This is a genomic window from Algoriphagus lutimaris (assembly GCF_017051705.1).
GTDB lineage: Bacteria > Bacteroidota > Bacteroidia > Cytophagales > Cyclobacteriaceae > Algoriphagus > Algoriphagus lutimaris.
On the sequence record NZ_JAFIDJ010000001.1, the window covers coordinates 2,245,869 to 2,361,211 of the forward strand.

At 39.3% G+C, this 115,343-nt stretch carries 93 protein-coding genes, 1 tRNA gene and 1 pseudogene (2 of these 95 cut by a window edge); 54 read left to right on the forward strand and 41 right to left on the reverse strand.

Annotated elements, in window-relative coordinates; all coding sequences use genetic code 11:
• Window positions 1-363, forward strand: partial view of a UDP-2,3-diacylglucosamine diphosphatase gene (locus JYB62_RS09210; protein WP_205645097.1) — the end only. The gene continues 504 nt to the left of window position 1, outside the view; only the last 363 of its 867 coding nucleotides appear in the window; its start codon lies off the left edge, out of view; the stop codon is at window positions 361-363.
• 1 nt (window position 364) lies between these two features.
• On the forward strand, window positions 365-1,483 hold the full coding sequence (locus tag JYB62_RS09215) for a glycosyltransferase family protein (protein ID WP_205645098.1): 1,119 nt from the start codon (window positions 365-367) through the stop codon (window positions 1,481-1,483).
• Between the two features lie 15 nt (window positions 1,484-1,498).
• Here JYB62_RS09215 and JYB62_RS09220 read toward each other — a convergent pair whose 3' ends face one another.
• Window positions 1,499-3,502: a M56 family metallopeptidase gene (locus JYB62_RS09220; RefSeq protein ID WP_205645099.1), complete on the reverse strand. Its 2,004-nt coding sequence runs from the start codon at window positions 3,500-3,502 to the stop codon at window positions 1,499-1,501.
• The gene (locus JYB62_RS09225) at window positions 3,502-3,870 is read right to left on the reverse strand and encodes a BlaI/MecI/CopY family transcriptional regulator (protein WP_205645100.1); all 369 of its coding nucleotides are present in this window, start codon (window positions 3,868-3,870) and stop codon (window positions 3,502-3,504) included. The genes JYB62_RS09220 and JYB62_RS09225 overlap by 1 nt, the downstream gene beginning before the upstream one ends.
• Before the next feature lie 306 nt (window positions 3,871-4,176).
• On the opposite strand from JYB62_RS09225, the gene JYB62_RS09230 reads away from it, so the two are divergent.
• Window positions 4,177-6,849 (forward strand): MGH1-like glycoside hydrolase domain-containing protein, encoded by a 2,673-nt coding sequence (locus tag JYB62_RS09230; protein ID WP_205645101.1) that lies wholly within the window; start codon window positions 4,177-4,179, stop codon window positions 6,847-6,849.
• Window positions 6,821-7,423 carry a ribonuclease HII gene (locus JYB62_RS09235; protein ID WP_205645102.1) on the forward strand — a complete coding sequence of 201 codons (603 nt, stop codon included), beginning with the start codon at window positions 6,821-6,823 and terminating at the stop codon, window positions 7,421-7,423. Before JYB62_RS09230 ends, JYB62_RS09235 begins: the two co-directional genes overlap by 29 nt.
• A gap of 67 nt (window positions 7,424-7,490) precedes the next feature.
• Here JYB62_RS09235 and JYB62_RS09240 read toward each other — a convergent pair whose 3' ends face one another.
• The 5 genes from JYB62_RS09240 to tsaD all read right to left on the reverse strand — a co-directional run bounded on the left by JYB62_RS09240 (window position 7,491) and on the right by tsaD (window position 10,761).
• Window positions 7,491-7,943, reverse strand: coding sequence for a hypothetical protein (locus JYB62_RS09240; RefSeq protein WP_205645103.1), 453 nt, complete (start codon window positions 7,941-7,943; stop codon window positions 7,491-7,493).
• A gap of 63 nt (window positions 7,944-8,006) precedes the next feature.
• Complete coding sequence (locus tag JYB62_RS09245) at window positions 8,007-8,516, reverse strand: HNH endonuclease (RefSeq protein WP_205645104.1); 510 nt, start codon at window positions 8,514-8,516, stop codon at window positions 8,007-8,009.
• Between the two features lies 1 nt (window position 8,517).
• The gene (locus JYB62_RS09250; RefSeq protein ID WP_205645105.1) at window positions 8,518-9,315 is read right to left on the reverse strand and encodes a hypothetical protein; all 798 of its coding nucleotides are present in this window, start codon (window positions 9,313-9,315) and stop codon (window positions 8,518-8,520) included.
• Window positions 9,278-9,745, reverse strand: a complete 468-nt coding sequence (gene smpB / locus JYB62_RS09255; protein ID WP_205645106.1) for an SsrA-binding protein — start codon at window positions 9,743-9,745, stop codon at window positions 9,278-9,280. Before smpB ends, JYB62_RS09250 begins: the two co-directional genes overlap by 38 nt.
• A gap of 2 nt (window positions 9,746-9,747) precedes the next feature.
• Window positions 9,748-10,761, reverse strand: coding sequence for a tRNA (adenosine(37)-N6)-threonylcarbamoyltransferase complex transferase subunit TsaD (tsaD, locus tag JYB62_RS09260; RefSeq protein WP_205645107.1), 1,014 nt, complete (start codon window positions 10,759-10,761; stop codon window positions 9,748-9,750).
• A gap of 29 nt (window positions 10,762-10,790) precedes the next feature.
• Between tsaD and JYB62_RS09265 the strand changes: the two genes are divergently transcribed.
• The 6 genes and pseudogenes from JYB62_RS09265 to JYB62_RS09290 all read left to right on the forward strand — a co-directional run.
• The gene (locus JYB62_RS09265) at window positions 10,791-15,416 is read left to right on the forward strand and encodes a translocation/assembly module TamB domain-containing protein (RefSeq protein ID WP_243431482.1); all 4,626 of its coding nucleotides are present in this window, start codon (window positions 10,791-10,793) and stop codon (window positions 15,414-15,416) included.
• A gap of 9 nt (window positions 15,417-15,425) precedes the next feature.
• Window positions 15,426-16,724 carry a cryptochrome/photolyase family protein gene (locus tag JYB62_RS09270; protein WP_205645109.1) on the forward strand — a complete coding sequence of 433 codons (1,299 nt, stop codon included), beginning with the start codon at window positions 15,426-15,428 and terminating at the stop codon, window positions 16,722-16,724.
• Window positions 16,721-17,671 carry a Smr/MutS family protein gene (locus JYB62_RS09275; protein WP_205645110.1) on the forward strand — a complete coding sequence of 317 codons (951 nt, stop codon included), beginning with the start codon at window positions 16,721-16,723 and terminating at the stop codon, window positions 17,669-17,671. Before JYB62_RS09270 ends, JYB62_RS09275 begins: the two co-directional genes overlap by 4 nt.
• 3 nt (window positions 17,672-17,674) lie before the next feature.
• Window positions 17,675-18,505, forward strand: coding sequence for a hypothetical protein (locus JYB62_RS09280; RefSeq protein ID WP_205645111.1), 831 nt, complete (start codon window positions 17,675-17,677; stop codon window positions 18,503-18,505).
• 144 nt (window positions 18,506-18,649) lie between these two features.
• A complete protein-coding gene (locus JYB62_RS09285) occupies window positions 18,650-19,861 on the forward strand; it encodes a cupin domain-containing protein (protein ID WP_205645112.1) in 1,212 nt (403 codons plus the stop codon).
• Between the two features lie 170 nt (window positions 19,862-20,031).
• Window positions 20,032-20,379, forward strand: a pseudogene (locus JYB62_RS09290) (VanZ family protein); the annotation flags it as partial.
• Between the two features lie 328 nt (window positions 20,380-20,707).
• Here the strand turns inward: JYB62_RS09290 and JYB62_RS09295 are convergent.
• Window positions 20,708-21,853: a cystathionine gamma-synthase gene (locus JYB62_RS09295; RefSeq protein ID WP_205645114.1), complete on the reverse strand. Its 1,146-nt coding sequence runs from the start codon at window positions 21,851-21,853 to the stop codon at window positions 20,708-20,710.
• Between the two features lie 130 nt (window positions 21,854-21,983).
• Here JYB62_RS09295 and JYB62_RS09300 point away from each other — a divergent pair, with 130 nt between their 5' ends.
• Window positions 21,984-22,679, forward strand: coding sequence for a VTT domain-containing protein (locus JYB62_RS09300; RefSeq protein ID WP_205645115.1), 696 nt, complete (start codon window positions 21,984-21,986; stop codon window positions 22,677-22,679).
• 351 nt (window positions 22,680-23,030) lie between these two features.
• Here the strand turns inward: JYB62_RS09300 and porU2 are convergent, their stop codons facing one another.
• Window positions 23,031-28,055, reverse strand: coding sequence for a putative type IX secretion system sortase PorU2 (gene porU2, locus JYB62_RS09305; RefSeq protein WP_243431483.1), 5,025 nt, complete (start codon window positions 28,053-28,055; stop codon window positions 23,031-23,033).
• Window positions 28,055-29,131 (reverse strand): putative type IX sorting system protein PorV2, encoded by a 1,077-nt coding sequence (locus JYB62_RS09310; protein ID WP_205645117.1) that lies wholly within the window; start codon window positions 29,129-29,131, stop codon window positions 28,055-28,057. Before JYB62_RS09310 ends, porU2 begins: the two co-directional genes overlap by 1 nt.
• A 406-nt stretch (window positions 29,132-29,537) precedes the next feature.
• Here JYB62_RS09310 and JYB62_RS09315 point away from each other — a divergent pair, with 406 nt between their 5' ends.
• From JYB62_RS09315 to JYB62_RS09355, 9 genes are all read left to right on the forward strand, one after another.
• Complete coding sequence (locus tag JYB62_RS09315; protein WP_074225056.1) at window positions 29,538-29,867, forward strand: PadR family transcriptional regulator; 330 nt, start codon at window positions 29,538-29,540, stop codon at window positions 29,865-29,867.
• A gap of 85 nt (window positions 29,868-29,952) precedes the next feature.
• Window positions 29,953-31,908, forward strand: a complete 1,956-nt coding sequence (locus tag JYB62_RS09320; RefSeq protein WP_205645118.1) for a PspC domain-containing protein — start codon at window positions 29,953-29,955, stop codon at window positions 31,906-31,908.
• 96 nt (window positions 31,909-32,004) lie between these two features.
• Window positions 32,005-33,405, forward strand: a complete 1,401-nt coding sequence (locus JYB62_RS09325; RefSeq protein WP_205645445.1) for an MBL fold metallo-hydrolase RNA specificity domain-containing protein — start codon at window positions 32,005-32,007, stop codon at window positions 33,403-33,405.
• Between the two features lie 28 nt (window positions 33,406-33,433).
• The gene (locus JYB62_RS09330) at window positions 33,434-33,892 is read left to right on the forward strand and encodes a carboxypeptidase regulatory-like domain-containing protein (protein ID WP_243431484.1); all 459 of its coding nucleotides are present in this window, start codon (window positions 33,434-33,436) and stop codon (window positions 33,890-33,892) included.
• Window positions 33,893-34,063: 171 nt separating this feature from the next.
• Complete coding sequence (locus JYB62_RS09335) at window positions 34,064-34,633, forward strand: RNA polymerase sigma factor (RefSeq protein WP_205645119.1); 570 nt, start codon at window positions 34,064-34,066, stop codon at window positions 34,631-34,633.
• A complete protein-coding gene (locus tag JYB62_RS09340) occupies window positions 34,626-35,426 on the forward strand; it encodes a hypothetical protein (protein WP_205645120.1) in 801 nt (266 codons plus the stop codon). The genes JYB62_RS09335 and JYB62_RS09340 overlap by 8 nt, the downstream gene beginning before the upstream one ends.
• Before the next feature lie 30 nt (window positions 35,427-35,456).
• Window positions 35,457-36,497 (forward strand): outer membrane beta-barrel protein, encoded by a 1,041-nt coding sequence (locus JYB62_RS09345; RefSeq protein WP_205645121.1) that lies wholly within the window; start codon window positions 35,457-35,459, stop codon window positions 36,495-36,497.
• A gap of 40 nt (window positions 36,498-36,537) precedes the next feature.
• Window positions 36,538-37,341: a hypothetical protein gene (locus JYB62_RS09350; RefSeq protein WP_205645122.1), complete on the forward strand. Its 804-nt coding sequence runs from the start codon at window positions 36,538-36,540 to the stop codon at window positions 37,339-37,341.
• A gap of 11 nt (window positions 37,342-37,352) precedes the next feature.
• Window positions 37,353-38,279, forward strand: a complete 927-nt coding sequence (locus tag JYB62_RS09355) for a DUF4097 family beta strand repeat-containing protein (protein ID WP_205645123.1) — start codon at window positions 37,353-37,355, stop codon at window positions 38,277-38,279.
• A 52-nt stretch (window positions 38,280-38,331) separates the two neighbouring features.
• On the opposite strand, the gene JYB62_RS09360 is transcribed toward JYB62_RS09355, so the two are convergent.
• Both JYB62_RS09360 and JYB62_RS09365 read right to left on the reverse strand, forming a co-directional pair.
• Complete coding sequence (locus JYB62_RS09360; protein WP_205645124.1) at window positions 38,332-38,820, reverse strand: hypothetical protein; 489 nt, start codon at window positions 38,818-38,820, stop codon at window positions 38,332-38,334.
• 13 nt (window positions 38,821-38,833) lie between these two features.
• On the reverse strand, window positions 38,834-39,928 hold the full coding sequence (locus tag JYB62_RS09365) for a ferredoxin--NADP reductase (protein ID WP_205645447.1): 1,095 nt from the start codon (window positions 39,926-39,928) through the stop codon (window positions 38,834-38,836).
• 219 nt (window positions 39,929-40,147) lie between these two features.
• Here JYB62_RS09365 and purB point away from each other — a divergent pair, with 219 nt between their 5' ends.
• The 5 genes from purB (at window position 40,148) to JYB62_RS09390 (ending at window position 43,897) form a co-directional block, all read left to right on the forward strand.
• Window positions 40,148-41,491 carry an adenylosuccinate lyase gene (gene purB, locus JYB62_RS09370; protein ID WP_205645125.1) on the forward strand — a complete coding sequence of 448 codons (1,344 nt, stop codon included), beginning with the start codon at window positions 40,148-40,150 and terminating at the stop codon, window positions 41,489-41,491.
• Between the two features lie 106 nt (window positions 41,492-41,597).
• Window positions 41,598-42,047 carry a GNAT family N-acetyltransferase gene (locus tag JYB62_RS09375; RefSeq protein WP_205645126.1) on the forward strand — a complete coding sequence of 150 codons (450 nt, stop codon included), beginning with the start codon at window positions 41,598-41,600 and terminating at the stop codon, window positions 42,045-42,047.
• Window positions 42,048-42,148: 101 nt separating this feature from the next.
• Complete coding sequence (locus JYB62_RS09380) at window positions 42,149-42,436, forward strand: DUF1801 domain-containing protein (RefSeq protein WP_205645448.1); 288 nt, start codon at window positions 42,149-42,151, stop codon at window positions 42,434-42,436.
• A gap of 73 nt (window positions 42,437-42,509) precedes the next feature.
• Window positions 42,510-43,172, forward strand: a complete 663-nt coding sequence (locus tag JYB62_RS09385; protein ID WP_205645127.1) for an NAD-dependent epimerase/dehydratase family protein — start codon at window positions 42,510-42,512, stop codon at window positions 43,170-43,172.
• An 80-nt stretch (window positions 43,173-43,252) separates the two neighbouring features.
• Window positions 43,253-43,897, forward strand: a complete 645-nt coding sequence (locus JYB62_RS09390) for a carbonic anhydrase (RefSeq protein WP_205645128.1) — start codon at window positions 43,253-43,255, stop codon at window positions 43,895-43,897.
• 58 nt (window positions 43,898-43,955) lie between these two features.
• Here the strand turns inward: JYB62_RS09390 and ctlX are convergent, their stop codons facing one another.
• From ctlX to JYB62_RS09415, 5 genes are all read right to left on the reverse strand, one after another.
• Entirely contained in the window at window positions 43,956-44,891 is a 936-nt protein-coding gene (gene ctlX / locus JYB62_RS09395) for a citrulline utilization hydrolase CtlX (RefSeq protein ID WP_205645449.1), read from the reverse strand.
• Window positions 44,891-45,757 carry an NHL repeat-containing protein gene (locus tag JYB62_RS09400; protein ID WP_205645129.1) on the reverse strand — a complete coding sequence of 289 codons (867 nt, stop codon included), beginning with the start codon at window positions 45,755-45,757 and terminating at the stop codon, window positions 44,891-44,893. Before JYB62_RS09400 ends, ctlX begins: the two co-directional genes overlap by 1 nt.
• 224 nt (window positions 45,758-45,981) lie before the next feature.
• The gene (locus JYB62_RS09405; protein ID WP_205645130.1) at window positions 45,982-48,261 is read right to left on the reverse strand and encodes a xanthine dehydrogenase family protein molybdopterin-binding subunit; all 2,280 of its coding nucleotides are present in this window, start codon (window positions 48,259-48,261) and stop codon (window positions 45,982-45,984) included.
• A 24-nt stretch (window positions 48,262-48,285) separates the two neighbouring features.
• Entirely contained in the window at window positions 48,286-48,744 is a 459-nt protein-coding gene (locus tag JYB62_RS09410; protein WP_205645131.1) for a (2Fe-2S)-binding protein, read from the reverse strand.
• Between the two features lie 50 nt (window positions 48,745-48,794).
• Entirely contained in the window at window positions 48,795-50,084 is a 1,290-nt protein-coding gene (locus JYB62_RS09415) for a Gfo/Idh/MocA family protein (protein ID WP_205645132.1), read from the reverse strand.
• A gap of 244 nt (window positions 50,085-50,328) precedes the next feature.
• On the opposite strand from JYB62_RS09415, the gene JYB62_RS09420 reads away from it, so the two are divergent.
• From JYB62_RS09420 to JYB62_RS09430, 3 genes are all read left to right on the forward strand, one after another.
• Window positions 50,329-50,402, forward strand: a tRNA-Asn gene (locus JYB62_RS09420).
• Between the two features lie 418 nt (window positions 50,403-50,820).
• Entirely contained in the window at window positions 50,821-51,036 is a 216-nt protein-coding gene (locus JYB62_RS09425) for a hypothetical protein (RefSeq protein WP_205645133.1), read from the forward strand.
• 164 nt (window positions 51,037-51,200) lie between these two features.
• Window positions 51,201-51,596 (forward strand): META domain-containing protein, encoded by a 396-nt coding sequence (locus JYB62_RS09430; RefSeq protein ID WP_205645134.1) that lies wholly within the window; start codon window positions 51,201-51,203, stop codon window positions 51,594-51,596.
• Window positions 51,597-51,962: 366 nt separating this feature from the next.
• Here JYB62_RS09430 and JYB62_RS09435 read toward each other — a convergent pair whose 3' ends face one another.
• The 6 genes from JYB62_RS09435 to JYB62_RS09460 all read right to left on the reverse strand — a co-directional run bounded on the left by JYB62_RS09435 (window position 51,963) and on the right by JYB62_RS09460 (window position 56,750).
• On the reverse strand, window positions 51,963-53,060 hold the full coding sequence (locus tag JYB62_RS09435; RefSeq protein ID WP_205645135.1) for a type 1 glutamine amidotransferase domain-containing protein: 1,098 nt from the start codon (window positions 53,058-53,060) through the stop codon (window positions 51,963-51,965).
• 201 nt (window positions 53,061-53,261) lie between these two features.
• The gene (locus tag JYB62_RS09440; protein WP_394369684.1) at window positions 53,262-53,921 is read right to left on the reverse strand and encodes a VOC family protein; all 660 of its coding nucleotides are present in this window, start codon (window positions 53,919-53,921) and stop codon (window positions 53,262-53,264) included.
• Window positions 53,922-53,935: 14 nt separating this feature from the next.
• A complete protein-coding gene (locus JYB62_RS09445) occupies window positions 53,936-54,568 on the reverse strand; it encodes an NAD(P)H-dependent oxidoreductase (protein ID WP_205645137.1) in 633 nt (210 codons plus the stop codon).
• A 13-nt stretch (window positions 54,569-54,581) separates the two neighbouring features.
• Window positions 54,582-55,301 carry a GNAT family N-acetyltransferase gene (locus tag JYB62_RS09450; RefSeq protein ID WP_205645138.1) on the reverse strand — a complete coding sequence of 240 codons (720 nt, stop codon included), beginning with the start codon at window positions 55,299-55,301 and terminating at the stop codon, window positions 54,582-54,584.
• Between the two features lie 7 nt (window positions 55,302-55,308).
• The gene (locus JYB62_RS09455) at window positions 55,309-55,755 is read right to left on the reverse strand and encodes a DMT family transporter (protein WP_205645139.1); all 447 of its coding nucleotides are present in this window, start codon (window positions 55,753-55,755) and stop codon (window positions 55,309-55,311) included.
• 11 nt (window positions 55,756-55,766) lie between these two features.
• Complete coding sequence (locus JYB62_RS09460; protein ID WP_243431488.1) at window positions 55,767-56,750, reverse strand: cyclase family protein; 984 nt, start codon at window positions 56,748-56,750, stop codon at window positions 55,767-55,769.
• A 101-nt stretch (window positions 56,751-56,851) separates the two neighbouring features.
• Here JYB62_RS09460 and JYB62_RS09465 point away from each other — a divergent pair, with 101 nt between their 5' ends.
• Entirely contained in the window at window positions 56,852-57,430 is a 579-nt protein-coding gene (locus tag JYB62_RS09465; protein WP_205645140.1) for a Crp/Fnr family transcriptional regulator, read from the forward strand.
• A gap of 8 nt (window positions 57,431-57,438) precedes the next feature.
• Here JYB62_RS09465 and JYB62_RS09470 read toward each other — a convergent pair whose 3' ends face one another.
• A complete protein-coding gene (locus tag JYB62_RS09470; protein WP_205645141.1) occupies window positions 57,439-57,900 on the reverse strand; it encodes a nuclear transport factor 2-like protein in 462 nt (153 codons plus the stop codon).
• A gap of 106 nt (window positions 57,901-58,006) precedes the next feature.
• Here JYB62_RS09470 and JYB62_RS09475 point away from each other — a divergent pair, with 106 nt between their 5' ends.
• On the forward strand, window positions 58,007-58,579 hold the full coding sequence (locus tag JYB62_RS09475) for a Crp/Fnr family transcriptional regulator (RefSeq protein ID WP_205645142.1): 573 nt from the start codon (window positions 58,007-58,009) through the stop codon (window positions 58,577-58,579).
• Here JYB62_RS09475 and JYB62_RS09480 read toward each other — a convergent pair whose 3' ends face one another.
• The 7 genes from JYB62_RS09480 to JYB62_RS09505 all read right to left on the reverse strand — a co-directional run bounded on the left by JYB62_RS09480 (window position 58,580) and on the right by JYB62_RS09505 (window position 64,239).
• Window positions 58,580-58,969 carry a zinc-binding dehydrogenase gene (locus JYB62_RS09480; RefSeq protein ID WP_205645143.1) on the reverse strand — a complete coding sequence of 130 codons (390 nt, stop codon included), beginning with the start codon at window positions 58,967-58,969 and terminating at the stop codon, window positions 58,580-58,582.
• Complete coding sequence (locus tag JYB62_RS09485; RefSeq protein WP_205645144.1) at window positions 58,951-59,538, reverse strand: NADP-dependent oxidoreductase; 588 nt, start codon at window positions 59,536-59,538, stop codon at window positions 58,951-58,953. The genes JYB62_RS09480 and JYB62_RS09485 overlap by 19 nt, the downstream gene beginning before the upstream one ends.
• Window positions 59,539-59,645: 107 nt before the next feature.
• The gene (locus JYB62_RS20050) at window positions 59,646-59,876 is read right to left on the reverse strand and encodes a GNAT family N-acetyltransferase (RefSeq protein ID WP_317194649.1); all 231 of its coding nucleotides are present in this window, start codon (window positions 59,874-59,876) and stop codon (window positions 59,646-59,648) included.
• Between the two features lie 11 nt (window positions 59,877-59,887).
• Window positions 59,888-60,079, reverse strand: coding sequence for a hypothetical protein (locus JYB62_RS20055; RefSeq protein WP_317194650.1), 192 nt, complete (start codon window positions 60,077-60,079; stop codon window positions 59,888-59,890).
• A gap of 15 nt (window positions 60,080-60,094) precedes the next feature.
• Window positions 60,095-61,177 (reverse strand): serine hydrolase domain-containing protein, encoded by a 1,083-nt coding sequence (locus tag JYB62_RS09495; RefSeq protein WP_205645145.1) that lies wholly within the window; start codon window positions 61,175-61,177, stop codon window positions 60,095-60,097.
• Window positions 61,178-61,190: 13 nt separating this feature from the next.
• On the reverse strand, window positions 61,191-62,540 hold the full coding sequence (locus tag JYB62_RS09500) for an amidohydrolase family protein (protein WP_205645146.1): 1,350 nt from the start codon (window positions 62,538-62,540) through the stop codon (window positions 61,191-61,193).
• A gap of 31 nt (window positions 62,541-62,571) precedes the next feature.
• Window positions 62,572-64,239: a serine hydrolase domain-containing protein gene (locus tag JYB62_RS09505; protein ID WP_205645147.1), complete on the reverse strand. Its 1,668-nt coding sequence runs from the start codon at window positions 64,237-64,239 to the stop codon at window positions 62,572-62,574.
• A gap of 183 nt (window positions 64,240-64,422) precedes the next feature.
• Between JYB62_RS09505 and JYB62_RS09510 the strand changes: the two genes are divergently transcribed.
• From JYB62_RS09510 to JYB62_RS09525, 4 genes are all read left to right on the forward strand, one after another.
• Window positions 64,423-65,112, forward strand: coding sequence for a DUF4386 domain-containing protein (locus JYB62_RS09510; protein WP_205645148.1), 690 nt, complete (start codon window positions 64,423-64,425; stop codon window positions 65,110-65,112).
• Between the two features lie 27 nt (window positions 65,113-65,139).
• Window positions 65,140-65,487, forward strand: a complete 348-nt coding sequence (locus JYB62_RS09515) for a 5-carboxymethyl-2-hydroxymuconate Delta-isomerase (RefSeq protein WP_205645149.1) — start codon at window positions 65,140-65,142, stop codon at window positions 65,485-65,487.
• A 187-nt stretch (window positions 65,488-65,674) separates the two neighbouring features.
• Window positions 65,675-65,968: a Bor family protein gene (locus JYB62_RS09520; RefSeq protein ID WP_205645150.1), complete on the forward strand. Its 294-nt coding sequence runs from the start codon at window positions 65,675-65,677 to the stop codon at window positions 65,966-65,968.
• Between the two features lie 330 nt (window positions 65,969-66,298).
• Window positions 66,299-67,189, forward strand: coding sequence for a hypothetical protein (locus JYB62_RS09525; RefSeq protein WP_205645151.1), 891 nt, complete (start codon window positions 66,299-66,301; stop codon window positions 67,187-67,189).
• Between the two features lie 915 nt (window positions 67,190-68,104).
• On the opposite strand, the gene JYB62_RS09530 is transcribed toward JYB62_RS09525, so the two are convergent.
• Window positions 68,105-70,474: a peptide-binding protein gene (locus tag JYB62_RS09530; protein ID WP_205645152.1), complete on the reverse strand. Its 2,370-nt coding sequence runs from the start codon at window positions 70,472-70,474 to the stop codon at window positions 68,105-68,107.
• 176 nt (window positions 70,475-70,650) lie between these two features.
• On the opposite strand from JYB62_RS09530, the gene JYB62_RS09535 reads away from it, so the two are divergent.
• Together JYB62_RS09535 and JYB62_RS09540 are read left to right on the forward strand one after the other, a co-directional pair.
• Window positions 70,651-71,496 carry an N-acetylmuramoyl-L-alanine amidase-like domain-containing protein gene (locus tag JYB62_RS09535; RefSeq protein WP_243431492.1) on the forward strand — a complete coding sequence of 282 codons (846 nt, stop codon included), beginning with the start codon at window positions 70,651-70,653 and terminating at the stop codon, window positions 71,494-71,496.
• Window positions 71,497-71,852: 356 nt separating this feature from the next.
• Window positions 71,853-73,196 carry an ammonium transporter gene (locus JYB62_RS09540; RefSeq protein WP_243431493.1) on the forward strand — a complete coding sequence of 448 codons (1,344 nt, stop codon included), beginning with the start codon at window positions 71,853-71,855 and terminating at the stop codon, window positions 73,194-73,196.
• A gap of 84 nt (window positions 73,197-73,280) precedes the next feature.
• Here JYB62_RS09540 and JYB62_RS09545 read toward each other — a convergent pair whose 3' ends face one another.
• Entirely contained in the window at window positions 73,281-73,775 is a 495-nt protein-coding gene (locus JYB62_RS09545; protein ID WP_205645153.1) for a cupin domain-containing protein, read from the reverse strand.
• Window positions 73,776-74,241: 466 nt separating this feature from the next.
• Between JYB62_RS09545 and JYB62_RS09550 the strand changes: the two genes are divergently transcribed.
• The 6 genes from JYB62_RS09550 (at window position 74,242) to JYB62_RS09575 (ending at window position 83,661) form a co-directional block, all read left to right on the forward strand.
• Window positions 74,242-76,749: a phosphocholine-specific phospholipase C gene (locus tag JYB62_RS09550; protein ID WP_205645154.1), complete on the forward strand. Its 2,508-nt coding sequence runs from the start codon at window positions 74,242-74,244 to the stop codon at window positions 76,747-76,749.
• Between the two features lie 103 nt (window positions 76,750-76,852).
• Entirely contained in the window at window positions 76,853-77,185 is a 333-nt protein-coding gene (locus tag JYB62_RS09555) for a hypothetical protein (RefSeq protein WP_205645155.1), read from the forward strand.
• Window positions 77,186-77,231: 46 nt separating this feature from the next.
• Window positions 77,232-79,406 (forward strand): TonB-dependent receptor, encoded by a 2,175-nt coding sequence (locus JYB62_RS09560; protein ID WP_205645156.1) that lies wholly within the window; start codon window positions 77,232-77,234, stop codon window positions 79,404-79,406.
• A 203-nt stretch (window positions 79,407-79,609) separates the two neighbouring features.
• Window positions 79,610-80,929, forward strand: coding sequence for an aminotransferase class I/II-fold pyridoxal phosphate-dependent enzyme (locus JYB62_RS09565; RefSeq protein WP_205645157.1), 1,320 nt, complete (start codon window positions 79,610-79,612; stop codon window positions 80,927-80,929).
• Window positions 80,930-81,013: 84 nt separating this feature from the next.
• Window positions 81,014-82,108 (forward strand): DUF6544 family protein, encoded by a 1,095-nt coding sequence (locus tag JYB62_RS09570; protein WP_205645158.1) that lies wholly within the window; start codon window positions 81,014-81,016, stop codon window positions 82,106-82,108.
• Between the two features lie 227 nt (window positions 82,109-82,335).
• Window positions 82,336-83,661 (forward strand): Zn-dependent hydrolase, encoded by a 1,326-nt coding sequence (locus tag JYB62_RS09575; protein WP_205645159.1) that lies wholly within the window; start codon window positions 82,336-82,338, stop codon window positions 83,659-83,661.
• Between the two features lie 49 nt (window positions 83,662-83,710).
• Here JYB62_RS09575 and JYB62_RS09580 read toward each other — a convergent pair whose 3' ends face one another.
• Window positions 83,711-84,499 carry a hypothetical protein gene (locus JYB62_RS09580; RefSeq protein ID WP_205645160.1) on the reverse strand — a complete coding sequence of 263 codons (789 nt, stop codon included), beginning with the start codon at window positions 84,497-84,499 and terminating at the stop codon, window positions 83,711-83,713.
• Window positions 84,500-84,836: 337 nt separating this feature from the next.
• On the opposite strand from JYB62_RS09580, the gene JYB62_RS09585 reads away from it, so the two are divergent.
• Window positions 84,837-85,742: a sugar phosphate isomerase/epimerase family protein gene (locus JYB62_RS09585; protein WP_205645161.1), complete on the forward strand. Its 906-nt coding sequence runs from the start codon at window positions 84,837-84,839 to the stop codon at window positions 85,740-85,742.
• Between the two features lie 97 nt (window positions 85,743-85,839).
• Window positions 85,840-87,123: an aminotransferase class V-fold PLP-dependent enzyme gene (locus JYB62_RS09590; RefSeq protein WP_205645162.1), complete on the forward strand. Its 1,284-nt coding sequence runs from the start codon at window positions 85,840-85,842 to the stop codon at window positions 87,121-87,123.
• A gap of 54 nt (window positions 87,124-87,177) precedes the next feature.
• On the opposite strand, the gene JYB62_RS09595 is transcribed toward JYB62_RS09590, so the two are convergent.
• Both JYB62_RS09595 and JYB62_RS09600 read right to left on the reverse strand, forming a co-directional pair.
• Window positions 87,178-88,875, reverse strand: coding sequence for a sulfatase family protein (locus JYB62_RS09595; RefSeq protein ID WP_205645163.1), 1,698 nt, complete (start codon window positions 88,873-88,875; stop codon window positions 87,178-87,180).
• 126 nt (window positions 88,876-89,001) lie between these two features.
• A complete protein-coding gene (locus tag JYB62_RS09600; RefSeq protein WP_205645164.1) occupies window positions 89,002-90,699 on the reverse strand; it encodes a sulfatase family protein in 1,698 nt (565 codons plus the stop codon).
• 978 nt (window positions 90,700-91,677) lie between these two features.
• Between JYB62_RS09600 and JYB62_RS09605 the strand changes: the two genes are divergently transcribed.
• Window positions 91,678-93,180, forward strand: a complete 1,503-nt coding sequence (locus JYB62_RS09605; RefSeq protein WP_205645165.1) for a sulfatase — start codon at window positions 91,678-91,680, stop codon at window positions 93,178-93,180.
• Between the two features lie 43 nt (window positions 93,181-93,223).
• Here the strand turns inward: JYB62_RS09605 and JYB62_RS09610 are convergent, their stop codons facing one another.
• Window positions 93,224-95,650 (reverse strand): TonB-dependent receptor, encoded by a 2,427-nt coding sequence (locus tag JYB62_RS09610; RefSeq protein WP_205645166.1) that lies wholly within the window; start codon window positions 95,648-95,650, stop codon window positions 93,224-93,226.
• Window positions 95,651-95,823: 173 nt separating this feature from the next.
• Here JYB62_RS09610 and JYB62_RS09615 point away from each other — a divergent pair, with 173 nt between their 5' ends.
• Window positions 95,824-97,296, forward strand: a complete 1,473-nt coding sequence (locus JYB62_RS09615) for a sulfatase-like hydrolase/transferase (RefSeq protein ID WP_205645167.1) — start codon at window positions 95,824-95,826, stop codon at window positions 97,294-97,296.
• Between the two features lie 350 nt (window positions 97,297-97,646).
• Here JYB62_RS09615 and JYB62_RS09620 read toward each other — a convergent pair whose 3' ends face one another.
• Window positions 97,647-99,458 carry an alkaline phosphatase gene (locus tag JYB62_RS09620; RefSeq protein WP_205645168.1) on the reverse strand — a complete coding sequence of 604 codons (1,812 nt, stop codon included), beginning with the start codon at window positions 99,456-99,458 and terminating at the stop codon, window positions 97,647-97,649.
• A 164-nt stretch (window positions 99,459-99,622) separates the two neighbouring features.
• On the opposite strand from JYB62_RS09620, the gene JYB62_RS09625 reads away from it, so the two are divergent.
• From JYB62_RS09625 to JYB62_RS09635, 3 genes are all read left to right on the forward strand, one after another.
• Window positions 99,623-100,789 (forward strand): sialidase family protein, encoded by a 1,167-nt coding sequence (locus tag JYB62_RS09625; RefSeq protein ID WP_205645169.1) that lies wholly within the window; start codon window positions 99,623-99,625, stop codon window positions 100,787-100,789.
• A gap of 127 nt (window positions 100,790-100,916) precedes the next feature.
• The gene (locus JYB62_RS09630) at window positions 100,917-102,698 is read left to right on the forward strand and encodes a BamA/TamA family outer membrane protein (RefSeq protein ID WP_205645170.1); all 1,782 of its coding nucleotides are present in this window, start codon (window positions 100,917-100,919) and stop codon (window positions 102,696-102,698) included.
• Between the two features lie 84 nt (window positions 102,699-102,782).
• Window positions 102,783-103,241, forward strand: coding sequence for a hypothetical protein (locus JYB62_RS09635; RefSeq protein WP_205645171.1), 459 nt, complete (start codon window positions 102,783-102,785; stop codon window positions 103,239-103,241).
• A gap of 61 nt (window positions 103,242-103,302) precedes the next feature.
• On the opposite strand, the gene JYB62_RS09640 is transcribed toward JYB62_RS09635, so the two are convergent.
• Window positions 103,303-105,903: an alkaline phosphatase D family protein gene (locus JYB62_RS09640; protein ID WP_205645172.1), complete on the reverse strand. Its 2,601-nt coding sequence runs from the start codon at window positions 105,901-105,903 to the stop codon at window positions 103,303-103,305.
• A gap of 267 nt (window positions 105,904-106,170) precedes the next feature.
• On the opposite strand from JYB62_RS09640, the gene JYB62_RS09645 reads away from it, so the two are divergent.
• From JYB62_RS09645 to JYB62_RS09665, 5 genes are all read left to right on the forward strand, one after another.
• A complete protein-coding gene (locus tag JYB62_RS09645; protein ID WP_205645173.1) occupies window positions 106,171-107,622 on the forward strand; it encodes a PhoPQ-activated pathogenicity-related family protein in 1,452 nt (483 codons plus the stop codon).
• Window positions 107,623-107,685: 63 nt separating this feature from the next.
• The gene (locus tag JYB62_RS09650) at window positions 107,686-108,819 is read left to right on the forward strand and encodes an alpha/beta hydrolase family protein (RefSeq protein ID WP_243431494.1); all 1,134 of its coding nucleotides are present in this window, start codon (window positions 107,686-107,688) and stop codon (window positions 108,817-108,819) included.
• Window positions 108,820-108,908: 89 nt separating this feature from the next.
• Complete coding sequence (locus tag JYB62_RS09655; protein WP_205645175.1) at window positions 108,909-109,922, forward strand: sialidase family protein; 1,014 nt, start codon at window positions 108,909-108,911, stop codon at window positions 109,920-109,922.
• A gap of 21 nt (window positions 109,923-109,943) precedes the next feature.
• Complete coding sequence (locus JYB62_RS09660; RefSeq protein ID WP_205645176.1) at window positions 109,944-110,876, forward strand: dihydrodipicolinate synthase family protein; 933 nt, start codon at window positions 109,944-109,946, stop codon at window positions 110,874-110,876.
• A gap of 27 nt (window positions 110,877-110,903) precedes the next feature.
• The gene (locus JYB62_RS09665) at window positions 110,904-112,403 is read left to right on the forward strand and encodes a sodium:solute symporter (protein WP_205645177.1); all 1,500 of its coding nucleotides are present in this window, start codon (window positions 110,904-110,906) and stop codon (window positions 112,401-112,403) included.
• Between the two features lie 13 nt (window positions 112,404-112,416).
• On the opposite strand, the gene JYB62_RS09670 is transcribed toward JYB62_RS09665, so the two are convergent.
• Together JYB62_RS09670 and JYB62_RS09675 are read right to left on the reverse strand one after the other, a co-directional pair.
• Window positions 112,417-114,000, reverse strand: coding sequence for a calcineurin-like phosphoesterase C-terminal domain-containing protein (locus JYB62_RS09670; protein WP_205645178.1), 1,584 nt, complete (start codon window positions 113,998-114,000; stop codon window positions 112,417-112,419).
• A 309-nt stretch (window positions 114,001-114,309) separates the two neighbouring features.
• Window positions 114,310-115,343, reverse strand: the 3' portion of a protein-coding gene (locus JYB62_RS09675; RefSeq protein WP_205645179.1) for an NAD(P)(+) transhydrogenase (Re/Si-specific) subunit beta. It continues 352 nt past the right edge of the window; 1,034 of the gene's 1,386 nt are visible here — the last part of the coding sequence; its start codon lies off the right edge, out of view; its stop codon occupies window positions 114,310-114,312.

The window sequence follows — 115,343 nt, forward strand, 5'->3', positions numbered from 1 at the left end:
AAAGGAAAAGTAAAATCAGCGGTTTCCTACATCGATCAATATGAGGTGGAACTTGCCAAAATGGCAAAGTCCAAAGGTTGCGATGGAATCATTTGTGGGCATATTCACAAAGCCGAAAACCGAATGATTGATGGGATAGAATACCTGAATTCGGGAGATTGGGTGGAAACAATGAGTGCATTGGCAGAGGACCATGAGGGAAATTGGCAATTGATTTATTACAATGAAATCAGCTTCAAGTCCTCTGAAGATCATGTAATACTTCCTGTGCAAAACCCAACCCATCAAATTATTCCACTCAAGGAAGTATCCTTTAACAAATCGGATGATCCAAATTTGGAAAATCCTTCATTTAGAATTTAAGATGAAATTTCTTTTTATAGTTCAAGGAGAAGGCAGAGGACATTTGACGCAAGCAATTGCCTTCTCAAAAATGCTGGAGGTCCAAGGCCATCAAATCACAGCAGTTATTGTTGGGAAAAGTAAAAGGAGGATTATCCCTGATTTTTTTATTCAGCAGATCCCTTCAAAAATCTATCCCTTAGAAAGTCCAAATTTTGAAACTGACAAAGGGGAAAAAAGAATCCTGATCGGCAAAACGATTACCAAAAACCTGAGGAAATCGCCCGTATTTTTCAAAAGTCTTCAACAAATAGATGAAATAGTCAAAGCTACTGAACCTGACATCATTCTTAATTTTTACGATTTGATTGGAGGATTTTACAATGCTTTTTTTCGTCCCAAAACCCATTTCTGGGTAATCGGACACCAGTATCTGATGCATCATCCTTCCTATAAATTTGCCAGATCTTTCGCTTTTCAGAAAGAACTTTTTCAGCTCAACACCTGGTTGACAGCTCTTGGAGCAGATAAAAAAATCGCGTTGGCTTTCAAACCTCTATCCAAGGTTCATGAGAACAAACTGATAATTGCGCCTCCACTTCTTCGGGAAGAAGTCAAGCATCTCAACCCACGATCAGGCAATTTTATCTTGGCCTACATGGTAAACCCTGGGTATGCAACAGAAGTAATTTCCTTTGCTAAAAAACATCCACATCTGCGAATCAAGGCCTATTGGGATAAGAAGAACGCTAAGGAAACGGAAAATCCACTTCCTAATTTGTCCTTTCATAAAATCCATGACAGGCATTTTTTGAAAGATATGGCAGCATGCAGCGGGTTGGTTTGTACGGCCGGTTTTGAATCCGTCTGCGAGGCATTATTTCTTAAAAAACCGGTGATGGTGATCCCGGTAAAAGGGCAATACGAACAAGCCTGCAATGCACTAGATACGGTGGAATCTGGAGTAGGTATCTCTTCTAAAAATTTTGACTTTGGAAAACTTGAATCGAGGATTGCTCCCAATCAAAAAACAACGGATGATTTTCAGGATTGGGCAGGTAAATGGAATGTCGTTCTAAATCAGATTTTGCCAGAAACAAAAATGACTGAGCCAGTAATAGAACTTGCTCAGTCACTTTAATAAGATGTTTAATCTTTAGCAGCCTGCAAAGGCCCTTTGCTCTGGAGTCAGTTCATCCAAAACCTTGAAAGTTAATTGGCCATTTTCATTCAAGGGAATAAAGGGGTAGTTGACACGTTTTACCTGTCGTCTTTGGCTAGGATTCATTGCCATGTACTGTTCTTGCATCGCATTGTAAAGCTCATACATGTATGCTCGCTCCTCCTGTGTTTTGTTGGAATATTTCCTTCCTTCCATTCTTATCCACTCATATTTAAGAAATAGCTGATGATACGTAGAAACTCGATCTTTTGGATCAGTTGGTAGCGGCGGAGGCAATTGCCTTTTTTCTTCTGCTGTCAAATCCTCTTTGAGTTTATAATAAACCTCTCCATTAGCTTCCAATTTTAGGTAGGGTGCCGAAGGATGAATAGGTCTTTTGACAGTAGATTTCAACTCTAAAGGAATCCTGAAATACATGCTACCTAATTCTGAAAACATTGCTGTCATTTTAGCTTGCTCTGAAGCACTCTTCTCGATGAAATGAGCTCCAATCGTTCTCATTTTCTCATACGTTTCATTAAGCTTACTAAAACTCTGGAGCATATTTTTTTGCTTTTCTTTTTCTTCAACAGGAGCCCATTTTTCATTTTCATCCAGGTAGATAGTCATCTTCTTTTCTATTGATTTTGATTTCTCAATTTGGAAATCAGATTTTCCATATTCCTTGCTGTTATTAATTTTTAAGACCTCACTCCTCAAGTCAAAGGGTAGTTCATCAAAAGTTTTCCTTTCTTCTTTACGATCCTTAGAGACCAATAAAAAAGTGACAGTTTTATAATATTCAATATTCGAAATAATTGTACTTTCATTTTTGGTAGATGAATATTTTATCCTTCTGATATCATTTTCTCTTAAACCTTTTTGGAAATCCTGAATCACTCCCATTTGCACATCTGAATTGGCTTGAATAGAAATCAATGGGTTTTCATCTAGAATGCTATCTAAAACCTCAAAAAGTTCATCTTTTATATAGTAATTCCCTTCAAACAGGAAGCTTCCATCACTCAAAATAGTAAAAACATTTTCTACAGAGGTTAGGGCTTCAGCTTCAATTGTGCTTGTCAAATCTGGTTCTTGCTGTGCTGTCACCTTTTCGCTAAATACATATACAACTACCCCAAAAACAGGAATCAGTACCGCAATTTTCAACCATTTAAAAAATGGGTTTGAACGTTGTTTCATCATTTCAATACGTTTTTTGGTTAATGAAAAATTTAAGCTGCTCACCAAGGCAAGGGGAGCGTTTTGTGTAGCCATCGAAAGCAACATTTTTTGATAGGATTGCAATGAAGTGTTTTTCAAAGCCTCTTGGTCTGCTATAAATTCATGATTGAGGCGAATGGCATGTTTTGCTAGGTACAATCCGGGATGGAACCAAAATGGAATCAGCAACATCTCAATCAACAGGATATCATAACTATGCCCCTCCCTCACATGGGCATGTTCATGTTCGAAAATGGCTGCGGTGAAACTCCCTTGATCAAACTCCCTTTTGGCCACGAAAATGTAATTGAAAAATGAAAAGGGAAGGGTGTCTTCTTTCAACAAAATCAACGTAATTCCTCTGTAAGTAACTCTAAGATTATGATGAATCTTGTCTGTCAAGACCTTGATATTTCTTATAAATCGAAATAAAAATATACCTGTAACGAACGCATAAAATCCCCACAAAATCATTCGCCAGGGAATAGGTTTAGCTAGCTCAGTTTTGACCATGATCGGTTCAGCATATTTCTGAAAATCAACTTGCTCTATCTCTTCCATCGTGGAGGAGGAAGATTCCGAATATGCCGTGTAATCCGTCACAGGACTTTCTGCCTCTATCTCAATCAAATTGAAAGGAATCACAAAGGAAGAAACTACTGCTCCCAAGAGATAGAATCGATTGAATCGATGCATGACTTCCCTTTGCAGAAACAGTCGATGCACTAATAATAACAAGACTAAGCAAAGCATGGATTTAAAGAGGTATTCCATCACTTCTTTTTGTTTAGTTTACCATCAATAATTTCCCTTAACTCCTCCAGTTCAGCTTCTGTAAACTCTGCCTTCTTTGTAAAAAATGAAGCAAATTGAGTAGGAGAATCATTAAAAAAGTTCTTGATTAATCCTTTCAAATGTTTGGAGAAATAATTCTCCTTGGAGACCAAAGGATAATACTCGCGAGATTTACCTTTTGTAGTATAAGCTACAAAGTCCTTGTCTTGCATTCTCTTTAATAAAGTAGAGATGGTAGTAGCTGCAGGTTTAGGGTCTGAATACTCTTCCATTAAATCCTTCATAAATGCTTTTTCAAGCTTCCATAAATGGTTCATTAATTCTTCTTCGGTGGGAGAAAGTTTCATAGGTCTATTTTTGTTATTCTACAAATGTAGAATACAATTTTTATTCTACAAATGTAGAATATAATTTATTTTCAAAAGATTGCCTGAAAATCAAGCAAAAGGCTTCATTTTTACGCCCGAAATAAACAGAATGACAGCTATAAAAAGTATCCAACATAGGATAATTTGAAGTACATAAATTGAATAATTCATGCATTTGATTGTCATTAAAAAAAATAAATGTCTGTTTCTTTAAACAGATAGCCGAATATTAGCCCATTATTCATATAAAATCATAATTTCGAAGAATGCTCATAGGAGATTGATATGGTAGCTGAAAAATTACGTTTACAGGAAGAAAGAGAGCGGATCAAGCATTGGAAGAAATGGGGGCCTTATCTCACAGAAAGGCAGTGGGGTACTGTAAGAGAAGATTACAGCCCAGATGGTTCGGCATGGGAAAATGTTACCCATGATGAAGCAAGAAGTAAAGCCTATCGCTGGGGAGAAGAGGGAATTGGAGGAATATCAGATTATAAGCAGAAGCTATGTTTAGCTTGGGGCTTCTGGAATGGCAAAGATCCATTTATTAAAGAAAGGCTCTATGGGGTTACCGGAAATCAAGGGAATCATGGAGAGGATGTAAAGGAACTATATTATTACCTGGACTCCACTCCTACCCATAGTTATATGAAGATGCTTTATAAGTATCCTCAGGCCGAATTCCCATACAAAGACTTACTTGAAGAAAATCTAAAAAGAGGAAAAGCAGACCCTGAGTATGAAATAATGGACACCGGGGTGTTTGACCAAGATGAATACTTCGATATTTTCATAGAATATGCCAAAAATGACGCTGAAGATATTGTAGCCACCGCTACCATCCACAACCGAGGCCCAGAAAAAGCATATATCTGTGTCATGCCAACTATTTGGTTAAGAAAAACCTGGTTTACAGGACATGAGCCTTTTTTACCTAAGCTGAGTCAGTATAACGAAAACACCATTCGTGCATTCAGCCCAAAATCCGGAAACTATACCATTTCATTTGAAGGGGAACCTGAGTTCAAGTTTTGCGATAATGAGACCAACCGCGAAAAAATATATCATATCGGAAATGAGAAAAAATTTCTTAAAGATGCGATCAACGACTATGTAGTTGATGGTGACTCCAAACACATCAATCCTGAAAACTTCGGTACCAAAGCCTCTGCAATTTACCATTTGGAAATTCCTCCAGGTGAAAGCAAAACCATCAAGCTTCGGTTAATGCACCAGTTTTCTGAAGATGCCTTGTCTTTTTGTGATGATATCATGGAAAAAGCCAAAGTGGAAGCGGATGAATTTTATGAGGAATTGCAAGAAAGGGTAACAGACCCGGACCTAAAGCGGATTCAGCGTCAGGCTTACGCAGGAATGATGTGGTCCAAACAGTTTTATTATTATGATGTAGAACGTTGGCTGGAAGGGGATCCCGGAAGGTATGTCCCTCCTATTTCACGCAAAAAAGGAAGGAACAGCAACTGGAAACATCTGCAAAATTACGATATCATATCCATGCCGGATAAGTGGGAATATCCTTGGTACGCTGCTTGGGATTTAGCATTTCACTGTATTCCTATAGCCAGGATTGATCCGGATTTTGCCAAAGATCAATTGCTCCTACTGCTGAATGAATGGTATATGCATCCGAATGGGCAAATTCCTGCCTATGAGTGGAATTTCTCAGACGTCAACCCCCCTGTACATGCTTACGCCGTACAGCGGGTCTTTCAAATAGATAAAAAAGCAAACGACGGAAAAGCGGACTACGAATTTCTCGAAAGAGCTTTGCATAAGTTAATGCTCAATTTTACTTGGTGGGTAAACCAAAAAGACAGTGATGGGCAAAATATATTCGAGGGTGGATTCCTAGGCTTAGATAACATTTCAGTTTTCGATAGAAGTCATGCCCAGCGTTACCAAGGTAAATTAGAACAAGCGGATGCCACCTCTTGGATGGCTATGTTTTCTTTAAACCTGCTGAGAATCAGCCTGGACCTCTGTGAGCACAATAAGGTATACCAATTTACCGCTACAAAATTCCTAGAGCACTTTCTATACATTGCTGGAGCGATGAACAACATTTCTTCCGAAAGTATTTCTTTATGGGATGATGAGGATAGTTTCTTTTATGATGTCTTTCATGTGCCGGGCAAAGAATCTAAGCGTATGAAAGTAAGATCCATCGTAGGATTGATTCCTCTATTTGCGGTGGAACCTATTCGGGAAGATTTATTTAATGAATTACCTGAATTCAAACAACGATTAGAATTCTTCCTTCGGGAAAAACCAAAATTGGCTGCCTTAGTATCAAGTTGGATCCAACCAGGTTTTAATAGACGAAGATTATTTTCACTATTGAGAGGTCATAGAATGAAAAGTATTCTTCATAAAATGCTTGATTCGGATGAATTCTTAAGTGAATATGGTATCCGATCGCTTTCAAAATATCACTTGGAACACCCGTATGCCATGAAGATTTCAGGAGACTTTCTTTCCATCAAATATACTCCTGGAGAGTCAGATACGGTCATGTTTGGAGGTAACTCAAATTGGAGAGGGCCAATCTGGTTTCCAATCAACTTCCTAATCATAGAATCCTTAAAGAAATTTGACTTCTATTATGGGGGAGATTTTTCAATTGAATATCCTACTGGTTCAGGAAGATATATGACCATGGACATTATCGCTAAAGAACTTTCTTACCGATGTATGAAAATATTCATGCGAGATGAAAAGGGAAATCGACCAGTTTATGGAAACATTGAGAAATTTCAAAAAGATCCCCATTTCAAAGATTATATTCTGTTTTATGAATATTTCCACGGAGACTCTGGCCTAGGTCTTGGCGCCTCCCATCAAACAGGCTGGACCGGCTTGGTTGCAGAGATGATCCATAAATACTATAAAGTAAGAGAAGATAAAGAGCATGACTCTAAAACCTTATTTAGAAGCTAATCGAATAGAGGCTGGATGTGATGAGGTAGGAAGAGGTTGTTTAGCTGGTCCTGTAGTGGCAGCAGCTGTAATCCTTCCTCAAGACTATTCCAATCGCTGGATAAATGACTCAAAAAAATTAGGGAAACGTCAAAGGGAAGACCTGATTGAAGAAATAAAAGGGAAATCCTTGGCCTGGAAAATTGCCGAAGCATCTGTAGAGGAAATTGATCGAATCAACATTCTGAATGCCTCATTCCTAGCCATGACTCGAGCTGTGCAAGGCCTATCCATCCTTCCCCAACATCTTCTAATTGATGGAAACAGATTTAAATCGGAACTAAACCTCCCTTACACCTGCGTCATCAAAGGTGATGGCAAATTTGCCAGCATAGCCGCTGCTTCCATTTTAGCCAAAGTACACCGTGATCAATTCATGGAAAAGTTGGCAGTAGAATTCCCTCACTATGGATGGGAACGAAATGCAGGGTATCCTACCAAAGTACACCGAACTGGAATAGAAGAACATGGGGATTGTATCTGGCATAGAAAAAGCTTTAGACTCTTAAGTAATCAGATGAAAATGGAATTGTAAAAATCAATTAAAAAAAAGCAAGCCAACAAATTGGCTTGCCTAAGTATATTAAAAAGGGATTGAGGGTCTATTTTTCTTTTTTCTTTATGATCCTTTCAAACACCAATTTCCCTGCTCCATTTCCATTGGAAGAAACTGGTTCTAAAACGAGTCGATTTCCATCCAACTCTAAAATTTTTGCCTGCTTACTTTCTTCTCCTTCCAGGATCGTCATTACATTATCTACGCTGATTTCTATCTTGGCTTTTTTCAGCACAATTTCTTGGTTGACAAAATCAGTGTAAGTCAAACTATCTCCTTCCAAGAATTTATAAACTGTATTCTCCAGTCTATAATTGATTTTTGATTCTAGATTTGCACGAAAGGCAGCATTAGAACTCAGGTACTGGGGAGAAGTTTTAATTTTTTTGATTCCATCAAAATCAACAAGTTGCCATTCTCCTATAAGTTCTTGGTGTTGAATCTGTGTCCAGCCCAAAATAGCCGATAATAACAGGGTGTAAATAAAAGAAAGGTTCATACTTTCTTCAAGGCAATTATTTTGCCAAAAAAACATATGGCGAAATCAAAGAAGCATTTGGGATCAATGCACTGCCTTACTAGCTAAAAAGGGTAACCATTCCTCGGCTTGTCTTTCCGCATATTCGGCCAGGAAGAAGGATAATGTAGGTCTAAAAGGCTCATTTTTAAGCGTCAATCCAGCTTGTTCGGGTGATTTATCCCCCTTATTCACATTGCATCGATGGCAGGCTGTCACCAAGTTCATCCAGTTAGTTTTTCCACCTTTGGACCTCGGGATCACGTGATCTATGGTTAAATGCCTCTTACTTCCACAATATTGGCACTCCCCATTATCTCTTCTAAAAAGATTAGATCTATTCAAGAGCACCCCTCGGTAAGGAATGTTTTTATAGGAAACCAAACGGATCACTGCAGGATATTCAAAACTTCGACTAACTGTCCGGATTTTTAGTAGCTCGTAGGTAGAAAGACAGTTGGCTTTTTCCATCAATACCAAAACAATGGCCTTCTGCACAGGTACTACCGCAACAGGAGAATGATCTAAGTTTAACACCAATACTCTTTTTTCCATGCTAACTTACTATTGAGTGGCCTTTTAGAACATATTGTTTACTCGAATTGTTTTTTTGAATGCTTTCCCATTCATCGACATCAGAAATCCTCATTTTCCCATCCATCCAGAGCACTTCTTCTGCCCCTAAATACATGGAAACTTGAGGAATTTTGGTTTCTAAATCTCTGAAAATAAACAAATCTCCCGGGATTACCTGCTCAGGATCAATCATTTTTCCATGCATTTTATCTAAGGTCCATCGGTATCCGGCTGCGGCATAGATCAGTTCAAATCCTTTAATTTCGTCCAAACCAAAAATACTTCTTCCTCCAGCCTGATAGGGAGCATTCAAGTATTTCAATGCAATTTCCAATACTTCCTCCCGGTCTGCTTTGACCGCATGACTTCGTACTGTACCAGTAAAACCAATATGATCCTGCCAGTTAAACAACTCGATTTCTGAAAAATGAAGGCGACTACCTGGTAGTAGGTACAAATTGGATCCCAAATATTCGATCACCGCAATTGGACTAGTAACCACTTGAAAATCTTGGCTTAGAAAAGTCTGGTAATCGGAGGGTTGAATGGTTTTGATTGATTTGGAAGTAATCCATCCTTCCAATCCTGTATCTTCATGAAAAATTTTATACCAACTTTGATCAGGATTGATCGCCTTGACTTGGTAACACTCCCCAAAAAGTAACTGGGAAATAAGCGCAGATTTAAAGGTAGGGTTTCTATAGAGCGGTAAAATGGTCTGGCGGCATATACCAAAGACATCAGTCAAAGGCCATTCGCTGGATTTCTCTTTTCGCATCTTTTTCTTTCAGGTCATGTCGTTTATCGTGAAGCTTCTTGCCTCGACCTAAGGCAATTTCCATTTTTGCTAAACCTCGGTCGTTTATAAATATACGAACAGGAATGATAGTCAGTCCTTTTTCTTGAGACTTAGTTTCTAATTTTTCAAGTTCTTTCTTACTTAAAAGCAACTTCCTGTCTCTCACAGCCTCATGATTATAACTAGCAGCCATAGAATAAGGGGCGATGTGCATTTGGCGAACATACAATTCTCCCCTTAGGAATACGCAGAAAGCCTCTGTTAAAGACACTTTTCCTTCCCTGATCGATTTTATCTCAGTTCCTTTCAACACCATACCACAAACAAACTTCTCGATGAACTCAAATTGAAAACTCGCCTTTTTGTTTTTGATGTTTACGATCTTATCGAATTTATTAGCCTTCGCCATTTTTAGATTTTCATTTTTGCCAGCGGGGTTACATCATAAGATGAAAACTCTCCTGCCAGGTATTTGTAATACGCAGCTATGGCAATCATACCTGCATTGTCTGTACAGTATTCAAATTTAGGAATGTACAGATTCCACCCCTTTTTAGTAGCCAGTTCCTGAAGGGTAATTCTTAAGCCAGAATTTGCAGAAACTCCACCTGCAATAGCAATTTCAGTAACCCCATATTGCCTGATTGCTTCCTTCAGCTTAATCTGCAGCATTTCAATCAAAGTCCATTGGATACTGGCACAAAGATCCGCTAGGTTTTCCTCAATAAATTTCGGGTTAGATTGAAGCTGATCTCTTAGGAAGTACAATACCGCAGTTTTTATACCAGAAAAAGAGTAATTCAAACCTGGCATTCGAGTAACAGGAAATTTAAATGCTTTGGGATTCCCTCCCTTGGCATATTTATCTATCAATGGTCCACCGGGGTAAGGAAGTCCCAAAAGTTTGGCCGTCTTATCAAATGCCTCTCCCACTGCATCATCTTGCGTTTCGCCAATCACCTCCATATCCAAATAATCCTTTACTAAAACTAACTGGGTATGACCTCCGCTCACAGTCAGACAAATGAAAGGGAAGTTAGGTTTTGGATCATCAATGAAGTGTGCCAAAATATGAGCTTGCATATGATTGACCTCAATCAGGGGAATATTTCTAGCAAAAGCCAAAGCTTTGGCAAAGCTCACTCCTACCAACAATGAGCCCATCAATCCTGGACCTCTGGTAAAAGCTACAGCCGAAAGCTGGTCCAAGCTGATCCCCGCCGATAAAACAGCCTCTTGAACCACAGGGATCAGATTTTCCTGATGTGCACGAGAGGCAAGTTCCGGAACCACACCTCCATATTTTTCGTGGACGGATTGTGTAGCGACAATATTATTAAGTACTTTGCCGTCTACTATTACAGAGGCAGAAGTCTCGTCGCACGAGGATTCAATTGCTAGAATAAAGTTATCGTTTGTACTCATTGGAAAAGAACGCGAAAGTTACGGATTTTTTGCACAAAGCGTTTCGTATAATCCTTTGGCTGGTTTTTTCTGTTTTACTTCTACTCATATTTCTGGCTACAAGCCTTCAAGTTACTTTCATTCAAAATTGGGCCCTAGACAAAGTAACCAATTATATTAATGAAAGAAGTGACTTTAAAACAGATATTGGTAAAATCACTTTAAACTGGTGGGATGCTGTCAAACTACAGGATGTCAAAATCCTGGATCATAAAGACAGCCTAATGATTGGTTCGGAGTCTATTGAAGTAGATTTTGATTTAAACTCATTATTAACTCCAGGTAATCCTTCACTTCAAGAAGTCAGGTTATTCAGGCCAGACTTACATTTAATCACCCATCCTGAGGACAGTTTGATGAATCTTAATCTCTGGATTCTGCAAATATCAGAGATTTTTGGTTCCGGAAGTAACTCTGGAGGAGGGGCTAAATTCGAGATCGGAAATATCCAAATTAGAAATGGTACAGTTTACATTGAAAATCTCAGCTATGAACCTTTTGAAGTTGGCTTTGATTACAATCATTTAAAATTTGATGGAGTATTTTGTAATGCAGAAAATTTCTATGTGGAAGGGGGAGAACTTGGGGTCAATGTAAAAATGATTACCGGGGTTGAATCCTCTTCAGAACTTGAAATCAAAGAATTAAAAACCGACTTCAAGTTTTCTCCGAAATTCATGGAGTTTGACAACCTTAGCCTTAAATCTGATAAAACTCATATCAAAGATTACCTACGGTTTGATATGCTTACTGACTCTGCACTTTCCAATTTTGTGACCGATGTGAAAATCACGGCCCGCATGGAAGAGTCGAAATTGAATCTTACAGATTTAAGAAAATTTGCCCCGACTCTGCCTCAAATAGAAGATGAAATCTACCTATTTGGAGAAGTCATAGGAACCATTGCTGATTTCAAATCCGAAGAATTCCTCATTCGATTAGGTGAAAAAACGGCATTGTTTGGAGCCTTTGAACTGGAAGGCCTACCGGATATTGAGGATACCTACATCAATCTTTCGCTTCAAAACTCCACTGTCCTAGCCAAGGATTTAGCGCCTTACGTAAGCAAGGAGGCCCAAAAACAAATTTTCAAGTTCAACACCATCCGTTTTAATGCAGATTTTGCAGGATACCTAAAAAGGTTTAGTACCTCAGGAGACTTTAAAACTACCATTGGGGATATAGAAGGAAGAATCAATTTTGACCTAGTTGAAAACATACCTTCCGTAGTTTCCAGGGTTACCATCACCAACTTAGATCTGGGGATTCTTGCGGAAGACCAAGAGCAATTCCAGAAAGTCTCACTCGACGGGAATGTCACTCTTAAAGGAAATTCTAGGGAAAACATCCTTATCGGCTTGGATGCCCAGATCGATAAAGTAGGGTTTAGAAATTATGAATACAGCAATATTACCACAGATGCAACATATGGGTTGAATCTGTTCAAGGGAAACTTGGACATTGAAGACCCTAACCTTAAAATGCGAGCTACAGGGCTCCTCAACCTAAATGAATCGATCGATTCCGTAAGAATGCAGATTGACCTAGACACTGCCTTTTTGGAGAATATCAATTTAACCAATAAACTCAACTTCCTTAGCGGTCACCTAAACATTGACACCAAAGGAATCAATATTGATGACATTCAGGGAATTGCCCGGTTTACCGATATGGCTTTGGGTTTTGAAGACCGCTTTTTGGAATTGGGAGATTTCAATTTTCAATCTCTTTTTGCCGGAGGTACACGTACCATGTCCATCAATTCAGATTATTTAGTAGCAGCTGCTTCCGGTCAATTCAATCTGGAACAGATTTATCAAGACCTAAATGTTTTATTAGACCAATACATCGCAATTATCATCAATGAACCCCAGCCAGTAGCGGATCTTGAGACAATCTTTTCAGAAACCTACAATCTTGATCTGAACATCCGCATGTTCAATGTCAACCCGATTGTTCAGCTTTTTGAACCCGATCTTTATGTCTCCCGTAATACCATTCTGGAAGGTGCCTTTTACCAAACTCCTGAAAATACCGTATTCAACTTTTTCACCAGTATAGACACTCTCAAATATCAAGACAAGACAGCTTTTGCGACAAATATTGATTTTAATACCTCAAAAATCATCAATAGCGAAGAGATTTTGGCCTCTTTTTATATTTATTCAAAGGCACAACAAGTAGGTAAAAGTGTGGAGTTCTCCAATTTGGGACTTGAAGCAATTTGGGACCAAAACAAAGTAGCCCTAGACTTCACCTTAGACCAAGATTCTACACAAAGTTCTGCTAGAGTCAATGCCAATGCACAGTTTTCAGTCCAGAACACACAAATCAATTTTGCTCCTTCTTCCCTAAAAGTATTGGATAGGGAATGGAAATTTGTGGACGATAATTTAATCACCTTGACTCCCGGAGAAATAGATTTTTCTAATGTGAAAATCTACAACGAAAATCAGTTCATTGCTTTAGAAGGAGTCATTTCTGAGGATCCCGCCAAAGAATTACAACTTTCGATCAACGAGGTCAATGTAGACATATTAAACACCTTGGTACCGCAAGAATTTGAAGGAACGGCGAATGGGGTACTTAAAGTAGAAGATGTTTATGAATCCCCTCTATTACAGGGTGACATCAGTATTGATAGCCTAAGAATCAATTCATTCCTAATCGGGAATCTTAGAGGTACAGCCAATTTGGACGGTGAAAACCTAGCTTTAAACCTCTCCAACACCAGAAATGGCAAAAAGACCATTGATATGAATGGAAACATTGAATTAGAAAATCAAGACATCCACATTGATGCCATTTTAAGTGAAACCAACCTACTCATTTTAGAGCCTTTTCTTTCTAAATATGTTTCCCAAATGGGAGGTAATGTGACGGGGGATTTTCAAATCAGAGGGACTACCAAAGACCCTGAAATTCTAGGCACAGGAATAGTAGACAATGGAAGGTTACGAATCAACTACCTGAATACTAATTACCAGTTGAATGGAAGCATTGCATTTATTCCCAATCAAATAAACTTTAAAGACTTGATCCTACAGGATGTGAATGGAAACATGGCTAATCTAAAAGGAGGAATCAACCATAATGGATTCAAGGATTTTTATTTGAATATCAATTCCAGCCTCACCAATTTTCAGGTTCTCAATACCACTTCCCGCGACAATGAAACATTTTATGGAAATGCCTACGTGACAGGAACCATTGACTTTTTGGGTAGCACAACCAATTTAGACATCAACGCAAGAGCAACCAGCCAACCCAATACCAGGATTTTCATTCCTTTGACAGATGATAATCGAATAGCGCAGGAGGATTTTATCCATATTATCAATATTCAGGATACCGTACGAATCCGTGAGGTAAATGAAGAGATCAATAGACTGGAGATTGAAAACATTCGGATGAACTTCATACTGGACGTTACACCGGATGCATTGGCAGAAATCATTATAGACCCCAGAACAGAGGAAGGGATTTCTGGAAGGGGAAGAGGGGTATTGACCTTAAATGTGGATACGCAAGGAAATTTCTCCCTGACTGGCAATTATGAAATCACCGAAGGGAAATACAACTTCTCACTTTATAATATTGTAAAAAAACAGTTTAATATTCGACCAGGAGGAAGAATAACCTGGTATGGAGATCCTTATGAAGGGGTTATGAATTTAGTTGCAGAATATGAGGACAATGTATCCATTCAACCCCTATTGAATTCGACCACCGCTACCGATCCTGATAACACCCAATCTAATAGACGATACCCTGTCAAAGTGATAATGGATTTAGAAGGAGCTTTATTATCTCCTGACATCAATTTTGGGTTTGACTTTTCCCAATTTCCTTCCAATGGAGATATCCAAACGACTATATCAGCCTTTCAAAACAGAATTGCAAATGATGAGCAGGAAAAAAACAGACAGGTGTTTTCTGTCATTATGAGTCGATCCTTTTCTCCTGAAGGCCAGTTTTCTGGAGTAACAAACATCTCCTCAAGTTTAGGTCAGCTACTTTCTTCTCAACTCAATTCATTTTTAGGGCAAGTGGACAAAAATCTTGAAATTGATGTGGATTTAGCATCACTGGATGCTAACACTTTGGAAACCTTTCAGTTATCTGTAGCCTACACCTTTTTAGATGGACGTCTGAGGGTTTCTCGAGATGGGGGGTTTACTAATAACCAAGGAATTGCAAATGCCGCCTCCATTATCGGAGACTGGCAAGCAGAGTATTTACTGACAGAAGACGGGGTATATAGGATCCGAATTTTCAACAGAAATAATTTCAACGTATTTACCTCCTTATCACTTTCAAAAAACGTGGCAACCTACGGAGTTTCTGTCTCCCAAAATGTCTCTTTCAACTCTTTTTCTGAGCTTTTCCAGAAATTGACCAGGAAGAAAGATGAAAAACTCCGAATCAATGACACAGATGATTTCCTTCGTTATAATTATGAAAATGGAGAAAATTGGACTCCGATCAATTTAGAGAATCTGGAAAATAGATTGGACTCCTTAGAGCGAATTCGCCAATCCAATCCTGTTCCTGATTCTATACCCGCAAAGAAAGATTCTCTAAACATTTTCATTCAAAACAAGCTTTTCAAATAAAGTTTAGTCATGAAGAAAATCACTCTTTTTTGGTTCCGTAGAGATTTAAGATTAGAAGATAACACCGGGCTTTATTATGCCTTGCAACAAGAAACAGAAGTACTCCCCCTATTTATTTTTGACCGAAACATTTTAGATGATCTGGAGGACCAAGAAGACCCTCGCGTCTCTTTTATTTATGAGCAAGTCCTTCAATTAAAAAAAGAACTGGAAGATAAAGGGAGTACTCTTTTGATAAAATATGGGACACCCGAAGAAGCTTATGCTGAGATTTTTGAAAATTATCAGGTAGAGGCGATTTATACCAATCGGGATTATGAACCTTATGCGGTCAAAAGGGATCAGGCGATTGAACAAATGGCTAAAGAGCATGGTGCTACTTTTCTGACATTCAAAGATCAAGTGATTTTTGAGCCTGGAGAAATACTCAATGGGTCAGGCGAATTTTATAAAGTCTTTACCCCTTTTAGTAAGGTCTGGCTTCAGAAATTTTCAGAAACCAAGGTAGAACCGCTCAACTATTTTCATTGGAAGAACTTATTGGAAACCGAACCATTCAAGGAAGTCACCTTGGAAGAAATGGGGTTTAAAAGTTCAGATAAAAGTATACCTAGCTCCAATCCTGACGAAGAAATCATTAAACATTACGACCAAACCAGAAATTTTCCGGCCCTGGATGGCACTTCTCGTTTGGGTATCCATCTCAGGTTTGGGACCATTTCCATCCGTAAGTTAGCACTGAAAGCAAACGAACTCAACGAAACCTATCTCAATGAGTTGATTTGGAGGGAATTCTATATGATGATTCTGTATTATAATCCGCATGTGGTGGACAAGGCTTTCAAACCTGCCTATGACAGGATCCCATGGAGAAACAATAAAGAGGAATTTGATGCTTGGTGTCATGGCAAAACCGGCTATCCGATAGTTGATGCTGGAATGCGGCAACTCAACCAAACCGGATATATGCACAATCGGGTGAGAATGATTGTTGCTTCTTTCTTGACAAAACATCTTTTAATTGATTGGAGATGGGGAGAGGCCTATTTTGCCAAGAAATTACTCGACTACGATTTGTCTGCAAATAATGGAGGATGGCAGTGGGCAGCAGGCACTGGAACTGACGCTCAACCCTATTTCAGGGTATTTAATCCAGCATCCCAAACTGAGAAATTTGACAAAGAGTTGAAGTATGTGAAAAAATGGGTTCCAGAATTAGGAACTGAAAAGTACCCAAATCCAATTGTAGATCATAAATTCGCAAGACAAAGAGCGTTGGACACGTATAAACAAGCCTTGGATAGATGAATATTGGAGATAAAGTAAGATTAATCAAAGGGACAGAAGAAGGAATCATTCGAAAAATTTCATCCAGTGGAAGAGTTGAAATTGAAATTGAAGATGGCTTTATCATTCCCGCCTTAAAAAATGAAGTGGTAGTAATTCATGCCACCGAGAAAAGTTATTTCGGTGAACAGGAAAGTAAGTCGAAAGAGCAGGAAGCTCCCCTTCCCCTTTCAGCACCAAAAGACCAAGGTTTGTACCTTGCCTTCATTCCTATCAATGACCAAAGTTTAAGTCTTTATCTCATTAATGATAGTAAAAAGCCCTATTTGGCACACGTCTCCGAAGTTTTTGGAAATAACCACCGGACCTTGATGGCTGGAACTTTAGGGGTAGGTGAATCCAAAAAAATTGATGATCGCCTCTTAAAAGAAATGGATGAATGGCCTTCCTTTTTACTGCGCTTTATTCCTATTCAAAACAAGTTGGAAACCGCATTGCCTGCTTTTGAAAGGCAATTGAAAATGAAGCCAACTCAATTCTTTAAGCATTTAAGTAAGGCACCTTTGCTTGGAAAAAGTGCCTATGTATTTTCCTTAGAACAAACCACCAAAGAGCTAGATATACGGGCTTTGAATCAAGAACTTGAAAGCCTTCAACCTAAAGCCCGAGCGATTCCTACCAAAAAGCCACCAAAGTCAGTGGATTTGCATATTGAGGAGCTGACCCCTAATCATCAAGGAATGAGTAATTCAGCCATGCTGAAGCTTCAATTAGAGGTGTTTGAAAAGAATTTAGATCAGGCAATTGCCAGTGGAATGGATGAAATCACCTTTATCCATGGTTTAGGAAATGGAGTTTTGAGAAAAGAAATTCATCGTCATTTGAGTCAATTAGGAAATATTAAGTACTTTCAAGACACTCAGAAAGACCAATGGGGTTACGGTGCCACCTTGGTGAAAATTTCTTAAATCATGCAGACGAAGGTCTCCCCGATTTTTCAAGTTTTTGAACGCCAGCATTCCGATGCAAAAGGCCTCTTTTTGGCATTGGGGAAGCAGATTAAATCCAAGAAAGCAATTGAATTACTTGCCAAAATGGAATTCATGGAGCTTTATTGTAATCTGCTCGGGAAAATCCACTTTGAAAAAGAAAGCTTGAAATTTGATATCTTTTCTCCTTTCAAGAAGTTTCAGAAAAATCTAAGGAAGATTCATCATTTCAAATTGGTGGAAAGAAATATCCTGGATCGAGAAAAAAAGACCAAACAAACCTTTAACAGCTATCATCTTTATTTAGATAAGCAAAAAAAGAAACTCTATAATGAATCATTCGATTTAGTGGTAGGAAGTACCTTAAAGAGTTGGGATGAACTTTACCAAAATGCGCAACATGCTAGCAAAGGTCTGAAACCTTTAGCTATCAACTCCGCGATCAACCAAATCATTCAAGAGGAACTCGACTTTATCAAGTTGGATCTTAAAGCAAGTTTGGACAGTAAAGCCCTTAAAGAAATATTTGATGCGCTTAAGACCATCATCATGTTGGAAAACTTACTGATCCATTTAGGCTTTAACCCTATTTTTGTTCCAAGTATTCATGAAGAAATCAATTTGCTCAAGAATAGTTTAAAACCTTGGTACTCCAACCAATTGTGCCTGCAGTCTCTCACACATTTTTTAGCGGAAAAAGAAAATGCCTCAAAAAAATACCTGGATTGGACCAATGAATTAACGGTTCAAAAGAAATTGCTTTCCTCCCAAGCGGAAAAACAAGCACATCTGCTTTTTGATAAATTGGTCTAATTCTTATTTTGCTTAAAAGTTATAAACCTTCCTTCATTTTTCAGGAAGCGGAGTAACCTGAATCTTTTCTATTGTTCAACTCATTTTATATCGAAACAATAGGCCATTGATTGTCCCTCATTGTTTCAGTCTTCCTTTTTAAATATGAATTCAATTCTATGGGAACGTTTTTTACAAGACACTTCCAAATTAGCCAAACCGGCACAAGCCAAACAACTAATTTCAGAATCAGAAATTGATTCCATTCAGGAGTTGTTGATTGAAGTATTGAGAGGATTCTTAGCCAAGCATGACATTCACATAGGCCTTAAAGTCTACATCAATAAAGAACTCAGGCATGAATATCTTGAAAAAATGATTGCCCAACCTCCTTGCAAAGGACAAAGCCTTGAAGGATGGTCAAAAGAGATCTTTGGAGATCAAAAATTCGGAATGATCTTGATTGGTTTGGAGGAATATAGCAATGCTTTTGCAGAAAAAGCAGCGGAAATTGTAAGGCCACTTTTGCAACAAGCAGGAATGCCTTTGAATGGACTTTCCTTTCTTTTTTTCATGGGGAATTATGGTTTCACTCCTTTTGGGATACATAAAGAGTCCACCGGAGAAGATGGAATTCTTTTTCATTTAGGCCCAGGACAAAAAAACTTCTACACTTGGGACGATCCAAAATACAATGGAATTGCACATAACTCGGAAGTATTTCACAACATTCAGGAGATGATGGATTCAGGCGAGGAATACCAATTGAAACCCGGAGACGCCATGTTTATTCCGCACTATGTATACCATGTGGCTGACACCCCTGATTTTTCAATGAGTTTCGTTTTGGACTATATCAACCCACCTTTAGATCAATTTGAAAACGAACTCCTACAACTTGCGGCCGAAGAAAACTTCCAGCAGCATGATAGTTTTGGTACGCCTGTTCAGTTAGAAGAACCTACTGGCTCATTGAGAGATAGAATTGACGTTGAATCCATTGGGAAAAAGCTGAAGATGGCTTTTGTACGTAAAATCACTGCTCTAAAAAGTAATGGGGGGATCCGAAGAAAATCGAATTTAAGCCAAAAGCAAATACCCATATCAGGAAATTTCAGAATCCAAGGAAAAAAGATTTTCCCTATCCTATTAGATGAAACAGATCCTGGACGAATTTTATTATTTGCCCGAGGTCACCGTATCCCTGTCAAAAAGACCCCTGGCCTATCTGTATTTGTTGAAAAACTAAATTCTGGAGACCAATTGTCTTTTCATGCCATTCAAGAACTTTTATCAACCAATTGGGACCTGGTTGACCTTTATGGTTTAATTCAAGATTTATTAAACACGGAAGCTATTCAGTTGGACTCTTTTTAAAACAAAAAAACAAATAGCCTGTATGACTAAATTCATTTATGATTTCTTGAATATACAAGTGATAACCTTACTATTAAAACTATCGTTATAAAGAGTCCTGTTCAATAATATTAAACTATATCTTCAAAATACACCTTTAACTATTTTTTTTTCATTAGGACACTCCTTCAATGAATTCCCACTCGATTCCAGGTAATAAAAAAGGTCGTCAGGCAAATCAATGGACCAAAGTCCTATTGGCTATCTATCTACTTGTTTTGGTTTGGATTATCCTATTCAAACTTGGAGAGGGGTTTTCTTATATGGAAAAAAGAAGTCTGAACCTCATTCCATTTATAACGCTCTATTTGAGCAAAATGGAAGTCCTTTTAAATGTGGTGATTTTTATTCCTCTAGGCACCTATACAGCCACATTGATGAAATCATGGAGTTTTTCAAAGCAGCTGTTTTCCATTTTCCTGCTTAGCCTCCTCTTTGAAAGCCTACAGATCATTTTAAAAATCGGGACTTTTGACGTTACTGATTTGATTACCAATACAATAGGCGGATGGATTGGATACCTATTATATCAACTAATCCTTCAAGTATTAAAAGATTGTTTCCTATTCCTCAAAGTGCCATTGACGGCGCTTCCAATGTGGAAGGATTCTTAGTACAGAATCCTGGTTATTAATAGCCAAACAACCTAAATCAAAAAAGGCAGCAAATTGAAATTTGCTGCCTTTTTTCGTACCTCTTTGTTATTGAAACTTAAAGATGACTGAAATTAGAAAGTAGGAATATTGAATACTTTTTGAAAAAAAACCAGCCTTCACGGCTGGTTTCAATTTATATCAAAACACTAAATCAAATCTTTGATAAGGCATTTGCCAAATCCTGCTTGAGATCCTCGGCATCCTCCACACCCACACTCAATCGGATTAGAGAATCCACCAAACCCACTTTTTCTCGCTCTTCCTTAGGGATACTTGCATGAGTCATGGAAGCAGGATGGCCACATAAAGACTCCACTCCACCCAAGGATTCTGCCAAAGCAAAAAGATGGAAATTCTCCATGACGGTTATCGCATCTTCTTGCTTATTTCCCTTCAAAGTAAAGGAAATCATGCCTCCAAAATCGCGCATTTGCTTTTTGGCTATCTCATGATTTGGATGATCCTCAAAACCAGGCCAGTAGACTTTTTCCACTTTCGGATGGTTTTTCAAGTAGGCCGCAATAGTCTTTCCATTTTGGCTATGTCTCTCCATTCTTAGATGGAGGGTTTTAATCCCTCTAAGCACCAAGAAACAATCCTGAGGGCCTGGAGTAGCCCCACATGCATTTTGGATAAAAACTAGCTTGGATGCAAGTTCGTCGTCATTCAAGACCAAGGCACCCATGACCACATCGGAATGTCCTCCCAGGTATTTGGTCACGGAATGCATCACGATATCTGCTCCCTGATCCAAGGGGTTTTGTAAGTAGGGAGAAGCAAAGGTATTGTCAACTGCTAGCAAAACTCCATGTTCCTTCGCAACTTCAGCGACTCCAGCCACATCAATAATATTCATCATAGGGTTGGTCGGAGTTTCCACCCAGATCATCTTTGTATTTTCATTGATATAAGTGGCAATGGATTTTGGATCGCCCATAGGTACAAAGTGGAATTTGATTCCATACCGCTCAAATACTTTAGTAAATAAGCGATAAGTACCTCCGTACAGATCATTGGTAGAAATGATCTCGTCTCCCGGATTAAACAACTTCACCACCGCATCGATCGCTCCCAAACCAGAGGAGAAACAGATCCCATGTTTTCCATTCTCTAAAGCAGCTAGGTTATCCTGTAGGGCAGTTCGGGTTGGATTATGGGTTCGCGAATATTCATAGCCCTGATGATCTCCTGGAGATCGCTGCACATAAGTGGATGTCTGATAAATTGGAGTCATGATCGCTCCGGTACTTGGATCTGGTGCTATTCCTGCATGGATGGCTTTGGTTCCAAATTTCATATGCTTATGGGTTTAATTCTTATCAATTAGTTTTTTAGGGAAATCTTTTTAATTGGTAGGGTGTTTTTGGCTTTTGCTCACTAAACTTGTAGGCTCTTGGAAGAAACTTCTTCCTGAAGGCCAATCAAAGATGACAAAAAAGGGCAGTATTTTCAAAACTATTTCCTCCTACTTGGGAGATCATCCCACAGGAATACTTGCTTGGCTATGGGTTACTTCTATGCCCCTTATAGGCAGTGCTGTTTTTGCAGTGAATTATGATTTTCTTGAACAATACAATCTCATCACTGGAATTGATTACTTGATCTATTCCTTGATTGGGGCACTGATCATGGGCTTAGCTTTACTACCAACCACATTGATCGCCCTGGCTTCCGGATTTTATTTTGGCTGGGTATCATTACCTTTTTTGATTTTGGGATACTCCCTCGCTTCTGTAATAGGTTATGGTATTGGGAAATTCATCAATATGGAACTCACAGAACAAGTCTTTAAGAAAAACCCAAAGTTTCATGCGGAAGTAGAAGCCCGGAAAGCAAAAGAAGGTTCCTTGGTATTTTTTGTGCGTATCAGCCCTGTAGTACCCTTTTCTATTTCCAATTTCCTCTTCGCCTCCATGAATGTGAGCCTAGCAAAAGTATTGATATTCGGAATTCCTGGTATGCTTACCCGAACAGTGATCGCTTTTACTGCCGGAGTATTGGCCAGCTCCTATTTGGCAGCAAAACAATCCATGAACTCACCTCTACAATGGGGAATCGGCTTAGTATTGTTGATCATTGGAGGAATGGGAATTTATGGGTATGTGAGAAAGAGGAAGAAGTGAACAGTGTTCAGTAGGCAGTTTTTCAGAATACCTAATTGAATTATTGTTCCTTTAGACTTCAATGGGATCAAAGATTTTAGCCATGAGGAAGCTTGCAGCGGAGTCCATGGTAAAAAAAGATCATAAACCTTTTCCTCCAACCCTAACACTTAATAGGAAAAATCAAGTAATTGTAGAAGGCCGAAGACGAATTGTTTTGCTGTGTAAATAGCGCTCGGAATAATCAATGAGAAGTGTTCAATGAACAGACGCAGTTTTCAATAGTCCGTATGTCGATTCTAAATCTAGTTTTCAATTGAAATGAAATCAGCTTCCCTTTGGAGAAACCTACCACTATAGGCGTCAACTTTATCAACGTAATAAATACATCTTCCCATAACCTTTCTTAAAGGCTTTATCTCCAGCAGTGGGACGATGCTCCATGAACTGTCCATTTTTTCGAACCAATACCCGATAAATATATACACCATTGGCCAATTGGTCTCCAAACTCATCTTTTCCGTCCCAGGCATACTCAGTCAAGTTATTCCCGATACGAATCGGTCCCAATTCATTTTGTAAGATTTCCCTTACCACTTTCCCCGTGACAGTCATAATCTGAATTTTAATCTCATCTGGAACTTCAGACCCAGTCACAGTAAATACAAACCTGACGCTGGTGCTGAAAGGATTAGGATAAGGGTAAAAATTGGTAATCTGAGACTCATTGACCACTTCAAAAGTAATTTCGTAGGGTTGAGGAGAATCCTCATTCTGGATTTTCAAGGTATAGATTCCATCCTCCAAAGGACCCGGCAAGAAGGAGACTTTAAACCTGGAATCCTCTGAAGCTGGAGTCCAAGTTAAGTTGGGGTTTGAAAAGTTCACCCTCGCAAATTCACAACCTTCACAGTTCTGTTTCAAGAAAATATCCATTCCCACGGTATCTTTCTTATAAAGCAAGGTCTGGTCATTCACCAACTGAGCGGTCACCATCACAGTAGGAGAAACAATATCACCATCCATGATATAAATCCCATCGAAGTTCACATCTAATAAGGAACTGGTTTCATCCGCCTCTACCAAAACATAGGTTCCAAAGTCTATTTGGTTGTTTCTAAAAGTCTGTTCCTGTTGAATTCTAGGATTGGCAAATACCTCCAATTCATTTTCTCCTGCTTTTCCAATGGAATTAAACTCAATACTAAATTCAATGGATTCCCCAGCTTTTAATGCAGGGAACTTCTTAGTTAAACTCTCCACCTTTTTAGAACTCAGATTGGTCCATTTCCAATCCACCTGAATCGAGTCCATGAAGTTGTATTTTGATACATTTTTGAAAATCAAGTCCACCGTTGCTTGTTCACCTTCTTTCAAAGACAGCTGATCTCTGGAATTTTTCACAAACAAGGCGCCTTCGGGAACTCCCGAATAATTCACTTGCCACCTATCTAATTGAGCCGGAGCAGTGGATTCAGGATCATCCATAGCATACCGTAATCTCAAATAAGGATAGGTAGTGGAGTTGATAAAGCTAAGATCCAATTCCTGATCCAATACTTGAGCCACGATCACCTCTTCTTGTCCATCTGCCTTTACCCCAATGATATCAAAATAGGTATTTTCCTCTTCATTGATCCAATTTCTGGCTTTGACATGTTGGAAAAACCGCTCCCAATTGCTGGCGGGCCCCACTCTTGGAGTCAGAATCACCCCAGAAGTAATGTACCCTTCTAGTTCCGTATCAAAAGAAAGGGTTTGTTGGTTAGGTGGGAACTCCTGATTGGTATCTCCAACAATTTCTATTGCCTCACCTGGTGCCATTCCTTTTTGACCATACAGGATATAAGGATCTCCTGTACTGAGATTTCTGAGCGTAGCTTCATTGGCTCCAAATTTCTTTAACAAAGCATAGGCTTCATCTGGCCAAGCATCAAAGGTGACATTACCTACAGAGAAAATGACTACATAATCTCCATCTTTCACCCCATTCACATATTGCTCCAAAAACGTCTGACCTGGAGTCGTAATCCAGGAATTCTGAACGCTCTGGATCACCTGAGGCACTCGACCACAAGCTCTAGGATCTAAAATATCGAAGCCTGGAACCGGAATAGATAAATAAGGAGTCAACGTTTTTTGGTCAAAGGCAACCATCCCCAGCGAACCATTGGGACAAAGTCGGCTATTGGCATTATTGACATTGTCAATGATTTGAGGAACCTGATCCAAGTAGAATTGGGTGTTTTTGTAGCTCAAGGTATCTACCCCTGCTCCAACGGTGAATACCTCAAAGCCGAGTTTTTTATCCAAATATTTCCATTCTGTTCTTTGGGTATTCAGCTCCAGATTTGTCAATTGATTTTCCTCCAATTGGTCATTGGTGCGCTGGGTCCAGCCTTTTGCTCCATTTGGAATCAAAGTAAAGCTGGAAGTTGTCCAGGAATCCGTTTCTCCTAGTTGAGGTTCTTGAAATTTCGTTCTCCAATAATAGGTTGCAGAATCTATATTCGACAACAAAGCAACTGGCCATTCCACCAATCCAGAAGTAGTAATCCTGATTTCCTTTCGATAGGCTGAATTGAAATTCGCTGCCGAATCCAATTGAAGAATGATGGTTCTATCCTTTTTAGGATTTCCAGGAATCTGAGCTATTAAATTCACATTGGATTCAGAAACTATTCCGTAGTCTAGGGGGAACAGATTCAAAGTACCACTCAAAGGAATAAACTCAGTGATGGAAACAGAATTATTGGCAAAAGTCATTTCAGGGATAGATTTCGCAGGGTTTACCTCCAAAGTAAAGGTGTTATCTCCTGCAGCATTCAGTCCAATGTTCGGTACCGAAAATTCCAAGGTATCTTTTCTGGAGATATAGGAAATTTCTTCAGGGTCAAAGGCTATTTCCGTTCCATCTGGTAATTTTCGCTTAATTCTAAAGGCAACAGAATCAGTATTCACAATGCCAATATTTCGAATTACAAAGGTCAATTTGATACTATCCGATAAGGCATTTAGTGGCGACTCATCAAAGCTTTCAAAGAATACTTCTGTTTCATCTAAAGAATAATCTGCTTTGTCTGCAGGAAACATTCGAGTCCCCGGATCTCCAAGCAAAACCATTTGTTCCATATGGGAATAACTTAGAGGCACTAATCCAAAATTCTCCACAAAATCCACTTCTGCCAGTCTCTTGACTTCTCCTACTGTCTTGTAGATACTCGAACTATCCGCAAAAGCCCTAGAATAAAAGGCATTTGAATATCGATTGAGGATGACATCCACTCCCACAGAGGTATTGGCCATAATATTAGAAGCCCCTTTTTCTGGAGTAATGATCCAATCCTCCCCTTGAGTATAAGTAGTACCAAAGGCACTTCCATAATCACAACCATTGAAAAGCATCACTGGGTATTTCCCCTTATTCTGATAATTTAAGGTTGGATCGGAGGCAAACCCTATTTCAATGTCTATTACCGTTGGCGCCCCATGGCCAAAAAATGTCACCAAAGATCGGCCTTCATTGAGATCACCAGTAATGTCAATCAGTTCAATTGTGGAATTGGACCGCTTTCTATAGGTACTCACATTTCCACCTAAATACAATCCTTCTGCAATGGTTTTATAACCATTGAGGTAATTGAAATACCTGTTTAATTCAAACTCGGATACCCCGCCACTCAAATGAATCAATTCCTTTTGCCAAGGTGCAGTCACACCCAACGCATCTTTTTCAATGGCCTTATCCAAGTAATCCGCTAAATGCTGTGAGTTTTTCGCGGGGATCCTTCCTACAGCCATTGCCGGTGTATCCGGGCTGCCAGGATCTAAACCTACCACATAATTATTATCAGAGATCGGATATCCTCCAGGAGGAATGAGATTTTGAAACGTAAAAGCACTTGGGTTATTTCTGTAAAAATAAGTGACTCCTCCCTGTCTAGCTGTAGAATACATGGTCAAGGATCTTCCTGCCAACAATAAGTGACTTGGTTTGTGTACAGGATAATAGGTATTTAAAAATTCAAATAGAGCTGTAGGCGATTCCTCTCCATATGCAAATTGATTATACAAATCCTCTATGAAGACAGTCATGGTTTTAAAACCTCCTCCTAATGGAGAAGCCCGATGTGCCGCATAGGCCTGTAAAGGATTCTCATATTGATTGGCAGACTTTTCCAAAATATGATGCCCCACCAGAATATAATCTGCTTCCTGGGCCAGATAATTCTTGAACTGTACCGGTTCTAGTTTAGAGACCCGAAGAATAGTCTCTTCATTTTGAATCCAAATTTTGCTGCTATCGGAAGATACGGAAGCTCTGAAACTGAGTTGATTCTCTGAGTTAGATAGTATTACTTTCTGAGGCATTCGATAGTTGGAAATTTCAATAGCCTCGTAACTGCTATTTAATTGAGAAATTGAGATCTGCTGATTTCCAGGAGGTACAAGGAATAGTTTAGAAGAAAAATCTCCTTGCACCACTCTTTCCTGAAAAGTTACTTTGGTGTAAGCCACAGAAACATTATCTGCTGCCTCTGTACCTGTTGATTGGACACTAATTACGATACTTCCATCGGCGTTAAAGTCGCCCATAGTCAGAGGTAATGTCAATTGAGGGTATTCATACCCATAGAAATTCTGGGTTTGAACCAAACGCTGGGAAGCAGCAGTAGGTCCCACGGAAATTCTTGTACTATGATTGTGCAAGGAGCGTCCCACTAATCCAATTTCAAGTGTTCCTGGGCCAGAATTACTCGGATTACCTAAATCGGTCAACGTAAAATTACGGGTATTACCTTTCGTAATAATCGAACTCATCCATCCTTGACCCTGATCATAAATGGATAACCTAAAATCAAAAGCATACCCGACCCCTAATGAATATTGCTCTCCATAGGCCATTAATTTTTCAGTACCAAAGCTGTTCAACTGAGCCATGTTGTTTTCAGGAGCAGGACGTTCAGCCATTCGCAGTCCAAATTCACCTGGAGTGATAGTTAAGAAAAATGCGGTACTATCTGAATGCGTATTATAATAGGGGTTTGGGAGCCGGTCAAACTTAGTATACAGCAAAGAATCTAAAGTCCCATCATTTCTCAATCCATAAAAGTCCAAGTAATCTCCTGAATCAAAGCTTCCATCCTCTTGTCCGACCAAAGAGACGGCCACTTCTTTTCCCCGATGATAAAGCCGGATTGTTCTTGGATCAATCGCATTCACATTTACTCCATTAGCAGCTAAGACTTCAGAAGTGATTCTATAAATGCCATCTTTTGCTGTCAGGATTTTATAATAGGTCTGATTGTATGCATACCAATTGGATTGCTGCGCTTGGATAAGGTAACTGAAGAACAGAAAGCCAAGGAATAAGAAGCACGTTTTCAAATTTTTCATCAATCCCATCCTTTAAATTTCCTGAATTCCGAGTCCAATTTTTCCAAACTTACTTTCACGCTAAAAACATGAGAATAGGGTGTTTCGGAAACATTCCCAATATCTGAAAGGGCATAGTCAATTTGGAACTTCTCACTCAAAACCACTCCTACTCCCATACTTGGTTGCATATTCAAGGATTCTTTACCTTCAAAATCTTTGATGTATTGAAAATTTCCAATACCTGCTCTCAGATAGGCTATTCGTTGAAATCCTGCTTCAACTCCTAGTTTGGGATCAATGCTAAATACCGAATTATGAATCAGGGTATTTCTATTTCCATCAAAGGTCATATCCAAATCCGCTACGGTCAACAAGCTAAAATTGGTGCCCAAGTTCCAATCATAGGCAATGCTTCCGATGGCTCTTGGAAGCGTGAGTTCTACGGAGTTTATAGGTATTTCATTATCAGTCTGAGAATAGATGTCTCGAACCAACTCCGCATCATGAGACCAAGCATTGAAGGTGGTAGTAATATCCCTTACCATTAAACCTAAAGTCAATTTCTTATGGGTGTAGATTCCTCCCACATCTAAACCAAAGCCCCAAGCCTGGGCAAACTTCCCAACATTCCTATGAACGACTTTGGCATTTGCTCCTACTTTAAACTTATCCGAAAGATCCCGAGCATAACTCAGCAGCATGGCATAATCTGCTGCATTAAAAAACTGGATGTTGTTATAATTTAGTGCCCCATTCGCATCATACAAAAATCTTGTATCTGGAATGTCGTCCACACCAAATCTGATCAGTGAAATAGCTACTTGACTTTCATTTTTAATAGGTGTAGAGAAACCCAAGTAATCATATTGGGCCACGCCGGCAAAATATTCGGAGTGCATTAATGTAAATTCATATTTGTGCTGAATACCCATCAGGGCTGCAGGGTTCCAGTAGGCAGATGTAACATCTCGGGAGGCTGCCACCTGGGCTCCACCCATTCCCAAGGCCCTTGCTCCCACACCAATACTTAAAAATTCATTGGAATATTTAGGTGCAATGGATTGCGAAAAACCAACCCTGATACTGAAAAGCATCAGTGAAGGCAAGAAAATTAGAACACCTATTAAAAGTCTAGTGATTTTCACAAAACCAAAATAAAGTAAATATCTAAGTCGTTAATAGTACTTGGCTTTTTTCTTTTAAAGAATCGCCACACTGTACGCCATCGTACATATTTCTGTTCACTATGTTGCAGTTTTTTCGGCAGAAATAAAATGTTACACTTTTGCTCCTATTTTTTTTTAAAGAATTTAAAAATCAAAAAAGTGCAAATAAAGGCTCTATGGTAGGATTATTCCGGATTTGGCATACCAAATCAGCTTTCTATAGCAAGGAATTAGGTTATACAAGGTAGCTTAGAAAAGATTGGTATCATTTTTCTATCAAATGAGGAAACGGAAATCAAATTTTCCAAAAGCAAGGAAAAAAAATCACCTTACTATGAATGTCGCCAACACACAGATTCAAATGCGCAAAGGGCTCTTAGAGTTTTGCGTTTTGCACATTATCTCCCGGGGTGAAGTATATACTTCAGACTTGATCGATGAACTTACTCAAGTTCAGATGATCGTCGTAGAAGGCACACTTTATCCCCTACTCAACAGACTTAAGTCTGCTTCATTAGTTCAATACCGCTGGGTTGAATCTGAATCGGGACCTCCTCGAAAATATTATTCCATTACCGAGGAAGGTAAAGAATTTCTAGGTACGCTTTCAGAAACCTGGACATCGTTAGTCAATTCCACGCAAGAAATCACCTCTAAGAATTGAACCTATGAAATTGAGAAGCACATTCCAGAATCTGGCAAAGTTCCTTACAGGCGGACATGTGGCAACCCTCTAAATTGAACAACACATGAAAAAGACAATAAGCATTAACATCAGTGGAATACTCTTCCACATTGAAGAAGACGGATACGATACGCTTCGGAAATACCTCGATGCGATCAATAAGCATTTCTCTTCCTATAAAGACAATCATGAGATCATCTCCGATATCGAAAATCGGATCGCTGAGATTTTCTTGTCTAACCTCAAAAACAACAAGCAGGTAATCACCGCAGAAAATGTGGATAAGCTCATTGAAAAAATGGGAACCATAGCTGATTTTGCTACCGTGGAGGAAGAAAAATTGGAAGAGGAATATGAACAGCAAGCCAATCCCAAAGAAGAAGACTACTACAAATATGTCACCCCTCAACAAGGAGAAAAAGGAGGATATAAAAAATTAGTTCGGCTTGAAAACAAGAAGATTATTGGAGGTGTCTGTGCAGGAATCGCCCAGTATTTTGCCATAGATCCTCTATGGACCCGGTTGATTGCGATCTTGATTTTGTTCAGTGGCAACGTCCGATTAAACCCAGGTCTATTCGACATCATGCCATTTGACAACTTTAGGTTCAACTTCAGTTTTGGCTTTATTGCTGTGGTGGCTTATATCGTACTTTGGGTCATTTTACCTGTTTCATATGAAGTAAAAGAGGATAAAAACATCAAAAAACTTTATCGAAATCCTGATGATAAAGTCCTAGGTGGAGTCGCTTCAGGTTTAGCAGCATACTTTGGTATAGAAGTAATTTGGACCAGACTTGCTTTCGTATTATTGATTTTGGCGGGAGGATCCGGATTCTTGATTTACTTGGTACTTTGGATAATCACCCCTGTGGCCAGTTCAATTACCGAACGAATCCAGATGAAAGGTGGTGAAATTACATTGGATAATATAGATACTACGGTAAAGGAAAGCCAAAACCCTATCCCTCCTATTCCTGAATCAAATACCAGAAAGATTTTACTAACTCCATTTAGAATTATTGGCCAGGTGATTGAAGCGATCGGAAAAGCTCTTGGACCGGTGGGTAGAGCAGTTTTAACGGTAATTCGGGTACTATTTGGACTCTTCGTATTCTTCTTGGGTATTTTGATTACTATCGCACCATTGATCGCATTGGGAGTTTATTTTGGAATCTTCACCAATGACGATTATGTAATGATAATGGATAATTTCCCAATTGAATTGTTCTCTAATCTTGTTCCAGTTTGGTTGGTAGTAGCAGCTTCTTTCTTATTGATTATTCCTGGCATTATCCTATTGCTTTTAGGTTTAAGTGTGCTAGCTAAGAAAAGTATCATTGGAGGAAGATTCGGATTGGTTGCTTTAGGTCTTTGGTTATTGTGTATTGGAATTTGTGGGTTCCAGATTCCTAGAATTGTAGCATTGTTCAAATCTGAAAACTGGTTTAAGAGTGAAGAAGTGGTTCCAGTTACCGAGGGCACGATGATTTTAAACCTAAACCCTATCAGTGAAGAAGCTACATTCAACCGGGTAAGCTTAAGGCTGGAAGGGACTTCAGACTCTCTGGTAACCTTAACAAAAGATGCCTTCTCTAGAGGAAAATCTAAAGCTGAGGCCATGGAAAATGCAGAGCAAATTGTGTACACCTACACAGTAAGAGATTCTGTAGTAACGTTTGACGAAGGTTTTGATGTAAATTCAATTGGGAATTTTAGAGACCAAAAAATCAATTTGGTGCTGAATGTTCCTTATGAAAAACCATTTATCATGGAGCGATCACTTCTTGAAATCATCCGTAACACCATCTATAGAAATGGTTATAGATCCTCGCAGGTAAATCAGCGAAATGTCTGGGTATTTAATGAAGCTGGACTAGTCTGCGTTACTTGTAGTGACGAAAACGAGGAGGATGAAGATGACGCGGGAGAAGTGTTTATGGATTCGCTTTCCAGAGCTCAGTTGGATAGTATCAGCAAGGCAAAATACTTACAAAAAGCAGATAGCGTTTCTCAATAAGTGCAACGGGTTTCAAAAACTCGGTTTTAAAATATGAGAGGTATCCAATTGGATGCCTCTTTTTTTGTAACTTCTATTTTCAAAAACCCAATAACAATGGATGTTACAGTAAAATTTTTGGGAGGGGCTGGGGCAGTCACCGGATCCAAATACCTAATTGACCTAGGAGAATTTGAATTTTTGGTGGATTGCGGACTATACCAAGGAAATCGAGAGCTTCGAGACCGAAACTGGGATAAATTCCCTATGCCTCCTATGGAGATGGAAGCCATTGTACTTACTCATGCACATCTAGACCATATTGGCTATTTACCCAAGTTAGTCAAGCAGGGTTTTTCTGGTCCAATCTATTGCACGGAAGCAACCGCTGAGTTAGCCAAAATCTTATTATTGGATTCCGGTAAGCTACAAGAGGAGGAAGCGGAATATGCAAGAAAAAAGGGCTATTCAAAACATGATAATCCACAACCTCTTTACACGCAAGAGGATGCGGAAGCAGTTTTCCCAAAATTAGTACCTCAAGAATTTGAGCGTCCTTTTTCTATACACCCTGATGTAACGGTCACCTATTACCATGCAGGACATATTTTAGGAGCATCAATTGTAAAAATAGTAGTTAAAGGAAAAGAACAGGAAAAGAAATTGGTGTTCTCCGGAGACTTGGGTAGATACCATGATCCGATTTTATATCCACCATCACGGATACCGAAAGCCGACATTTTGTGGATTGAATCTACGTATGGAGATCGGGTCAGCCCTCCTGTCAAGCCTGAAGACGAATTAGGTAGAGCAATTAGGGATACTTTTGATCGAGGAGGACTGGTGATTATTCCGGCTTTTGCTGTGGGAAGAACCCAAATGGTGATGTACTACTTATTCCAGCTTATGGAAAAAGGAAAAATCCCTAAAGCCCCTATTTTTCTGGATTCTCCGATGGCCATCAATGCGACTAAACTCTATCTCGACTTCAAAAATGATCATCAATTGTCTGCCGTTTTAGAAGAGGATGGAAATCATCCATTTGATCACTCTCAACTTCATTATTTCCAGAAACAAGAGCAATCCAGATCACTCAATGAGTACCGTGGGAATGCTATTATTATTTCCGCCAGTGGAATGGCCACTGGAGGAAGAGTACTTCACCATCTCTTTCATCATTTACCTGAAGAAAAGAATGGGGTGATATTTGTAGGATACCAAGCGGAAGGCACCCGAGGAAGAAGATTATTGGATGGAGAGCCGGAAATACGGATTTATGGTAGAGAAGTACCGGTAAAAGCCAAAATCTATCAAATTGATGGTCTCTCAGCACATGCAGACCAAAATGAATTGATGGATTGGGCAGAAGGTTTTATCGAAAAACCCAAAATCGCTTTCATCATTCATGGTGAAGAAAAAAGTGCCAGTACCTTGGGTCAGAAACTCCATGACGAATTGGGATGGCAAACCATCCTTCCTCAGTATTTGGAATCGTTTCTGCTGTTTGAAAATATTTGAAAACTAAATTTGAAGACCTATTATTAAAATGAAAAAGTTAGTAAAAACACTCTCCTTCTTTCTTCCCATACTGCTGCTTTTCCAGTGTAAACCATACCAGCCAGAAGGTCAAGGGATCATAGGAACTATCACCTGGATTGAAGGGAATCAAATGCCTATGATCCAGGATGGAGAGAATCCCGAAAAAGGGGTAAAAAAGGTAGAGAGAACCCTCCATATTTTCCCATTGACTAATATTTCTGATGTAAAAGTAGAAGAAGGTTTAATCACTTCCATTCCTTCGACCAAGATCAAAGAAGTAAAAACTGATGGGACAGGGAAATATGCGGTGGACCTAAGTCCAGGAAGATACACTGTCCTGACTGTAGAAGAAAATGGTTTATTCGCCAGCATCTTCGATGGAGAAGGAAATATTCAACCAGTTACTGTGAAGGAAAATGAATGGACCTTATTGGATATCCTCATTAATTACAAAGCATTTTACTAAAAGACTGTATTTATCCCTAACTTAAATATGAAATATTAAAACTTATAATTATTTGTAAATCAATATTTTACGAGTAAAATTATAAAGAAATCAAAAAAAATTTATTTTTTTCACCCACTGAAGCAACCATTCTTTTAAGCTTTGCATCTACTTAATTGAAAGCCACTAGTAATGTTCAGCAGAACCGATTTTTCTACCGAGACAAGAGTAATACAAGGGTGCCTAAAAGGTGATCGGTCCGCCCAGCGGCACCTGTATGATTCGTATTCGGGAAAATTTCTGGCCATCTGCATCCGGTATTTAAAAGACCGGGAACATGCGGAAGATGTGATGATTGAAGGATTCATGAAAATTTTTGATAAGCTACCCCAATTTCAGAACAAGGGAAGTTTCGAAGGTTGGATGAAACGAATCATAGTCACTCAGGCTCTCATGACATTGAGGAGTAACAGACACCTAATGATGGAAGTGAACATGGAAAATGAAGCGGAATTTCAGGATCAAAATTATGAACTCAATCATTTGGAGACTGAAGAACTCATGGAAATGGTTCAAAGTTTACCCGTAGGATATAGAACTGTATTTAACCTGTATGCAATAGAAGGTTATTCCCACAAGGAAATATCTGAATTACTTGGAATCAGCGAAAGCACCTCCAAGTCGCAGCTTAACAGAGCCCGAAATGTCTTAAAAGAAAAAATTGCCTGTCTAATACCAAACGAAAGGAGAAACAATGGCTAATTTATCACAAAAGTTGGACAAGATTTTCAAGGAAAAACTGGACCAACACGAAGTCAAACCCAGTGCATTAGCTTGGGAGAGATTAGAAAAAGAGCTTCCTAAAGAACCTAAATCCAATCGAGGATTCTGGTGGGCGGCGGCTGCTTCCGTGGTGATCTTATTATCAGCCGGGTATTTCTTTTATCCTTCTGAAACTAATGACAATTCCGATGATTTCCTGGCTACAAACCAAGAAGTAATCTCTCCTGATAAATCAGACATGCGCAATACAGAAACTCCATTTTCTGAAGAGTTACCTACAGAAATCGAATTTGAGCAAGAGGAGTCATCTGCTCCTGCAGTAATCAAGGAAGAGTCAAAAACAGAAATTACAAAAAACAAACCATCAAATACTCAGCCGGCAATTACGGAGACAACTACTCAAAATCTGATTGCGATGACCGAAACGCGAGAAGAGGAAATAGCTGTTCCTGAAGTAATTGCACCTGACGAGAAGCCAGTATTGAAGCCAATGGTAGAACCAGAAATGGAGCTCCCTGATTTGGATATCAAGAAGGCAGTAGCAGAGGAAAAGACAATGACCGAAGAAGCCCCTGCATACAGCGTTAAAATTTTCTCCTCAGGGTTGAAGGAAGAACCCAAAGACAAAAACCTGATTGCTGAAATTGGCAAAACAGTGAATGAAGTCGGCGGATTATTGGGTAAAGTAGACCAGGGATTTGCAGACTTGCAAGATGCCAAAAACAACCTATTCACCAATCTTACTTCTAAAAAAGAACGAGCTGACAAATAAAAAATCGCCACAAGAAATCGAAATCTAATCATGAAAAAATATCTTTTATTATTCTGCCTGATGGCACTGGTTCAAATTGGTATCGCCAGTACCATGCCATCAAATGACACCTACAAGACTGTGATGAGCGACAGTGTAGTCATAGAATTTGGAAAGTCAGGAAAAGTAGTCATCCTCGTGGATAGCAAAGAGGACTTTGAAAAGCTTAAACTGATGAATATCAACCAGATCATTCGAGAATTGGATCTGGAAGAAAATGAAGATTCTGGAGAATTGACCATCGTTGAAATCAAAAAGAAAGATGGTACAACCAAAGAAGTAGTAAAAGTGAGGGAGGACTGGGAAGAAACCGAAGTCTATATAGGTGGAATGCGAATCCTAGTGGATGAGTCAGGAGCGAATACCAAAGTACGTGTTGAATCCGGAATGAAGAAAAACAATGACCCTCCATTTCGCACCTACTTTAATGTAGACTTAGGAGTCAATAACTACCTAAATGGAGATGGAAAATTCCCTACCTCTGACAATCCATATTCAGTAAAAGGCTGGGGAAGCTGGAATATCGGAATCAATTGGATGGCAGCCCAAAGAATTTCAAAAGGTTTTTATTGGGACTTTGGACTGGGTTTTAACTTCTACAATTTCAAATTTGAAAATCGGGATTTTCAAGCTGTAAGAGGGGATGATATGATTGACTTCGTACAACGAACCGATGTAGACGGCTTTAAAAGCAAAATCTCTGCTTCCTACATCATGGCAATGACCATGCTTGAGCTGGATTTTGGGAAAATGAACGATAATGGAAGAAAAGGATTGAGAATCGCTGCTGGACCTTATGCAGGCTATCGTTTAGGAGGACAATCCAAATATGTCTACAGAGAACTGGGAGGTTCTGGCCGTAAAAAGGACAAACAAAACACCGGACTATACTTGAATAACTTCAGGTACGGAATCAGAGGAGAACTAGGTGTTGGTCGAGTTAAATTCTTCACCAATTACGACTTAAATACTCTTTTCCAAGATGAAAAAGGCCCTGAGTTGAACCCCATCACTTTCGGCATAGTATTCTAATCAACAGGGCTTCGGCCCTATTTTCTAACCACTTTTGAAAATGAAAAACCAACTACTACTATTATTACTATTCGTTTTTTCGATAAGTACTTCTTTTGCACAAAACAAACCGGATACGGTAATTTATACCAAAGACAAAGTCATTAACGTCTTTGGCAGCTCCTGGAGATATTATAAAAATGAGGACAACAAGTGGATTTTGGAGGTCGAAGAGGATGATGAAATTAAAATCAAAGAAAGGTATCAATCCAGAAACCGAAACTTTAGAGCTGATTTTAATACTGAATTAGGTATCAATTTGGTGAATCCTTCCGGAGAGATGCCGGATGTGAAGCCTTGGGGATCCTGGTATTATGCCATCAATTTTGAAGGAACCTATAAACCATCCAGAAACTTCCACCTTCTTTCAAGCATTGGCGTCAGCTGGTACAACTTCAAGCTTGAGGATAGAAGTCTGATCGCCCTGAAAAACCCAGATGGCATTACTTGGGAGGAATTCGAAGGAGGCATCGGGACCAAATCAAAAATTTCCGCCTCCTATGCAAACTTCACATTGGTACCCACCATTTTAACCAATAACCATAAGCTAAGACTTGGATTAGGGGGATATGCAGGTTTGAGAATTGGAGGAAGAGGGAAGTTTGTATACAATGACGAAAATGGAGATAAACAAAAGCAGTTTGAAAAATCAAATATGTATGTTGAAAACTTTCGCTATGGAGCCAGAGGGGAAGTAGGAGTTGGAGATATCACACTCTTTTTTAACTACGATTTAAACAATCTATTTCAGGAAAATCTAGGCCCTGAGGTAAATGCCATGAGCTTTGGAATTACAATAAGATAATCAATTAAACTATGAAAAATCTCTTCAAAATAAGTCCCATACTGGTAGCCTTACTTTTGTTTGCTACAGTCGGTTTTGCACAAAAAGTCCTTGTTGATGCCAATAAGTCCTACTCTAATATCAGCAAGATAGAGGTAAGTGGTGGTTGGCTTGATGTCTCTTACGATGGAGGCTCTGGTGCTGATGTGAAAGTAGAAGCCTACCTGGAGTCAAATGACGAAGACCAGGACATCATTTTTGTGACCGTAGGTAACGTATTAAAAATCTCCTACGAGCGTAGCAATAATAGCTCTTGGGGGAATAATAGAAACAAAGGATTCATTAAAATCAATGGTCCAATGGCCATGGCCTTGGATATTAAAAACAGCTCAGGAACCATTTCTGTAGATGGTATAACCAATGATGAAACCATTCTAAGAGTTAGCTCTGGAAAAATTTCTGCCTCTAATATCAATGGTGATTTGAGTGTGAAGGCCAGTTCAGGGTCTTTGTATATTGATGAAGTTGATGGAGATGTGGAAGCAAGTGTAACTTCAGGAAATGCAGACATCACACATGTCACAGGAAATGTAGATTATGGTTCTACCAGCGGTTCCTTAGAAGCTGATACGATTGGCGGAGAATTAAGTGCCTCCTTGACTTCAGGAAATGCCAAACTAAGCAACATTGGATATTTAGGAGAGTTGAAATTTACATCCGGAAATATCAGAGCTACCAACGCAGGTCTGAATGGCAACACCCGGTTTAATGGAACATCAGGTTCCTTTAGAATTCAGACTCCATCTGACTTAAAATCTCTCAACTTCTCATTAAGAGCTTCCTCTGGAAATCTTAAAGTAGGAGGAATCAATACAGGTAGAAATCTAGAAATAGACAATGGTTCTTCTGATTGGGTCAAAGGCTCTATTTCTTCCGGAAATATCATTATAGAAAACTAAACCAACTTCTTTCAACTAAAACGCCAATCTAGTTTAGATTGGCGTTTTTTTATTACTCAGGTCTTGAGGCTTGATGAATCAAATCCCGATCCTCTTTTTTCAATTTCATTAATCTACCCATTCGATCCGGAGTAGGCTTTGCTAAAGAAAAGAAAACCAAGGTTCCAGCAAAAAGAATTATAAAGTAAGGGTTACCATAGAATAGTAAACCTAAGGTAGCCACCAGCGAGCTGATGAATAATATATAAAATCGCTCTTTCGTGGCCTTGGAATATACCTTCACTTTATCTACTAAATCTCCCTTTTTGAAAGATTCTTTCAGCTTCCTATGAAACAATAAGTATTGAACCAGGAGCAAGGCTGTACCAGTTCCAGACAAAATCCCGTTAAGGAAGCCTGGAAGCTCAGGGAGGCCCCAGTCCAGATTCCCAGAATTATAGTACAGGTAAATCATTCCAAATAGCGGTAAAGCAATCAACATGAGGATCAACACTAACTGCTCCAGACTTTTATAGATTTTCCGGATTTCTTCGATTTCCATAAATTGATTGGAATTACTCAATACGGACTTTTACGTCATCTGTCATAGGTCTTCCTACGCAGCAAAGAACGTAACCAGCATCAATCTCATTTTGGCTTAGCCCCGAATCCTCATCCATTTTCACTTCACCACTGATCAATTTACCTCGACAAGCGGTGCAAAGACCGCTTTGGCAACTGAAAGGCATATTTAAATTTTGATCCAAGCCTGCTTCCAAAATGGTTTTATCTGGAGTGACTGTCACCAAATGCTCCTCTCCTTCCAACAGGACTGTTACATCTCTTGTCAGTCCGCCTGCAGATGCTGCCGCCTCATGTGCTGCTTCAGCTGCTGCAGAGAAAAAGCTTTCCTTGTGGATTTTTTCGCTAGCTACTTGTTGGGACGACAGTACCCCCAAGGTAGTCTCCAAAATCCCTTCTGGTCCACATATAAAGTATTCCGTTTGAAATTCTGATTCAGATTCGGCAGTACTTACCAATCCTTTTAAGGTTTCACTAGACAATCTACCTTTCAGTCCAGTCCAAGCTTCAGTAGGTTGGCTTAGGTTATGAATGACTTTCAGATGATCTGCATATTTATGCTCCAATTCATCCAATTCCTTCTTAAAAATGATGTGCTCTTCATGCCGACTGCAATACAATAAAGTCACTTTGGAGTTGGGCTCATTGACCAAAACAGATTTCATAATTCCCATTATAGGGGTAATTCCACTTCCACCAGCTACCAAAAAGAAATGCTTTTGATTTTTGGAATGAAAGTCCGTGGTAAAATTACCCAAGGGTTTGATGACATTGATCGTTTTTCCAGGATGGATTTTCTCATTCAAAAAATTTGAAAACAGCCCTCCAGGCACCCTCTTAACAGAAATACCAGGGAATGGATCCATATAAGGGGAGGTACAAAGACTATATGACCTACGTTGTTCTTTTCCCTCAAACTCCATTACCAAAGTCAAAAACTGACCTGGCTTGTACTCCAAATAAGGTTCAGGTTGTTCAAAATAAATACTAACGGTATCAGCTGTTTCTTTTACTACCTCCCTCACTTTCAAAGGCAGGAAAGTTTGTTTCTTCGCTACCTCTTTCTTTTTCTTAAATAAATTGAACATCCTTGTATTAAACTTTTTAGGTATTTTTTTTATGACTGCAAAATTAACTTCTCCTCCCAAATAATTGCTTTGAATAAGGATAAATTCCATTGGTTAACCTGATTTCTTGACCTGAGGTTCGGAAAAACCCAACAAAACTTCTGAAATCGAAGGATGAAGGTCAATGATTTGGAGGCAAAAAGCTAAATTGCAGGCTCCAAAAACAAACGGAATAGTCCAATGGAATTAAATGCGTTGACAGCGGTAACATCTGTAGATGGCCGTTATGCCGGCAAAACCGCCCCTTTAAGAGCTTATTTTTCAGAATTTGCACTTATCAAAAACCGAGTTCATGTAGAGGTAGAATATTTCATAGCGCTCTGCGAATTGCCTTTGCCACAACTCAAAGACTTCGACCATGCATTGTTTTCAGACTTGAGATTGATTGTGGATCATTTCTCCATAGAAGATGCTGAAAAAATCAAAGCCACTGAACGAATCACTAATCATGATGTAAAAGCAGTGGAATATTTCCTCAAAGAGAAATTTGATGAGTTGGGTTTGGAAGCTCAAAAGGAATTCATCCATTTTGGATTGACTTCCCAGGATATCAATAATACTTCTACCCCATTGATGCTTAAAACCGGGATGACAGAAGTCATCTACCCTCAATTGGAAGCGGTTTTGCTCAAATTGGAGGAAAAAGCTGAGAAATGGAAGTCCATTCCTATGCTGGCTAAGACACATGGCCAACCAGCCTCTCCTACCCGATTGGGAAAAGAGATCAATGTGTTTGTAGTGAGAATAGAAAAACAATTAGAGTTACTGAACCAAATACCTTACACGGCTAAGTTTGGTGGTGCCACCGGAAATATGAATGCGCACCAAGTAGCATATCCGGAAGTGGCTTGGAATGAGTTTGCCGTTCACTTTGTCAAAAACCATCTTGGATTGGTTCGTAGTTTCCCTACTACTCAGATTGAACATTACGATAACTTAGCTGCCCATTTTGATGGTTTGAAGAGAATCAACACCATTTTGCTTGACTTGGCAAAAGATATCTGGCAGTACGTCGCGATGAATTACTTTAAGCAAAAAATCAAAGCAGGGGAAATCGGTTCTTCAGCAATGCCACATAAAGTAAACCCGATTGATTTTGAAAACGCAGAAGGAAACTTAGGAATTGCAAATGCACTTTTGGAACACTTGGCTGCCAAACTTCCAATTAGTAGACTTCAGCGGGATTTAACAGATAGTACTGTTTTGAGAGTCATAGGTGTACCTTTAGCACATATGGTTATTGCTTTAGAATCCTTAGCCAAAGGCCTGGATAAATTGGAATTGAACGAAGCAGCAATTCATGCCGACTTGGAAGATAACTGGGCAGTAGTGGCAGAAGCCATTCAGACCGTTTTGAGAAGAGAAGCTTTCCCTAAACCTTATGAAGCTTTGAAAGACTTGACAAGAACGAATACCAAAATCACCGAAAGTTCCATTAGGGAGTTCATTTCAAATCTTCCAATTTCAGATGAATTAAAGGCTGAATTGAATCAGATTACTCCATTTAATTATACTGGAATTTAAACAGAACTTGATATAGGAAATCCTAAAAACCGAGCCAGAAATGTCTCGGTTTTTTTATGGTTTTTCTTCCAATTCCTTAAATTAAATCATTCAACTCCTGCCTCATATGATCCACGTTCATCGGACTGACTCCTCTAACCCTAACTTCCAAGATTTAGTCCGGAAATTAGATGCCTACTTAGCCCGAATCGATGGAGAGGAAAATGCATTTTACGCACAATACAATAAAATAGACTTGCTTAAACATGCGGTCGTACTTTCAGAAAGTAAAATTCCCGTAGCCTGCGGGGCTATCAAAGAATGGGATGCAGACTCCATAGAGGTAAAGAGAATGTATACTGATGTTTCCGCGAGAGGAAAAGGATATGCAAAAAGAATCTTGTCGGAATTAGAAAAATGGGCAAAGGAGATGGGATATAAATCCTGTGTATTGGAAACAGGAAAGCGTCAACCCGATGCAATTGCACTTTATGAATCTTCTGGATACCAACTCATCCCAAATTATGGTCAATATCAAGGAGTTGAAAACAGCGTCTGTTTTAGAAAAATGCTATAAGAAGAGTTTGGAGTAAATTCATCCGGTTTCAAATAAAAAGAAGAGCAATGCATGAACTCCTAGAACAATTTGAATCAATCAGAGCCTAACAAAAGTTGTTTTTGACCTTGCGAAGCTTCATTCTAAGTTTGGATAAGGTTGTGACAGAAACTGTGAAATACGGAATACCCTATTTCTGCTATTTATGGAAAAATAAACAGAGGAAGCATCCCCATTTGCTCTTTATTGAAGGAAATTTCCTACGTCAACTAAAATTTGAAAAAGACACTCGATCAAGAATGAAGGCCTTCATGGTGGATCCCATAGAAGATTTACCCTTGGGAACAATTTATCTGTTATTGATAGATGCATTAGACTTATATAAGTCTGGAGAAACAAAAATCAATTAGACTTCATTTCTTTTTACCTAATTTAGATAAGCAGAAAATCAAGCCATTATTTTTTTGTAGTAAAAGAAAAGCCATGTACAACGTCATAATCACTGGTTCCACAGGAATGATCGGAAAAGGGGCCCTACTCGAATGTTTAAAAAGTGAAGAAATTCAAGAGGTGCTATTGATAAACAGGAGTCCAATTGAGATATCCTCCCCAAAAATCAAAGAATTACTGCTGCAGGACTTTACTCAAATCCACGATTATTCGGAACAGTTAATAGACTATGATGCCTGCTTTCACTGCATGGGTGTATCCGCGGTAGGCATGTCAGAAGATAAATACCACCAATTGACTTTTGGGGTTTCCAAATTTTTAGCTGACACCCTTTATGAGTTAAACCCTGATCTTGTTTTTTGCTATGTTTCTGGTAAAGGTACTGACTCTACAGAAGAAGGACGTAGCATGTGGGCAAGAGTCAAAGGAAAAACTGAAAATTATATTTTATCCTTGGGGTTTAAAAAAGCCTTTATGTTCAGGCCTGGTTTTGTTTTACCCGAAGATGGCATCAAATCAAAGACTAAACTCTACAATACCATCTATGTTTTATTGACTCCTTTTTACTCCTGGATAAAGAATTCCAAAAACGTAACCACCACCAGAAAGATTGGTAAGGCCATGATCAATACACTAACCAAACAATTTTCCAAATCCCTATTAGAAAACAAGGACATCAACAAACTTGCTGAATAAATACGCATATCAGATCAAGTAAATTATATTTATAGAACTATCTTAAAACGTAGTGATACTTTTATTAAAAACCATTACTCATGAATCTTTACAAACAAATTTTTGAGAATAACCAGAAATGGGTTGAATCTAAACTTGCATTAGACGAAAATTATTTTCAAAACTTATCTAAAGGACAAAGTCCAGAAATATTATATATAGGTTGTAGTGATAGTAGGGTCACAGCAGAAGAAATGACTGGCATTGAACCAGGGCAAATGTTTGTACATAGAAACGTGGCGAATTTGGTTCCTAATAATGATGGAAACTCTGCTTCAGTAATAGAGTATGCTATTTCCCATTTAAAAGTTAGGCATATCGCTGTTTGTGGCCATTATTTTTGCGGAGGGGTAAAAGCGGCCATGCAGGCCCAAGATTTGGGGATCTTGAACCCATGGCTAAGAAATATTCGAGATGTGTATAGAACTCATAGAGAGGAATTAAATAACATTGAAGACGAGGATGCCCGATACAAAAGACTGGTAGAACTTAATGTACAAGAACAATGTATCAATGTGGTGAAAATGGCTTCTTGGCAAAAAAGATTCATAACAGAGGGGCTGCCACATGTGCATGGATGGGTTTTCGACATTCAAACGGGCAAATTGATCGATCTAAATATTGACATCTCCACAATAGTAAAAGGTATTCAGGAAATCTATGATTTAGGTACTACTGAAATTTAAGACTAGGAAACAATTTTAATTTGATTTTCCATCCAAGGTTTGTGTAAACATTGAGCTTTTAAGCCTTGGGCAAAAAAATCTCTGCCATCATACAGCGAGCACTTCCTCCCCCTAATTTTTCAATGGTAGGAATAGAAGGACTGATGATGGTAGTGTATTTTTCAATCATCTGAATTTGCCCCACATTCAAGGAATCAAAAGCAGTCTGTGACATCACAGTAAATTTCTCTCCTCCTTCATTGGTCACTTCCAGCATATTTCCGGCAAAATTAAACTTCTGTTTAGCTGTAATAGGGATCACTTTTTTTCCTGCTTTGGTCAAGGCTTTTTGAACGCCCTGCTTTTCAGATGCTTTTGGAATACTATCCAAACATACCACTGCTAGATCCTTGCCCACATGCATCATCACATTCGTATGATAAATAGGACTTTTAACCCCATCAATTTCTTGAACTGAGTTAAAACCTATTAGGTCATACCCCAAAATATCCGCTACATAATTGAGTGGAACGGGATGGGTCCGTTCAGAGTAGCAAGCAAAAATGGTTTTACTATCATGATCCAGGACCATGCTTCCCGTCCCTTCCAAAAATTGATCATCCTCTTCAAAAAAACTCAAATCCAATATCTCTGAAATTTGATATCCCTTTTGAATCAGCATTTCCACCAAGTCCTTTCTCCTTTCCAAACGCCTATTTGGGGAAAACATGGGATATAGAATCAGTTTTCCATCAGGATGTGTACTAAACCAATTGTTGGGAAATACTGCATCTGTTTTAATTGGCTGCTCTGTATCTTCCAATACCTCGACATTCACCCCTTGATCTCTCAGCTGTTCCACAAACCTATCAAATTCTTGTTTTGCCAACTCCCGGATTTCACCTTTTTCACGCTGGTCTTTCTGTTGATAAAAATTGGTATCAGCAGTCTCCTCATTAAAACCAAAATTGGCCGGTCGGACCATCAAGATATTAGGTGATGTTTGCATAGAAATCAATTTTTGGGATACCTGTAGAGTACGGGTTGAATACCAAACCGAACTTCAGAAAGAGTAAAGAAGCTATTCCCTTCAGGAGAAAAACCAATGGCTTCCCCTTGGGGTTCCGGAACATAAGGAACAATGACTGGGGCTCGCGATAGTGCTTCCACTACCGACTCTCCTTTCTTTCTCTTCCAATAGAATACCTCAAGGTAGTTCTTTATTATGATTTGACTCCCATCTTGAGAAATATCCCCTGCTACTGAGCTGGTTATAGGAAGCTTCATCAGTTCTTCCAACTCAGTACTTCCTGATTGAAATTTCTCTGCGGGAAGCCTGAATAGGGTATTTTCTTTATCTCTTTTGGATAGAATAAAAATATCTCCTGAAATTGGGTCTACCATCAATGTTTCTGCATCCATCGCTCCATTGGGATAGGTTAAGTCTATTCGCTCTGGGGTTATTTTTACAGAGCCCTTCGAACGTATCGGTTCAGCAAACCTGTAAATTCTAATGGACTCATACTGAGCTACATTATCCCCTATTTCTGCCACATAGACGTTACTTTCTCCATATTTCCCTGGTCCTACGGCGATATCTTCCCAATCTCGATTAGTAGCTCCCAATAGTTCCACATCCCCTAATACATTCCCCAAGGAATCAAGCATATAGACTTTTGGCTCACCTCCACTATCATTGTGTACATAAATAATTCCAGGTCGGCTTTTACCAAAAGCCAACCCACTAACCTCATTCAAAATTTGGGAGTCTATGGTTTTGACAGGAATTCCTGCCGAAAAAACAGAATCTATAGAAGCATCTTGAGCAAACACCTGTAAACCAGATGCAAGCCCCAGAAAAGTAAGAAGAACGGATTTCATATTGTTTACATAGAAGAACCCAAAAATAAGGAAAATCAACTCCCAAACTAGGTATTGATACGGCTCAAGTAGGAGGTTAACGAATAGATAATACTTGTCATTATTTCCGTTACCCAGATTAAAAAGAGAAATATTAGGACAATAAAAAAAGGCTGTCCCATCATTATTTTTCTATCGAAATGTAAACGAATAGAAAATGATGAGACAGCCTCTTCAGTATAAATTTAAACCTTGAATGGCAACTTATAAATTCGTTGTCCATTCATCTGATACATGGCATTGGCAAGCGCCGGAATAAACGGCGGAACAGGAGGCTCTCCTACTCCGGTTGGTTTAATTTGGCTTTTTACGATATGGACATGTATTTTTTTCGGGGCAGCAGGCATCCGAATAATCTGATAGGTATCGAAGTTATTTTGCTGTACTTGTCCATTTTCTAATGTGATTTCTGAAGTGGTAGCCAAACTGGTTGCAAATTGAGCGCCACCCTCAAACTGAGATCGGATTCGATCCGTATTGACAGCTACCCCACAATCCACCACGTAATGCACTTCAGGAATCAGAATTTTTCCGTCTGCACCCTTTTCCAATAGGACCACACATCCCACATAAGTCAAGAAACTCTTGTGTGCTGCAAAACCCATAATTTTTCCTGCTGCTTTATTCGCATCCCAATTAGACTTTTCTCTCAAGGTTCGAATGACATTTTTCATTCGTCCCGTGTTCCAAGGATAATTATCTATGCTTTCCCCATAATTCCCATATTCTCCTCCTACCATCTCTGACTGGAAAGTGATATCCCGATCTTCACCTAGCAGCTCCAAGGCATTTTCTAATGGATCTTTCCCTCTCGCTTCTGCAATTTCATCCAACATCGTATGAATGGCAAAAGCATGGTGAATATTACTTACCGATCGAAGCCAGCCTACTCTGGTATTTCCTGTAGACTCATGCGTTTCCACTCGGATATTCGGAACATTAAATGGAAAATCAACGCATCCTAGTCCCATTTCTCCATCAGAAGGATGCAATTCCTCCTTGCTACTGGTTGAACCAATTGCTGGGAAAACGGTATGGTGATTCCATCCTGTCAGGCCTCCACTAGAATCCAAGGTTGCAATAATCCGCTGGGCACTATGGGAATGAAAAAAGTCAAAATGAAGATCATCATCACGTGTCCATTGAACTCGAACCGGCCCATTGGCTGCTTTGGAAATCAAAGCTGCTTCCACTACAAAGTCTGGCTTGGATTTCCTTCCAAAGCCTCCACCCAATAGTGTCACATTCACCTTGACCTGACTTACATCTACTCCTAAAGCTCCTGCCACTGCTCCCCTTGCCCATTGCGGGTGTTGAGTTGGCGCCCACACTTCGCAGGATCCATCGGGTTTTACATGAGCGATGGCTGCTGGTGGCTCGATGGTAGCATGCGCATAAAACGGAGCCTCATAAGTGCGTTCTATTTTTCTGGAAGCGGATCGGTTTGCCGAATCAAAATTCCCTCTTTCTCTTCTTACTTTTCCATTGCTCCGAGTACTTTGAAGCATTTCTGCCAGCTGTTTTTTGGAACTATAATCTTTATTTTCTCCAAGGTCCCATTCTATTTCCAGCGCATCTCTCCCTTTGATAGCAGACCAGGTATTCTCAGCGATCACCGCAATTCCTTCTAAAGCCTTATCCAAACCAGGAGGATTTCCAGATCCTTCAATCTTTACTACTTGAACGACACCTGGAACAGCCAATGCTTTTTCATCATTATAGGAAACCACTTTCGCGCCTATTACTGGAGTTCTTCGGACTACAGCAATTTTCATGTCCGGAAGATCCACATCAGCCCCAAAAACCGCCTTGCCCATGGCAATATTTTTCAAATCGTAAATCGGCACATCCGTCCCGATCAATTTATAGCTGGAAAGTTCTCTCAGAGTAATGCTTTCCGGATCCGGTACAGGGGTATCCTTTAATTTACCCACTAAGTCCCCAAACGCGATTTCTTTTCCGTCTCCGATGACTTTCCCATCACGGGTATCACACTGGGAAGGATCCACTCCCCAATCCGCAGCAGCGGCAGCGATCAGCATATGTCTGGCTGTGGCCCCCGCTTTTCGCATGGGTTCAAAAAACATCCGAACAGAGAATGAACCATCGGTATTCTGATTTCCGTATTTCTCTTCATCCCCTTCCGCTTGAACAATTTTGATGGTGGACCAGTCTGCCCCAAGTTCATCAGCCACAATTTGTGGAAGGGACGTTCGAATACCTGTCCCCATCTCAGATCGGTGGGCGACTAAGGTAACTTGATTAGTTGAATCAATGGAGAGATAAACATTGGGTGCAAACGTCACTAATTCACCTTTTGGTCCTGAACATTGGAAGTTGACACCAAGGATAAGTCCCCCGGTAGCAAGGGACCCTAATTTCAAAAAATCTCTTCGGGAGGGAACAAAAACCTTGCTTTTATCCTGCCCTTTTTTCTTTTGTATAAATGGAATATTTGGAAGCATGAGATTGGGTTTTATTTGGGTGTTTTATAAGGACTTAGATGCAGTGACAATCGCATCTTTGATGCGATTATAAGTGCCACAACGACATAGATTTCCAGCCATAGCTTGTTCGATTTCTTCCTCACTTGGACTGGCATTGGAGTTCAGTAAAGCAGCAGCATTCATAATCTGTCCTGATTGACAATAGCCGCATTGCGGAACAATATGTTCTACCCAAGCCTTTTGAACAGGATGATCTCCGTTTTCAGAAAGCCCCTCAATCGTTGTTATTTCACCTGTACCTACTGCAGAAATCGGCAGGGAACAAGACCGAACAGCATTACCATCCAAATGGACTGTGCAGGCACCGCAGAATGATTGTCCACAACCAAATTTGGTTCCTTTCATTTTTAAAAGGTCACGAATCACCCAGAGTAAAGGCATATCCTCTAATGCCTCGACCTCCTTAGATTCGCCGTTAATTTTCAATGTATAATTTGGCATTCTTTTATGGGGTTTTGGTTTATTTCTTGATTAAGTTAACTTTTCTGAAATCATGCTCCAATTAAATTCCACTTTTCCCGGTAAGGTCTAAATAGCAATTGGTTAGCTTGGGAATGATTCTTAAACATTTCCTTTTTCGCATTCCATTTTAGTTCTTCTTTGAGCTTAAAGGAAATCAGAGCCAAATGCATGGGCATGGTCATATTTCGGGCATATTCCAAATAGGATTCCGGTTGAGTTCTGGATTTTACAGCATCAATAAAATTCTGCTGGTGTCCCGGTGATCGAACTATGGTTTTCGGAATTTCAGGAATATCTTCCATTACTTTTCCGTCAATTCTTATTTCCCTTCTGCTGTAGTCACAAACCAAGGTTCCTTTTGTGCCTTCAAAATAAGCTCCTATCCCTCTCCCGGCCGCTCCCGGAACATCAGGGGGAGCAGAAGTCCAATGCAGGTCCAGTTTTTTAAATTTAAAGTCCACGTCTATCCATTTGGGAGTATCTCCAACTCCGTCCGAAACTTCGCCATTTGCCGAGATCTTTTTTAGCCCGGATGGAGCAATGGACCACCAAACAATGTCTGCGATATGACACCAGAAATCCTGAAATACCCCTCCGGAATATTCCATAAAATAGCGATAGGAAAAATGACATTTCTCGGGAGCATACTCGGCATAGGGGGCGGGACCTAGCCACATGTCCCAATTCAAATGAGATGGAGGAGCCTGAAAATTCAGTTTTTCAATCAACGGGGGCTCTCCCGTTTTCCATAGACGCACGGTTTTAATTTTACCCAAGACCCCAGATTGAATTATTTCAGCTACTCGGTGGTAATTATCTCCGGCATGGATTTGGGTTCCCAATTGAAAAATCCTTCCTGTATCTTTTTGGGAAGCTAACATCAAATCACCTTCCCTTTTAGCATAAGAAAGAGGTTTCTCACTGTAAACATCCTTTCCTGCCTGAAAAGCCAAAATGGTAATCTGGGCATGCCAATGATCTGGTGTGGCAATGGTGACTGCATCTACATCTGATCTCTCCAGCACTTTTCGGAAATCCGAATACAATTGTGCTTTTGTATCAGGGTGAATCGCTTTCAACTTCTCCAAGGCTTCTTGTGCATGTGTGTCATCTACATCACATAAGGCTACAACTTCCACCTCAGGCAAATTGGCAAACCAGTTTAAATGATTCAAGCCCATTCCTCCTAATCCAATATGGGCTACTCTGACTTTATCGGAAGGTGCTGCTTTCGTCCCTTGGAATGGTAAAAATTGAAGACCTAGCGTGGTCAAAGCAGAATAGCGGACAAACTCTCTGCGATTTAATGATTTTTTCATGTAGTGCGATCTTGGGTAAAAATTAAAGCTATTTAAATTACAAAATAGGATTGGAATTCCTCTCCTGTCCCGCAAAAACCTTTTTTGAAGTTTTTTTTAAAAAATAAGTAACTGATTGTGAAGCGAAAAAGTAAATGAGTGAAATATTAAGTAAGATTTTTTAGAAATGGGTTTGGAATAAATAATATAGCCTCCTACATTTGCAACACCAATTCGGAAAACGATCCGAAAAGAAACACAAAATTCCTCCTTAGCTCAGTTGGTTAGAGCATCTGACTGTTAATCAGAGGGTCCTTGGTTCGAGCCCAAGAGGAGGAGCAAAACCTGATACGAAAGTGTCAGGTTTTTTTGTTTTAAGGTATATCCGGCTTTTCTTGTGGTAAAAAGATTCTTGTACACAGTGGTTTTCGGGACGAGTCCAACTTTTCTTCGCCAGATAAAAAAGAGTAGAAAGTTTATAAAATCAATTTGCTAGAATTTGATTACAAGAAGTTTCACTGCTTTGATTAAACAATTCTAGATTTGCATTTCCCCCAAACTTATATTTTAGGTTTTGCATTTTTTAAAAGGATAAATGGCTTTCAAATCTTATATTAGAATAACTATTAAATTAACCTAAACCTTTAAATAGAAGGTTGCTTTTTTTGATTTTGATGGAAGCTTGTTCCGGCAGGCGATTTAACTTTTTATCCCAATGAGATCCATTCATTAGAGGATTTTGAAAATAGATAGCCCTATGAAAACCCATAGAAAAATAAAAAACTATATAATTGGACCTATTAGTCTTTTGATTTCAATTCTTCTTCTTTCCTCCTGTATGGATAAGGAAAGCCCTGAGCAAGAGGAGATCACAATTGAAGAGGAAATTTTTGGGTATATAGCTATTCCTTTAATGCGTACGATAATCAATTACCTTGTGATACACCCGATAACAGACATGCATTCTGCCTAGGTATTTCATTTAATGAAGAATTTGACTATGATATTTCTACTCTAGCATGGATCTCTCCTGAAATCGAGGGGTATACCAGGAAATCAAATTTTATTCAAAAAATTCATGTAATTAAAACTGAAGATTCAAAATCAGGCCAAATCAAAAGAAAACTCGTTCAAGTTTTGGAGGAAGAAAGAGATTACATTGATTTACTTGGTGGCGACTTGAATTTTACTGTAGGGTCGAATTCTACTGGGGGATGGAATGTGATTCGATATCAAAATGAAGACCTTCCAAATCCAAGTTTTCCAAATGGGAAAATAATTTTCATACACCCTTCCACTAGAAAAGCAATCTCCACAGATGGATGTAATTCAATCACTCTTGAACTAAAAAAGGTAGGTTCTAACCAAATCATTTCATTTGGCAACCTTATTTCTACTCTAATAGCCTGCCCTGATGTTCAAAATGATATCCCTTTCCCTGGATTGTTCAATCAATTTAAAAGAGAGGGGGATTCTTTATTCTTTTACAATGATTCAGGAGAGGAAGTTGCTGTATGGAGAAAAGTGAATTAACATGGGAGAATTTACTTAATCTTGGCAGGAACCTTATAAAAGATCAATCTCCACATATTCAGGACTTTTCTTAGGATTCTTTTGACGACATTAATAAAAAAACATCTTCCTCAAGCATTTAGTGATTAATATCAAGAAACTAAAGTTGAATTTCTATTGTGCCCCTTCTGATTAAATTCACTCTTACAGGATGTACTTCTGCAGGACAATCTGTAGGGGACCAATTCCTATTCAATTTTTTTTAAACAAGGTATTTGTACAGTAGCAACTTTATAAAACTCCACCTCAGCTGTTGAGACTTATCTGTACACATTAATTGTTTTTAGATAATTTAAAACTCACCGAAAATTTAATCAGAATTATTTTCTATTTATTGAGTTCAATATCTTTTGCAAAAGACGCTAAACCTATTAGGTCATATAACTTTTTTAAATCTCCCTGTATCATTGATACAGCACCATGACTAATTAGTAATGATCTAGAAACAGATTGTTTATTTTCTTTAATAATTTGTTTTAGTGCTGCTTTGGAATCCTCTTTACCTTTTGTTTCGTAGGTAAATAAGACTTTAACAGCATTTTCTTCCGCAGTGATGGCCCTATTTTTCGGCTTGTACCCTAATTGCTTGACCATAGCTTCTGAAATTGCCCATACCGACCATGGATTTTGGCCAGTAATTAAATTATTATCGTGACTTATTCTTTCAAGGTACATGATGCCTTCATTAAATATGGCCCCTTGAGAAATTAGTTTGTCTTGTAATAAAAAAGGGAAAACAGATTCTGCATTTGGAATTAACAATAACTCTTCCTTATTGGTAAAGCTACTGACCTGCTTATTTTTTAAAAATGGTTGTCCATCGTCTAAGGTAACATTTACAAAGGCTGCAGGGCCATGACAGACTGCTCCGATAACTTTGTTATTCTTATGGAAATCTTTTATCAAAGCATGTATAAATCTATTATTTGGAAAATCAAACATCGCTCCTTTCCCTCCGACAAAATAAACAGCTTCATATGTTTCAGGTTTTACATCTTTTAATAAAAGGCTATTATTGGTTTTGGATTGCGCAATAGAATCATTCAAAAATGCATAATCGAATATCCCCATATCATCATCATCTAACACTACGGGTGGTTTACCTCCTAAAGGACTTGCTATATCAACATCAAAACCATTGGCTTTAAAAACATAGTAAGCTCTTGCTAATTCTGTTAGTTCGTATCCTGTGCCTTTACCACTTGTGCCCATGGTATCTGTGCTGGTTACAACAGCTAGTATTTTCCCCCGATAACCTGGTACATCTTTAGTGATGTAAGTGATATCACTTGCTTGACTATTAACTAAGGCACCATCTTCTTCCGGTAAAAGACTCGCGATATATATACCAATAGAGATAAGTATAGCCACAATGAGAGTTACAGTGGTCAGTGTCCATTTAATAATTGGATATTTTTTAAACATAATTTCTTTTTTAATTCATTTATCAAGTAAAGTTGAATCATACTTAAGGTTGCTACAGGGTTGACAATTCACCATGGTTATCATATATAGGCTCTTAAAAAACCATTTAATCTGTCTTATTTTTCAATATCTACTCAATAAAACGAGCTAAACATATTGTCTAATCATAGGTAGCAGTTCCATAAACGAGTATCCTGAGTGTTAGCGATTGAGTTCAAACCAAGTAGTCTTATCACCAACTTTGATTTCAAAACTTAACCCACAGGGGGTTGAGGGTATTTGTGTGGGGTACCAATTCCGTCCCTCTTTAGAAATAACAAGTAGACCGGATTCCTCACCCAAGGCCAAGAAATCAGAATCTTTTGGTCCCTTGGGAAAATAATTAATCCCTGAATCGGCAATGATTTTTTCAGCCATTTCCAAAGGGTAATCAGTGACAATTCCTATTTCATTTATACACATTATGTTTTGGGTTGAAAAATCTCCGATTATTTCATTTTGGAGATCCATCCGACAAATGACTTCCAAAATATTCCCCTGGTCATCTTTGAAATAGACCGACTTTGCCTTCCAGTTTTCAAAACACACTATAGGACCTGAGTCTGAGATCAGCATTTTAACCCCTCTATCATTTAACCATTGAATAGCCAATTCAATGGATTGAATCGGGATAAGGAAGGCAAAATGATATTGGGGAGAGGATCCCTCTGACGCTTTCTTAAATACCAATTCAGAAGATCCAACTTGGAAACCTACTTGATTCATGTTTCGGAAAAGAAGCTTAAAACCAAGTCTCTCTTGATAGAACCTTTGGGTTTCATCCAAATTTTTACTTTGCAATACAAGTTTTAAAATATCCATTACTTCCCCTTTCTTCAAATGAGTTCAAATAGCTCTTCACTACTTCTCCGAACTTTCTTACGAAAATGTGCCGAATCATCTAAGGCGCGAAATCCTATCGGAGCAACTAATACAGCATGTAATCCCTGGTCATTTAAGCCCAAAATTTCATCATATTTATCTGGCTCAAATCCTTCCATCGGACAAGCGTCAAGTTTAAGTTCTGCCGCAGCAATTAGGAGATTATTCATTGCTAAATAGCATTGTTTCTCTGACCAGGACTGTCTTTCTCCTTCACCCATGGCTGAAATGCCTTCCTTAATACTTTTTCCATAGGCAAGAATCCCGGCTTTTTTAGATTCTTCCACTCCTTCTTGTAAGAGGTTGATATATGAATCGACACCTTCATTAAAGTTTTGGTTGTAACTACAGAACACGAACAAATGGGATGCATCCGTGATTTGCGATTGGTCCCAAGAAGCTTTCCTAAGCAGTTTTTTCATTTTAGGATCTTCAATTATCAAAACCTTATACAATTGAAGCCCATAAGAGGAGACCGAAAGTCGAACAGCCTCTTTAAGCAGTTCCAAATGAGTTGAATTAATTTTTTTCTTTGAATCAAATTTTTTGGTGGCATAGCGCCAGTTCAATGTTTCTATCAATTTCATTTCTTTTTCTTTTTTAGTTTTTATAAAATCTGATCTTAAAATCTGACCGAAAGCCGTATTTCAAATACAATCCCAAGCCCATGGCTGAGGCTTGTAGGATTGCAGTGGTCGCCCCGGCTTTTTTTACCTTTGAAAGAGTGGCTTCGAATAAGTGATTTGCCAAACCCTTTCCTCGAAAAGAGGGAGCCACTCCAATTGAATAAATTCCTGATACACCCCTGGAATCTTGAAAGACCATACTGGTTCCTATAGGATTATCTTCAAATGAAGCGGTGTAAAAACTCACTTTTTCTCCGAGGGCTATCACTGTGGAAGGAGGAATTTCATACCCAAAGGAATGGAAGAAGACCTGTGACCAAATCAAAGCTTGTTTCGGCGTTTTTACCAGTTGCAGTTGAATTGGCAGAGTGGTTTGGGAGGAAAAAGAAGCTAGATCACAGGACATCCCAACCAATTCAGAAGACGAATGAAAACCAAATTCGGCAAGTAAGTCTTCTTGGATTTCCTTTTCCCAAACAGCCAAACTACAGGGCTTTCCCTTTGACAGAGATTGAACAGCTAAAAGCTTTTTAGAATTCAATGAGCCAGTAATCCATACCTTATCTGGCCAATCACCCTGGCTTCCAAGGCTGACAAATACCTCATTCTCTGAAATGAATTTACCGGCTAAGAGTCCACCTACTTTCCAAAGATCTGTGAGGTTATGTACGTTTGAGTGTTTCAATAATTCCATAGCTCTTTTAGGATTTTATTAGCAACACCGAAACAATCATCAGAGAGATTCCCATCATTCTTTTGAAAGTGATGGGCTCAATAGGCAATCCAAACCATCCATAGTGACTGGCTAATCCCGCAAAAATTAATTGACCGCTTAGACCAAATGCGACCGTAGTAGAAATACCAATTCTCGGAATCACATAGTAAAAAGAAGCGATTGCAAGAAAGCTTAGAACTCCTCCCAAAAAAAATAAGTACAAAGGAATGGTCTGAATTTTTTCCAGAATTGCCATATTCTCTTTTGCAAGAAGCAAAACCAAAATGGCAAGCGAGGCACTGACTAAAAGGCTTATAGAAGAAGCTACTAATGCATTATCCAACCTAACTCCAAGCTGGGCATTTAAACTGCCCTGCAGGACAATCAATATTCCGACTCCAAAGGCCGCTACCATCAAATGAAGGTTTTCCATGACCAAAAGATTCAATTGATAGGTATGGCTATTGGACGCATAGGAGCCGCGGAAGCACCCCGTAACTTCAGCGAACTACCTATAAAAGCAAATTCATAAACCCCATCATGAGCTAAACTCTCCAGATTCATCTGCTCCATAAACATCACGCCTTTCTCTGCAAGCAAATAGGTATGGACAGGTACCCAATTGTCCTCCCGCTCAGGAGGGAAAGCTTCGAAACTTAAATTATCCGCACCCAAAAGCATAATTTGCTGCTCCTCCACCAACCATTTAACCGCGTCTAGGTTGATCCCCGGATAGTTATCCAAGTACTGATCTGCATGCTCATAATGCCTTGCCTGCCCTGTTCGAATGAGGACTATATCCCCCTTCTGTAGTTTTGTTTTTTGCCTTTCTAGAGCTGATTTTAAATCAGAAGAGTTGATTCGATAATTTTCCGGCAGCTGATCGACCTCTTTCAAAGCTAAGATGTCAATTAAAACACCCCTTCCAATTATGGGAGGAATGGTTTCTGCACCTGTTTTTTTCCAGCCTTTATCCCCCAAATACTCATCAGCTGAAAAACCATTCCAGATTTTACCATTCAACCCAAAATGATTCAATGCATCAATATGGGTTCCCATGTGGGTATACATGGAAATGGCATCCCCAGTATAGCTGACTTTGGCATTCATCCCCTCTCCCATCCCATTGGGATTGTCAATGAGCGTACCTTTTGGAGTGTGGGTCATCCAGAATTGATAGGCAGGATCTCCCAAGGCATGAAAGCTGGGCATCCCCACGAAATATTCCACACTTAAGTCATAGATTTTTCCTGATCTAACATGGCTTAATACCTCTAATCGGCTCTGATCGCTCATCAAGTTTAGCGTACCAATTTCATCATTGGGCCCCCAAGGGCTTTTTCCAACTTTCTCAGTTGACATGACCTGTGAAAGGCCAAACCCTGCCTGACAAGTCAGAAAATAGGAAATGAACATCCATTTTTTCATGATATTATATTTTTTTGGTTTATAATGACCTTTCAAAGGTCCGCCAATTACAATCCCTGTCGAATGACTTGGATTAAGTCTTTCACTTAACCTAGATCAAGATGAATCCTGAACTCCTATGGCAAAGTCTGGAGAAATATATCTCACTCTCTGAGTCTGAAAAGGCATTGATCCTATCCAAACTCAGCACCCGCAACTTCAAAAAAGGTCAGTTTTTGGTTTTTGCAGGCGGCAAAAGTAAAGTGACCAATTTCGTCATTGAAGGGTCTGTAATGGCTTATTTTACCGATACCAAAGGGCTGGATCATATCATCCAATTTGCCTTTGAAGGTTGGTGGATTAGTGATTTGAAGAGTTTTATCACCCAGAAAGAAGCCATTCTCAATGTTCAGGCCTTGGAAGAGAGCACTGTTTTGGAACTATCCTTCGAGGACCTAGAAGAACTATATGGTCAAATCCCTCAATTGGAACGATTTTTCAGGGTCATCACTCAGCGTGCTTTTGTGGCCTTTCAAGAGCGAATTTTGGAAACCATCAGTCAATCTGCCGAAGAACGATACCGTGCATTCCATGATAAATTCAGAAAGTACGAAACCCGTATTCCTCAGAAACTGATTGCCTCTTATTTGGGAGTCACTCCAGAGTTTTTCAGCCGAATGAAAAAGAAAATGGAATGGTAATCCACTCTCTACCAAAATTCCGTGATCCTAAAAATCTTTTCATCCTTAAATTCAAATACTGCCATTTCACCATCTTCCTTGTGAGGATTTGGGTTGGTTTTAGATATAAATTTCTTACTGACAGCAAGAGCATTTTTTCCTGATATAACCGAAAACACATGGATATCATAAATTTTCCCATCGTATCCTCCTGATTCCAAATTTCGGCGATATCCATTGTACAAATCTTCTCTGGTATACACTCCGCCATATTCCTGATGAACATAGGTGAAGTCTTCAGAAAACAATTGGAATAATCTATCAACATCCTTTATATCAGATTCTTTACTGAAAATTTTCAGATTGAGCTGATAATACTGATTTAGCAATTCTTCCTGTTGAGATCTTTCATTGCTTTCAGTTTGTTTTTGGGGTTTCATATCCAAAAACCCCAAATTCAGCAAAAAAGCGATGGTTAAAGCTATTTTCATTTCATGTACTATTTATTGTGTGATGGAATAAGGTTCTAATCGAACCCCATTTGTATAAAATCAAAGTTTAACCTTCCCATATCTTTGAAAATGGTTATTTTCGGCAATGGTCACGAGAAGTTCAGCCCTTTTTGATATTCCTTTAACTGATGAAGAAGCTCAATTGATTGATGAGTTGATCCCCATTAAAACCTTCAAAAAAGGAACCATTCTTTTAAAAGAAGGCCAGGTGGCCAGAGAATCCTATTTCAATCTCAAAGGTCTGGTCCGCTTGTATTACTTGATAGAAGGAGAGGAAAAGACCATTCACTTTTATGAGGAGTTTCAGCCTATTGCCTCACTTTCCAGCTATTTGAATAAGACTCCGGCCAATCATTATCTCGAATGTGTAGAAGACACCACGTTGACCATTCTGAGTTACGACAGTGAACAGGAATTGATCAAGAAAGTACCAGTTTTTGAATCGGTTTGTCGGGTATCCATAGAGCAGGAATTTGGGAAAAACCAACAAATGCTTGCCGATTACATGATCAAATCACCAGAGAAACGCTATCTGGAACTTCAAGAAAATCAACCGGAACTACTAAATCGAGTTCCTCAATACATTCTAGCTTCTTACCTTGGAGTAAAACCTGAATCACTTAGCCGAATTCGGAAAAGATTGGCGACCAAAACCTGATTAAGCAACCAAAATACCCACATTGCCAGCTTTTTTACCCTTTTCTACATAGGCATGGGCAGCCGGAATTTCATAGAATGAATAAACTCGATCTAAGTAAGGTTTAATTTTTTTTGCCTCCAAAAGATACTGAATCACTATTAAGTCAGACTTCTTTTGGTCTGCTATTCCTACTAGGATCTGCTCCTTTTTACCCTGAAATTTTTGAATCATCAGATCCAGATAATCAGACAAAGAGGCATCATTGGAAAGATACATACCATTGTTTTTCAATAAATGCTTGATTTCCCTGAAGGAAGTCTTGCCCACCGCATTAATGATCAGGTCAAATTTTTCAGACACCTTGGTAAAATCCTCTTTATCATAGCTAATTACTTGATCTGCCCCCATTTTTTTACCCAAATCGCATTTTTTGAACTGCACACACCCACCACATAAGCTTGCTTAACTTTTGCCAACTGGAGCATAGCTGAACCCACAGATCCAGACACTCCATGAATCAGTACTTTCATTCCGGGTTTAAGATTTGATTTTTGAAGAAAATGGTATGCCGAAAGGAATCCAACAGGTACTACTGCAGCTTCTTCAAAACTTAACCCCTTCGGGATTTTTGCCACAGGCATATCCCTATCCACAGCTACATATTCGGCGTAGGTTCCAGAGCTCATCCCTAAACTGCCAAAAATTTTATCTCCAACTTTGAACTCAGTTACTTCATTCCCAACTTCCTCTACAATTCCTGAGAATTCGTGACCTAAAAGAGGATTTTTAGGTTTAAACAGTCCCGCAAAAAAGCGGATCGGAAGCGGTTTTCCACTGCGGATTCTCCAATCTCCTGCCGTGACGGAAGTGGCGTGGATTTTCACCAAAAGCTCATTGGCTTTTGGCTCAGGTTTTTCCAGCGTATCGGGACTCAACACAGTCGGTTCCCCATATCTTTTGAAGGTAAATGCTTTCATTTTCAAACACTTTTGATTTACACTTCAAAAGTAAAACCCACTTCTCTCCCAAAAATTGACCTTGGTTAAGAAGTGGATTTCTACACTAAAAGAATTAAATCAGGACTCTAGTGCCAAATGCAAAATAGGAAAAGGTTTGCCTGTGGATCCAATTCAGAACGCCCGATTACCTTAAACCCACAGTGCAAATAAAATCCCAAAGCCTGCTCGTTCAGCTCATTGACGTCTAATTTCTCTACTCCCATTTCATTAATAGCATATTCTAGGCAAAGTCTTCCCAGTCCTTTGCCAAAAGCATCCGAATGTAAAAACAACATCTCCAAATTTCCTTCAGCCACTCCTAAAAAGCCTAAGATTTGACCTTTTGAATCACGAACAACCCTAAATCCACCGCATAAAAATAAGTGTCTAAGATCAAGGGTTTGAAGTATGCAATATCCTCTTCTGAGAGAAAACCATGGGTTTTCCTTACTGAATCCTCCCAAATCTCTACCAAAATTGGAAAGAAAGAGGGATCACATGTTTCTAGTGAATAATTCACTTTGCAGGGATTTTATTAAAATTCGTCTAAAGCCAGTTTGGCAATTTCCCGGGTGATCACCGTAGGAGAGTTACAATCGCAATTACTCAAGCCTACTACATAAATATCCTGATCTGGCAGATAAACTCCCATAGATTTAAATCCAAAGACGCTACCCCCATGTTCTCTGACCGGAACTCCTTCGAAATCTTTGAGGTGCCAGCCATACCCATAAGTCAAGATCTCCCCATTAGATAAAGTGCCCGGAGCAAAAGCCTTTTGAAGGGTTTCTTGCTTTAGAAGCACATCCGTATTCAAGGCATTTTGCCAAATCAACAGATCATCAACGGTAGACATCAACGAACCAGAGGCATAGGGAATGGTCAGGCTCACCCACATTTTATTAGTATATCCATTCCGATCGTGATAACCATAGGCACGCATTTTCACCAATTCCCGATCGGAAGCATAGCGGGAATTCCTCATTCCCAATATTTGAAAAATTCGCTGCTCTATAAAATCCTCATAGCTCATACCTGAAACTAGCTCCATCACATAGCCCAAAACCACATAACCTGAATTATTGTATTCAAATTTTTCCCCCGGAAGAAAATCCACAGGTTCATCCTTGAAAAAATCAACCATCTCCTTCGGACTTTGATCAGTTCTGGCAATCGACATAATAGATCTCATTTTTGTGAAATCCTTGATTCCAGATGTATGATTCAATAAATGTTGAATGGTCAACTTTTCCCCCTGGACAGGAAAATCAGGGATGTACTTTCTCACATCATCCTCTATGCTGAGCTTTCCTTCTTCTTCCAGAATCAATATACCTACTGCAGTAAACTGCTTGGTCATGGACCCGATCTGAAAAACATTTTCAGGAACCATTGCTACATCCAATTCCAAATTGGACATACCAAAGGCTTTTCGGTATACAGGATTACCATCTTTTGCTACCATAAAAACCGCTCCCGGTCCTTCCGATTCAAACATCTCTTTCAAAAGACTGTCAATTTTTGTTTCCAAGGATTGTGCTTGAAGGGATTCGTTTAGTAGTAAAGAACAAGTCCAAATAGTCAAAAAGGCTAAACAGAATTTTCTAAATGTGTGCATTTTTATTTTTGGTTTAGTTTTTATTCAAATCTGATAAAGCATTGATTTCCAACACATCTCCCAATAGGGAATCCAAAGCGGCCCGATCAAAAAGTCTCCCATTTAAGATAACTGCTGATATTTCCTGAGTAGCTCGGATATCTTCCAAGGGATTGGAATTCAGAAGGACGAGGTTAGCATTTTTTCCAGGAGAAATTGTCCCTTCAAGAGCCTGAGTTCCTAAGTATCGGGCTGGACTTACCGTGGCAGCTTTCAAAATCTCAATTGGTTCCATCCCCAAGTCTTGTAATAGCTCCATTTCTTCATGAACCGAAAAGCCTGGAACCACTAAGCCAAAGGTGTCGGAACCAATCATAAGCGGTACACCTGCATCAGAAAGTTGGAGTGTAAAACCCTTCATCCACTCTAGCCATTCGCTTAATAATAATTCGGCATCTTTACCGTAAAGCACCTTCCCCTTCAAGTCTTTTCGATACGGATTTTCATCCGAAAGCCAATAATTACGATCACCCGAAAGCATGTATTTTGCATAATCCGCTTCTCCTAACTTCTTGAATTCAGAATCATTGAGATAATGGATAATCCGTTCGAATACCTTTAATGTAGGTACTATGGTAATCCCACTGGTTTTAATTTCCTCTACCACTGAGGTCATAAAATTCTCGTCATTTCGTTGTGTTTCCCCAAAGAGATATACAAATTCCTCCACATGTTCGATGGACTTCATTCTTAGGGAATAATCTAAACCCATTGCTCTTTGTGCATGCCCGATGACTGAAAGCCCTTCTTTTTCGGCTTCCTCCAAAAGACCTTGGTAGATATTTTCCGGAAGATTGTCAGCGATTTTCAGGAAATCATATCCCTTTTCCACATTGCTTTGGACCATTTCTCTCGCTTCCTCCTCACTTTGCAGCATGGAGGAATTCAAGTAAGGCCCTGTTGTGAAATATCTGGGCCCCAGAATTTCACCCGAATTAATTTTCTCTCGGATACCCACCTGATCCTGCCAGTCATATTCTGCCATATTCCGGACTGTGGTCACCCCATTGGCTAGTAAAAGATTTAGATCTCGTTCGATCCCTCCTTGAGGATTTCTCCAATGAAAGTGCATCTCGTGAAATCCTGGTATCATAAATTTTCCCTGAGCATCCACTACTTGGTATAAATCCGATTTCGGATTATTGGATGCAGCTTGAATACTCAGAATTTTCCCATTTGCAATTAATACTTGTTGGTCTTTCAATATCTCTTTGGAGGTCATACTAATCACATTTACATGATTAACCAACAGTGTATCCGCATATTGATTAACAGGAACCCCATTCAGAAAAGGCCATAGAATCCCCAGCATGAATAATTTCATTTTATTTTTGATTTGATATGTTGTTAGGAAATTAGTTAAGGCGTGAAAGCTTCAAGTTTTTAACCCGCCCATTCGACAGCATTACTTCTGCTGCTTTTCCTTCTGGATTAAGGACAAATTCAACGGAAAACACTGGCCAAGCCCCACGAAACGCATTAGCGGTCATTCTTTCCAAAGGAATTTCACCATGTCGTGGATGGTAGACCATTAAATTCTCTTCATTAATTTTGAACCAATAAGAAGCCTGTAATTCCACACTGTAATACTCCCCTTCCAAATCCATCAGGTCTGATGCCGAAAAGGAATTTTCTCCAAGTGGAACCCAGATATTTACAATGCCTTCCTTTGAAAGCAATTTGGCGCTGCTTACTACTCCATTCTGAACCTCAAAGCTCAATTTTCGCCCGTCTGACTCTAAAACAGAAAATTCTCCGTTCCCCAAATGCAGAAGTATACGTTCCAAAGTCCCAATCTTTGCAATGAGCTTCTGTTCCTTTTCGAGGATTTGGATAACCTGCTTATCATAAGTATCCCAGTAACTCCCTTCAAGAAGATTTGCTTGAATAGGTTCAATATTTTTTACCTCTGCTTTATCAGATGAGATCGGGCTGATGGAGGTTACAGGCTTATTCAAAATAATTTCAGAAATTCCATTGAGTTTCTGTCCTAAATTGGAAGAACTGAAGTTGGAAAGGATCGAAATGCTCAGTTTCAAGTCTGGAAAAGTAGCAATCTGAGCTCGAAAACCACCGATTGATCCAGAATGATGGATTCTTCTCTGTCCACCAAATTGATCTACAATTAAACCGAAAGCATAATTGCCAGCCTGACCATTGGAATAAAGACCAATTTCCTTCATCTGCTCAAATGCATTTTCCCAGCCAGGTTTGGGTTTATAAAGGTTTTTTGCCCAAATGAGTAAATCTTCCGAGGAAGAATGGATATTTCCTGCACCGGTATAGTTCCAATAATCCAATGCTCTTTCAAAAATTCTATCGTGACTGTGGTAATAGGAAGACGCATTGCCAGGAACTATGCGGGTATAATTATCCTCGACATAGGTATGCTCCAACCCAAGAGGTTCAAAAACCTCGCTTGCCATCCATTCAGCAAATGACTTCCCAGAAAGTCGCTCTACGACCATAGCCATCAGCACATAGCCTGTATTGCAATATCCATATCGTTCTCCAACCGGATAATTCAGATCCTTTTGCAAGGTCACAAATCGGAATACATCTTCATTGGATCGGACATCATCCCCTCTCCATCCTGCCAAACCCAACAAATCATGAACACTTCTCAAACCACTGGTGTGATAGATTAAATGTCGAAAATTAATCGGTTGCCTAAAATCAGGAATTTCAGGCAGGTATTCATTGACCTCATCATCCAAGGAAAGAAGTCCCTTTTCTGCCATTCGCACGATTGCCATAGCCGTGAACTGTTTTGATACGGAGGCGATATTAAATAAGGTACTTGGGGTATTTGGAACTCCAAAATCCAAACTTGCAAGACCAAAAGCTTTAGAATAAATCATTTCCCCATCCTCCATAACACCCACTGACCCTCCAGGCATTCCCGGCTGATTCCACTCCTGAAATATAGAATCTAGTAGCGCTTCCTTTTCTGGACTCAACTGTGCATAGGAAATCCCAATAGCACTTATATATAAGGTAACGATGAAAATGAGTTTTTTCATAAACTTTCGCTGACTTGACCTTTTGATCATTATTTCAATTCAAATTTAAGATACCCAATTTCCTTTGACATTGACTTAGGTTAAGAATTCATTTTTCTCTGATTTCTTGACGTTTTAAATTCTTAACCCAGATCAATTTTCAGCCTTTTTTTCCGCCTTAGGTTTGTGGAAAATTAGGATAAAATGAAAAATCTCATAGTTCAAAGCGACCGAAACCTGATTCTGGGGCTGACAGGCTTACTTTATTTACTAGTGATTGTTTGCGGACTTTCCAGTGAACTGGGATTTCGGGAAGTTTTATTCCTGCCAGAAGATATCCAGCAGACGATGGAAAACATCCAAGAAAACCTGAACCTACTTCGACTTGGAGTCTCCCTAGACATGGTAATGGTATTGGCTGATATCGGTTTAGCCTGGTTCTTCTTCATCTTATTTCGGGAGAACTTTCCAAGATTATCCTATTTAGCTTCTTTTTTAAGACTGTTGCAGGCGGCAATTATTGGAATCAACCTGATCCATCTATTACAAATCCCAACCCTACTCCAGTTATTTTCTGATGTTGATGAATCCCTATTTGTAGCCCGACAAATAGGCTATCTGATTGAATCCCATCGCCTAGGCTATTTACTAAGCGCGATTCCTTTTGGGATGAGCTGTGTGACTTTGGGGTACATGATGTACAAATCCGGCTGGTTTTCACGACTTCTTGGAGCCATGGTATTGGTTGCGGGATTTTCCTATTTGATTGATTCCTTCACCAATATCCTTTTGCCAAAATATGCTAATTACAGTGATATTCTGGTATTGGCAACAGCCGTGATTACAGAATTATCTCTATGTATATATCTGATTTTTAAAGGAGTAAAACAATAAATACTGATCTGTCAAAAAAAATAAATTATGCCGCATTTTATTATTGAGTGCTCAGATGTGCTTTTAGATAAGCACTCCTCAGAAAAAATCATGAAAAAGGTTTATGAAGCTGCTATATCTTCCAACCTTTTCAAGCCGGAAGAAATTAAAGTCAGAATAAGACCCTATCGAAACTTCTATGGAACATTTTCTCCAATAGAATTCATCCATGTATTTGGAAATATCATGGAAGGTCGAAACCAGGTTCAAAAAAATACTCTTTCTAAAAATATTGTAACTGGTCTAAATCAACTATTTCCTGAAGTCTCCATTATCTCTATGAATATTAGAGATTTCGATAGGACGGGATATTTTAATAAACAAATGCTCCCCTAAGAAAATACACACACTTTGATTTTTCAGAAAGTCAAAGAAAAATCAACTCTGAACTAGGGATCGTTTCTAACCAAAAATGATCCATTTCCAGAAAAAGCAGCAGAAAAGTCTTTCCTGCGAATTTAAAGGTATTTCAGAATCTTAAAGAATTACAAAACCAACTATTAATTACTTAAACACAAAAAAAATGAGAAAAATCATTTCAACTTTCGCCCTGGTTCTAGCCACTTCTCTTCTCTTAAGTTCATGCCACACCTATACGGTAACTGTAGGAGAAGGCTCCCAAACCGGAATCGAGTACAAGGAAAAAAACCATTACCTGATTGAGGGATTGGCCGCTTTAAAAGTATCTGACCCTGTGAAAATGGCTCATGGAGCAAAGGATTATGAGGTAACAATAAAGCACACATTTGTGGATGGATTGATCCATGTATTGACTTTCGGAGTTTATGCGCCCACAACCACCATTGTGAGAAAATAAAGCCGCAATGATTTAATCCATGTAATAGGTATCCGCATTCGATTATGTGGATACCTTTTCCTCATCTTATTCGCAATGGTAAAGAGAGGAAGCTCCTTGACCGTGCGGACTAAAAATCATATCGACTTCCCAATTCTATGGATAGAATTTAGGGTTTTGGGTCAAACAATACACAATCGTAAAGAAAATTTGACTACTCCCAAAAGGGTATTGAAGCATTGCCGTTGAAAAGAAAAAAATTAAACATCCGTACTAAACCAAAGGAATTTGAGATTTAAACCTAAATCCCATACACTATAAAGAAGCTTTGTGAAATAAAAACTACTCAAATTGAAAAACAGTATTCCTTATACCCTATTAATAGCAATTGTACTATTCACATACGCTTGCAAAACTGAGACCTCAGAAGGTAGTCAGGCTGATTCCTCTACTGAAAAAAACCTATACTTTGGATATAAACCACCAGGTTTAATCCCCGAAGTTTTTGTTCCTAAAAATCAAACTACTGAAGATTGGAAATTGGGAAATCCAGACCAGTTGGACATGAATGAGTTTTATTTCACTTACACTGGAAACAACCCTTTTGAGGATCCTGTAATTGTTTACCGAAATGAAGGAAGCTATTACAGGGTCAATAAATACAACTTTAAACATAATCCTGGCGATAGTAATATCTTATATTCAAGATGGAACTACATTGAACGCACTGATTCTGGTTGGTCAAAAATGAAAAGCTTAGGTCCCATGTTTGAAAGAGAAGACTGGGGGATTATGGTCATGTCGGTATCTGCTAAAGGTACTCTTGTTTTTGATGACTATAAAAGCAATGATGTAATCAGAATGTCACGGATTATAAACGGTAAGCGGGAAGAACCCAAGTTACTTAATGATCAAATTAATACAGGAAAATGGACTGCTCATCCATTCATCGCACCTGATGAATCCTTCTTAATATGGGGCAGCGAGCGAGCTGAAGGATACGGATTGTCTGATAATTATATCAGTTTTCGACAACATGATGGTTCTTGGGGTCAGGCCATTAATATGGGCGATCAGATAAATTCAGAACTGGTAGAAAATGGTGCTCGATTAACACCTGATGGAAAATATTTACTTTTTGGGAGATCTGAAGAAAAAGAAGGAGAGGATGGAAAAAAATATTGGGTAACGACCAACTATTGGGTTGATGCCCAAATTATTGAAACTCTCAGGCCTCAATAATCTTTCCGAAAAAAATTAACTGACAAAATACATTCAATAAAACCTAAAAGAATTGCTTGTTTTAACCTGCTATGAAATTCCTTTCGGATTTTCAGTCTGGAGTGTATTTGAAGAACTTAATTGCAACCTGCGCAATTATCAAAGCTGAGCCCGTTTGAAGATAATAAAGAATTTTTAAACACCTTCTTAATAAGTGCAAAATTATACCAAAATCAAGGATGGTAGAAACTCCCCTGATTTTAAATTATTTAACCATTTCAAATTGAGGATAATACTTCCTTTAACTTTAGAGGAATTGAACTTCGGTTGCAACTATCGTTGACAGGAGGAGCAAAACCTGATTCGAAAGTGTCAGGTTTTTTGTTTTAAGGCATTTCAGGCTTTTCTTGGGTTAATAGGACCTTGTCCTTGATGGATATCAGGACGAGACAAAACTTCCTTCATCGTGGAGGAGAAGTCAAATCAATCCCATCCTCAAATCCATATAAGAATTAAGCGAATAATCATTTTGATACACTCAAAAGCCCAAGTAGGAGGAAAAAGAAAACACCAAAAAGGGAATAATAAAATAAATGATACAGTCTACCCACCTTTCCCTCATTCTTAATAGATATTTCTTTGTATAGAGGTAGGTATTTGAAAATCTTACCTTTCACAAAAAATCCTTTTCTAAACAGACTAACTGGGTGTCCATTATTGTTAAGGTAGTTCACAATGGAGTTGCTTATAAATAAATTATACCACAACATTATTAAAGTAACAATCCCAAAAACAATAGCCATTTCCATTTTTGATTGATTCCCTTTTAAAGATACATTTTATTACTTTAATTCTCCTTTAACTGCAGCTTCCGACAATAGGGGGAGTAAATCCTGATACGTAAGTGTCAGTTTTTAAATATTAAAATCTGACACTTTAAAAAACTACCTCAACCAAAGCCTGATTCCTCCAAACTTTAAGTTCTATTCTTCCTTTCCAAAGATTCCCTTTCTCCAGTTTTCTAAGTGTTAACACCTTGTCCACTGGCTCTCCCCAGCACTCCAGAATCACATCTCCCACTTGAAACACATTTTGATCTTCTTCTTTGGAAACTCCCAAAACCAGCACTCCCGAAATTTCATTGACCCCTGCAGCCGATTGTTCGCCCAAGGTCTCCATATTCTTGACCTTAAATCCTCGCCACTCTTCAATTTCAACTATTCCATCTAAGCGCTCTATAAACAAATCCGGTATTTTTGGTGAATCAGCCAAATCCTGAAGCTTCTTAGAGGCTACTCCAAACTGATCCATTGGAAAATTCTCAAAGCCAATTGACACTAGGACAGGAGATCTTTCTTCTATCCTAAAATCTCCCTCCTTCGGATTTATAAAACCAAGGTCTCCATACTCCGCGCTTTGCTCCACTCCGAATTCCCTGCTTTTCATCAAATCCATTTCCGAGGTGAAAAAATTCTCATCCACCTTATCTCCCCAAAAGGTTACCCCGATCTGCTTATGCGAAGTCATCACGATATTTCTGGCAAACACATCATGGCTATTTTCAAACCAAACATGGGGATGGAAACCATTATTCAAGGTGATATTATTATATACGGTTCTATAAAACCCTTCCCGAAGTTTTATCCCGCCACTTAAGCACAGGTTATTATAAATCTCATAATTGCTGGACCCATCGTCCAGATCAATATCCCAACCATGATCACAATGGAATCGGTTATTTCGTATTATGGTGGTTTTGATGGCATCCAACTTAATCCAATCCGGATGTCTCTCAACAAGCTCATTCATAGTTCCCCTATTAGGATGCCAAAAGCGTTCTCTTCCCCAAGAATTAAAGGCCCCATGATCCCCAGTCTCCATCACGGTGTTGAATACATCATTAAATTCAATGATATGCCCTCCCCAAGCACCATCTCCAATATTAATCCCCGCCCGGGGAACATTGTAAATGGTGTTGTGAATGATATTCAAATCCATCGCCATCTGAATCTGTAAACCGGCCACCTGTTTTTCAATCAATCCGATGTTCCGGATCAGGTTATCAGCCACTAGTGAATTAGCAGGATATTCCTCCGTTTTAGGACCTGGAATGGTATCCATTTCTTCTTCTGGAACAAATTCATGGTAGTTAAAAGAAGGTGAACGAACCGCATTTGGACTCCCTACAAAGCTGATTGCACTCCCTCCTATTTCTTCGATCAAATTCCCTCGGATGGAGGCTTTTCGGTTATAGTTGCTTACAAAAACCGCGTTCCCACCTAAATCCTGAAAAGTATTGTTTTCAAGGTGAATGTTTTCTGTCCCATCGAGCAGTATTGCGCCATTTCTGTAAATGGTCCAATCACTCCGCATCAATGGTTCTTCGGTCTTCATGAATGTAGGAGCAGTTTGGGTAAATAGAATATCCTTTATCTGGATATGATAAACAGGATTATCTACATTTCCTTTGAAAGAAATCAAGTTTTCTAGGACTCCAACTTCTACGAGTTCGATGTCTTTAATCGTTTGTCCCTCCTCTGGAAAATAATACAACAAGCCCTTTTCTCGATCCAAATACCATTCTTTGGGATTGTCCAATTCCTCGAAAATATTCTCTACAAATCGAAATTTGGGATGCAATCCACTTTCCCGGTTATTCTGCCAGCCTCCTTCATAAATCAGGCTATCCTTCCCGACCTTTCTGATTATTTCATAATGCATCCCTCCCCATCTTCCTTGATGCAGCGCATGGATATATCCACCTTTTGGGTCTTTCCAACTTGCAATCCGTTCTTTGGACAAGGCATCTTCCGCATACCCATGGAAAGGAAGGGTTTCTGTCTGATAATTGGGATAACGAGCGCGAATCTGCTTTTTCCCATTGATATAAAGGGAAGAAAAATCCAATCCTTTGGGAACTTTGGCCACCCACAAAGAGTCTTGGCTTTTCCATGTTAAGTCCAGCGATCTCCCTCCACTAATGATCACTTTCTCCCCTTTTTTTGCTTGAATCATATAGGGAAATTCCTCCGAACCGGATTCACTGACATCAAAAACCAAAGGTTCTTCCAGGTAATAAGTTCCACCATTAATCAATAAGGAAACTCCCTCCTCTGGGTTTTCCGCTTTTAACTTTTTGACCTGTTCCTTAGCATGCAAAATACTGGCAAAAGGCAATGCTTCTGTCCCAGGATTGCTATCCTTCCCATCTGTAGCAACATAATATTGGGTTTGAGCAGTACTGAAAAATTGAAAGGCAAAAAATAAAAAGATGACAAAAGATGCTTTGATTAAAATCGTTCTCATAGGGATTTGCTGAATACAGCGCAAAATATTTCGATTTACTCCGGCAGCAAAAAAATACAGAAGTACTTTCATTTATTAACTCCTTTTTTACTACTTCCCTTGAGTAAAGCAAGCTATTTAGTTTCCCATTTATTGAAAAATGAAGTAGATTTCAATGAATTTTAATAAATACTATTTTGAAGTTTTTTCTAACCCTTGCCATTTGTTGTATCTCCCTTTTCACTCAAGCCCAAACTGTTTGCTCATTGGAGAGCAGGGAAAAACTGGAATTGTTTCTGGAGAAGCTTGCCGATAGCAACCTCTCTGGGAAGAGTCCAAATGAACTGAATACCATGATTGGGCAATGGTTTCTGGAAACTCCTTATGTAGAAAAAACTCTGGAAGTACCTGGGTCTGAACAATTGGTCATCAACCTGATGGGAGTGGATTGCACCACCTTTTTGGAGACAGTGGTTACTCTAACCAGATTGGCAGAAAGCAACGAATTCACCTTTGAAGCATTCGAGCAAAACCTGGAAGTGCTCCGCTACCGGGAAGGCAAAAACCAAGGCTATCCTTCTCGCCTTCACTATTTTTCGGATTGGATTTTTGACAACCAGCAAAAGGGAATTATTGCCGACGTGACAGAGAAAGTGGGAGGTGTCCCATATCCTAATCAGCCCACCTTTATGTCTGAAAATCCTCAATTTTATCCTCAGTTAAGTGATTCTAAAAACTTGGATGAAATCAAAATCACGGAAGGCATGATTCAGAAAAGGGGGTATTATTTTATTCCAAAAACCGATATCAGCAGCTTAGAGAAGAATATCCAATCAGGGGATCTGATCGCCATCACGACTTCCATGCCTAACCTGGACATTGTCCACACCGGTTTTGCTATTGAGAAAAATGGTAGAATCCATTTGCTTCATGCCAGCTCCAAAAACAAAGAAGTGGAGATATCTGAAAAACCCCTTAGCGACTACTTGGCGGAGAATAAATCCCAATCAGGGATCATAGTAGCAAGATTGGTAACCCCATAAAAAAGCCCTCCCCTCTGAGAAAATCCCATGCAGGTAGAGGCATGAAAAAAGGAATATATGTTCTAAAAATCTCATCCAATTTGGAGTTCCTGACTTCAAAATTACTGGTTCAATAAATGAGTTTTTACTTATGAAATCCTTTACTAAAATCCATAAAAAGAATTTCGTCTCGGCCCACAAAAAAATTTAACTCTTAGTCATCTAGGACTGAAATCTTCGATAACTCCTTAATTATAAACGCATTACAAAACATTTATTCGCATTACTTTATAGCGTTTATTCGATAAATAATGGTTTTTAATTCTGTATTCATCAATTTATTCAGAATAAAAAATTAAAACCATTATTTTTGATCCATGAATAAAACAGGTATGAAGTTCAAGTGGAAACTTGCCTTCTTGATTACAATTGCAGCACCGGTACTGGGTTTATTTTGGAAGCATGCCGGCCCGGTATTAGAAAATTTCGGAACAGCAGAGGACTTAATATTTGCAGACATCGCCTGGCTTTTGACGGCCTCCTGTCTGGTACTATTGATGACCCCGGGTCTCTCCTTATTTTATGGGGGAATGGTAGGTAAGAAAAACCTGATTTCTACCATGCTTCAAAGCTTTATTTCTCTAGGAGTCGTGACGATGCTCTGGGTGGTCGTAGGATTTAGCCTTGCTTTTGGGGATCCAATCGGCATTACTATTGGAGGGGACACCTATGGAATCATTGGAAACCCTTTCCAATATTTATTCTTTGATCAAGTAGCCGAATTACCTCATAAAGCGTTAGGGAGCACCATTCCTTTTATCCTTTTTGCTTTGTTTCAAATGAAGTTTGCTGTGATAACCCCGGCAATTATCACAGGATCTTTTGCGGAACGAGTAAGATTTATTGGGTATCTTTTCTTTATAGGTATCTTCTGTATCTTCGTATATGCTCCACTTTGTCATATGGTTTGGCATCCAAATGGACTCATCGGCTCCTATTTTGGCGTGTTGGATTTTGCCGGAGGTACTGTCGTGCATATCAGCGCAGGGATGGCATCTTTGGCTGGAGCATTATTCTTAGGTAAAAGAAACAAACCCAGTCATGAACCTTCCAACATCACTTATGTTTTGCTTGGAACTGGAATGCTTTGGTTTGGATGGTTTGGTTTCAATGCAGGTTCCTCCTTTGGAGCGAATGGAACTGCAGCCATTGCATTTGCAACGACGACCATTAGTTCCGCAACTGCGATGATGACCTGGGTTTTATTTGACAGAATTCAGGGAAGGAAGATTTCAGCATTACAGGCTTGTATCGGTGCTGTGGTAGGCTTGGTCGTCATTACCCCTGCTGCAGGTTACATCACTGTACCAGAAAGCTTCTTCTTCGGAGCAGTAGGTGCAATCGTTTCAAATCTTGCTATGAATGCAAAATTCCTAAAGAAAATTGATGACACTTTGGATGTCTTCGCCTGCCATGGGATTGGAGGAATTATGGGAATGATTCTCACTGCCATTTTTGCTGGAAAAGAAGGTTCCAGCTTACTCCATGGCGGAATCGGAGTGTTTGCTTCTCACATGGTAGTTTTAATTGGAGTATGTATTTTCTCCTTTGGAATGGGCTATTTGATTTTCTATGTGCTCAATAAATTTATCACACTTCGTGTCCGAGAGGAATATGAGGAAATAGGTCTGGATATTTCCCAACATGGCGAGTCGATCTAACAGATAGAAAGTCTTAAAAAAAGTGCCTCAAACATCCTATGAGGCACTTTTTTTATTTAAATTATTTTACAAATTACACAAATATTACCTTCCAAAATCATCCTGAAGGCGAACAATATCATCTTCATCTGATGGATTTCCTGCATCTGTATGTTGCCAGATTTCGGCCACCACTCCCCAATCCTTCAAGCCAATTAAGCGATGACGTTCTCCTTGTTGAAGCTTGATTTTATCTCCTTTTGATAAATTCTTGATTTCGCTTTCTTCATCCGTCAAACTCGTCGCCACAGCTACTTCCCCTTCAATACATCTCCAAATTTCAGCTCTTCGGAAATGATATTGCCAGCTCAATCTTTTTTCAGGAGCTACCAACAATATTTTTGGACTCAGTTTTTCTGAAATCTTCAAGGCTTCAAAATTCTCCTCTGGAAAAAATTCTTTGGCAAATTGTGCTGCTTGAGATTCGTCAATTACTAAAAATCCACCCCAAGGTCTTTCTCTATCCTCTTTTACAATGGTAAAACCTAATTGGGCCATTAAGCTCTCTGCTTTTTCAAAAACTTCTTTTTTTACTTTCATTCAATTATTGATTTTCTATAAATCACCTATTTTTTAAATTTCAACCGATTTCTAAAGGAGTCACTCATCTCTTTCTACAGTTACCTAACACCTCTAAATCTCCGTTTAATCACCAATTCACTTACCAACACTAACTCGATTCAGTTTTAAAAATCATTTATTAATCCTAAAAAAATTGGATCAAGAGAATCGGAAAAGCAAGTGGCTACTTACTGGAAGTTTTTGAATTTCTTTGGTTGATGCCCACTAAGATCGTATATCCATCGATTAAATTCAAAAGGATTACTCACCAAATATGTAAGAATTTAAGGTGAATTCTGTATCTCAAGGGATTTCATATTATCTTCCCATTTCTTCATTAGCTAAAAAGAACTCTTTTGATTTTTCACTTTTGATAATGAAAAGCTAACCATTAATTAACCATTTATTTCTCGCCTTAAATCAGGCGCCCAAGTAATTTTCCACCATGAAAGAATCAAGGAGAGAATTTCTCAAGAAGACGGCTCTATTGAGTGGAGCTGCGGGACTTTGGCAAGTATTACCAAGTTCTATCGAAAAAGCATTAGCAATCAGTCCGGACCCAGGAACTACTTTTGAAGATGCTGAACATGTGGTCATGCTAATGCAGGAAAATCGATCTTTTGATCATTGTTTTGGTACACTTCGAGGGGTAAGAGGCTTCAATGACCCTAGAGCCATTTCCATTCCCGGAAAACTTCCTGTATGGATGCAAGCCGATAATCAAGGCACCCACTTCCCTCCTTTCCGTTTGGATATTCAGGCTACTAAAGCCACTTGGATGCGTGATATCCCCCATTCTTGGGAGGACCAAGTAGATGCCAGAAACGATGGCAAATACAATGGTTGGATTGAAGCCAAAAGACCGGGGAGGGAAGAATTTAAAGAGGTCCCTTTAACCATGGGCTATTACACCAGAGAGGATATCCCATTCTACTATGCATTGGCAGATGCCTTTACCGTTTTTGACCAGCATTTTTGTGCAGCATTGACTGGAACTACAACGAATAGAAGTTATTTCTGGACTGGAAAAACCCATGGAGAGAAAGGAGATAAAGCCAAGGTTAGAAATGGAGAAGCCACCTACAGTAAAGAAGTAAATTGGACTACTTTTCCAGAAAGGCTAGAACAACTGGGAATCTCCTGGAAAGTATATCAAAATGAAATAAGCATTCCTTCCTTAGTAGAGGATTCCTCTTTATTGGCCAATTTCACCGACAATAACTTGGAATGGTTTTCCCAATACCATGTGTTTTTCAGCCCTGGATATTACCAGTTTCTGGAGAAGCAACAACCGATCATTGAACAGGAATTAAGCAATTTTGAAAAGCATGGAATTCCTGAAGGTGCGAAGGAAGGTTATTTGGAAGAAATTGAGAAAAAGCGAGAAGAGCTGAAAACGATAAAGGAACACTTGGTCAAATACCATCCAGACAATTTTGAAAAGCTTTCTGAGTTTGAAAAAAGTATCCATCGAAAGGCATTTGCCAGAAATACAGGAGACAAGGATTTTCAAAAAATTGAACGGATCAATTATTCGGAAAATGGAGAAGATCGAACCGTTTCAGTTCCTAAAGGTGATATCCTCTATCAATTCAGAAAAGATGTGAAAGAGGGGAATTTACCTGCTGTTACCTGGCTGGTTGCCCCTCAAAAATTCTCTGATCACCCCAGTGCTCCATGGTATGGTGCTTGGTATGTATCTGAAGTAATGGACATCCTGACCCAGGATCCTGAGGTCTGGAAAAAGACCATCTTTATTCTAAACTACGATGAAAATGACGGCTATTTTGATCATCAGCCTCCCTTTGTTGTTCCTGACCCAAAGAATCCAGAAGAAGGAATTATTTCAGATGGAGTGAGCACAGAGGGAGAATATGTCTATAAAGAAGAGGAGGCAAAAGCGGGATTTAAGGAGGAAGATTGCAGAAGCAGCCCGGTAGGCTTAGGGTATAGAGTACCCCTTATTGTTGCTTCTCCATGGTCTCGAGGTGGCTATGTTAATTCTCAGGTATCAGACATTACCTCCACCATCCAGTTTTTGGAGAAATTCCTAAGCAAAAAGTCAGGTAAAAAAGTCGAAGAGCCGAACATTTCAGGTTGGAGACGTATGGTTTCCGGGGATTTGACTTCCGCTTTTAGACCCTATCATGGGGAACCACTAGAAAAGTTAAAGCCCATTGATCGAAATGAGTTTATGACACAAATTCATAAAGCTCAATTCAAGGCATTACCAGATAATTTTATGGCTATTCCTGCTTCAGAAGCAAAAAAATGGGATACCGCTCGATTACAAAAAGAAGGAAGTCTTCCTGCTCAGGAAAAAGGAAATAGACCTTCCAATCCTTTAAATTATGATCTTCGGGTCAATGGACATCTCAGCTCTGATAAAAAGGCTTTTCAGATTAGCTTTGAAGCGTCTCATGAACTATTTGGAGAAAATTCCTGGGGCGCCCCTTTTCAAGTATATGCGCCAGGAAAATTCAGAAGCAAGGATTCCAAAAATTGGGAGGAAGCAAGAGTTTGGCACTTTGCAGTGAAAGCTGGTGACAAATTGGAATATGTTTGGCCTTTGACTGATTTTGAAGGCGCAAAATTCCACCTCAGAGTTTATGGACCCAATGGATTTTACAGAGAATATCAAGGATCCTCGTCTTCATCCATTGTAGAAATTGACATGCAACCCATTCAAATGGGTGGATCGATCAGTAGATCAGTGAACTTAAAATTGACCAGTCACTTAGGTCCTTCTGCCATTCAAATCGTAGAAAATAATTATCGAGAAGGAAATTATTCAATCTCATTGGCAAACGGAAAATCAATCCTCAAAGAATTAAATTTTGAATCTTCACAAGGATGGTATGATTTCACAGTTAAAGCTGATGGGCTGGAAAGCTCCTTTGCAGGAAGGCTGGAAAATGGAGAAGACAGTATATCGGATCCATTACTTTCCTAATTTGAAAACCACCAACCCTACCCCTAAAACCTGGTGAGTCATGAGGCTTTTTTTAATTGCCTCATGATTCTTTAATCTAGGGATTGATTTTTACATTTGAAGAATGAAGGTTTTATCGGTTTTAATCGCTCTGTTCTCTTTTTGGCTGACGGGAATGCCTTGTTGCAGCGTGGAAAATAGCTGTGATACTACCGAGGTTAACCCAGAGTCAGTCTTTGGCTCAGAGGAAGACTGCGAGGATCATCTACCTTGTTCCCCATTCTATTCCTGTGGAACCTGTACTGGATTTTCCACAGAAAAATTCTCCTTCACAATACTTCCCATTTCCGAAGAAATCAAATCCGAACCCATCCATTTTTGGAAAGCTCTTATTTCGGAGCAACATAGCATGAGAATCGTAAAGCCACCGGGAGATCCAATCTCCTTACTCGCCTAGCTCAAATGGAGCTCTTCTCGTCTAGTTACCATTCGATCAATCAATCATGCTAAAATATTTATTAGTAGGTATTCTCCTATTTACCTGTCGCCTTACCTATTCTCAAACCAACTACCAAGCTAAAATAAGTGACAAAGACTCTGGTACTCCTTTGGTTGGAGCTACTATTTTGTTAAAAGAGATTTCACTTGGTGCTGTTTCTGATCGAAATGGTTTGACACTGCTTGAACAAGTTCCTGATGGCACCTATACCCTGGAAATCAGGTATCTGGGATATGAAACACTGCGAATAAAACGAACTTTTCCTGTTAGTCTTTCAGAGATACCAGAAGAATTTTCACTCGATCATTCTGAGGAAGAGATGGAAGAACTTATCGTTCAATCCAATCGAAGTTCCAGAGTAATAGAGGATGTTCCCACTAGGGTGGAAATCATTGCAGGAGAAGAACTCTCAGAAAAAGGAAATATGAAACCTGGGGATATCCGGATGCTTCTCAATGAAAGTACGGGGATTCAAACCCAACAAACCTCAGCTACGAGTTACAACTCCAGCATTAGAATACAAGGTTTGGATGGAAAATACACCCAACTATTGAGAGATGGGCTTCCCTTATATGCAGGGTATTCTTCCGGATTAAGCCTGATGCAAATCGCACCATTGGACTTAGCTCAAGTAGAAGTGATCAAAGGAGCCTCTTCTACCCTATATGGAGGAGGAGCCATCGCTGGATTGGTCAATTTGATTTCCAAAAGCCCTCAGGAAGAACCCGAATTATCCGTAATGCTTAATGGTACTTCTGCACTAGGGTTGGACGCTAGTGCCTTTTATGCAACAAAAAAAGGGAAAGTAGGAACAACGATTTTCACCTCCTACAACAAAGGAACTGCTTATGATCCTGCAGATATCGGATTGACTGCCATCCCAAAATTCGACCGATGGACCATCAACCCAAAATTTTTCTGGGACATACATCCCAAATCAAGTTTAATCCTAGGATTGAACCTAATGAAGGAGGATAGATTGGGAGGAAATTTAGATTTTATCAAAGGCAAAGAGGTGTCAAACCCTTATTTTGAAAAAAACACCACGGATCGTATTTCCACTAGCCTGAACTATCATCTTCAACTAAATGAAGCAACTCAGTTTGAAGTAAAAAACAGTTACAGCTATTATGACAGAAGCATAGAAATCCCTGATTTCCTATTTTCCGGAAAGCAATATTCTTCACTCTCTGAAGTGAATATCAGCACCAAAGGAAACAAATCAGAATGGATTGGTGGATTGAATTTATGGACGGATCAATTCATACAAAAAGAAGGAAATGAGGGTTCTCCTCTTGATTACAATCTGAATACCTATGGGGCTTTTGTCCAAAACCTATGGAATGCATCTGAGCAATGGACTTTTGAAACAGGATTCAGGCTGGATTATCAAAAAGAGTATGGAGTATTTCCCTTGCCGAAGCTCTCAGCCATGTTCAAACCTACCGATGCACTCACATTTCGACTTGGCGGCGGGTTGGGGTATAAATCCCCAACCGTATTTACAGAAGATGCCGAGCGGATTCATTTCCAATATATTTCACCTATAGATCCCGGTCTTTTTGAAGCAGAAAAATCTTCTGGAGCCAACCTAGACCTCAACTACAAAGTAGCTTTTGGAGAGGAACTATCTTTGGTAGTCAATACCCTTTTCTTTTATACCAGTATTAAAAATCCACTCTTGCTAACTCCAACAGGGAGTAATTATGAATTTCAACAACCCACTGGGAACATGAAGACCAAAGGCCTGGAGCTTAACATGAAATGGAATTACAAGGACTTCAAACTTTTTGTAGGATATACCTTTGCCGATGTCCATCAACAATACAATGACATCAAATCAACTTATCCCTTGGTGGCAAAACACCGCATCAACAATGTTTTAATGTATGAAAAGCATGAAAATTTTTGGGTTGGACTGGAAGCATATTATTTCAGTCCTCAGCAACTAAATGATGGGATGGAGGGAAAATCCTATTGGATCGTGGGATTAATGAGTGAAAAGAAATTTGGAGAATTTTTTTCCATATTTCTGAATTTTGAAAACTTTCTGGATACCCGCCAAACCAGGTTTGACACCATTTATACGGGTAGTATTTCCAATCCGGACTTCAGGGATATATATGCCCCTGTAGATGGATTCGTCATCAATGGAGGTGTCAAATTCCGACTTTTATAAAATATGAATCTCAAATCCAACAAAAAACGTGATAAAGATTAGTTCTTAGGGAATGTATGGCTTTGAATTTCATATCATTGTAGAAGTCTTTCATAGATTCTTTAATATCCACATATATCGCTACCAAATTTTAGATTCTCTCGATATTTAATTGGATTTCAGTGGAGCTATGATTAGTTTTTGTTTTACGCTTCTTATAAACAATGAATTCAGCTTTTCTTTCAAAAAAAGGCAGTGCGGCAGCCCAAAAACCCACAAGGGTTGACATGGACATTTATTTTAAAGCCATGAAAAACCGCTTCCACGCTCAAGACAATCCAGAAGGAGCATTCCCTATGAACGTGGCTGAGAATCATCTTTGTTGGGAAATGCTGAAAAATAGAATCCAAAAAGTAACCAGAGAAAAAAATATTCCAAATTGGGTTGCGAGCTATGGGGATCCATCAGGTATCCCAAAATTCAAAGAGGCTACCGCCAATTTTTTATCCAAATTTTTAATTAAGGAGGAAGTCAACCCTGATTCTTTGGCTTTCTCTGTCGGAGCTACCTCCGTGATTGAAATGACCGCATTTTTACTTTGCGATCCGGGAGATACTGCTGTGATTCCTGCCCCAAGTTACCCAGTATACACAGGGGATATTGGCGTGTTTCCTAGCGTCCATCGCTACGACCTTCAAACACACCAAAAAATAGAGGAACTCAGCAATGGAATCCCTATTCATACCGATCAATTAGAACAAGCAAAACAGGAAATAGAAACAGCCGGTAGCAGATTTAGGATGTTAATCTTAACCAATCCTGACAATCCCACCGGAGCTATTTATAGCGAGCAACAATTACGTCAACTTGCAGATTGGTGCATTTCACATCAAATCCATTTAGTGGTGAATGAAATTTATGGGCTCACTCCCATCAACCATCGGCACCCAGAAATAAAGGATGATTACCCGAATCCGATCCAGTTTGTTTCCTTTGGTAAAATCATGGCTGAATATCATAGCCCTTTTCTTCATTTCTGGTATTCCTTTTCAAAAGATTTTGGAATATCAGGGTTTAGAATAGGCCTGCTTCATTCTCTCAATGAAGACTTGATCAAAGCCTATGGAAATATCGGATTGAGTCATTCAACCTCTAACTACACTCAATGGGTGCTTGCAGAAGTATTGAATGATTTGGAATTCCTAGAACAGTATTTTTCTTCTTTCCAAAAGGCCTTAACCGAGTCTTACCTAATTGTAAGTCGTACGCTCAAGGAACTAAGCATCCCTTTCAATCCTTCCTATGGTAGTCTCTTTACTTGGATGGATTTATCTGAATTTCTAAACGAGAAATCTGACTCTGGAGAGGAACAATTATGGTTGGACATTTATCAGCAATCAAGGATCTTATTGACTCCGACCAATGGGTTTGGTCATCAACAAAAAGGATTGTTTAGAATGGTGATCACCAGTTTTGATCACCCAGATTTAGAAGTAGCAATGGGTAGACTAAAGGAATATTTTGTAAGGAGAAGAAATGGCTAATCCCAGGCAGAAGATAGAATGATTTCTTAATCTCTGAAATGGAGACGATTTAGATTAAAAACTAAACCAAGCCCCTAAAAACCTATGAAAATTGCATTTTTCATCCTCATTGTTTTACACGGAGCTATTCACTTGCTAGGATTTGTGAAAGGACTAGGTATCAAGGAAGTAAAGGAATTGACCTTACCTATTTCAAAATCCATGGGAATCACTTGGTTGCTTGCTGCAACCCTACTTATTGTATATGGAATCCTCTATCTTATTCATTCAAAATATGCCTGGTTAGTTGGGATCATTGCAGTTTTAATTTCCCAAGCCTTAGTATTTATATTTTGGAAAGATGCCAAGTTTGGGACCTTTCCTAACCTACTCATTTTATTGATCTCTCTGATTGCATGGGGACAATTCCAGTTTCAAAATAAGGTTCATCAAGAGACCCGGCATCTTTTGCAGGATATCAATGACCAAGAGCATAAAATCCTCCAGGAACATGACTTCAGTGAATTACCTCCTCCTGTAAAAAAATGGATTCGAAATTCGGGTTCTGTGGGGAAACCTTTAGTCCAAGTGGGAGAAGTGTTCCAGAAGGCAGAAATGCGTATGAAGCCCGATCAAAAAAATTGGATGCAGGCAAATGCAAAACAATATACTCGAATAGATCAACCTTCTTTTATCTGGACCGTGGATGTGAAAATGAACCTCTTTTTAAACTTCCAGGGTAGAGATAAATTTGAAAATGGCAAAGGCAGTATGCTGATCAAATTGAACTCCCTTGTCAACATAGTTAATGAGGAAGGAGAGAAATTGGACGAGGGCTCATTGCAGCGGTATTTGGGTGAAATGGTGTGGTTTCCTTCTCTGGCATTAAGTCCTTTTATTTCCTGGGAAATGATCGATGAGACTACAGCGAAAGCTTCCATGGAATTTCAAGGCACCAGCGGATCTGGCACTTTTTACTTCAATGATCAAGGAGATGTAGTACGGTTTTCTGCCATGAGATATATGGACAATAATGATGGAGCTGAAAGAAAAGAGTGGATCATGGATATTTCAGATTATCAAGTATTTGAAGGCATCAAAGTACCTTCCAAAATGACCGCAACATGGAGACTGGATGAAGGTGATTGGACTTGGTTAAAACTGGAAGTGACAGACCTGAAATTCAATCGTTGGAATTAATCTAGGTTGTTAATCTTGGGGAGAAAAATACATTTTTAAGACTTTGAGTTTTTTTTTCTCCTTCAACCCATTTTTTACTCAGACAATCATCTGAGTTCCTTCCTGCTTTTTTTAGGCTTCAAATTTGAAATGAAGTCCACAATTGCCACCAACTAAGATTCGGCCTCAAAATTCTTCCCCTTTTTTATCAAAATTTCTTACCTTATTCTTTTACCACCTCCCCTACTATGAGTCGAAGATCCTTTATTAAAAAAACCGCGCTGACAGGATTGGGATTATCTGCCTTTGGATGGCTAGATGCCCATGCAGTTTCATTTTCCCAAAGCCTTCCAAAAGTAAACAGAAAGCGAATTGAAGATCGTATTCAGGCATTGGCGAAGTATGGCCAGGATGAAAACGGACATGGTTATCGGGTGGCTTATACCCAAGGAGATATTGAAGGGAGAAAATGGTTGATAGACCTGATGGAACAGGCAGGACTGAATACCCGAATTGATGCGGGAGGTAATATCATTGGGAGCCGAAATGGAAAAAACCCAAAATTAAAGCCCATTGGCTTCGGTTCACATATAGACATGGTACCTGATGGAGGAAACTACGACGGCACGCTGGGTTCCTTAAGCGCCTTGGAGGTGATAGAAGTACTGAATGAAAAGAAAATCATTACTGAGCATCCTTTGGAGGTCATCGTTTTTGGTAACGAGGAAGGTGGACTGATCGGAAGTAAGGCAATGGTTGGCAAACTGACCCAAGAAGGACTTCAACAGGTCAGTCAAAGTGGCTTGGTAATGGGGGAAGGAATCCGGGCGATTGGAGGAAATCCTGAGGAAATAGGAAGTGCTGAACGAAAAAAGGGAGACCTTCATGCCTGGCTGGAATTACATATTGAACAGGGAGGAATCCTGGAAAGTGAAAATCTACAAATCGGGGTTGTTGAAGGAATTGTAGGGATTCTGGATTGTGAAATTACCGTAGAGGGGTTTGCCAATCATGCAGGAACCACCCCCATGATACTAAGAAAAGATGCGTTGTTAGCGGCTTCTAAATTAACTGTTGCCGTGAATGAAGTCATCAATAGTGTTCCAGGCACACAGGTGGGGACAGTGGGCAAAATCGAAGCTTTACCCGGAGCCTACAATGTAGTTCCCGGCAAGGTGATGATGGGCCTGGAAATTCGCGATTTATCATTTGAAAAAATTGAAATGCTGCTGGGTCAAATCCAAGAACGAGCCCAGGCAATCGCAGAGGAAACAAAGACAACTATTACATTTAGAAGAGAGCCCAGCTTCAATCTTCCTGCGTTGACTGATGCTTCTGTACAGCTAAAAATCCAGGAATCTGCTAAGGCACTTGGTTTGAAAACCAAACACATGCAAAGTGGAGCAGGTCATGATACCCAGCAAATTTCCCTGATTGCTCCCGTAGGAATGATTTTCGTTCCAAGTGTGGGCGGAATCAGCCATTCACCTAATGAATTCACCAAAACGGAAGATATGGAAAATGGTGCCAATGTGCTTTTGCATACTGTTTTAGCCTTGGATCAGCAGGAATAGAAAAACCTTCATACAAAACCATGGATTGTATCCTTTCTATCAAATTCCGTTATGGTAATACATGAGACATCCACCAAGCCACATGGGAAGAACTCCCCTTCGGTGGCTCCGCTTTTGTAACTAAGATAGGCGACCAGTCTTCCTTAAATGTGATGACTCTAGCATTCAATTGGGTAGGTAAACCTCGAGGGAAGATTTCCTTCGCTTTGGCAAGAAATGATGCATAATTTTTTCGCCTTTTCGTAAGAGTACCTCCAGGAACATTCAGTATCAACTTCGAAGGAGGAATAATCTTCACCATATTCTCCACCTCCCACAGCACCCCAGGGGTAGTACCCGCAGTTAGAATCACAAGATTGGCTCCTCGAGCCATTTGCAATACTTTCTCTTGCCAATTATCATCCGAAACATACACGTTATCTGCACCCAAGATCGGGGGAGATTCTGGTTCCCCAATTGCTGCCACTTTCCCATAATCTCGAGTCAACTCAGAAAGAATTTCACCGAATTCGGATCCAATTCCTCCAAGTACACGAGGCAATTGCATGCGAACCCCGAATTTTAACACTTTCAATTTATTGAGAAAGCTGATCGGCTGGTTATCCCTACCCCAGCTATAATATACACGCCAATCTGTGTCTTCAGAGAATGGCCGTAAATAAAGAATGCCAGGAGGTGAATCTAGCTCTACAAAGCGAAAAGATTGGTGTCTGAGGGCCTTTTTGCGTAAAATAATGGCAGCTACCATGCTTGCAAAAAGTACAGGAAACACATAATCTGGTATCTCCACCACACCATAAAGAGGATTTTCACCAATAAAGGGAAATCCAGGAATCATAAAAATTAGGAAGATAAAAAAGATTAGTAAAATCAAATTACTTAGCTTACTGTATAAGCGACCTTTAGCACTTGTATCCCCTACCATGGCAGGTCGCTTTCGCCGATTACCAGTCTTTTCTTTCCCTTGGTCTTTCATACAAATTCCCTCTGTAATCTAAACTAACTTTAGCCATACGAAACCTCTTTTAATCAATAAAATAGATTTTATAGCCGATGTATCTCCAGTTAATGAAATATAAATAATTCCTACTTATTAAAATATTCAAATTCACCATATTAGAATACTTGTTATTGACACTAATAGGGTTTGATCTCACACTTTAAACATTTTTACCATGAATAGGAAAAGGAGAAATATAGTTCGAAGCCTGGCATTGACACCTCTTGTGGTTGGAACTCACAGTCCATTCACAAATTCTTCAATAAAACCTTTGACCCAAACCAGGATCCAATACAGTATCAATGCCTATTCGTTCAACTCCCAATTAAGGAATGGTGAAATGACATTCTTGGACATGATGGAATTTGCTGCAGAAATCGGGATGAATGGAGTAGATTTAACAGGCTATTATTTTGATTCTTATCCAGATGTTCCTCAAAACAGTGAACTATTTCAACTTAAAAAGAAGGCTCTTGAACTCGGACTAAACATATCTTGGACAGGAGTCAGGAATAATTTTGTGAATCCTGATGCTGCAGGAAGAGCTGCTGATCGAGAATTAATTAGAAAATGGTTAACAGTATCGTCTAGTCTAGGAGCTTCAATTATGAGAGTTTTTACAGGAAGTCAAACCTATGAAGGCTTTACGAAAGATGAAGTAAAAGAATGGTTGGTGAATGAGTTTAAAACTTGTGCTAAGTATGGGGAAGAAAAAGGAATAATCGTAGGCCTTCAAAATCACAATGAATTTTTATTTGATAGTGATGAAGTAATCGACATCCTGAAAAGAGTGGACTCTGAATGGTTTGGGTTGATTTTAGACATTGGAAGTTTGCATGCGAAAGATCCTTATGCGGAAATCGAAAAACTGGCTCCTTATGCCACCTACTGGTTTATTAAAGAACACGTATTCCCAAATGGCAATAGGACTCCTGTGGACATGAAAAAAATTGTCTCAATTATCAAAAACCAAGGGTATCAAGGATATGTCTCATTTGAAAGTCTGAGTGATGGGGATCCGAAACAAATTATTTCTTCAATGTTTGATTCATTTAAAAAAGCGTATGAAAAAATTTCTTAATGGGGGATAAGCAAGTCTTCTGAACCTAGTTTCAAAATTCATATTCTAGATAAAAACTAAAAAAGTGCTAATTTTTCTAAACTTACTCACTAACCAAATGACAAATAGAAGAAACTTTCTGAAGAAAGGATGTCTGGCTGCAGCCTCCACTGCCTTTACCTTCCCCCATTTTTCCCATGCAACAGAAAAAGAGGCAGCCCTTTGGAAAACATCCCCTCAGTTCAGCGACGATGAATTTCTATGGGACTGGGTTCGAAATGAGTATTCAGTTTCTTCCACCATAGCAAATCTCAATAATGGAAGTGTTAGTCCTCAACCGAAGGTGGTTCAGGAAGTATTGGAGCATTACACCCGAGAGTTCAATACCATTCCTTCCATGTATATGTGGAGTGAAGGAGACACTTCCAACGCCATCAAGGAGCAATTGGCAGCTTTGGCAGGATGTAGCCCTGAAGAAATAGCCGTAAACCGTAATACGACAGAGGCGCTTAATACAGTGATCTGGGGGATGAATTACCAAAAAGGAGAGGAAATCATTCTGACTGAACAAGATTACACTTCGGTGATGAACACCTGGCAAGAAGCTGAGGCTCGATATGGAGTCGTATTAAAATGGCTTTCTCTTGATTTGCCAGTTGAAAATGATGAAGAAATTGTAGAAGCATATACCCGAGCCATCACTGAAAAAACAAAGGTGGTCATGATCACCCATATCAATAATATCAATGGAAACATCTTGCCTGTAAAGAAAATCACAGCAGCTGTAAAAGATATCAATCCGGATATCAAGGTCTTGGTAGACGGAGCCCATGCCTTTGCTCATATTGATTTTAAGATTTCAGATTTGGGATGTGATTTTTATGGTACCAGTTTGCATAAATGGCTTTGTGCACCCTTTGGTACTGGTATGTTGTATGTCAAAAAATCCGAAATCCAAGGCCTATGGCCTCTTTTCACCCATGTGGACCCTCAGAGTGATAATATCGACAAGTTCGCAACATTTGGGACAAGAAATCTTCCGGCTGAGCTTTCCATTGCCAGGGCGATCGAGTTTCATAATAGCATCGGGATCGAAAGAAAAGAAGCCAGATTACGATATTTGAAGGATTATTGGATCTCACAAGTGGCAGACATCCCAAATGTTGAAGTGAAAACTTCCATGAAATCTGAGTTTGCCTGTGCTTTGGGTTCCTTCTCATTAAAGAATATGCCCGATGGAGAAGTAGTCCAAAAGCTAATGAAAAACTATCAGATCCATGTCACCCAAAAAGGAGATAAAACAGGGAAATTTCACGGCATGCGGGTTACCCCACATATCTATACAAGAACCGAAGAGTTGGACCGACTGGTCAAAGGCATTCAAGAATTATCGAAAGTATAATTGTCCTTTGTATTTAATTAAAACAACCACTTTTTGATATGCCTTTAAAGAAGCTTATTTGTTTTCCAAAGCTTTCTCTTTTCTTGCCTTAATTTCCTGTATGGTTACTTTGTCAATCCCATATACTCTATCTTCTCCTGTATCTTCCAAATATTGATCAATATACCCTTGGCTGACCTCATTACTATCTTTGTATTTGGTTCGAAGCTCATCCAATTTTTGGTGTAACTCTGCACGGATCTCGGCATAAGCAGGGTCATCATAAACGTTTTTAAGTTCCTGAGGATCCTTTTTACGATCAATCAATTCCCATTCATCCGTGACATAATAATAGTGAATGAGTTTATAATCCTTGGTGACTACCGCATAGTGTCTGTTGACCATATGTTCAGCAGGATATTCATAGTAATGGTAATACACGGCATCCCGGTCCCAATTTTCCAAATTACCAGTTAGTACTGGAACCATACTCTCACCCTGCATATCTGCAGGTGCCTCCACTCCTGCCACATCCAAAAAGGTCTGCGCAAAATCTAGATTCTGAACCAACTCATCGGATTTGGTACCCGCTTTTACTTTGCCTGGCCAAGCGACCAACAAAGGGGTTTTGAAGGACTCGTCATAAATGAATCGTTTATCATACCACCCATGTTCTCCAAGGTAAAAACCTTGGTCGGAAGTATACACGATGATCGTGTTTTCCATTAGATCATTTTCCTCCAGATAATCCAAAAGCCTTCCTACATTTTCGTCTACCGCCTTAATTGTACCTAAATAATCTTGCATGTATCGCTGGTATTTCCAGCGCATTTTATCTTCTTCGCTCATACTTGGATAAGCTTGGATAAATTCTTCACTGATGGGTTCGTAATATTTTTTGAAGCTTTCTGCCTGCGAAGGGTTAAATCGATTCATTTGCCCAATAAATCGGCTGGTATCATATCCACCTACATCAGCAATTCCCATTTTTTTCAGCACCTCCGGAAATAGTTTATTGTCTCCAGACCATCCCATATGTTCCAGGATATTCATTTCTGCTTCTCCTGCAGGGGATGTTCTTCCAGAATAATCATCGAATAAGGTAGCAGGCTCTGGGAAAGTTTTATTAGTAAACTCTTCTAAGTGCCGCTCTGCCATATACCATGCCCTGTGTGGGGCTTTATGCAAGTACATCAGTAAAAAAGGATCCTCCTTTTTACGTTCATTTTCCATCCAATCCAAGGTAAAGTCGGTAATGATATCCGTCACATACCCTTGCACTTTGATATTTCCTTCTTCCTTGGTGATGAATTCCGGGTTATAATAACTCCCCTGTCCTGGAAGGATTTTGAATTGGTCAAAACCTTTCGGGTTGTTCCCAAAGTGCAATTTCCCAAACATCGCTGTTTGATAACCAGCCTTTTGTAATAATTGAGGAAATGTCACATTGGTGGTATCAAAAGGGAAATGGTTATCGATTTTTCCGTTCATATGAGAATGTTTTCCCGTCAAAATTGTCGCTCTGGAAGGAGCACAAATGGAATTGGTGACAGATGCTTGGGTAAACAGCATCCCCATTTCTGCGATTCGATCAATATTTGGTGTCTCTATCAGTTTATTATCATAGGCTGAAATAGCTTGATAAGCATGATCATCCGACATGATAAATATGATATTGGGGCGTTCTTGTTTTTGCTCTTCTGAACTTTGCTGGCAAGCTGTAAAAATCGTGATGCCAAGTAAGAAAAGGAAAATCGGCTGGGTATATTTCATAGGTTGGATATAGGCTACTTACTATATAATTTCTATTCTTATAGTTTTCTTTTGATGTCTTATTTCTAATGTTTCTTTCATAGGATCACAATCGACAGTCAACTGTGAACTATTCACTGACACTGCTTACTGGTTATCTGTAGAAAGCTTTCTATCCTTAAATATCTTATCCAGCAACTCTTTATTTTTCCCTCCTGCGTAGGAATTATTTTCCTGGAGATAGTCTAGATATTCATTGAGGTATTTTTGAGAGATTTCCGAGTTATCCCCATACTTTTCTCTTAGCCCATCTAGTTTTTCATGCAACTCAGCCCTGATTTCTGCATAGGCAGGATCATCATATACATTTTTCAATTCCATTGGATCATTAATGCGATCTATTAATTCCCACTCATCCGCATCAAAATAATAGTGAACCAGCTTGTATTCCTTGGTGACGATCGCGTAATGACGCTTTACCATATGCACAGAAGGGTATTCATAGTAATGGTAATATACTGCATCACGGGTCCATTTATCTGTTTCACCTGTCAATAGAGGAAGTAGACTTTCTCCCTGCATATCGCTTGGTGCCTGAATGCCGGCTGCTGCTAAAAAGGTTTGTGCAAAATCAAGATTCTGAACCATTTCATCTGATTTGGAACCCGGTGCTACTTTTCCAGGCCAAGCCACTAGCAAAGGCGTTTTAAAAGATTCATCGTAGATAAATCGCTTGTCAAACCATCCATGCTCCCCTAGGTAAAAACCTTGATCAGAAGTATAAACGATAATTGTATTATCCATTAAATCATTAGCTTCCAAATAATCTAATACCCGACCTACGTTTTCATCTACCGCTTTAATGGTACCCAAATAATCCTGCATATAGCGCTGGTACCTCCACTTCATTTTATCCTCTTCGGTCATATTGGGATAAGCTTCCTTGAACTCCTCAATCATTTTATTGTAGGATTCATCCCAAACCGCTCTTTGCTCGGGGTTCATTCTTCCTACTTCCCCTTCGAAAGCAGCCTTATCCCAACCAGAATTGGGCTCGATACCCAGTTGATCCATGACAGCAGGTGGGATTTTGGAATCCCCTGCCCAGTGCATATCCTCCAACAAATTCATTTCTGCCTCATGAGCGGCTCGACCTCTACCTGAGTAATCATCAAATAAGGTAGGAGGCTCTGGAAATGTTCTTTGAGTAAATTCAGCCACGTGTCTTCCAGCAGGTAGCCATTCTCTATGAGGAGCCTTATGTAGATAAAATAGCAAGAACGGGTCTTCTTTTTTTCTCTCATTTTCCAACCAGTTCAAAGTCATGTCAGTAATGATATCCGTGACATAACCTTCTACTTGAATTGTTCCTTCATCCTTGGTAATAAAATTTGGGTTATAGTATTTCCCCTGGCCAGGAAGTATTTTGAACTGGTCAAAACCTTTCGGATTGTTCCCAAAGTGAAGTTTCCCAAACATGGCAGTTTGATATCCTTCCTTTTGAAATATTTGAGGGAAAGTCACGTTCGTGGTATCAAAAGGGAAATGGTTGTCTACCTTGCCGTTGATATGGGAATGTTTACCAGTTAAAATCGTAGCGCGAGAGGGTGCACAAATGGAATTGGTGACAGAGGCGTTGGTAAACAACATCCCCATTTTGGCGATTCTATCAATATTAGGGGTCTCTATCAACTTATCATTATATGCAGATATCGCCTGATAGGCATGATCATCGGACATAATGAAGACAATATTGGGGCGTTCTGCTTTTTCTGGCGATTTACTGCAACCTACAGCTCCTATAAGAAGAAACAGTATTAAAATCGGCAAAGATGTTTTGCTCATTTTTTTCAAGATTGATGGATTGATTGGTAATATGATTTTCCAAAGTAGTTAAAAGTATAAAATCATCTGCATTTGAACCAATTCCACCGTGTTTCATTCAAAAAAAACTTAAAGATATAATTAGATCTTTTTAAAATTTTTTATAAATCTCCCACTTTTGATTTAGGTCTGGCTTCTCCCAACCTTTCTTCATTTTAAATTTTTTACCAAAACGAGAATGAGAGTTAGGAGTAATTTTAATGCTTTCGCTTACATAATGTCCTAAGACTACTTACCATTGAAAACTTTTAAAAGACTTATGATTCCGACTTTCATAGGGAGATTGATCATCTGATCTATGAAAAAGGGGATTCATTTAACCAGGAGTAAGAATGGCTCAGAAAAACCAATACTACTCCAAGCAATTGCCGAGATCCCCAATTCAAGGTGATATTTCCCTGGAAAATATCTTCAAAAAAGCAGGTCTTTCAAGCAACCCTAGTTTGGCTATTTAGCTTCGAATGGAATATTGATAATCTGGAGAAGAAACTCATCTTTTCTTATTCAGGAAAGACCTTTCAGCAAAAACTTAGGAACCCAAATCTACCTTCGGTCAAGTTTGTTAACCTGTTCCTTATTAACTCATGTTTCCTTCAGACTTAAACACCAGCGATGGAGGCACATCCAAATTCTCTACAAAATAAAATTGTGTCATGGTTCCAACAATTAGGTCATTGATATCCATTTACTGGTTTTCTTCTATAGGAGTACATGAAAATCACCTAGTAAAAATACGCCAAAGAGCAGCGCCTTCTTAAAAATCATTTTTACAAAAGTTATTAAGGAAATTAAATATGAAATTTATTGAATCGTTTCGAAATAATAGATTAAAAAAGAATTAGCCCCTGATTGCCAATCAGCTACCCAAAAAGAGGGACTTTGATTAGTGAGGGCTTCTCTTTTGATCTATTTTAGCAGGGTCAAAAGAACTAATTGAACATGTCACTTCCTTTGCCTTTCTTTTACAAATCCTTTTTAAAAATCAATAGTCGCTTTTTTTGGAGGACTTTCTCCTTTTTTATTTTAATTACTATTGGTTTTGCAGAATTAGGATTAGCACAGACCAAAAAGAAATCTAATGTCCTATTTATCATATCAGATGATTTGACTACGACTGCTTTGGGAGCCTATGGAAACCCAATTGCACAAACACCTGCAATCGATCAATTGGCAAAAGAAAGCATGGTTTTCACCAAAGCTTACACCCAATATCCAGTATGCGGACCATCAAGAGCTTCTTTTATGTTTGGATATTACCCCAATGCGACCCAAACCTATGGATATGTCAGTGGAAGGGAAAATGTAGGACCTGAAAGACCTTCTATGGCTGAATTATTTAAGCAAAACGGTTATTATACAGCCAGAGTAAGCAAAATCTACCACATGGGTGTACCTGGAGATATTGAAAAAGGTTCGGATGGAAAAGACGACCCTGCTTCCTGGACTGAGAAATTCAATTCCCAAGGCCCCGAATGGACAGCACCGGGAAAAGCGGAATTGGTTCAAAATAATCCTGATGGAAGCATTGAAAGAAAAGGAGGCAATGTCATGACCATTGTGCAAGCTGATGGAGATGACTTGGTTCACTCGGATGGTAAAACGGCAGAAAAAGCTTCTGAATTAATCAGAAAACACAAAGATGAGCCTTTCTTGTTGGCAGTTGGTTTCGTTCGACCCCACGTTCCTTTTGTAGCTCCTGCCAATTATTTCACTCCTTTTCCTTATGAAGGAATCAAGTTACCTAGACAGGTAGAGAATGATTGGGATGATATCCCGGAACGAGGAATTAATTATGTCACCAGTGTCAATGCAGAAATGAATGAGGTACAAAAGCAGAAAGCTATTGCGGCCTATTATGCCTCAGTATCCTATATGGATGCCCAAGTTTCAAAAGTATTGAACACCTTGAAAGAGGAAGGTTTGGAAGACAACACCATTGTGGTTTTCACTTCTGACCATGGATTTCATTTAGACGAACATGAATTTTGGATGAAAGTTAGTCTGCATGAAGAATCTGTTTTAGTCCCTATGATGATCAAGGCCCCAGGAATGAAACCAGGCCAATCAGAGTCCTTCGTAGAGCTATTAGACCTATATCCTACTTTGGCAGACTTGGCAGGTCTTTCATACCCTAAGGCAATCCAAGGAAAAACCCTGAAACCAGTGCTTCAAAATCCTAGGAAAGAAGTAAGAGACTTTGCTTTTTCTGTAAGCCAGGGGGGAAAATCATTTTTGGTTCGTACCCAAGACTATGCATTTATTCAATATGATGAGGATGCTGGATCGGGTATGGAATTGTATGATATGAAAAAAGATCCCATGCAATTTCATAACCTTTCAGATAAACCTACTTATCAGAAAGTAGTCAAAGAAATGCAAGCTATACTAGGCAAAAAATTAGCCGAGATAAGAACCAATGATTTGGCAATACAATACCATTGATACTTACCCGGCTATAAGAGTCTGTGTTTTTTATTCTTGGAGTTTAAAACTTAAGTCCAAGTGTTATATAGAATGTTCTTCCATCTGCTGGCATAATTCCAGGTCCTGGATAACCTCCAGCTCTTCGTGTGAAATAAGCTGTATTGGAAAGATTATTTACTCCAGACTTAAGGCTGTATTTCTTTTTGAATATATAAGATGCAGAAAGATCTTGTACAGTGTATGCCGGAATCAAACCTGAAGTTGCTGCAGCATTTGGCTCCACCGAGTTGGTTGCATCAGAGAATGCATCTCCAATGTCACTTAACTGCCAAGTCATAGAAAAATCTTTGAATCGATAAGTGGCACCATATCTATTGATTTTACGAGGAGCATTTTCCACTCTATTCCCTGCTAAATTATTTTCCACTATTTCGCCATCAATTACGCTAGTCCTCACAAAATCCCGATACTCTGCATTTACATAAGCAAGCGATGCAAAAAGATGAATATATCCAAATGTGGAATTTCCCACAAAAGCAGTGATCGGATCAAATTCAACAAAGGCCTCTATACCTTGACTAACAGACCTTCCTAGATTAGTTCGGTATTGGAATCTTGTACCATCAGCAGCAGTTTGAGTAATTGTCCCAATTCTATCAGCATAATTCAAATAGAAGAAGCTCGCATCAAAATTTAGGAAAGAACCAACATTCCCTCTATATCCAAAATCAAAATTATAACCACTTGCATCCTGTAAATTAGGATCTATAACATCAGTAGTAGCCGGTGGGGTTAAATCGGAAATTAATACCGGGCGATACGCTTGGGAGAAATTGGAGTAGAGTTCAGTGGTTTTTGTAAGATGGTATTCACCTCCAAGTCCCAGCAACGCAAAAGTTCTTTTTCTTGTCTCTGGTGTCAAAATCTGAGGAACTCCATTTACAGTGTTTAAAACTCCTTTCATTTGAGACGAAATATGCTCTAAGCGGACTCCTGCAGTCAGCAAGAACTTATCAGTAACATTAAACATGTTCTCAACAAAAGCAGCGTGATTTAAATTATCAAAATTTAGATCCCGGGGAAAGCTTGCTTCCACCAAATCAAAGTTCATATCTGTGCCTGTATCTCCTACACCAAGCTGATTTCTGTCGATATTTCCTTTATAAAATCTATATCCGCTGACCAGATTATGCTCCCTCTCAAATAGTGAATAAGAAGTACTCAATCTTAATTCTGTCCCAAAAGTATGGTATAGATCTCGGTCAACTTGTCTATTTCCAAAATCATCTTCTTCCGTGATTGGCTTCATAAAACCCACACTATTTCTCTGTGCAATTGAACCAAAAGCTTTCAAATTCAACTTTGTCTTTGGACTGACGATATAGTCAGCATTCAATGATGGAAGGAACCAAGGTGTGCTGAACCAATTTCGGGACCGGGTACTTTGACTTGAATCTTCATTAAATTGTGCATCAGTCAATCCGCCCGGTTGCTGAGTCTTTGTGTACATATAAGTCATTTCCGTACCGATCTTAAAGCGGTTATTTACGGCATAGTTGACTTCAAAATGTGCATGATCTGTATTAAAAAACCCATTCTGGCGCCAGCCGTTCCCTCTTCTTTTTTGGTAATAAGCTGTGTAATCCCATTTTCCTTCAGTACCTCCTATGTAATTGAAAGTGCTGAAAAGTCCATTACTTCCAACAGTATTAATAGTCTCAGCTGTGAATCTTGTAGATGGATCTGGCTTACGTAAAACAAAGTTCAATAATCCTCCAAACTGAGGTCCGTATTGAAGGGAAGATGCTCCTCGGATAATTTCAATATTTTCTACTACTTCCATCGGAGGTGTAAAGTAAGCTTCAGGATAACCCATTGGGTCTGGAGTGATATCGTATCCGTTCATTCTAACATTAAATTCCCAAGAACGATTCGGACTTAAACCTCTTGAAGCAACTCCCAACTGAATACCAGAACCATCATTTTCCCAGATAGAAATCCCGGGAGTTCTTCCAAAAATTTGACGACTGTTATTCATTGCCAAGTTGGCATCAATCTCAGTCAGTCGAATAACTTCATTTTTCCTTCCTGCATTGATCCTAAAATCTTCCACTTCAGGAAGTCTCCCCTGCCCATTCATGCCTCGACTTGCCATCAATTCAAAAGATTCCAACCAGATTTCATCTTCATTGATGAAGAAATCAATGTTTTTAATTTCACCTTTCTCAATCTCGAAAGGAATAATCTGCTCCTCAAAACCTATGAAACTGACTTTCAAGTCATATTTCCCCACAGGAATATCTTTAAGAATATAATTTCCATTCTGATCTGATTGAACACCACGGACGGTTCCTACCAAAAATACTGATACCCCTTCGACAGGATTTTGAGCTTTGTCAAGAATTCTTCCTTTCACAGCATTTTGCTGAGCAAAAACAAGAGAGGATGAAATCAGGAAAAAGAACATGGCGAAATAGATGCCCCTCATATTTATTTGTTTTTATTTAGACTTGATTTAAATAGTGACGCAAATCTATTATCTAGAACTACTCTAAACAAGACTTGTTTAGAAAAAATCTAATTAAATTTAAAATAATCGAAATCGAAGTTTTTGTGTCATTTAGAAGAGAAAGCTTAACTTTTGAAATCAATTTATTACAAATGAAGAAACACATACTAGTTATTCTTGCGATAGCAATTACAAGCTTTGGTTATGCCCAAAATCCCAAACCTAAACCCAATGTCCTTTTCATATTTGCAGATGATCAACGATCGGATGCTTTGGGCATCAATGGAAACCCCTACATACAAACCCCTACAATTGATCAGCTTGGGAGAGAAGGAAGCCGGTTTTCCAACGCTTATGTAATGGGTGGTGTGCACGGTGCCATCTGTATGTCAAGTAGAGCCATGCTTTTCAGTGGTAAAAACTTATACAAGGTTCATGATAAATTGAATGGACAACATACGATGACAATGAGCTTTGCAAGTGCCGGTTATAGAACCTTTGGAACTGGTAAATGGCACAATGAAAAAGAGATATTTGAAGCAAGCTTTCAAGAAGCCAAAAACGTTTACTTGGGAGGGATGGCCGATCATTATGAGCTCCCATTGAGAGATTATGGAGCAGATGGTAAATTGGGTGAACCTACTCAAAAAGGGTATTCGACTGAGCAGTTTGCTCAAGCTGCTGTTGACTTTATTAAAGATCATGGAAAGAGAAATACGGATCAACCGTTTTTTTGCTATGTAGCTTTTACTGCTCCGCATGACCCTTATTCCCCAGAAGCAAATTATATCAACTTTTATCCTGACGGGACACTCCCTCTTCCTGGCAACTACATGCCTTATCACCCTTTTGAATTCGATCAGTTGACAGTACGGGATGAAAATTTAACTGGTTGGCCAAGAAAACCGGAAGTCATCCAAATGATTTTATCGGATTACTATGCTCTAGTAACTCATTTAGACACGCAAATTGCCAAAATCTTAAACGCACTGAAAGAGACGGGGCAGTACGATAATACCATTATTGTTTATGCGGCTGACAATGGCCTGGCGGCAGGTAGCCATGGACTATTAGGAAAGCAAAGTCTTTATGAACATAGTTCCAAGGTTCCATTGATCATCAAAGGCCCCGGAGTCCCTCAAGATCAAGAGTTGGATGCTTTTGCATACATTCATGACTTATATCCTACTTTGGCTGACTTAGCTGGAATCCCTGATCCTCAAGACATCGACGGTATTAGCCTAGTCCCTGTCATCAAAGGCGAAAAAGATGGAGTAAGAGATGCTCTTTACACTTCATACAAGCATACAGTAAGAGCGGTAAGAAATAAAAAATATAAGTTGATCAGATACCCTGAAAGAGATTATACGCAACTTTTTGATTTGGAAAATGATCCATTGGAAATAAACAACTTAGCAGAGCTTTCTGAGTACCAAGATAAAAAAGCCGAGATGTTCCTATTAATGGAACAATGGCAAGAAACTTTCCAAGATAAGATCAAGCTAACGGCAGATATCATCAAACCAATGGGTTATGATCCTGATACCTTGGTTAGAACTCCAGATAGATGGCAGCCAGAATATACGTTGAATAGATATTTTGAAAATACTAACAAAAAAAAATAAGCTAAGATTTTTCGTTCGATTTCGAAGTAGACTGATGTCCATTACTGAACATAAACTTTTCTAAAAACACCTTCTCAATTATGGAGAAGGTGTTTTTTATTAGATGGAACACAATTTGTAATTTTATCCCTAAACACAATCAACACATGCTTAGCTTCTTACTTTGGTGCATATTATTTGTTCTTTGCTGGCCTTTGGCAATCATCGCTTTAATTCTGTACCCAATTGTTTGGTTACTCCTATTACCCTTTAGATTACTAGGATTTGCAGTAGACCTTTCGTTTGACCTGGTCAGAAATTTATTTATGCTTCCTTTCAATCTGGTAGGGAGAAGGTAACATTTGTTGCCTCTAATGGTATTTCTTGACTAGATTCATGATTTTCGTAAACACTTCCGTGTTTTCATATACCCCTTGAAAGTCACTGGAATGCGCACCATAAGCAAAAATCGGGACCATGATTCCGGTATGGTCATCGGAATGAAAAGCTAATTCAAGAGTAGCGCTTGAAATATCACCCTGAGGAATGGAAACGCCTCCTGTCTCATGATCAGCGGTAATGATCACCAGCGTACCGGGATGCTCATCCGCAAATTGCAATGCCTTCCCAATCGTTCGATCAAAGTCCAACATTTCAGAGATAATGGTAGAAGTACTATTTGAATGACCTCCCGAATCGATATTCGCTGCTTCAATCATCAAGAAAAATGGCGCTTGTTTTTCCTCAAAAAAATCGAAGGCAAAACCAGCACTCTTTATTAGATAATCGCCCCTTCCTTCTAGCATTTTTGGCAAAGAACCGGTAGCCACAAAATAACCCGCCCTTTCCAAATCTACCGAACTGAAGTCTTCAATGATTGTAAAACCGGCTTGATTTAAATGGTTGATTTGACTTGAAAAAGTTTCTCTTCCACCACCGATAAATAAGTCTAATTTGCTTTTTGCTAGATAGGAGGCGATTTGATCTGAATCATCTCTTTCTGGATGATGCGCATAAAAAGATGCAGGGGTAGCCCCAGTTAATTGATCAGTAGTGATGATTCCACTATTGAAACCATAACCTTCCAATATGTCCGGTAAATTCCCCAATACTTCTCCATCCGGACTTACCCCCAATGCTCTGTTATTGGTTTTTTGACCTGTTGCATAAGCCGTAGCCCCTGCCGCAGAGTCAGTCGTAAAATCATCCGCTGCTTGAGTTTTAACTAATCCGATTTTTTTAAGATTGGTAAGAGTCAACGCATTTCCATTAGCAAATAGGGCAGACGAAATCTGCGCCAAACCATTCCCGTCTCCAATCATTAGAATAATATTTTGAACCGGCGACTCCACTCCATCCAATTCAAATTTTGGAGTGTAAGTTGGTTGAATACTAGGATTCTGATAGACGTAAGAAGTTAAGTTTTTCAAATATTGTTGGGCTTCATAGGGATAATCAGTATTTATAAAATCAACACCCATTTCGTAGAAGGCTTTCCAAGCAGTTTTGGAATCTGGAGTACCCCAAAACCTAACTGGTTTATCGAAAGAATGGACTAAATCAATAAAATTCTGAAGCCCTACTCTTTGACCTTCCACCATCCTACCTTTTCCATTCCAAATGGAAAATTGCCTAAAACTCAAACTCACCATTCCGATTTTGGACCACGGAAGCTCCGGAGTTAATTCTTTGCTTTGGTAATCAAAGAACATCCATTCCGGATAGCTGGTATACTGTTCCACATCAGGTCTATTTCCTGAAATAATCAACTTCAAGCCGTTAGGATTATTGCTACTATAGCTTAGATCCTGATAATCTTGCATGATCTCTTGCAAAACCTCCAAAGTGGGTAGGGCCGCTGTTTTTAGGTCTACCAACAAATGAAAGGTAACTTCGCCTATCACCCCATTTTGAAGTCCTTCTCGGATGGGGTCTAAATACAAGCTCTGAATGGTTTTTGAGGGATGTATGCTCTCTTTTTCATGGGCTGCCATCAGATGACCATCCTGCAAAATCACATCTACTTCAATAGAGGTTGCTCCTGCACCAAAAGCTTCCCAAAAAGGAGCTTTTTGCAAATAATCGTTATGTGAATGGATTCTAAAATCAGGCTCCTGCTGCGCTAAAACCGAAATGGAATAGGCAAAAAACAAAATGGTAAAAATCAATCTGGCTTTATTCATGCTCAAAAATAGTTTTAATTTTTAGTTCAAAAACTTTCGAACCTTTCTTTTCATTGATCAAAACAATCATATAAAACAGTGGTAATCTTATCATAATTTTCAAGATCAACTTACTCTAAGAAAAGAAAATTATATTTTCGTCTAATCTTTTAAGAATAATTCCAATGACTCGATTTATATCCCTTTTCACAGTACTCTTTTTAGCAATTCATTTTCAAGGTCACTCTCAGATAAATAGTATGGTTTTCAAAGGAGGTACCGAAGGCCATAAAATTTATAGAATACCAGCAATCATTTCCTTGCCAAACCAAGAACTTTTAGCTTTTGCAGAAGGAAGGGTTAATGGAAGTGATGATTATGGGGATGTAAATCTGGTTTTGAAGCGAAGCAAAGATTTTGGAAAAACTTGGTCTTCATTAGAGATTTTGGTGGATTATGATTCCTTACAGGCAGGGAATCCTGCACCTGTATTGGATAGATTTGATCCCAATTACCCGGATGGGGTCGTGTATTTGTTTTATAATACCGGAAATAACCATGAATATGATATTCGGATGGGCCGAGGCGTAAGAGAAGTTTGGATGATGAAATCCTATGATCTTGGAAAAACCTGGGAAGAGCCCCAAAATATCACTCTTCAAACGCATAAACCGAATATTCCTTCTTTCAATCCTGATTACAACTTTCCAGAAGACTGGAGGCATTATGCGAATACTCCAGGACATGCTTTTCAATTTCAGGAAGGCAAATACAAAGGAAGGATTTTTGTGAGTGCCAATCATTCCAAAGGTGATCCCCAAGAGGGCTTTACTGAATATCAAGCCCATGGTTTTTTTACAGATGACCACGGCAAAACATTTAAAATTTCTGAATCAGTAGAAATCCCCGGATCCAATGAATCCATCGCCGCAGAACTTCCCAATGATCGAATGATCATGAGTGTAAGAAATCAAAAAGGAGATATCCGTCAGCGAATTCTTGCTTATTCATCGGATGGCGGAAAAACCTGGGATGAGGCATATTTTGAGGAACAATTACCAGATCCTGTTTGCCAAGGTTCAATTATTTCCATAACGGATTCCAAAGGAATCTTTACTTTAATTCATTCCAATAATTCTGATCCGGTGCATCGAAATAATCTGAGCCTAAAATTCAGTGATGACCTAGGTAAAACCTGGTCTAAGCCACACTTAATTGATGGAGTAGCAGATCCCGGAAATTCTTCTTACACTGGATATAGCGATTTGGTAGAAATCAGTAATAATACGGTGGGCATTATATATGAAAAAAATGACTATACTGAAATAGTCTTTAAAACTATTTCTTGGTAATGGTAATCCTGTGAGCCTTTCTTAACTTATTTTATATTCCACTCTTCCAATTGGCTAAAAATAGAAAGGTATAATCTCCTAGTATTTTTGTAAATTATCCAATACATACCAATCCGTAATTGAAATCTTGAGGGCTTTCATCATACTAGTTTTTTCATTCCTTATTTGCGCTCAAGTTAAAGCACAAGACAAAAAGGATAGTACGAAGACCTCTGTTTCAAAAAAAGCCCTGGAGGAAGGGATAAAACTGATTTCCAGGACTGGAAGTGATAGTGTCTTGCTCGAAGAAAGTGATGAACGATTTCTACCCTATTCGGAAAAGATTATCCGAAATATCTATGTTCAAAGTATTGGCTTTGAAAAATCAATTTATGGAAATGAAAAGCCGATCGTGCAAAAAATAGGAAGAACTGCCAATAAACTTCATACAAACACCCGAGAGAAAACCATCCGGCAAAATTTATTTATCCGCCCCAATGAAAAAATAAATCCCTACAAACTCGGAGACAATGAACGGCATTTACGAAATCAGGAATTCATTTTGGAATCAAGATTTGTCATTACTCCTGTCGAAGAAACTGATTCGGTCGATATCACAGTAGTCACCAGAGATGTTTTTAGTATAGGGATGAACATAGGGGGGACCATCCCAACCTCGCCTAAATTCACGGTATTTGACGCTAATCTAGATGGTCGTGGCCAAAGACTGGAAGTCACTATGCTTTTTGATCCAGACAGAAAACCTAGAACAGGGTTTAGTACCACTTTTGAAAAAACTAGCTTCCTAGGAAGTTTTGCGGATTTGGAAATCTTCTACACACAGCTGAACACTGGTTTTTCATATGGGGATGAAAAGGAATTCGCTACTGGGGTTAAAATAGACCGTAAACTGGTATCTCCTTATTCCAGACTGGCCGGAGGAGGTCAATGGAGTAAAAACTGGTCTAGAAATGTCTATTCAAGACCTGATTCAGTATTTCTGGACTATCATTACAACTTAGCTGATTTTTGGATAGGCTATAACTTTGGCATCCATAAACCAATAGAAAAAAGAAGCCGTACTTTCTTAGCTGTCAGAGCTTTTGACGGATACTTTATTAATAAGCCAGATCAAGAGGAATTCTACCAAGAAAACAACTACAATAACCTTAATGGAGTCTTGGCTGCCTTGACATTTTACAAGCGGGACTTCTATAAGACACAATATATCTTTGGATTTGGAAGAACTGAGGATGTTCCCTATGGGTATACTATCACTCCCTCTATCGGATGGGTTAGAAGGCTGGGAGCGAAAAAACCTTATGCAGCATTAGAGCTGAATTATAAAGGAGTTTTTGAATCTGGAAGTTTTTATGAAATAGGCATCAACACAGGCACGTTCGTAAAAAATTCCAGTCTTGAAGACGGGGTAATTTATTCCACCATTTCTTACTTTACCAGAATTTTTTCATTGGGAAATTATAAGCTTAGAAATGCTGCTAGCTTCACTTACACGAAACTATTTAACACGTATGCTAATAATTGGCTTGAGATTTATTCTGCATTAGTACCAGGGCTCAGAGTGAGAGAAATTGAGGCTGACGAAAGATATTCTGTAAGAATTGAGTCAGCACTTTATACTCCTTGGTCCTTAATTGGTTTCCGAATAGCTCCTTTCATTTCCCTAAATTCCGCTACCCTAAATTGTCAAGCATGTATTCAAACTTCCCATCAATTTTATGGGTTCAGTACTGGACTAAGAATTAGAAATGAAAACCTAATTTTTGGCACCATCGAATTAAGAGGCACCTATATTCCCGAGGATGAATATGGAAGCTCTAAGTTTTCATTCAAAATACGCCAAAATCTCCGATTAAGGAAAACAGACAATTTTGTAAAAGCCCCTTCCTTCATCAATTATAATTATTAAGCCAAAAAAAATCTAAAAACTGATTTTTGTCATTGGATGCCTCATCGGGAAAGTTTAGGTTTCAACATTCTAAACAATATACCCATGAAAATCACATCCCAATTTGGTCGCTTCTCCCTATTTATCATTTATTTCTGGTTCGGAATTCTAAAGGTTTTTGGACTATCTCCCGCAGAGGCATTAGTCGAAAACCTCTTTCATGAAACGCTAGGAACCTGGTTTGACTTCTCCCTTTTTTGCATGGGTTTTGGGCTGTTTGAATGCATCTTAGGCATACTTTGGCTTTTCCCAAGACTCAGTAAAATATCTTTATACCTCCTGTTTTTCCATATGGCTACTACTTTTCTTCCGGTTTTGGTATTGACGGAGGAAATCTGGCAGACCTGGTTTACCCCCACCCTGGTTGGCCAATACATCATCAAAAATCTCGCCTTGATCTCATTAGGTCTATTTATAACCAAATCTTATGATCAGGAACAAAGCGACGAGATGAAAAAGCCAATTTTGAAAATTTTAAGAAATCAAAAAGAACTAGCCTCCTAAAGGATAAAAAAAACAGCCCCCAATAAAACAGTTCATTGGGCACCAAGTCTTTCACCTTGAGTTAAGAAAAATCAAACAATAGAGGTGGTTCATCTCCTTTGGAAATCTTTAATTGTCCCATTGAGATTTTCTTTCCCGAATCAGTATCCAGAAGATTGACCATAAAAGAATCTTCCGAAAATACTTTTGGCCTCAAACTAGCTGAATTTAACCGAATCGCATATTCGAGTTCTCCGGTGCTTTCATTCACCACTTGAAGTAGTGGACTAACAACCCCTTTCACTTGAACTTCCGGCAAATACCCTAATGCTTTTCTTGCATAATTATCTTCCTGACTAATCTCTATTGGCCAGCCTTCGTATTGACCCGATGGATTTGCTATCGGATCTACATTTCGAGGCCAACACTCAATCTTAATTTTTCGGTCAACCTTATTGAATGTAATCATGCCATACCCTGTTCCCCGGTCATAGATCCTTGAAGGTTCAAAGCCGGTATTATAGGGATTCGCTACTGCGTGAATGGTCATTTTATTTCCAAAACCATCTATAAAATCTCCAGTATTCTTACTTTTCCCCGGAATAGGTTGATGGTCAGCGGGCACTTGCGGCCACCATCTTCTTGGCCATAAATTATTAAGGGCAGGACCAGCAAAAGCATATCCTGAATCCCTAAATTCATCTACCCCATAATGAACAGTACTTGCCAAATGCTGATCCCCTGCGATGTGTAACGCAAAGGCCTTACGAATCGTCCTCAACGCCTCATCTCTACCTTTTTGTGGCCAGCCATTGGAGTCCATATCAGAAGTCGGGGCATCTCCGTCCACATACTCTCCTTTTTCGGGAATAGGCAATCTCGGCACAATTTCGTCAATAATGCTTCCTTCAGGAAGGGTCGCTACCGTACAAAAATTGGTCTGTGAACAAACCGCTTTCATTTGGATACCTGCTCCCCAATCTTCTGCCCATTTTTCAAGAAAATCCATTTGCCTATTGCCTAACAGTTCAGCATCGATATCGTAATATTCCTTAATATCAAATTCTGTATTTTGGATGAATCCATTTTGTACTTTCGCCTCAGGTGGAAGGACATTTTTAGGCGCAGACTTGAATTTTCGGTCCTCTAAAATCGCAAAACTTACTCCTCCATAGCTCCATTCAGTATAATAAACATTGATTCCTTGTTTGACAGGCCTTGGATCAAATGGATCTGGCAAATGGCTGGTTTGTGTCGCTTGGACCATATTGACCCACTGAGGTAACATTTTATACCCTCCCTGGTCTTGGGCTACATAACCCCATCCTTGGTCTGTAGGCGCATGCTCTCCTCCTTCTCCCCAGACATTTCCATGATACACATCATGATCATCTGGGATAAATGCTGTAGGAATTCTTCTGAAAATATCCCGGTAAGACCAACCAAACATGTACCATTTTCGAAGGTAATCTAAGCTTGATTTTTCAATTCGGTCTGTTTGAATTCCGAAACCTCCAGTCCCCTCGTAAAACTGATCTCCAAGAAACAAAGCCATGTTGGGTTGATGCTTGTTGACATGATAAGAAACTTCCTGATCTGGAAATCCATGATCTGCATTACAGCTAAACACTGCTACCTTCAACTCTTCTTTTGATTCAGGTTCTTTGGCGATTTCACCGTAGTAATCAAAATCCTGGATTTTGTTTTTAAGAGGAATTTTCAGATGAATTCTATAAGGAACCGTTTCACGTCGTGTCCATTCAGGAATCCTGAATTGGGCTATTCTCCCCAATGGATCCAAGTCTGCTTCTTGGAGCGTCTCCCATAGCATCCCATTTTTAATCTGCAAGGAGATGTTGATCCCTTTAATCTCCTCCACCGGGGATAACTGGGCCGTCATTTTCAATAAGCCTTCATGCAAAGTATACTGTGCAAAACAAATAGGCCCAAAAAGCTGCTCAGCATGCTCTACTATTTTATCTCCACTAAACACCCAATCCTCGAATGAAACCAAGGGTTTTTCGCCTCCTAAATCTGAGGGACAATGAGCTACCAAAGCGATATTCCCTACTAAACTTGCTGATTCCAATTCAGAATCAACGACTTTTACTTCCTGCTCATTTTGTTTAGCATGCAGTGTCAGGGTATACTTACTCCCTTGATATTCTGCTTTTAAGCTAAGCGAAATAGGTTGATTCAAATCTAATTTCTCATTGGAACTTTGCTCCCCTAAAAATACTTTTCCTTCTCCATTCACTCCTATGTCAAGCCCTTCCCCAAAAACAGCTGCTGATCGATAGTCCGGGAACCTCCCTTTTGCTCCTAATCGGAAACCTACATACGCTTCAGAATGATTTATTAATTCAGAGTTCTCCCAATTGAGGGTAACCTCCTGATTAAAATCCGTAAGGTCTTCTCCTAATTGATGGGTTAAAATATGTAAGGCTCGATTTGGAGCAGAAATAACTGCACAGGCTTTTCCATCCACTAATTCCCAGTCTTGTAGCCTGTTTCCCCAAAATTCAGGGCCAATCCATTTCATAGTTGGCCAATTTTCCCAATTGCTTTTAAAAGCAGTTTTCGTAGGACCTAACAGCTTGGTTAAACCTGTAAATCCTTGTGGAAAAAATAAAGGTGTAATGGAGCTGAAAGCCATTGCCTTTACAGCAGATCTTCTTTTCATGGTTTATTGTTTTTCCCATGCATCCAATTCTCTACTGGATATACGGAAGGTTTTAGTTCACTTTAAAGACTACCCATTTCGGAAATTAGGCCAGAAAATCAGTAGGCTATATCTTCAAAAAGGAGGTAAAAATTAGACGAATATTTCCAATCAACCCAATAATTGGAAGTGAGAATTGCTAACTACTTTCAAGTTTTGGATAATCTAGATTGTTCATCCCCGCATAAATCATTAGATTTTAGAACAATAACACTAATCCCAGCCTAAATGAAATTCTATTTTTCCAAGACCTTTCGATTTCTTGCAATTTCTGCCTTCCTATTTACCTTTTTTACTGCTTGCGAAGATCCAAAAGAGCAAATAACTGCTCCACCGGTAAAATCAGAGGGTATTTTAAAAGAATATGTGATGGCACCTGACACTGCTTTTAGCTTTGAAGTAGTACATACTGTTACGGGTAACGATTATGATTACCATGTTTTGAAAATGATCTCACAACATTGGTTGACGCCGGACCTAGTGGATAAAACTGAATGGTGGCATTGGATTTCAGTGGTGGTCCCAAGAGATACACCCTATGAAACTGGGATGATGTGGGTAGGCGGTGGAAGTACCAACACCAAAATGCCTCTAGAGCCAGATGAACTTATTCTTGCCGCAGCTACTCAAACCAATTCAATCGTAGCACAAGTCCATAACATCCCTTTTCAGCCATTGACTTTTACTAATGACACTTTTGGAGAGCGGTATGAGGACGAGATTATTTCCTACGGCTGGAGAAAGTTTCTGGAAGGGGGGGCAAAAGATGAAGACGCAATTTGGCTTGCTAGACTGCCCATGACCAAAGCCGTTAAACTGGCTATGGATGCAACCTCAGAACTTGTAAAAACCTATTATGACAAGAACCTCAGTAAGTTTGTAGTAGCAGGAGCTTCCAAAAGAGGATGGACTACCTGGACTACTGGAGCTGTTGATGACCGGGTAGTAGCAATTATCCCTATCGTAATAGATATGCTAAATCTTGAGCCCTCGTTTAACCATCATTGGAAAAATTACGGTTTTTGGGCACCAGCAGTAAATGATTATGTCAGAGAAGGAGTCATGGAATGGATGGGAACTCCAGAGTTTGACCGATTATTGGAGATCACAGAACCTTATTCCTTTTTATCTGATTTGGATATGCCGAAGCTTCTAATCAATGCAGCGGGAGATCAGTTTTTCCAACCGGATAGTTGGGAATTTTATTGGAACGATTTAAAAGGGGAAAAACACCTACAATACGTTCCCAATTTTGGTCATGATTTAAGTCAATCGGATGCATTGCCTAATATGATCTCTTTTTATTCTTCTGTTTTAAATCAAAACACAAGACCAAGCTATGAATGGGCAATTGAAGATGAGCTAATTAGCTTTCAGGCAGACCCCAAAAACCAACCTATTTCGGTAAAAGTGTGGACTGCTTTCAATGAAGAAACCAGAGATTTTAGAGTGGATGTTTTTGGTCCAAATTGGACCTCTGTCAATCTGGAATCCAAAGAAGGGGGGCTTTATCAATATCAAATGAAACAGCCAGAAAATGGCTATCAAGCATATTTCCTGGAGGTCACTTTTGCAGGAGAAGCTCCCATGAAGGTAACCAGTGGAGTTGAAGTTTTGCCAAGGACTTATCCTTTCGAAGACTTCGTTCCCGACCATATGACAAGTGCTAATTCAAAATAAAAAAAGATGCTCAAATCAATATTAATTGTCTGCCTCCTATTCCTTGTACTTAACCCAATTCTCATGGCACAGCAAAAAGTTAATGAAGATGAAAGTAAGGTTCCTCCATTAAGTTTACCGGATCCTTTTGTCAGCGAACATGGAAAACTAATCAAAAGCGTCTCAGATTGGGAAGGTATTAGAAGGCCGGAACTTTTGAAAGCCTTTACGAATGAAGTGTATGGTGGTATCCCGACTGATTTCGATTCAATTTCCTACGAGGAGGTTTCTGAGAACCCCAATCCTTTCCCAGAAACAACCCTTTTTAAAGAACTAGATATTAGCGTAACTCGAAATGGGAAAGCACATACCATGCGTCTCAATGTATTTTTGCCTAAATCCACTAATACACCTGCTCCTGTTATACTTTTAATCAATCATAGAGCAAAATATAAGGATGGAAGAATCGCAGAAGATGGATATTGGCCGGTAGAAGAATTGGTAAGCAGAGGATTTGCCACTGCATCTTTTCATGGGGAAACCGTAGCACCAGATGATGCGAACAAGTTCACGCAAGGCATCCTCTCTACACTTTATCCTGAAGAACTTGAAAATCCTGCTGGAATGCGAACATTTGGCGCTTGGGGTTGGGCTGCTATGAGAGCCATGGACTATTTTATGCAAGAACCTTTGATAGACTCCAAAAAGGCTACCATTGTGGGTCATTCTCGATCAGGCAAAACCGCATTATGGGCTGGCGCCAATGATTCTAGGTGGGCAGTGGTAATATCTAATGAATCCGGATGTGGGGGAGCTGCTCTTTCCCGTCGGAAATTTGGCGAAACAGTCAATATCATCAATCACTCATTTCCTCATTGGTTTAATGACAACTTCAAAAAGTATAATAACCATGAAGAATTACTTCCTATAGATCAACACATGCTTGCCATGCTGATCGCACCTAGAGCAATCTATATTTCCAGTGCCAAAGGGGATCTTTGGGCCGATCCTAAAGGGGAATATCTTACTATGCAAATTGGAAGTAGGATATATACGGATATTTACAAACAGTTTGTATCATTTCCAGAAGATTTTGAAGATGTACAAACCCCAATACACCAAGCTCTTGCGGGCTATCATATTAGAGAAGGGGAACATGGATTAACCTTGGAAGACTGGCTGCATTTCATGGATTTCATCGATTTGAATACCAAGTAAATTCAGGTGAGCACAAGATAGTTCTTTTAACTTTTTATTGCTTTTTGTTAGCTTAAACTCCAAAACAACCTCATTTAAATCATTCAATCATGCCCTACCTATTGAGTCTCTTTTTATTCGCGACTTTTAGCTCCGTACTTTTTCCGAAGGAACGCGTCGAGGTCAAAATTTTAAAGTCCGAATTCATTTATGAAACAGCTCCTTTTCCTTCTTGTCATGCCTCCACTTTGGTAGAAACACCTGAGGGAATTCTAGCATCTTGGTTTGGCGGACAATACGAGAGGCACCCTGATGTAAGTATTTATACTTCCATGCTCAAAGACGATACATGGAGTACCCCTGTACTAGTTGCAGACGGGATTGAAAATAAAGACTTTAGAAACCCAACTTGGAACCCTGTATTATATAGAAATCCAGACAGCGGACAAATTGTGCTTTTCTATAAAGAGGGACCCAATCCAAGAGAATGGTGGGGGTTGTATAAAACCTCAGATGATGGCGGAAAAAACTGGTCAAAAGCCATTCAAATTCCTCCAGGCATGCTTGGACCTGTCAAAAACAAACCTGTTGCACTTCCTAATGGGACAATCCTTTATGGAAGTAGCTTTGAAACCAATGGGATATGGAGTATGCATGTGGAAACAACGAACCAGAACATTGAAAATTGGAAAAAAATAGAAATCGACAATGGTTCTTTTCATGCCATTCAGCCAACTATTTTAAGTTATCCAAATGGGAAGCTCCAACTACTTGCCCGAACTCAAGAAGATGTAATTGGATCCACTTGGTCAATAGATGGAGGAAAAACCTGGTCAACTGTGGAATCCACAGGGTTAATTCATAATAATTCCGGAATCGATGCTGTAACTTTAAAGAGCGGGATCCAATTGCTTCTCTGCAACCCGATTAAAGATGGAAGAAATAAGCTTTCACTCTTGATGTCAATGGATGGAATAAATTGGGAAGAAATCCATGTTTTGGAGGATCAACCAAAAGGTGAGTTTAGCTATCCTGCCATCATTCAAGCAAAAGATGGTACCGTTCATTTGACTTATACCTATAATCGAGAGAAAGTTAAGTACGTCGCCCTCACCCTTGAATAATCAACTCAAGAACCTAATTTCATGTCTATTCCGAAGCCATTTCGAGGGATTATCCCTCCTATGATTACTCCTCTCCTTCCGGATTTTTCGCTGGATGAGAAGAGTCTATCTGTTTTAATCGAACACATAATCTCTGGTGGAGTTCATGGTATTTTTATTTTGGGAACCACAGGTGAATTCCCAAGTATCAGTTCCAAAGTAAAGAAAAAGCTCATCGAGCAGAGTTGTCAACTGGTGAATCATAGAGTTCCTGTTTTAGTGGGGATTTCTGACTGCTCTTTTGAGGAAAGTTTGGGTTTAGCTGAAGTTGCAAAAAATACTGGGGCTGATATTCTAGTTGCCACGAATCCCTATTATATGAATGTAGGACAAGATGAGTTGGTCTATTATTTCTCAAAACTTGCAGACGATGTGGAATTACCCTTGTACTTATACAATATACCTTCCCATACCGGAACTAAACTGGAATTAGAAACTGTAATGAGCCTTTCAAAGCACCCGAATATTATAGGTATTAAAGACAGTTCAGGCGATCAAAAATACTTCGAAAGTCTTTGCGATACTTTCAGAGAGTATCCTGAGTTTACAGTCTTGGTAGGTCCTGAAGAAATTTTGGTTGAAACCATGAATATGGGAGGACATGGAGGCGTTACCGGTGGAGCAAATTTGTTCCCTCAACTCTATGTAAAACTCTTTGAGGCAATAGAATATCAGGATAAAAAAAGAATGAAAGCCCTAAATGATACCGTTCAATTCCTGAGTGAAAATTTATACACCCACGGAACTTATCAATCTAATTACCTCAAAGGATTGAAAGCAAGTATGTCCTTTGAAGGTTTATGCCAAGGGATTTTGGCCTTACCACTTGTAGCTTTTAACGAAACTGAAAAAGAAGCACTGAAAGAAAAATACAAAGCAGTAAAAGAGGCTGTTACCAAAGTCCTAGCCACCTGAACTTAAAACGAATGTTTTCCAAAACTTATGAATCTACCTATTCTTGATTTAGCGATTTTTTTGATTTATATGGTGGCGATTGTGGGTTTTGGAATTTCTTTTTCCTTTCGAAAAAGAACAGCAAATGATTTCACCACGGGAGGCGGAAGACTCCCTTCCTGGGCCATTGGAATGTCAATTTTCGCGACTTTCGTCAGTAGTATCAGTTTTCTGGCCTTACCGGGAAATGCCTATCTATCCAACTGGAACGGCTTTGTTTTCAGCCTTTCTATTCCTTTAGCAGCGCTCATTGCCGTCAAGAACTTTGTTCCACTTTACCGAAAACTCAATAGTGAATCGGCCTATTTCTACCTAGAACAACGATTTGGACTTTGGGCAAGAGTGTATGCTTCCATCTGTTATTTGTTGACCCAATTGGCGAGAATGGGAACGATTCTGTATTTACTGGCCTTGCCCATGAATGCGCTATTTGGCTGGAGCATTCCAATGATCATTATTGTCACGGGAATTTCCGTAATCATCTATTCCATGATGGGGGGAATTGAAGCAGTCATTTGGACAGACGCCATTCAGGGAATCGTTTTAATTGCCGGAGCAATAGCCTGTTTACTTGTGATTTTTACAGAGATTCCAGGCGGTCCAAATGAAGTTTTCAGAATTGCAGCCACAAATGATAAATTCAGTCTGGGAAGCTTTAACTTAGACTTTACCACCTCCACATTCTGGATGATATTGGTCTATGGATTGTTTATCAATCTTCAGAATTTTGGGATTGATCAAAACTACGTTCAGCGATATGTCAGTGCTAAAACTGAAAAAGAAGCAATCAAATCCACCTGGTTGGGCAGCTTGCTTTATGTTCCAGTCTCTGCCATCTTCTTTTTTATTGGTACGGCTTTATTTGCTTATTATCAGGCCCAACCGGATTTACTTCCGTCAGACATTTCAGGGGTAGAAAATGCAGATAAAGTTTTCCCTTATTTCATTGTTTCCCAACTTCCAACAGGAATCACAGGCCTTTTGATTGCCTCCATTTTTGCAGCTGGCATGAGTTCAGTTTCAACCAGTGTCAACAGTTCTGCCACAGTGATTCTTTCTGATCACTTTAAGAAATATATCCACCCCAACCCATCAGAAAAAACATCGATGCGGGTTTTATGGGGAGCCTCATTGGCAATGGGGATCTTCAGCATTTTAGTAGGACTTGCATTCAATGGAGTCACCAGTGCTTTGGATGCCTGGTGGGCCTTGGCTTCTATTTTTAGCGGAGGAATTCTCGGTTTATTCCTTCTTGGTTTTATTGTGAAAAAATGCAATAGCAGAAATGCTTCTATTGCTGTTTCAGTGGGAGTGTTAGTAATCATCTGGATGAGTTTATCTTCCTATATATTATTAGGAGACCTTGCTCCATTTCAAAACCCTTTACATAGCAACATGACGATAGTCGTGGGAACGCTTACCATTTTTATCCTGGGTTTCATACTAGGTAGTAAAAAAGGCCAGAGCACGATTGATCCAGCATTTTAAACTAATAAGGGACTTATTTTTCTAAGACAGTAATTTTCTGTATCCCAACATGAACTTGTCCAAAGCGGTCAGTCGCCTGGACTTTTACAGTATGTTCACCTGCTTCCAATCCATTTGGAATATTAATTCTCCATAAATGCTTACTCTGAGCAGGGTTGGATGGCCTTTTTCCATCCAAGAGGCTTTCTGTTGTGTCCCACTGATACAGGTCGATTAAATAGGAAGGATCGTAATCTTCTACCCAGACCATCGGTCTCATTTCTCCTCCGTCAATTCCTATTAATACCTCATCTCCTTTTGATCCCATAAAGAAATTGACAAAAATTCCAGCAGTAGTCCGCTTTCCTTTCTCCAGTACTTTGGGGGCAAAAACTTCCATTTGATAGGCATTGGACTTTCCAGCTACTTGATAATTCACCTTGTATTGATTTCCTGTGAAATGAATAAATGCATAACCCTTGGGAGTTCCATCACGCATGGTCGAGACTGGAATCCCTTCTTCATTTAATACTCCTTTATACCAATCACCTGAAGTAGTACCCACATTGTAATGATGGTGCGGAGTGTCTTGCTTCCAGCCCTCTACTTTGGTGAAGTAATCCTGTCTCTGAAGATGTGTGTGCGCTGACAAGGAAAGGGTATATGGGAAGTCTTCCAGCATATCGAAAATCGCTTGTCTATCTTGGTCTCTAAAAGAATCTCCTTGTTCAAAGAAGGGAATATGCATAGACATCACTATCAAATGGTCTTTAGGAACAAATTTCAAATCATTTCTTAAAAACTCTAACTGGTCAGCCCTCAATCCACCCCAATAACTTTGACCGTCCCTAGGATCTGGCCAAAGGATATCATCAATCACAATGAAGTGCACTTTGCCTACATTAAAAGCATAGGTACTCGGCCCAAAATTCGCTTCAAAAGTTTCATCTGAGAGTTCGTCCGATTCTACATCATAGTTTTCATCATGGTTTCCCATGACATTGTACCAAGGAACTCCCACCCTGGAAACCGCTTTTGAATAAGGGGTAAAAAGAGTCAAATCATCCCCTACTAAATCTCCCAAGGAAAGTCCGAATACCACATCCTCTATACCTGCCACTTCACTGACAATCCCTCGGTCAAAATAATCCACCTCTTCTAAGGTATAAGGTTGTGGATCTCCAAAGATCAATGCCGTAAACTCTTCTTTTTCCTCTGTTTTGGTCAAAGCAAAATTGATTTCTTTGGGAAGATCTCCCGTGGGATCCGACCCGGGATATTTCAACTCTGGAGAACCAGTGGGTTTATGGATGTAAAAATATTGGGGCCTATTCAAGGAATCCAAGGGAACATTATACCCAGGAGGCTTTATAACAAATAGAAGCTGTCCATCTTCTATAGAAATTTCATAATATCCTTTTTCGTCTGTTTGCACCACATCCCTCCCATTGGATATACTTACCCCAGCTAATCCTTCTTCCCGCCTTTGCTTCTTACTGTTCCCATTTTCATCATTGAAAACATAGCCTTTTGCCAATTCTTGTGAGAAGGAATAGATACTCGACAGCATTAGAGCTGTTACAAATCCCAGTTTTAAAGTAAATGTCACTTTTCGCATTTTTCTATCAGTTATTTTAACACCTCTTTGAAGTAAACTTGATTAGAAATCAGGTAGACCCGATTGATAAAACCCTAGATAACAAAAACTTATTACTCCACTATCCTGATTGATTAAGCAAAAATCAAAATCATTCTATTACAGAAAGCCAACCTTCGAACTAGGGTTCTTCAAAAATAGATTGAATCCGGCACAAGAATAAAAACTAAAGATCAGGGATTTATTATCAGTGTTTTAACCTCCTTATAAATAAAAAAAGCTACCGGATCACTCCGGTAGCCCTAGGTATAGGTTTGAAAAAAAATACGATTACATTTCCTTCATTTCGGAGACAACTTTTGTAATGGTTTGCTTGGCATCCCCAAAGAGCATCAGACAGTTAGGATAGCCAAATAACTCATTCTCTACACCAGCATAGCCTTTGCCCATACTTCGTTTACAAACAATGACCGTTCTGGCTTTATCGGCATTCAAAATCGGCATGCCATAGATCGGACTTTGAGGATTATTACGGGCTGCAGGGTTTACCACATCATTCGCTCCTACGATCAGCACCAGATCCGTATTTGGGAATTCATCGTTGATGGATTCCATCTCGATTAATTTATCGTAAGAGATATTTGCCTCAGCCAAAAGGACATTCATATGGCCTGGCATTCTTCCTGCTACGGGATGGATCGCAAACTTGAATTCTATGTTTCGCTTTTCGCATTGCTCCATCAATTCACGGATGACATGTTGCGCCTGAGCAACTGCCATTCCATAACCTGGAACGACTATCACAGAGGAAGCTGAATCAAATAACATCGCTGTTTCCTCCACTCCAATTTCTTTGACAACGATCTGTGGACCATCAGCAGCGGGACCAGAAACTGCTTGTCCAAATCCTCCTAAAAGCACATTTGTCAAGGATCTATTCATGGCTTTACACATAATCTGAGTCAGGATTATCCCAGATGCACCCACCAACGAACCTGCCACAATAAGCACGTTATTATTCAAAATAAAACCAGTGGCACAGGCTGCCATTCCGGAATAAGAATTCAAAAGAGAAATAACCACTGGCATATCCGCACCCCCAATTGGAATTACCGTCAAAATCCCCAAAAGCAAGGAAATCACAATCAGCGCTATCATAAAAGTAGGATCACCGGGGTTCATAAAAGTCAAAGTTCCAGCGACTCCAAAAGCAATCAACAAGATCAAGTTCAAAAGATGTTGCCCTTTGAAAGTAATGGGTGAGCCGGAAACTTTTCCATCAAGTTTCAAGAAAGCGATCATGGAACCGGTAAATGTCACTCCTCCGATCAAAACTGAAACGATGATACTAATTGAATTTACCG

Excerpts from the sequence above, each read along its gene's own strand:
- JYB62_RS09605 (WP_205645165.1), top strand. The coding sequence starts at position 91,678 with ATGTCACTTCCTTTGCCTTTCTTTTACAAATCCTTTTTAAAAATCAAT.
- JYB62_RS09640 (WP_205645172.1), bottom strand. The coding sequence starts at position 105,903 with ATGAAAAGAAGATCTGCTGTAAAGGCAATGGCTTTCAGCTCCATTACA.
- JYB62_RS09520 (WP_205645150.1), top strand. The coding sequence starts at position 65,675 with ATGAGAAAAATCATTTCAACTTTCGCCCTGGTTCTAGCCACTTCTCTT.
- JYB62_RS09400 (WP_205645129.1), bottom strand. The coding sequence starts at position 45,757 with ATGAAATCCGTTCTTCTTACTTTTCTGGGGCTTGCATCTGGTTTACAG.
- JYB62_RS09485 (WP_205645144.1), bottom strand. The coding sequence starts at position 59,538 with ATGAAAGCATTTACCTTCAAAAGATATGGGGAACCGACTGTGTTGAGT.
- JYB62_RS09340 (WP_205645120.1), top strand. The coding sequence starts at position 34,626 with ATGGCTAATTTATCACAAAAGTTGGACAAGATTTTCAAGGAAAAACTG.
- JYB62_RS09315 (WP_074225056.1), top strand. The coding sequence starts at position 29,538 with ATGAATGTCGCCAACACACAGATTCAAATGCGCAAAGGGCTCTTAGAG.
- JYB62_RS09410 (WP_205645131.1), bottom strand. The coding sequence starts at position 48,744 with ATGCCAAATTATACATTGAAAATTAACGGCGAATCTAAGGAGGTCGAG.
- JYB62_RS09350 (WP_205645122.1), top strand. The coding sequence starts at position 36,538 with ATGAAAAACCAACTACTACTATTATTACTATTCGTTTTTTCGATAAGT.
- JYB62_RS09385 (WP_205645127.1), top strand. The coding sequence starts at position 42,510 with ATGTACAACGTCATAATCACTGGTTCCACAGGAATGATCGGAAAAGGG.
- JYB62_RS09360 (WP_205645124.1), bottom strand. The coding sequence starts at position 38,820 with ATGGAAATCGAAGAAATCCGGAAAATCTATAAAAGTCTGGAGCAGTTA.
- JYB62_RS09415 (WP_205645132.1), bottom strand. The coding sequence starts at position 50,084 with ATGAAAAAATCATTAAATCGCAGAGAGTTTGTCCGCTATTCTGCTTTG.
- tsaD (WP_205645107.1), bottom strand. The coding sequence starts at position 10,761 with ATGAGTACAAACGATAACTTTATTCTAGCAATTGAATCCTCGTGCGAC.
- JYB62_RS09275 (WP_205645110.1), top strand. The coding sequence starts at position 16,721 with ATGAATATTGGAGATAAAGTAAGATTAATCAAAGGGACAGAAGAAGGA.
- JYB62_RS09615 (WP_205645167.1), top strand. The coding sequence starts at position 95,824 with ATGAAGAAACACATACTAGTTATTCTTGCGATAGCAATTACAAGCTTT.
- JYB62_RS09475 (WP_205645142.1), top strand. The coding sequence starts at position 58,007 with ATGGTCACGAGAAGTTCAGCCCTTTTTGATATTCCTTTAACTGATGAA.
- JYB62_RS09280 (WP_205645111.1), top strand. The coding sequence starts at position 17,675 with ATGCAGACGAAGGTCTCCCCGATTTTTCAAGTTTTTGAACGCCAGCAT.
- JYB62_RS09480 (WP_205645143.1), bottom strand. The coding sequence starts at position 58,969 with ATGGGGGCAGATCAAGTAATTAGCTATGATAAAGAGGATTTTACCAAG.
- JYB62_RS09645 (WP_205645173.1), top strand. The coding sequence starts at position 106,171 with ATGAAATTCTATTTTTCCAAGACCTTTCGATTTCTTGCAATTTCTGCC.
- JYB62_RS09300 (WP_205645115.1), top strand. The coding sequence starts at position 21,984 with ATGACAAAAAAGGGCAGTATTTTCAAAACTATTTCCTCCTACTTGGGA.
- JYB62_RS09425 (WP_205645133.1), top strand. The coding sequence starts at position 50,821 with ATGAAAACCCATAGAAAAATAAAAAACTATATAATTGGACCTATTAGT.
- purB (WP_205645125.1), top strand. The coding sequence starts at position 40,148 with ATGGAATTAAATGCGTTGACAGCGGTAACATCTGTAGATGGCCGTTAT.
- JYB62_RS09235 (WP_205645102.1), top strand. The coding sequence starts at position 6,821 with ATGACTCTAAAACCTTATTTAGAAGCTAATCGAATAGAGGCTGGATGT.
- JYB62_RS09530 (WP_205645152.1), bottom strand. The coding sequence starts at position 70,474 with ATGAGAACGATTTTAATCAAAGCATCTTTTGTCATCTTTTTATTTTTT.
- JYB62_RS09355 (WP_205645123.1), top strand. The coding sequence starts at position 37,353 with ATGAAAAATCTCTTCAAAATAAGTCCCATACTGGTAGCCTTACTTTTG.
- JYB62_RS09670 (WP_205645178.1), bottom strand. The coding sequence starts at position 114,000 with ATGCGAAAAGTGACATTTACTTTAAAACTGGGATTTGTAACAGCTCTA.
- JYB62_RS09365 (WP_205645447.1), bottom strand. The coding sequence starts at position 39,928 with ATGTTCAATTTATTTAAGAAAAAGAAAGAGGTAGCGAAGAAACAAACT.
- JYB62_RS09515 (WP_205645149.1), top strand. The coding sequence starts at position 65,140 with ATGCCGCATTTTATTATTGAGTGCTCAGATGTGCTTTTAGATAAGCAC.
- JYB62_RS09560 (WP_205645156.1), top strand. The coding sequence starts at position 77,232 with ATGCTAAAATATTTATTAGTAGGTATTCTCCTATTTACCTGTCGCCTT.
- JYB62_RS09540 (WP_243431493.1), top strand. The coding sequence starts at position 71,853 with ATGAATAAAACAGGTATGAAGTTCAAGTGGAAACTTGCCTTCTTGATT.
- JYB62_RS09635 (WP_205645171.1), top strand. The coding sequence starts at position 102,783 with ATGAAAATCACATCCCAATTTGGTCGCTTCTCCCTATTTATCATTTAT.
- smpB (WP_205645106.1), bottom strand. The coding sequence starts at position 9,745 with ATGGCGAAGGCTAATAAATTCGATAAGATCGTAAACATCAAAAACAAA.
- JYB62_RS09445 (WP_205645137.1), bottom strand. The coding sequence starts at position 54,568 with ATGAAATTGATAGAAACATTGAACTGGCGCTATGCCACCAAAAAATTT.
- JYB62_RS09335 (WP_205645119.1), top strand. The coding sequence starts at position 34,064 with ATGTTCAGCAGAACCGATTTTTCTACCGAGACAAGAGTAATACAAGGG.
- JYB62_RS09590 (WP_205645162.1), top strand. The coding sequence starts at position 85,840 with ATGACAAATAGAAGAAACTTTCTGAAGAAAGGATGTCTGGCTGCAGCC.
- JYB62_RS09455 (WP_205645139.1), bottom strand. The coding sequence starts at position 55,755 with ATGGAAAACCTTCATTTGATGGTAGCGGCCTTTGGAGTCGGAATATTG.
- JYB62_RS09500 (WP_205645146.1), bottom strand. The coding sequence starts at position 62,540 with ATGAAATTATTCATGCTGGGGATTCTATGGCCTTTTCTGAATGGGGTT.
- JYB62_RS09505 (WP_205645147.1), bottom strand. The coding sequence starts at position 64,239 with ATGAAAAAACTCATTTTCATCGTTACCTTATATATAAGTGCTATTGGG.
- JYB62_RS09460 (WP_243431488.1), bottom strand. The coding sequence starts at position 56,750 with ATGAAAAAATGGATGTTCATTTCCTATTTTCTGACTTGTCAGGCAGGG.
- JYB62_RS09245 (WP_205645104.1), bottom strand. The coding sequence starts at position 8,516 with ATGGAAAAAAGAGTATTGGTGTTAAACTTAGATCATTCTCCTGTTGCG.
- JYB62_RS09345 (WP_205645121.1), top strand. The coding sequence starts at position 35,457 with ATGAAAAAATATCTTTTATTATTCTGCCTGATGGCACTGGTTCAAATT.
- JYB62_RS09620 (WP_205645168.1), bottom strand. The coding sequence starts at position 99,458 with ATGAATAAAGCCAGATTGATTTTTACCATTTTGTTTTTTGCCTATTCC.
- JYB62_RS09660 (WP_205645176.1), top strand. The coding sequence starts at position 109,944 with ATGTCTATTCCGAAGCCATTTCGAGGGATTATCCCTCCTATGATTACT.
- JYB62_RS09230 (WP_205645101.1), top strand. The coding sequence starts at position 4,177 with ATGGTAGCTGAAAAATTACGTTTACAGGAAGAAAGAGAGCGGATCAAG.
- JYB62_RS09575 (WP_205645159.1), top strand. The coding sequence starts at position 82,336 with ATGAGTCGAAGATCCTTTATTAAAAAAACCGCGCTGACAGGATTGGGA.
- JYB62_RS09440 (WP_394369684.1), bottom strand. The coding sequence starts at position 53,921 with ATGGATATTTTAAAACTTGTATTGCAAAGTAAAAATTTGGATGAAACC.
- JYB62_RS09545 (WP_205645153.1), bottom strand. The coding sequence starts at position 73,775 with ATGAAAGTAAAAAAAGAAGTTTTTGAAAAAGCAGAGAGCTTAATGGCC.
- JYB62_RS09225 (WP_205645100.1), bottom strand. The coding sequence starts at position 3,870 with ATGAAACTTTCTCCCACCGAAGAAGAATTAATGAACCATTTATGGAAG.
- JYB62_RS09450 (WP_205645138.1), bottom strand. The coding sequence starts at position 55,301 with ATGGAATTATTGAAACACTCAAACGTACATAACCTCACAGATCTTTGG.
- JYB62_RS09330 (WP_243431484.1), top strand. The coding sequence starts at position 33,434 with ATGAAAAAGTTAGTAAAAACACTCTCCTTCTTTCTTCCCATACTGCTG.
- JYB62_RS09320 (WP_205645118.1), top strand. The coding sequence starts at position 29,953 with ATGAAAAAGACAATAAGCATTAACATCAGTGGAATACTCTTCCACATT.
- JYB62_RS09555 (WP_205645155.1), top strand. The coding sequence starts at position 76,853 with ATGAAGGTTTTATCGGTTTTAATCGCTCTGTTCTCTTTTTGGCTGACG.
- JYB62_RS09585 (WP_205645161.1), top strand. The coding sequence starts at position 84,837 with ATGAATAGGAAAAGGAGAAATATAGTTCGAAGCCTGGCATTGACACCT.
- JYB62_RS09215 (WP_205645098.1), top strand. The coding sequence starts at position 365 with ATGAAATTTCTTTTTATAGTTCAAGGAGAAGGCAGAGGACATTTGACG.
- JYB62_RS09240 (WP_205645103.1), bottom strand. The coding sequence starts at position 7,943 with ATGAACCTTTCTTTTATTTACACCCTGTTATTATCGGCTATTTTGGGC.
- JYB62_RS09565 (WP_205645157.1), top strand. The coding sequence starts at position 79,610 with ATGAATTCAGCTTTTCTTTCAAAAAAAGGCAGTGCGGCAGCCCAAAAA.
- JYB62_RS09655 (WP_205645175.1), top strand. The coding sequence starts at position 108,909 with ATGCCCTACCTATTGAGTCTCTTTTTATTCGCGACTTTTAGCTCCGTA.
- JYB62_RS09665 (WP_205645177.1), top strand. The coding sequence starts at position 110,904 with ATGAATCTACCTATTCTTGATTTAGCGATTTTTTTGATTTATATGGTG.
- JYB62_RS09270 (WP_205645109.1), top strand. The coding sequence starts at position 15,426 with ATGAAGAAAATCACTCTTTTTTGGTTCCGTAGAGATTTAAGATTAGAA.
- JYB62_RS09325 (WP_205645445.1), top strand. The coding sequence starts at position 32,005 with ATGGATGTTACAGTAAAATTTTTGGGAGGGGCTGGGGCAGTCACCGGA.
- JYB62_RS09435 (WP_205645135.1), bottom strand. The coding sequence starts at position 53,060 with ATGTTTAAAAAATATCCAATTATTAAATGGACACTGACCACTGTAACT.
- JYB62_RS09495 (WP_205645145.1), bottom strand. The coding sequence starts at position 61,177 with ATGCACACATTTAGAAAATTCTGTTTAGCCTTTTTGACTATTTGGACT.
- JYB62_RS09375 (WP_205645126.1), top strand. The coding sequence starts at position 41,598 with ATGATCCACGTTCATCGGACTGACTCCTCTAACCCTAACTTCCAAGAT.
- JYB62_RS09470 (WP_205645141.1), bottom strand. The coding sequence starts at position 57,900 with ATGAAAATAGCTTTAACCATCGCTTTTTTGCTGAATTTGGGGTTTTTG.
- JYB62_RS09580 (WP_205645160.1), bottom strand. The coding sequence starts at position 84,499 with ATGATTCCTGGATTTCCCTTTATTGGTGAAAATCCTCTTTATGGTGTG.
- JYB62_RS09285 (WP_205645112.1), top strand. The coding sequence starts at position 18,650 with ATGAATTCAATTCTATGGGAACGTTTTTTACAAGACACTTCCAAATTA.
- JYB62_RS09550 (WP_205645154.1), top strand. The coding sequence starts at position 74,242 with ATGAAAGAATCAAGGAGAGAATTTCTCAAGAAGACGGCTCTATTGAGT.
- JYB62_RS09595 (WP_205645163.1), bottom strand. The coding sequence starts at position 88,875 with ATGAAATATACCCAGCCGATTTTCCTTTTCTTACTTGGCATCACGATT.
- JYB62_RS09220 (WP_205645099.1), bottom strand. The coding sequence starts at position 3,502 with ATGGAATACCTCTTTAAATCCATGCTTTGCTTAGTCTTGTTATTATTA.
- JYB62_RS09650 (WP_243431494.1), top strand. The coding sequence starts at position 107,686 with ATGGCACAGCAAAAAGTTAATGAAGATGAAAGTAAGGTTCCTCCATTA.
- JYB62_RS09465 (WP_205645140.1), top strand. The coding sequence starts at position 56,852 with ATGAATCCTGAACTCCTATGGCAAAGTCTGGAGAAATATATCTCACTC.
- JYB62_RS09310 (WP_205645117.1), bottom strand. The coding sequence starts at position 29,131 with ATGCTTTTCAGTATCAGGGTTGGTTTTTCGCAATCCATTGCACCTAAA.
- JYB62_RS09600 (WP_205645164.1), bottom strand. The coding sequence starts at position 90,699 with ATGAGCAAAACATCTTTGCCGATTTTAATACTGTTTCTTCTTATAGGA.
- JYB62_RS09295 (WP_205645114.1), bottom strand. The coding sequence starts at position 21,853 with ATGAAATTTGGAACCAAAGCCATCCATGCAGGAATAGCACCAGATCCA.
- JYB62_RS09610 (WP_205645166.1), bottom strand. The coding sequence starts at position 95,650 with ATGAGGGGCATCTATTTCGCCATGTTCTTTTTCCTGATTTCATCCTCT.
- JYB62_RS09570 (WP_205645158.1), top strand. The coding sequence starts at position 81,014 with ATGAAAATTGCATTTTTCATCCTCATTGTTTTACACGGAGCTATTCAC.
- JYB62_RS09405 (WP_205645130.1), bottom strand. The coding sequence starts at position 48,261 with ATGCTTCCAAATATTCCATTTATACAAAAGAAAAAAGGGCAGGATAAA.
- JYB62_RS09250 (WP_205645105.1), bottom strand. The coding sequence starts at position 9,315 with ATGCGAAAAGAGAAATCCAGCGAATGGCCTTTGACTGATGTCTTTGGT.
- JYB62_RS09390 (WP_205645128.1), top strand. The coding sequence starts at position 43,253 with ATGAATCTTTACAAACAAATTTTTGAGAATAACCAGAAATGGGTTGAA.
- porU2 (WP_243431483.1), bottom strand. The coding sequence starts at position 28,055 with ATGAAAAATTTGAAAACGTGCTTCTTATTCCTTGGCTTTCTGTTCTTC.
- JYB62_RS09625 (WP_205645169.1), top strand. The coding sequence starts at position 99,623 with ATGACTCGATTTATATCCCTTTTCACAGTACTCTTTTTAGCAATTCAT.
- JYB62_RS09510 (WP_205645148.1), top strand. The coding sequence starts at position 64,423 with ATGAAAAATCTCATAGTTCAAAGCGACCGAAACCTGATTCTGGGGCTG.